At 46.8% G+C, this 115,343-nt stretch carries 91 protein-coding genes, 8 tRNA genes, 1 other RNA gene and 1 pseudogene (1 of these 101 cut by a window edge); 32 read left to right on the top strand and 69 right to left on the bottom strand.

Translation table 11 applies throughout. The annotated features are described in order from the left end of the window. Positions 1-174, bottom strand: partial view of a hypothetical protein gene (locus BUB18_RS17255; RefSeq protein ID WP_073083499.1) — the beginning only. It extends 336 nt beyond the left edge of the window; 174 of the gene's 510 nt are visible here — the first part of the coding sequence; its start codon is at positions 172-174; the stop codon falls past the left edge of the window. Positions 175-335: 161 nt separating this feature from the next. Further along, the gene (locus BUB18_RS29995) at positions 336-1,301 is read right to left on the bottom strand and encodes a hypothetical protein (RefSeq protein WP_073083497.1); all 966 of its coding nucleotides are present in this window, start codon (positions 1,299-1,301) and stop codon (positions 336-338) included. A gap of 377 nt (positions 1,302-1,678) precedes the next feature. On the opposite strand from BUB18_RS29995, the gene BUB18_RS17240 reads away from it, so the two are divergent. From BUB18_RS17240 to BUB18_RS17230, 3 genes are all read left to right on the top strand, one after another. Beyond that, positions 1,679-2,533, top strand: coding sequence for a hypothetical protein (locus tag BUB18_RS17240; RefSeq protein WP_073083495.1), 855 nt, complete (start codon positions 1,679-1,681; stop codon positions 2,531-2,533). A 192-nt stretch (positions 2,534-2,725) separates the two neighbouring features. Then, complete coding sequence (locus tag BUB18_RS17235; RefSeq protein ID WP_073083493.1) at positions 2,726-4,327, top strand: NAD(P)/FAD-dependent oxidoreductase; 1,602 nt, start codon at positions 2,726-2,728, stop codon at positions 4,325-4,327. A 15-nt stretch (positions 4,328-4,342) separates the two neighbouring features. Next, on the top strand, positions 4,343-5,860 hold the full coding sequence (locus BUB18_RS17230; protein ID WP_073083492.1) for a hypothetical protein: 1,518 nt from the start codon (positions 4,343-4,345) through the stop codon (positions 5,858-5,860). Between the two features lie 53 nt (positions 5,861-5,913). Here BUB18_RS17230 and BUB18_RS17225 read toward each other — a convergent pair whose 3' ends face one another. From BUB18_RS17225 to BUB18_RS17215, 3 genes and pseudogenes are all read right to left on the bottom strand, one after another. Then, positions 5,914-7,479, bottom strand: coding sequence for a hypothetical protein (locus BUB18_RS17225; protein ID WP_073083490.1), 1,566 nt, complete (start codon positions 7,477-7,479; stop codon positions 5,914-5,916). A 92-nt stretch (positions 7,480-7,571) separates the two neighbouring features. After that, positions 7,572-7,964, bottom strand: a complete 393-nt coding sequence (locus tag BUB18_RS17220) for an acyl-CoA thioesterase (RefSeq protein WP_073083488.1) — start codon at positions 7,962-7,964, stop codon at positions 7,572-7,574. 186 nt (positions 7,965-8,150) lie between these two features. Continuing rightward, positions 8,151-8,825, bottom strand: a pseudogene (locus BUB18_RS17215) (carbohydrate kinase family protein); the annotation flags it as partial. A gap of 382 nt (positions 8,826-9,207) precedes the next feature. On the opposite strand from BUB18_RS17215, the gene BUB18_RS17210 reads away from it, so the two are divergent. The 5 genes from BUB18_RS17210 (at position 9,208) to BUB18_RS29670 (ending at position 14,254) form a co-directional block, all read left to right on the top strand. After that, positions 9,208-9,897 carry a hydrolase gene (locus BUB18_RS17210; protein WP_073083485.1) on the top strand — a complete coding sequence of 230 codons (690 nt, stop codon included), beginning with the start codon at positions 9,208-9,210 and terminating at the stop codon, positions 9,895-9,897. Between the two features lie 76 nt (positions 9,898-9,973). Beyond that, positions 9,974-11,740: an amidohydrolase gene (locus BUB18_RS17205; protein ID WP_073083483.1), complete on the top strand. Its 1,767-nt coding sequence runs from the start codon at positions 9,974-9,976 to the stop codon at positions 11,738-11,740. A gap of 2 nt (positions 11,741-11,742) precedes the next feature. Then, positions 11,743-13,116 carry an alginate export family protein gene (locus tag BUB18_RS17200; RefSeq protein WP_073083481.1) on the top strand — a complete coding sequence of 458 codons (1,374 nt, stop codon included), beginning with the start codon at positions 11,743-11,745 and terminating at the stop codon, positions 13,114-13,116. A 267-nt stretch (positions 13,117-13,383) separates the two neighbouring features. Next, positions 13,384-13,734, top strand: a complete 351-nt coding sequence (locus BUB18_RS17195; protein ID WP_073083479.1) for a hypothetical protein — start codon at positions 13,384-13,386, stop codon at positions 13,732-13,734. A 34-nt stretch (positions 13,735-13,768) separates the two neighbouring features. After that, positions 13,769-14,254 (top strand): hypothetical protein, encoded by a 486-nt coding sequence (locus BUB18_RS29670; protein WP_073083478.1) that lies wholly within the window; start codon positions 13,769-13,771, stop codon positions 14,252-14,254. 115 nt (positions 14,255-14,369) lie between these two features. Here the strand turns inward: BUB18_RS29670 and BUB18_RS17185 are convergent. From BUB18_RS17185 to BUB18_RS17170, 5 genes are all read right to left on the bottom strand, one after another. Next, positions 14,370-14,440 (bottom strand) — tRNA-Gln (locus BUB18_RS17185). A 115-nt stretch (positions 14,441-14,555) separates the two neighbouring features. After that, on the bottom strand, positions 14,556-15,659 hold the full coding sequence (locus BUB18_RS17180) for a sterol desaturase family protein (protein WP_073083476.1): 1,104 nt from the start codon (positions 15,657-15,659) through the stop codon (positions 14,556-14,558). Between the two features lie 12 nt (positions 15,660-15,671). Further along, a complete protein-coding gene (locus BUB18_RS30105; RefSeq protein WP_262487687.1) occupies positions 15,672-15,800 on the bottom strand; it encodes a hypothetical protein in 129 nt (42 codons plus the stop codon). 28 nt (positions 15,801-15,828) lie between these two features. Continuing rightward, the gene (locus BUB18_RS17175) at positions 15,829-17,298 is read right to left on the bottom strand and encodes a SusD/RagB family nutrient-binding outer membrane lipoprotein (protein ID WP_073083475.1); all 1,470 of its coding nucleotides are present in this window, start codon (positions 17,296-17,298) and stop codon (positions 15,829-15,831) included. A gap of 18 nt (positions 17,299-17,316) precedes the next feature. Continuing rightward, entirely contained in the window at positions 17,317-20,538 is a 3,222-nt protein-coding gene (locus BUB18_RS17170; RefSeq protein ID WP_083550165.1) for a SusC/RagA family TonB-linked outer membrane protein, read from the bottom strand. Positions 20,539-20,996: 458 nt separating this feature from the next. Here BUB18_RS17170 and BUB18_RS17165 point away from each other — a divergent pair, with 458 nt between their 5' ends. Continuing rightward, positions 20,997-22,442: an aminoacyl-histidine dipeptidase gene (locus BUB18_RS17165; RefSeq protein ID WP_073083471.1), complete on the top strand. Its 1,446-nt coding sequence runs from the start codon at positions 20,997-20,999 to the stop codon at positions 22,440-22,442. Between the two features lie 194 nt (positions 22,443-22,636). Here BUB18_RS17165 and BUB18_RS17160 read toward each other — a convergent pair whose 3' ends face one another. The 8 genes from BUB18_RS17160 to BUB18_RS17125 form a co-directional block, all read right to left on the bottom strand. Then, entirely contained in the window at positions 22,637-25,009 is a 2,373-nt protein-coding gene (locus tag BUB18_RS17160) for an ABC transporter permease (protein WP_073083469.1), read from the bottom strand. Between the two features lie 337 nt (positions 25,010-25,346). Further along, a complete protein-coding gene (locus tag BUB18_RS17155) occupies positions 25,347-25,790 on the bottom strand; it encodes a hypothetical protein (RefSeq protein WP_073083459.1) in 444 nt (147 codons plus the stop codon). A 592-nt stretch (positions 25,791-26,382) separates the two neighbouring features. Further along, positions 26,383-26,453: transfer RNA gene (locus BUB18_RS17150), tRNA-Gln, on the bottom strand. Positions 26,454-26,512: 59 nt separating this feature from the next. Further along, positions 26,513-27,553, bottom strand: a complete 1,041-nt coding sequence (locus BUB18_RS17145) for a glycosyltransferase family 9 protein (RefSeq protein WP_218588053.1) — start codon at positions 27,551-27,553, stop codon at positions 26,513-26,515. 26 nt (positions 27,554-27,579) lie between these two features. Next, positions 27,580-28,185, bottom strand: coding sequence for a DUF4254 domain-containing protein (locus tag BUB18_RS17140; protein WP_073083458.1), 606 nt, complete (start codon positions 28,183-28,185; stop codon positions 27,580-27,582). Between the two features lie 777 nt (positions 28,186-28,962). Continuing rightward, positions 28,963-30,396: an APC family permease gene (locus BUB18_RS17135; RefSeq protein ID WP_073083456.1), complete on the bottom strand. Its 1,434-nt coding sequence runs from the start codon at positions 30,394-30,396 to the stop codon at positions 28,963-28,965. Positions 30,397-30,486: 90 nt separating this feature from the next. After that, positions 30,487-31,092 carry an OmpH/Skp family outer membrane protein gene (locus BUB18_RS17130; protein ID WP_073083455.1) on the bottom strand — a complete coding sequence of 202 codons (606 nt, stop codon included), beginning with the start codon at positions 31,090-31,092 and terminating at the stop codon, positions 30,487-30,489. Positions 31,093-31,257: 165 nt separating this feature from the next. Further along, positions 31,258-31,971 (bottom strand): DUF4397 domain-containing protein, encoded by a 714-nt coding sequence (locus tag BUB18_RS17125; protein ID WP_073083453.1) that lies wholly within the window; start codon positions 31,969-31,971, stop codon positions 31,258-31,260. A 112-nt stretch (positions 31,972-32,083) separates the two neighbouring features. Between BUB18_RS17125 and BUB18_RS17120 the strand changes: the two genes are divergently transcribed. Beyond that, positions 32,084-32,404 (top strand): hypothetical protein, encoded by a 321-nt coding sequence (locus tag BUB18_RS17120; protein WP_073083451.1) that lies wholly within the window; start codon positions 32,084-32,086, stop codon positions 32,402-32,404. Between the two features lie 64 nt (positions 32,405-32,468). Here the strand turns inward: BUB18_RS17120 and trhA are convergent, their stop codons facing one another. From trhA to BUB18_RS17000, 24 genes are all read right to left on the bottom strand, one after another. Continuing rightward, positions 32,469-33,110, bottom strand: a complete 642-nt coding sequence (trhA, locus tag BUB18_RS17115; RefSeq protein WP_073083450.1) for a PAQR family membrane homeostasis protein TrhA — start codon at positions 33,108-33,110, stop codon at positions 32,469-32,471. Positions 33,111-33,325: 215 nt separating this feature from the next. Continuing rightward, positions 33,326-37,621 (bottom strand): DNA-directed RNA polymerase subunit beta', encoded by a 4,296-nt coding sequence (rpoC, locus tag BUB18_RS17110; RefSeq protein ID WP_073083448.1) that lies wholly within the window; start codon positions 37,619-37,621, stop codon positions 33,326-33,328. 123 nt (positions 37,622-37,744) lie between these two features. Next, the gene (gene rpoB / locus BUB18_RS17105; RefSeq protein ID WP_073083446.1) at positions 37,745-41,554 is read right to left on the bottom strand and encodes a DNA-directed RNA polymerase subunit beta; all 3,810 of its coding nucleotides are present in this window, start codon (positions 41,552-41,554) and stop codon (positions 37,745-37,747) included. 219 nt (positions 41,555-41,773) lie between these two features. Then, a complete protein-coding gene (gene rplL / locus BUB18_RS17100) occupies positions 41,774-42,145 on the bottom strand; it encodes a 50S ribosomal protein L7/L12 (RefSeq protein WP_073083445.1) in 372 nt (123 codons plus the stop codon). Positions 42,146-42,238: 93 nt separating this feature from the next. Then, positions 42,239-42,775 (bottom strand): 50S ribosomal protein L10, encoded by a 537-nt coding sequence (rplJ, locus tag BUB18_RS17095; protein WP_073083443.1) that lies wholly within the window; start codon positions 42,773-42,775, stop codon positions 42,239-42,241. Positions 42,776-42,835: 60 nt separating this feature from the next. Then, positions 42,836-43,525, bottom strand: a complete 690-nt coding sequence (gene rplA, locus BUB18_RS17090) for a 50S ribosomal protein L1 (protein WP_073083441.1) — start codon at positions 43,523-43,525, stop codon at positions 42,836-42,838. Between the two features lie 42 nt (positions 43,526-43,567). Next, a complete protein-coding gene (gene rplK / locus BUB18_RS17085; RefSeq protein WP_073083439.1) occupies positions 43,568-44,011 on the bottom strand; it encodes a 50S ribosomal protein L11 in 444 nt (147 codons plus the stop codon). Between the two features lie 220 nt (positions 44,012-44,231). Beyond that, the gene (locus BUB18_RS17080) at positions 44,232-45,407 is read right to left on the bottom strand and encodes a transglutaminase domain-containing protein (protein ID WP_073083438.1); all 1,176 of its coding nucleotides are present in this window, start codon (positions 45,405-45,407) and stop codon (positions 44,232-44,234) included. A gap of 48 nt (positions 45,408-45,455) precedes the next feature. Further along, complete coding sequence (locus BUB18_RS17075) at positions 45,456-46,670, bottom strand: transglutaminase domain-containing protein (protein ID WP_073083436.1); 1,215 nt, start codon at positions 46,668-46,670, stop codon at positions 45,456-45,458. A 144-nt stretch (positions 46,671-46,814) separates the two neighbouring features. Further along, positions 46,815-47,918 (bottom strand): transglutaminase domain-containing protein, encoded by a 1,104-nt coding sequence (locus BUB18_RS17070; RefSeq protein WP_073083434.1) that lies wholly within the window; start codon positions 47,916-47,918, stop codon positions 46,815-46,817. Between the two features lie 87 nt (positions 47,919-48,005). Beyond that, entirely contained in the window at positions 48,006-48,572 is a 567-nt protein-coding gene (nusG, locus tag BUB18_RS17065; RefSeq protein WP_073083433.1) for a transcription termination/antitermination protein NusG, read from the bottom strand. Positions 48,573-48,577: 5 nt separating this feature from the next. Beyond that, positions 48,578-48,775, bottom strand: a complete 198-nt coding sequence (gene secE, locus BUB18_RS17060; RefSeq protein WP_073083431.1) for a preprotein translocase subunit SecE — start codon at positions 48,773-48,775, stop codon at positions 48,578-48,580. Between the two features lie 105 nt (positions 48,776-48,880). Further along, positions 48,881-48,951, bottom strand: a tRNA-Trp gene (locus BUB18_RS17055). Between the two features lie 100 nt (positions 48,952-49,051). Then, positions 49,052-50,239, bottom strand: coding sequence for an elongation factor Tu (gene tuf / locus BUB18_RS17050; RefSeq protein WP_073083429.1), 1,188 nt, complete (start codon positions 50,237-50,239; stop codon positions 49,052-49,054). Between the two features lie 69 nt (positions 50,240-50,308). Beyond that, positions 50,309-50,385: transfer RNA gene (locus BUB18_RS17045), tRNA-OTHER, on the bottom strand. 110 nt (positions 50,386-50,495) lie between these two features. Continuing rightward, positions 50,496-50,567 (bottom strand) — tRNA-Thr (locus BUB18_RS17040). A 23-nt stretch (positions 50,568-50,590) separates the two neighbouring features. Then, positions 50,591-50,663 (bottom strand) — tRNA-Gly (locus BUB18_RS17035). Positions 50,664-50,843: 180 nt separating this feature from the next. Then, positions 50,844-50,925: transfer RNA gene (locus BUB18_RS17030), tRNA-Tyr, on the bottom strand. Between the two features lie 74 nt (positions 50,926-50,999). Beyond that, positions 51,000-51,073, bottom strand: a tRNA-Thr gene (locus BUB18_RS17025). Positions 51,074-51,329: 256 nt separating this feature from the next. Further along, positions 51,330-51,629: an HPF/RaiA family ribosome-associated protein gene (locus BUB18_RS17020; RefSeq protein ID WP_073083428.1), complete on the bottom strand. Its 300-nt coding sequence runs from the start codon at positions 51,627-51,629 to the stop codon at positions 51,330-51,332. Between the two features lie 767 nt (positions 51,630-52,396). Next, positions 52,397-53,338 (bottom strand): tyrosine-type recombinase/integrase, encoded by a 942-nt coding sequence (locus BUB18_RS17015; RefSeq protein WP_394333102.1) that lies wholly within the window; start codon positions 53,336-53,338, stop codon positions 52,397-52,399. Between the two features lie 85 nt (positions 53,339-53,423). Beyond that, entirely contained in the window at positions 53,424-53,621 is a 198-nt protein-coding gene (gene rpsU / locus BUB18_RS17010) for a 30S ribosomal protein S21 (protein ID WP_073083426.1), read from the bottom strand. 78 nt (positions 53,622-53,699) lie between these two features. Beyond that, entirely contained in the window at positions 53,700-54,026 is a 327-nt protein-coding gene (locus BUB18_RS17005) for a cupin domain-containing protein (protein WP_073083423.1), read from the bottom strand. Positions 54,027-54,633: 607 nt separating this feature from the next. Beyond that, a complete protein-coding gene (locus BUB18_RS17000; RefSeq protein WP_073083421.1) occupies positions 54,634-55,395 on the bottom strand; it encodes an XRE family transcriptional regulator in 762 nt (253 codons plus the stop codon). Positions 55,396-55,508: 113 nt separating this feature from the next. On the opposite strand from BUB18_RS17000, the gene BUB18_RS16995 reads away from it, so the two are divergent. Further along, the gene (locus tag BUB18_RS16995; protein WP_073083419.1) at positions 55,509-55,949 is read left to right on the top strand and encodes a hypothetical protein; all 441 of its coding nucleotides are present in this window, start codon (positions 55,509-55,511) and stop codon (positions 55,947-55,949) included. Between the two features lie 102 nt (positions 55,950-56,051). Here the strand turns inward: BUB18_RS16995 and BUB18_RS16990 are convergent, their stop codons facing one another. Beyond that, positions 56,052-56,717, bottom strand: coding sequence for an SdpI family protein (locus tag BUB18_RS16990; RefSeq protein ID WP_073083416.1), 666 nt, complete (start codon positions 56,715-56,717; stop codon positions 56,052-56,054). A 246-nt stretch (positions 56,718-56,963) separates the two neighbouring features. Here BUB18_RS16990 and dinB point away from each other — a divergent pair, with 246 nt between their 5' ends. The 4 genes from dinB to BUB18_RS16970 all read left to right on the top strand — a co-directional run bounded on the left by dinB (position 56,964) and on the right by BUB18_RS16970 (position 62,707). Next, entirely contained in the window at positions 56,964-58,175 is a 1,212-nt protein-coding gene (gene dinB / locus BUB18_RS16985; protein WP_073083414.1) for a DNA polymerase IV, read from the top strand. A 614-nt stretch (positions 58,176-58,789) separates the two neighbouring features. Next, positions 58,790-61,750 (top strand): DNA polymerase III subunit alpha, encoded by a 2,961-nt coding sequence (locus BUB18_RS16980; RefSeq protein WP_073083411.1) that lies wholly within the window; start codon positions 58,790-58,792, stop codon positions 61,748-61,750. Between the two features lie 40 nt (positions 61,751-61,790). Further along, on the top strand, positions 61,791-62,228 hold the full coding sequence (parS, locus tag BUB18_RS16975) for a type II RES/Xre toxin-antitoxin system antitoxin (protein ID WP_083550158.1): 438 nt from the start codon (positions 61,791-61,793) through the stop codon (positions 62,226-62,228). Positions 62,229-62,245: 17 nt separating this feature from the next. Continuing rightward, positions 62,246-62,707: an RES family NAD+ phosphorylase gene (locus BUB18_RS16970; protein ID WP_073083409.1), complete on the top strand. Its 462-nt coding sequence runs from the start codon at positions 62,246-62,248 to the stop codon at positions 62,705-62,707. Between the two features lie 67 nt (positions 62,708-62,774). Here BUB18_RS16970 and BUB18_RS16965 read toward each other — a convergent pair whose 3' ends face one another. The 9 genes from BUB18_RS16965 to trpS all read right to left on the bottom strand — a co-directional run bounded on the left by BUB18_RS16965 (position 62,775) and on the right by trpS (position 75,391). Continuing rightward, positions 62,775-64,097, bottom strand: a complete 1,323-nt coding sequence (locus BUB18_RS16965) for an aspartate kinase (protein WP_073083406.1) — start codon at positions 64,095-64,097, stop codon at positions 62,775-62,777. 35 nt (positions 64,098-64,132) lie between these two features. After that, entirely contained in the window at positions 64,133-65,206 is a 1,074-nt protein-coding gene (locus BUB18_RS16960; RefSeq protein ID WP_073083404.1) for an Ldh family oxidoreductase, read from the bottom strand. A 31-nt stretch (positions 65,207-65,237) separates the two neighbouring features. Further along, entirely contained in the window at positions 65,238-65,552 is a 315-nt protein-coding gene (locus BUB18_RS16955; RefSeq protein WP_073083403.1) for a DUF3467 domain-containing protein, read from the bottom strand. Positions 65,553-65,633: 81 nt separating this feature from the next. Next, positions 65,634-66,953: a SusD/RagB family nutrient-binding outer membrane lipoprotein gene (locus BUB18_RS16950; protein WP_073083400.1), complete on the bottom strand. Its 1,320-nt coding sequence runs from the start codon at positions 66,951-66,953 to the stop codon at positions 65,634-65,636. A 39-nt stretch (positions 66,954-66,992) separates the two neighbouring features. Then, positions 66,993-70,217, bottom strand: coding sequence for a SusC/RagA family TonB-linked outer membrane protein (locus BUB18_RS16945; RefSeq protein WP_073083398.1), 3,225 nt, complete (start codon positions 70,215-70,217; stop codon positions 66,993-66,995). A gap of 525 nt (positions 70,218-70,742) precedes the next feature. After that, positions 70,743-72,764 (bottom strand): ComEA family DNA-binding protein, encoded by a 2,022-nt coding sequence (locus tag BUB18_RS16940; RefSeq protein WP_073083396.1) that lies wholly within the window; start codon positions 72,762-72,764, stop codon positions 70,743-70,745. Beyond that, positions 72,749-73,534, bottom strand: a complete 786-nt coding sequence (locus BUB18_RS16935; protein ID WP_143159977.1) for a hypothetical protein — start codon at positions 73,532-73,534, stop codon at positions 72,749-72,751. The genes BUB18_RS16940 and BUB18_RS16935 overlap by 16 nt, the downstream gene beginning before the upstream one ends. A gap of 174 nt (positions 73,535-73,708) precedes the next feature. Next, positions 73,709-74,344 carry a deoxynucleoside kinase gene (locus tag BUB18_RS16930; protein WP_073083392.1) on the bottom strand — a complete coding sequence of 212 codons (636 nt, stop codon included), beginning with the start codon at positions 74,342-74,344 and terminating at the stop codon, positions 73,709-73,711. A 42-nt stretch (positions 74,345-74,386) separates the two neighbouring features. Further along, positions 74,387-75,391 carry a tryptophan--tRNA ligase gene (trpS, locus tag BUB18_RS16925; RefSeq protein WP_073083389.1) on the bottom strand — a complete coding sequence of 335 codons (1,005 nt, stop codon included), beginning with the start codon at positions 75,389-75,391 and terminating at the stop codon, positions 74,387-74,389. 98 nt (positions 75,392-75,489) lie between these two features. Between trpS and gatC the strand changes: the two genes are divergently transcribed. From gatC to BUB18_RS16900, 5 genes are all read left to right on the top strand, one after another. Then, positions 75,490-75,780: an Asp-tRNA(Asn)/Glu-tRNA(Gln) amidotransferase subunit GatC gene (gene gatC / locus BUB18_RS16920; protein WP_073083387.1), complete on the top strand. Its 291-nt coding sequence runs from the start codon at positions 75,490-75,492 to the stop codon at positions 75,778-75,780. 6 nt (positions 75,781-75,786) lie between these two features. Continuing rightward, entirely contained in the window at positions 75,787-76,494 is a 708-nt protein-coding gene (locus tag BUB18_RS16915; RefSeq protein ID WP_073083384.1) for an ABC transporter ATP-binding protein, read from the top strand. A gap of 70 nt (positions 76,495-76,564) precedes the next feature. Further along, entirely contained in the window at positions 76,565-77,122 is a 558-nt protein-coding gene (locus tag BUB18_RS16910; protein WP_073083381.1) for a cob(I)yrinic acid a,c-diamide adenosyltransferase, read from the top strand. 18 nt (positions 77,123-77,140) lie between these two features. Then, positions 77,141-77,731: a riboflavin synthase gene (locus BUB18_RS16905; protein ID WP_073083379.1), complete on the top strand. Its 591-nt coding sequence runs from the start codon at positions 77,141-77,143 to the stop codon at positions 77,729-77,731. Positions 77,732-77,741: 10 nt separating this feature from the next. Next, a complete protein-coding gene (locus BUB18_RS16900; RefSeq protein WP_073083376.1) occupies positions 77,742-78,377 on the top strand; it encodes a hypothetical protein in 636 nt (211 codons plus the stop codon). Here BUB18_RS16900 and BUB18_RS16895 read toward each other — a convergent pair. The 5 genes from BUB18_RS16895 to BUB18_RS16875 are packed head-to-tail and all read right to left on the bottom strand — an operon-like array spanning position 78,374 to position 83,744. Further along, a complete protein-coding gene (locus tag BUB18_RS16895; protein ID WP_073083375.1) occupies positions 78,374-79,726 on the bottom strand; it encodes a DUF58 domain-containing protein in 1,353 nt (450 codons plus the stop codon). The two genes, BUB18_RS16900 and BUB18_RS16895, sit on opposite strands and share 4 nt — an antisense overlap. Before the next feature lie 15 nt (positions 79,727-79,741). Continuing rightward, the gene (locus BUB18_RS16890; RefSeq protein ID WP_073083372.1) at positions 79,742-80,722 is read right to left on the bottom strand and encodes an AAA family ATPase; all 981 of its coding nucleotides are present in this window, start codon (positions 80,720-80,722) and stop codon (positions 79,742-79,744) included. A gap of 3 nt (positions 80,723-80,725) precedes the next feature. After that, positions 80,726-81,949 (bottom strand): DUF4350 domain-containing protein, encoded by a 1,224-nt coding sequence (locus BUB18_RS16885; protein WP_073083370.1) that lies wholly within the window; start codon positions 81,947-81,949, stop codon positions 80,726-80,728. Further along, positions 81,946-82,770: a DUF4129 domain-containing protein gene (locus tag BUB18_RS16880; RefSeq protein ID WP_073083367.1), complete on the bottom strand. Its 825-nt coding sequence runs from the start codon at positions 82,768-82,770 to the stop codon at positions 81,946-81,948. Before BUB18_RS16880 ends, BUB18_RS16885 begins: the two co-directional genes overlap by 4 nt. After that, a complete protein-coding gene (locus BUB18_RS16875; protein ID WP_073083364.1) occupies positions 82,767-83,744 on the bottom strand; it encodes a stage II sporulation protein M in 978 nt (325 codons plus the stop codon). Before BUB18_RS16875 ends, BUB18_RS16880 begins: the two co-directional genes overlap by 4 nt. A gap of 45 nt (positions 83,745-83,789) precedes the next feature. Here BUB18_RS16875 and BUB18_RS16870 point away from each other — a divergent pair, with 45 nt between their 5' ends. From BUB18_RS16870 to BUB18_RS16850, 5 genes are all read left to right on the top strand, one after another. Further along, complete coding sequence (locus tag BUB18_RS16870; RefSeq protein WP_073083362.1) at positions 83,790-84,521, top strand: RDD family protein; 732 nt, start codon at positions 83,790-83,792, stop codon at positions 84,519-84,521. A gap of 105 nt (positions 84,522-84,626) precedes the next feature. Next, positions 84,627-84,726, top strand: an RNA gene (gene ffs / locus BUB18_RS16865) — signal recognition particle sRNA small type. Between the two features lie 120 nt (positions 84,727-84,846). Then, on the top strand, positions 84,847-85,500 hold the full coding sequence (gene fsa, locus BUB18_RS16860) for a fructose-6-phosphate aldolase (protein WP_073083359.1): 654 nt from the start codon (positions 84,847-84,849) through the stop codon (positions 85,498-85,500). A gap of 196 nt (positions 85,501-85,696) precedes the next feature. Further along, on the top strand, positions 85,697-87,187 hold the full coding sequence (gene glpK, locus BUB18_RS16855; RefSeq protein WP_073083357.1) for a glycerol kinase GlpK: 1,491 nt from the start codon (positions 85,697-85,699) through the stop codon (positions 87,185-87,187). A gap of 434 nt (positions 87,188-87,621) precedes the next feature. Continuing rightward, a complete protein-coding gene (locus tag BUB18_RS16850) occupies positions 87,622-88,935 on the top strand; it encodes an NAD(P)/FAD-dependent oxidoreductase (protein WP_073083355.1) in 1,314 nt (437 codons plus the stop codon). 80 nt (positions 88,936-89,015) lie between these two features. Here the strand turns inward: BUB18_RS16850 and BUB18_RS16845 are convergent, their stop codons facing one another. Continuing rightward, the gene (locus BUB18_RS16845; RefSeq protein WP_073083352.1) at positions 89,016-90,302 is read right to left on the bottom strand and encodes a type IX secretion system plug protein; all 1,287 of its coding nucleotides are present in this window, start codon (positions 90,300-90,302) and stop codon (positions 89,016-89,018) included. A 114-nt stretch (positions 90,303-90,416) separates the two neighbouring features. On the opposite strand from BUB18_RS16845, the gene BUB18_RS16840 reads away from it, so the two are divergent. After that, positions 90,417-91,652 (top strand): ABC transporter permease, encoded by a 1,236-nt coding sequence (locus BUB18_RS16840; RefSeq protein WP_073083349.1) that lies wholly within the window; start codon positions 90,417-90,419, stop codon positions 91,650-91,652. A 3-nt stretch (positions 91,653-91,655) separates the two neighbouring features. Here the strand turns inward: BUB18_RS16840 and BUB18_RS16835 are convergent, their stop codons facing one another. Genes BUB18_RS16835 through BUB18_RS16825 form a run of 3 tightly spaced genes read right to left on the bottom strand, consistent with a single transcriptional unit; the run spans position 91,656 to position 95,756 of the window. Continuing rightward, on the bottom strand, positions 91,656-94,013 hold the full coding sequence (locus BUB18_RS16835) for a hypothetical protein (RefSeq protein ID WP_073083347.1): 2,358 nt from the start codon (positions 94,011-94,013) through the stop codon (positions 91,656-91,658). Next, positions 93,979-95,019, bottom strand: coding sequence for a hypothetical protein (locus tag BUB18_RS16830; RefSeq protein ID WP_073083344.1), 1,041 nt, complete (start codon positions 95,017-95,019; stop codon positions 93,979-93,981). The genes BUB18_RS16835 and BUB18_RS16830 overlap by 35 nt, the downstream gene beginning before the upstream one ends. Continuing rightward, a complete protein-coding gene (locus tag BUB18_RS16825; RefSeq protein ID WP_073083342.1) occupies positions 95,016-95,756 on the bottom strand; it encodes a TrmH family RNA methyltransferase in 741 nt (246 codons plus the stop codon). The genes BUB18_RS16830 and BUB18_RS16825 overlap by 4 nt, the downstream gene beginning before the upstream one ends. Here BUB18_RS16825 and tamL point away from each other — a divergent pair. Next, entirely contained in the window at positions 95,747-98,296 is a 2,550-nt protein-coding gene (gene tamL / locus BUB18_RS16820; protein WP_143159976.1) for a translocation and assembly module lipoprotein TamL, read from the top strand. The genes BUB18_RS16825 and tamL overlap by 10 nt on opposite strands. Positions 98,297-98,434: 138 nt before the next feature. On the opposite strand, the gene truB is transcribed toward tamL, so the two are convergent. After that, complete coding sequence (gene truB / locus BUB18_RS16815; RefSeq protein WP_073083337.1) at positions 98,435-99,124, bottom strand: tRNA pseudouridine(55) synthase TruB; 690 nt, start codon at positions 99,122-99,124, stop codon at positions 98,435-98,437. A gap of 73 nt (positions 99,125-99,197) precedes the next feature. Here truB and BUB18_RS16810 point away from each other — a divergent pair, with 73 nt between their 5' ends. Further along, positions 99,198-99,995, top strand: a complete 798-nt coding sequence (locus tag BUB18_RS16810; protein WP_073083335.1) for a class I SAM-dependent methyltransferase — start codon at positions 99,198-99,200, stop codon at positions 99,993-99,995. 79 nt (positions 99,996-100,074) lie between these two features. Here the strand turns inward: BUB18_RS16810 and BUB18_RS16805 are convergent, their stop codons facing one another. The 3 genes from BUB18_RS16805 to BUB18_RS16795 form a co-directional block, all read right to left on the bottom strand. Continuing rightward, positions 100,075-100,806 carry a shikimate dehydrogenase family protein gene (locus tag BUB18_RS16805; protein ID WP_073083332.1) on the bottom strand — a complete coding sequence of 244 codons (732 nt, stop codon included), beginning with the start codon at positions 100,804-100,806 and terminating at the stop codon, positions 100,075-100,077. A 92-nt stretch (positions 100,807-100,898) separates the two neighbouring features. After that, complete coding sequence (locus BUB18_RS16800; protein ID WP_073083329.1) at positions 100,899-101,663, bottom strand: phosphosulfolactate synthase; 765 nt, start codon at positions 101,661-101,663, stop codon at positions 100,899-100,901. 179 nt (positions 101,664-101,842) lie between these two features. Beyond that, positions 101,843-103,264, bottom strand: coding sequence for a tetratricopeptide repeat protein (locus BUB18_RS16795; protein WP_073083326.1), 1,422 nt, complete (start codon positions 103,262-103,264; stop codon positions 101,843-101,845). Positions 103,265-103,516: 252 nt separating this feature from the next. Between BUB18_RS16795 and BUB18_RS16790 the strand changes: the two genes are divergently transcribed. After that, on the top strand, positions 103,517-103,819 hold the full coding sequence (locus BUB18_RS16790) for a hypothetical protein (protein ID WP_143159975.1): 303 nt from the start codon (positions 103,517-103,519) through the stop codon (positions 103,817-103,819). 368 nt (positions 103,820-104,187) lie between these two features. Here BUB18_RS16790 and BUB18_RS16785 read toward each other — a convergent pair whose 3' ends face one another. The 3 genes from BUB18_RS16785 to pafA form a co-directional block, all read right to left on the bottom strand. Continuing rightward, positions 104,188-104,838, bottom strand: a complete 651-nt coding sequence (locus tag BUB18_RS16785) for a hypothetical protein (protein WP_073083320.1) — start codon at positions 104,836-104,838, stop codon at positions 104,188-104,190. A gap of 37 nt (positions 104,839-104,875) precedes the next feature. Next, positions 104,876-105,655, bottom strand: a complete 780-nt coding sequence (locus BUB18_RS16780) for an enoyl-CoA hydratase/isomerase family protein (protein WP_073083317.1) — start codon at positions 105,653-105,655, stop codon at positions 104,876-104,878. A 164-nt stretch (positions 105,656-105,819) separates the two neighbouring features. Beyond that, positions 105,820-107,487 carry an alkaline phosphatase PafA gene (gene pafA / locus BUB18_RS16775; RefSeq protein WP_073083842.1) on the bottom strand — a complete coding sequence of 556 codons (1,668 nt, stop codon included), beginning with the start codon at positions 107,485-107,487 and terminating at the stop codon, positions 105,820-105,822. Between the two features lie 172 nt (positions 107,488-107,659). On the opposite strand from pafA, the gene BUB18_RS16770 reads away from it, so the two are divergent. The 3 genes from BUB18_RS16770 to BUB18_RS16755 all read left to right on the top strand — a co-directional run bounded on the left by BUB18_RS16770 (position 107,660) and on the right by BUB18_RS16755 (position 112,973). After that, positions 107,660-108,901, top strand: a complete 1,242-nt coding sequence (locus BUB18_RS16770) for an aminotransferase class I/II-fold pyridoxal phosphate-dependent enzyme (RefSeq protein WP_073083315.1) — start codon at positions 107,660-107,662, stop codon at positions 108,899-108,901. Between the two features lie 580 nt (positions 108,902-109,481). Further along, the gene (locus BUB18_RS16760) at positions 109,482-110,567 is read left to right on the top strand and encodes a PepSY-associated TM helix domain-containing protein (RefSeq protein ID WP_073083311.1); all 1,086 of its coding nucleotides are present in this window, start codon (positions 109,482-109,484) and stop codon (positions 110,565-110,567) included. A gap of 81 nt (positions 110,568-110,648) precedes the next feature. Continuing rightward, a complete protein-coding gene (locus BUB18_RS16755) occupies positions 110,649-112,973 on the top strand; it encodes a TonB-dependent receptor (protein WP_073083308.1) in 2,325 nt (774 codons plus the stop codon). 163 nt (positions 112,974-113,136) lie between these two features. Here BUB18_RS16755 and purL read toward each other — a convergent pair whose 3' ends face one another. Continuing rightward, positions 113,137-115,338: a phosphoribosylformylglycinamidine synthase subunit PurL gene (purL, locus tag BUB18_RS16750; RefSeq protein ID WP_073083306.1), complete on the bottom strand. Its 2,202-nt coding sequence runs from the start codon at positions 115,336-115,338 to the stop codon at positions 113,137-113,139. Positions 115,339-115,343: the final 5 nt, after the last annotated feature.

Below are 115,343 nucleotides of genomic sequence, written 5' to 3'. Positions count from 1 at the left end.
TTCTTCAACCTCCGGTTCCGGCTCTTCTATAGCTTGTGGAAGGGGTTCTCCCTGCGGCGGTGGAATCATAAATATGGCGCCACAATAATTGCAATTGACAAGATCATTTCGTTGAGGCATCAGCTTTACATCGGAGCTGCCGCATTGTGCACAGGTGAGGACCGGGAAATTCATGGATAGTATTTGGCTATAAAATTATAAATATAAAAAACGATTAAGACATTTTTCCTATCGTTTAATTCGTATAAAAAAAGTGATTGTATCACGTGATACTATCACTTTTTAGATTATCTATCAGAAATACAAGATACAAACGTAGTAACTCCCCATCGATATCAGATCTTACCCCGATTCTCCGCCCTGCTTTTCTCCACCTGCAAAATATTATTTTGTATGTCCTTCATGATCCATTTTGCCCACCAGCCTGCATAAAAATTAAACGTGGTATTCATGGTAAAATGACTGTATAAATGCAGCCGGTAAGTTTGGCCATTTATCCGTTCCAGTTCATAAGTACCATTGAGCACATCAAAAAACTGTCCGCCTATAATGATATGTTCATCCATAGTGGCAGCAGGAATATCTTGTGGATGAGCCTTTATATCAAAAACCATTTTTTGCTGATGTATGTAAGTCGTAACGGTTTCATGAAAAGTGAGCCCATTCGTAAATATCGCCTTGCGATACCCGCCAACGCCTTCGTAATTCAACACCGCCTCCACCGGGCGTGGAAAACCCATAAATTTCGTTAGCCAGCCTTTATCCGCCGATGCCGGTATAGCTTTCACACGGGTAACCTGACTCCAGATGGTAGCCGCATCTGCGTGTATATCAATACTGGTATAAGCTTTAAAAGTTTTTTTGTGCGCACCAATGTGATGTTCTATCGGAGATATCAGCAAGGGTAATATCAATACGAAGCTGGTGTAAATACGTTCGTTCTTTTTTTGCTTAAGAAAGCGCCTGGCTATAAAGCCCCCAGCCGAACTGGCAAACAGGAATAGTGGCAAAGCCATGATCCAGCAAATCATTCCCTCCATACCAAAGGCCACCGTTATTACAAAGAAGACCGTAATAGGCACCCAGGGCATCGCCAAAGTATATATATCGCTTTTTATCTTTTCTTTAGGAGATAGAATAATGGTAACAGCTCCCACTACAAACGGGACCAAAAACAAGAAGGAGATAGTCATCACGGAAAAAATCCTTTCCCAACCTTTCAGATCAAAAATTATACGCAGGAAGAGCGCGTATAAAACAGGAATGGCGATAACTTTTAAGGCAAGGAAAACACGTTTCATGGTATAGCAGCTATTTTTCAGCCGGCCATGAATGTAAAAAAGAAAACTTGATTTTCTTTCAGCGCCCGGAGAAAGCCCTGGCACGGCAGGCAATTACATAAATAGAAAAACCGCAAACCCTTTTCAAGATTTGCGGTTTTTAGCTTGTTGCCTGACCTGGATTCGAACCAAGACTGAGCGAGTCAGAGTCGCGAGTACTACCATTATACTATCAGGCATCATCGTTTCAGGACGGCAAAATTACAACATTCTTCATTTCAACCAAAATTTTTTGAAGATTTTTTCAGAAAAAAATTTCAAAACCCGCTCAGTATCAACTGTCGCGGCCTTTTTCCGGGAATTATTCCTAAATTAACACCTGCTAAACCGCTCATTTTATGCGCCACATACTGTTTGCCACCCTCCTGCTGATCGGTACCGGACTACAGGGCCTCGCCCAGACCACCACGGTTAAACCCCAGCTAATGGGGCATATCAACGATAAAAAGCTGAAAGAAGCCTCCGGCATCGCCTCCTCCGTGCCGCTTAAAAACTGCTTCTGGTCGCATAACGACAGCGGCAACAAACCCGACGTATTCCTGCTGAACAATAAGGCAGCCGTCATCAGCGTGTTTAACATCGAAAACGGGACGAATAAGGACTGGGAAGACATTGCCGAAGGGCCGGGCCCGGTAAAGGGCAAATACTACGTATACGTGGCAGATATTGGCGATAACAGCGGCACACGTGACCATATCCGCATCTACCGCTTCCCCGAGCCTGCCACCAAACCGCAGCCTAAAGTAAACATCACCGCGGACGTGCTCAAACTGGAATACCCCGATCACCCCAAAGATGCGGAATCCCTCATGATCGACCCCATCTCCCGGCAGATCTATATCATCAGCAAACGCCAGAAAGCAGTACACCTCTATAAAACTACACTCGACTTTAAAGACGGCGATCAAACCAATCTTCAGAAATTAATCACCCTCCCCTTTACCTGGGTAGTTTCCGCCGATATCTCCAAAGATGGCCACCATATCGTACTCAAAACCCTCACCACCGTATACTACTGGAACCGCAAAAACGGAGAAACCGTAGAACAGGCCATGGCACGCCCCGGCAAACAACTCCCCTATGAACCGGAAGCACAGGGCGAAGCCATCACTATCTTACCGGACAACAGCGGGTACGTTACCATCAGCGAAGGCAAAGCCGCCCCAATGTATTTCTATAAATGGAAATTCTAATCTCTCCCTATATTACCTGATTTTTTTATCGCTGACATACCATTTCAGTGTGGACTGTTAAACTTGTATATGCAAGCAGATCATTATTGCAGTAAATGATCTGCCTCCCTGTTTTACCCTGAAGTCCGACACCCTCAAAAACAGCTGCGCTCTGATAATCCCGGGCTGGCTGTTTTGTAAAACCATAATAGTATGCCAGCAAAAAAAGCAATTATCATCGGGGCAGGTCCCGCAGGTTTGACCGCCGCCTATGAACTACTTCAACGCACCAACATTATACCGATAGTCCTGGAAAAAAGTACTGACATTGGTGGAATTTCTAAAACGGTCAACTACAAAGGCAACAGGATCGACATCGGAGGACACCGCTTCTTCTCCAAATCCGACCGCGTAATGGAATGGTGGCTAAATATGATGCCCCCTCAGGAAGAAGCCGCTGAAACTTTCAGCATCACCTACCAACGCAAAACAAGAGATGTTAAAAAGCCTGAAAACACTGGCACCGACACACTCGTAGCACGCGACCCTGACCTGATCATGCTCGTCAGACAACGCCTGTCACGTATCTACTTCCTGAAAAAATTCTTTAACTACCCCATACAACTTTCGCTGGACACCCTGAAAAAACTGGGCCTCAGCACCACCATCAGCATCATGTTCTCCTACATGTATGCCCAGTTGTTTCCACGCAAACAGGAAAAATCACTGGAAGATTTTATGGTGAACCGCTTCGGCAAAACACTGTACCACCTCTTCTTTAAAGACTATACCGAAAAGGTATGGGGTATCGAATGCTCCAAAATATCCGCCGAATGGGGCGCCCAGCGTATCAAAGGTATCTCTATAGGTAAAGCCATCTCCCATGCCCTCAAAACCGCCTGGGACGCCGGCAAACCTAAAGACATCAATCAGAAAAATGTAGAAACCAGCCTGATCGAACAATTTCTCTATCCGAAATTCGGACCGGGCCAACTATGGGAAGAAGTAGCGCGACAAGTAACAGAACGCGGAGGCACCATCCTCATGCAGCACGATGTTAAAAAAGTATTCACCAACAGTAACCTCATAACCGCTATAGAAGCAGTGGATAAAACCACCGGCGAAGCAGTCATCCTCGACGGCGACTACTTCTTTTCCACCATGCCGGTACAGGAACTGATTGCGGATATACAAGGTAACGTGCCGCAAAATATCCGGGACATCGCCGCCGGGCTGATGTACCGCGACTTCATCACCATTGGTATCCTCCTCAAAAACCTCAGCTTCCAGGACGGGAAAACGGGCGAGTACAAACCCATTACCCTCAAAGACACCTGGATCTACATACAGGAAAAAGATGTACGCGTGGGCAGACTACAACTATTCAATAACTGGAGCCCCTTTATGGTAAAAGACCCCGGCACCACCTGGGTGGGCATGGAATACTTCTGTAACATGGGCGACGGCTTCTGGGAACTCCCCGATGAAGAAATACGCCAGATCGCCATCGATGAACTCTGTAAAATCGGCCTGGCACAAAAAGCAGATGTACTCGATGCCACCGTGCTCCGCATGGAAAAAACATACCCCGCCTATTTTGGCACCTACGATAGGTTTGATGAACTCAAAGACTATGTGGACTCCTTCGAAAACATCTTCCTCGTAGGCCGTAACGGTATGCATAAATACAACAACTCCGACCACTCCATGCTCACCGCCATGGTAGCGGTAGATAATATCTGCAACGGCATTGTTACCAAATCAAACATCTGGAGTATCAATACGGAGCAGGAGTATCATGAAGAGAAAAAATAAACGAAATAACCACGAATGATATTACCTATTTACGGCGACCCCAAAATAACGGATACCAGTTTCAAACATTTTCTGCTTGCCGACAGGCGTAACCGCCTGTTGGCAGGGATTGCCATAGCAGTCATTATTGTTAACCTGGTAATATTTAAAATCATATATCCTTACATGGATATTACGCCGGACAGTGAAAGCTATCTGACAGCGGCTGCCTATCATTTGCAGGCAGACCTCTGGCCGGTTGGTTATTCCAGAATACTGGAACTACAGCATCTTGTGATACCTTCAGAAACAGGCCTGATGGTATTTCAGTACCTCTGCTTACAAGCGGGTGCATTCTTTCTGTACTTCACCTTATTATACCTGTTAAGACCTGGAAAACTTTTTACCTACGGTGCATTTCTCTTTCTACTAATTAACCCTTTATTTCTTTACCTCAGCAACTATGTAATTACGGAAGCGTTATTCCTTGCCCTCGGGTTTACCTGGTTTGCGCTGTTGCTGTGGGTACGCTATAAACCCGGCACCCTTGTTTTTCTATTCCATGGCGTTGTACTGGCGGTGGCCTTCACAATGCGGTATAATGCCATGTTTTTCCCTGTGGTAGCGCTGGGGGCTATACTGCCTGCCCGTGCTGCCACCTGGAAAAAAGTATATGCCATCGCGTTACCCGCAGTACTCATTGGCACGTTTATCTGGCACACCACGCAACAGACTTACAAACTGACCGGCGTAAAAAAATTTTCCGTATTCAGTGGCTGGCAGCTGGCAAACAATGCCATGTACATGCTACCCTATATTGCATACGACACCACCGGTGTACCTGCACATTTGCAGGGATTACACCGCTATTCCCACCAGTTTGTAAAAAGTAAATATTTTAATCCGGAAGAAGCTACCCTGCCGGCAGGGGCATATTACATGTGGACGCAAAACGGCCCGTTAAAAGTCATGCTCTCCAGCTACATGAAAAAACATCAGGTAACAGATAATTATACCGGATGGGCAAGGGTTTCAGCGTCTTACAGCGAATATGGCAAATTCCTGATCACCAAACATCCGCTGGCGTTTGCCACACACTTCTGGTTGCCCAATATCGTAGAATACATGCGTCCGGGCACAGAAATGATTGGCAGCAGCAACAGGAATAAAATTGGCACACCCGGGGTAATGCGGCAATGGTTCCGAAACACGCCCGTGCAAATCAGCGAACGCTTTCCGGGCCTGCAGCCCTTCCTGATGACGAAATACACTTTCCTGTTCATCTTCCTTCAGCTGGCTTTCATAGAGGAAGTCATCCGGTTTATTTATCTCAAACGGTATAAGTTTGTAGAGCTGATATTCAACCAGGTGCTGGCACTCTTTGTCACTTTTCAAATAGCGCACTTTTTCTTTAGTACGCTGGCAGCCCCCGTTGTACTGCGATACCAGACCATGATGATTGTACTGCTGCTATTCGCGGTATTACTGCTGGTAGAAAAAAATGATAATACTCCCATCTGGTCAGATACCGCGGAGCCGGTACCGGGTATATAAAAAAACAGCTGTACCTGACAGATACAGCTGCTTAATATTTTTATATTTCTATACTAATGATGCCGGCCACCGAACACCAGTCCCGCAGATAATTTCAGATATATATTTCCGTTATTTTCCACCTTGGGACCAGGCCTAAGTCCTAACTCAATAGCCGACTTAATACCAAACCATTTGCCCATGCTGATTGCCTGTGCACCGATGCGCGCTCCTATTCTATTTATGGGTGCAGTAACAGGTACAACTTCACTATCCTTAGAGCTTGTGCCTGTTGGCCTGTAATAAATCACATCCTCGTATTTAAATACAGGTGCATACATTACATCCACATATAAATCCGTCTGGTTTGTCACCTCGCGCTTTCCTTTCATCGTCTCATCTCTGAGGTTGATTTTAAGGTCACGGAACTTGCTGAATCCTACACCCGCAGTAATAATTTCAGATTTTGTTATCGCCTTACCGTCATTAATGTTACTATAATCGAACTCACCATAACTTCCTTCCGGTTTATCCACCTTCAGATTCATTAATTGCACCACTGGTCGCACGGCATGAATAGCCCCGGCCCGCAGGGTAACGGTCCGTAACATATCTGCTTTCACATCTCCCACCATTTCTCCATACTTAGTATTGGAGATGTGCATGCGATAGCTGTATGTTTTGACCTTGCCGGCACCAACCGGAAATTTACCCAGCACTTCAATTGACTGCGCCGTTTTATCTGTAACCGGCTCCGGGGCCAACCAGGAAGCAGAATAATCACTCAGGTGCAGATAGTCGTACTGCCAGTTCACGTTGATGCCTATATTATTGTTAAAAGTATAGAAAGCACCTATACCGGTACCCAGGCTGGAATAGGGTTTATACACATCTATGCTGGCCAGATCTGCGGTGATACCCCACCAGTTAATGGCTTCCGGCTGGTTGCGTACCTTTTCATAATAAAAAGTATCCTGGTAGAATTTAGGTGCGGAAGCGTTCAGTTTCTTTCCGGGCACGGGGACGCTTGCCAGCTCCTCTTCTTTAACGGCGGCAGGTGTAGTGGTATCTTTTACAGGCGGTACATAGCAATTAGCATTATATAGATCTACAGATTTCCGCAAATGCTCATCTGCGCGTCTGTTCAATACCCAACTGCCTACGGTACCGGCTATCATAATACCTCCTCCAATACCAAAGCGGGTCCAGAAAACGCCAGGCTTTGCCCCTTCTTTTGCAGCGGCAAACAAACCACTGAATGCCATCACCGCCCCAACGCCAAAAGAGCCATAGAAACTTAATTTGGCCTTACGTCGGTTTTGATTAAATGCATTGATTTCTTCCATCGCCAACGGACACTTATAATAATAGTTGCTCAATACGCTGGCATTACGGCCGATCTCCACCGGCTTCTTCCCATTTATTCTTACAAAAGGAATGGAATACGTAGTTGTTCTTCCGTTAGATGAGTAAGCAGTTACTGTTTTGTACACCAATTCCAGGCTGTTCAGGTTAGCTGCTGCTTTTTTTGAAGGACGTTTGATAATTTTTGATTGAAGGGCAGAATCACTCTGACCATAGGCACAAACAGAAAAGGTTACAAGCAACAGTGTAAAGATGCTTTTTACGAGGCATTTCATAGTAGGTATAAGGTTTTATTTCCGGGCGACAAAACTATAAAACAAAACCTTATACGTAAGTAATACGAATGTGTATATTTATGGCTAGATAATTATTCTTCTCTCAATCGTTCATCCGTATACGTGATAGCCGTTTTTCCATGCGGCACCGGTACGCCATGCTCATCCACACTAACAAATACTATCCGGTCGATGGTAAGAATGCTTTTTTGCGTGATTTTATTTCTTACCTCACACTGTAACGTAAGGGAAGTACGGCCAAAATGCGTAGCCTTAATACCCAGTTCCACTATATCTCCCTGACGGGCGGAGTTGATGAAGTTAATTTCAGACATGTACTTGGTTACACAACGATTAGTGCCCAGCTGGATAATAGAATAGATAGCGGCTTCTTCATCGATCCATCGCAGTAAACTACCGCCAAATAAGGTGCCGTGCGCATTCAGGTCTTCAGGTTTTACCCATTTTCTCGTATAAAAATTCATTGCATCCCGATTTTTAACTCCACGCAAAGGTACAAAAAAAGCAGGAGCCGTTTCCGGCCCCTGCACTGACTATTTCGGCCGTATATCTTACAGCAACGCATCAATTTCCTTTAGCTCATACTGCGGACATCCACCACTTTTGCCAGCCACCAAAGCGCCGAGGGCATTACCAAAGCGGATGGCGGCGGCCGGCTCGCTGCCCTGATGGCGTGCATGCAGGTAACCTGCCAGCAGGGCATCGCCGCTGCCAATCGTATCTACCACCTGGACTACGTGGCCTTTTTCATAATGAAATACCCCATCTTCATATAAAACAGCACCAGCTGCGCCCAGTGTTACAATGATTGCGCGTGGCAGATATTTTTCCTGCAACTGTTCAATACAGGCTTCCATATCTCCCGAAAAACTAAACCAGCGGCTTAGCTCCACCAACTCGTGTTCATTTATTTTTACGATATCGGCATGTTGTAATAACCAGTCCACCTGCTCCATGGAAAAATGCGGAGGTCGCAGGTTTACATCCAGCACACGCAGTGCCGGCACCCTCAGCATCGCTTTCAGCGCTTCCCTGCTCACTGCATGCCGCGAAGAAAGCGATCCAAAAATAATATACGCCGGATGTGCATCCAGGAAGGCTTCCCAGGTAAGGTCAGCAGCAATAAAATCCCATGCCGCCGGAAACAGAATATCGTAGGCCATCTCCTGCGAAGGCGTAATAGTAGCCAGCACCTTACCGGTAGGCACCAGTTCATCTTGCTGGATATAAGCAGTATTTAACCCATAACCACGCATCAACTGCAGGAGCTGCTCACCGTAAGCATCTTGTCCGACTCGTGTAACCATGGCCGTAGTATGCCCCATTTTCTGCAAATGGTACGCTACGTTCATAGGTGCACCACCCGGCAATTCCTTGTCAGGTAAGATATCCCACAGTACTTCTCCGAAACAAACGATTTCTGTTTTCATGAATAAAAGATAGGAAGTTCTTTTAAGATGGGCAAGTGTAATTTGTACCACAAATGTAATAAAACAACCATGAACACCAATGCCGCCGAAAATCGATGCAACCCAATACCACAGGACATTTCACCACACATTCATCTTTTTATCACCCAAAACGAACACATTCTTTTAATTAACCATTTACACACATGAGTGCACTTAGTTTTCGTGGTATGACCTGCAGCACATGCCACGCATAAACCAATTAGTAACCAATCTATATTCCTTAAACAACACAAAAATGAAAAGAATTCTTGTATCATTCGCACTGAGCCTATCAGCGGCCGTAGCATTTGCACAAAAACCAGGTCCACAGTTATTGAATCCTACAAACCATGCCCTCGTACTCATCGACCATGAAGGCCAGATGGCATTTGCAACCAAAAGCATTACTACCGAGGAATTGAGAAACAACGTGGCCATCGTGGCCGGGGCATCCAAAATTTTTAATATACCTACGGTTGTAACCACTGTTGCAGAAAAATCCTTCAGCGGACCTGTGTTTCCTGAAGTAGAACTTTTTTATCCACAAGCCACCAGCGGTTATATCGACAGAACTACCATGAACACCTGGGAAGATGTAAACGCACACAAAGCCATCACCTCAAAAGGTAAAAAGAAACTGGTATTAGGTGGGCTGTGGACAGGTGTATGCATCGTAGGACCTGCATTGTCCGCTATAGCAGAAGGTTATGAAGTATATATCATCACTGATGCCTGTGGTGATGTTTCGAAAGAAGCACACGAACAGGCTATTAACCGCATGATCCAGGCAGGTGCCAAACCAATAACTTCTGTGCAGTACCTGCTGGAATTGCAGCGCGACTGGGCACGTCAGGAAACTTATAAAGCAGTAACCGACCTGGTGAAAAAATACGGCGGTGCATATGGGCTCGGTATCCAGTATGCCCACGAAATGCTGAAACACTAAGTCACCCTTTAATAGCTGCGAGGTTGTATCAACGCTACTCAGCCGTTGATACAACCTCTTTTAAATATCATTCCTCATGAAAATATTTTTCTATGCCAGCGTTGCCAGCCTGCTGATTACCACAGGCAGCCTGCATGCGCAACAGGCGGACCTGATTATCACCAATGGCAAAATAACGACGCTCAATGAGGCGCAGCCGGAAGTACAGGCGGTGGCCATTGCTAACCATAAAATACTCAAAGCTGGTACAAACGACGCCATACTGCGACTCAAAGGAAAAAATACACAGGTAATAGACGCAAATGGTAAACGCGTTATTCCAGGCCTGTTTGATAGTCACCTGCACGTGATCCGCGGCGGTCGCTTTTACAATACGGAACTCCGCTGGGATGGCGTCACCACTCTCAAGCGTGCACTGGAAATGCTCAGAGAGCAGGCACAGCGCACGCCTGAAGGCCAGTGGATACGGGTGGTGGGAGGATGGAACGAGTACCAGTTTGCAGAAAAAAGACTGCCCACCCTGGAAGAAATCAATGCAGCTACCGGTAACGTACCCACGTTTATTTTATATCTCTACGGTAAAGCATGGTTAAATAAAGCAGGTATAGAGAGATTAAATATCACCGGGGACACTCCCAACCCACCGCAGGGGCTTATCCAGAAGGATACACAGGGGAAACCCACCGGCCTCCTGGTGGCAGAGCCCAACGCCTTCATCCTATACTCCACCCTCGCCAAACTTCCTACACTCACCAGGGCAGAAGAAATTAATTCTACGCTGCAATATATGACAGAACTCAACCGCCTCGGCGTAACCGCTGTCATGGATGCCGGCGGCGGATTCCAGAACTTCCCCGACGACTACGGCATCACCGACGAATTAAACAAACAAAACAAAATAACCGTTCGCCTTCCCTATTTCCTGTTTGCACAAAAAAAAGGGAATGAACTGAATGACTATACGAAATGGGTCGGCATGGTAAACCTGGATGCACACGATCACAGTTCACCGGACTACCACGTGGAAGGTGGCGGAGAAAACCTGGTAGCTGATGGCGCAGACTTCGAAAACTTCCTCTTCCCACGCCCGGAGCTGCCAGCAACTATGGAACCAAATCTGAAAGCGGTTATTAGCCTGCTGGTTAAAAACAAATGGCCATTCCGCCTGCACGCCACCTATAACGAAAGCATTAGCCGATTCCTGGATGTAATAGAAGCAGTAAATAAAGAAACGCCGCTCAATGGGTTGGTATGGTTCTTCGATCACGCAGAAACAGTTTCAGAAGAGAATCTCCAACGGATTAAATCCCTCGGCGGCGGTATCGCCCTGCAGCACCGCATGGCCTACCAGGGTGAAAGCTTCATTCAGCGCTACGGTTCCAAACCGGCCCTGGCATCGCCACCGGTAAAACGAATCCTTGAACTGGGTATCCCAACCGGCCTTGGTACGGATGGCACCCGCGTGGCCAGCTACAACCCATGGATAGCCCTCTACTGGATTACTACGGGTAAAACCATCGGTGGTACACAGGTAATGGCTAAGAACAACACGATCGACCGTAGTACTGCTCTCAAGCTCTTTACCTACGGCGGTTACAATTTGATCAGGGAAACCGGCAAAGGGAAAATACAACCAGGTTACGCTGCTGATATGGTGATACTCGACCAGGATTATTTTACCGTAGAAGCGGAAAGAATTAAATCCATCACAGCGCTGCTAACTATTGTAGATGGCAAAGTAGTTTATGCTGCCGAGGTCTACAAAAACGTAGGCCCGGCACCGTTAGATGTAATTCCAACATGGTCACCTGTTAAATACTTCGGCGGCTATCAAAATAAATAATCATGAAATCTGCGCTGTTTACTACCATTGCTCTCTTTGCTTCCTGCGTCGTTTTATCGGCGCAGGATATACCTGCATTCAAGCCGCTACGTTATAATGAAGACTATAGCTTCTTAAAGAATGATACTGTACGTAAGTGGTATCAGCAAATGAAGTACTCATCATTTTCAGACAGCGGCCATGCCTTCATCAGTTTCGGCGGGGAAGTACGTTTTCAATATTTTTACGTCCACAATGAAGAATGGGGAGAAGCACCTGAAGATGAAGATGGTTATACGCTGAACAGACTGCTGTTTCATACGGATGTACACCTCGGTAAATGGTTCCGTGCCTTTGCACAACTGCAAAGCAGCATGGCGAATAGCAAACCGGCCACCAGCCCGGTAGATGAGGATCCACTGGAACTACACCAGGCTTTTGCAGATATACAGGCCTTATCAAAACATACAAAGTTAATATTCAGGCTGGGCAGGCAGGAACTGATGTATGGTTCACAACGACTGGTGTCCGTACGCGAGTCGCCAAATAACCGTCAATCGTTTGATGCTGCACGCGTATTGTTGCAAAGTGGCCATTATAACACAGCAGCTTTTTATGGTAATTACGTAGCCGCTAAAAAAGGCATCTTCAACGATGGATTTAATAAACATACCCGTTTGTGGGGTGTATACATGACCCGTAGTGAACTGCCACTGCTCCATAATACAGATATCTACTACCTGGGCCTTCGAAAGGACAACACCTTTTATAACGACGGTAATGGTAGAGAGATCAGGCATTCCGCCGGCACCCGGATATGGAACAGCAAAAGTAACTGGCTATACGATGTAGAGGCGTTATATCAATTTGGGGATATGGGGGGCAAAACTATCTCCGCCTGGACGGCCTCTGTAAACACATCCTACCAGTTTACCAGAGTCATGTTTAAGCCTGCTGCCAGCCTAAAAGCAGAAATAGTAAGCGGTGATGCACACAAAGGTGATAATCGGTTACAAACGTTCAATCCCTTATTTCCCAAAGGCGCTTACTTCGGTTTAGCCGCTCTGATAGGCCCGTCTAACCTCATGGATATTCACCCGGGAATTTCTGTTGCATTAAACAGCCGGCTAACTTTTGAAACGGACTACGATATCTTCTGGCGGCACCGAAGCACAGATGGCATCTACGCCGTCAACATGTCGTTGATTTATCCGGATGGCGGCACCCCTGAAAAACATATTGGGAAACAACTAACGGGCGCGTTTAATTATAATCCAAATAATTTCATAGGTCTGCGGGCGGAGTTTACCTGGTTTCAGGCGGGCCCGTATCTGAAAGCAGTAGGGCCTGGAAAGGATATTATTTTTACCGGAGTTACAGCGCAGTGCAAGTTTTAATACATTTTTTTTCTTCGCAAAAAACGCTGATATACTAGGACTATCCAGGTAATTTTCTTTTCGAAATATGGTGATCAGTATTTCCCAGGGGTTAAATCCTTGTAATGGCTAATAGCTCTGGGCTATCCCCCGAGCCCTGCACTTTAAATAAGCATCATTTATCATGGTAAATGAAAAATGATGCATTTAAACAAAAATCGCTATATTAGTAATGTTGTGAATGACCAGAGCTTCCCAAAAACTGAATCAATGTAAATCATCCCTCCATTGATTCAGGCCGTTAAACCGATATATAACAACCGAATTCCGAACAAGGAATATGTTACAGCGACAATTATTCACGAAATCATTCATGGATACTTTAAAATAGAATATGGTTTGGCCTCTTCGGACCCTTGGGATCACGGTGAAATGGCCGGGAATGATTATTTTAATAAAATGAAGTATGCGCTAAAAGAAGTCTTTCCCAATTTGTCAGAAACTGATGCACAAGCACTGGTTTGGATCGGCCTCCAAGACACAGACAAATATAAAGACAAGCCATTAAGTGAAAAGAATGCCATCGAATATATTGCCATGAACTATCGTGTCGGATTATCCGGTACAAAATGTAACTAATATTATGGATTAGACTAGCAATAAAACACATACTATGAAATTATTCCTTATTATTTCATTCATACTTGCAGGTCAATTGTGTAAGGCACAAGATGGAGCAAACACGCCTAAATATCATGATTATCTTAAAGGAGCTGATGGCATACCAATGAAGATGGGGCAGGATGGGCGCACAAATGTCTTTGCTATAAAGTTAACGTATGAAAACGGTCATCTCATTCAGCCGGTCATATTCTCATACAATAGCAATGATATATTTAAGAATTTTATCGAAAGCCATCTTTCTGATTTAGATACCTTGCCTTGGAATAAATTTATACCAGCAATAAAGAGCATGAAACGGTATTCAGTCTGGTGGCTACACGTCTATGCATCTGCTGACTATGAAAGAACATTGCATCCATTTTCACCAACTGAACTGTTCAATGACATGCAAGCTGCTTTCAATGTGGTGAGCAAGGATAATGAGGTTACATTTATTGCACCTCCGTATTTAGTACAAATGTTTTCATTCCACTAATCTAATAACAAATGGCACCAGACAAACTGGTGCCATTTGTTATCGCCAGAAAAATTCCCGCGCACAAAAAAACCGTTGCAGTAAAATACTACAACGGTTCAAGTAAAGCCTTTTGTTGCCCGACCTGGATTCGAACCAAGACAGTCAGAACCAAAATCTGATGTACTACCCTTATACTATCGGGCATCAATGGGTCGCAAAAGTAGGATAATATTTTAAAAAAACAAGAGCTGCAGAAAAAAAATTAAGAAGCCCCGCTATAAAAATTATAGCGAGGCGTGTTATTCACATACAGCAACTATCAGATTTGTGCAGCTACAACGCTCACCGGTGGCGGCTCTACCGCATGTTCCACTGCTTCTTCTTCCGGCACGGAAGCAATCACATCTCCTACCACCGGACCATTCGCACTTAACTCGCTCCCCTCTTTTGAAGATTTAAATATCGGCCAAAGCAGCTGTGCGTACCATTCTTCCTGCTTGTAATGTTTTAGGCCATACGCTTTGGGATACTGCCGTGTGATGATGCCGGTACCAAAAATCAGGTCCCAGATAAAAAACATGTTGCCGAAATTTCCTTTGTAGTAGCCTACTCCATCATCAGTAGTATCCGCATGATGGGCGTGGTGTGTAGCCGGCGTGGATATTAATCTTTCCATCACCCAGCCTATAGGCTGCAGCACTTTGTAAGTATAAAAAGGCTTATCCCATTTGATGCTGGAATGAGCACCGGTAGTGATCAGGGATTTGATACCACCTACAAACAACGCCGCATAGCCGAGGCCGAAATAAGTCAGCGCCACCGTCAGATATATCTGCGAAAAGAAAATAGTGTAGATGATATTTTGCCGGCTCGCCATCGCCATACCCATATACGGCGCGGAATGATGCGTGCGGTGGAATCTCCATAAAACTGGCAGCTGATGGTGTAACCGGTGATACCAATACTGTGTAAGGTCATCTGCTACGGCCATGATGGCAAAGGCCCACCAGAAAGGCACCCAGGCGAAAGCATCTTTTGCATCCGGAAATACAAACGGCAATATCTTCAAACCAAAATAAGCGATGAGCGGCCGCACTACTATCTTCGGTAAAATAAAACAAACGATATCGAGTACGCGCTCATTTTTTGTCCACTTATTTTCATAGAGGCCTACGGAAAACTCCACGATGCCCACCACGAGCATGATAACCGGAAGCCCCCAGGTGCGCAGGTTCTGGAACACGAGTTCCACAACTGCCGGCATCCGAAACGGCAGCGCTTCTGTGGAAGTGGTGAGCCAGGGCCTGCTGCCGGTGATATAAAAAGTCAGAAACATCAGCGCAATAGGTGCTACATACAGCAGCAGGCTGATCAATGTATCCTTCAGGATGATCTGCGCGTTTACTTTTGCAGGTGCTGTCATAGAAAAAAACGTTTAGTGGTGTGCGTTAAAAAGATGATAGATGAACCAGATAGTACCTCCTATTACCAGCAGCGGTACCAGGAAAACAATAAAGCCAATGGCTATCTTTTTAATTATAATGGTAACATCAGCAAGTGTCATAAATTATATTTTTAGGGAGATGAAAAGGCTACTTATCCCACCACAGCGCGGGTGTTTGATACCCCGAACCTTCTGGTGTATTACGATTCAGTGATACTTCATTTTGCGGATAAGGAATTCTCCTTGGAATTTTTCCTTCCGGGTTAGCAGCGCTGGTGGCGTTTTGCGCCAGCGGAATAGCCGGATAGCCTGTACGGCGATAGTCTGTCCAGGCTTCCGGCTGCAAAAACAAAGCGATATATTTCTGGGTGATGATCGTTTTCAGGTCGGGGTTGGCCACATTTGCGGCAATGTAAGCCTGTTGCTTTTCCACAGTGGCATAAGGGTCGGAAGCATTGTTGATCACCCGCACGAAAGAAGCCCTGATAGCTGCTTCCAGTGCCGTTTTCACCAACGGGTCCTGTGGGTTTATCCGGTAGCGCGCCTCTGCCTCCAGGAATTTCGCTTCGCTGTAACTACTGATTATTACGGGAGATGTAGCCGTCCCGTAATAACTACCGATCACAGAAAAGGCACCGGACACCCCTGGCGCACTGCCCCTGTAGGTACTGCTGCCCGTAGGGTACGGAGTAGCAAAATATGCTCTGCGGGGGTCCACCAGCAGGCCTTCCGGCTTGGTAGCCGCATCGGTAACCGCATTGCCGTTGAGCAGGTTCACAAAGGAAGCTCCCAACCCTATCCAGCCAGGCCGATTGGTATTTTGCTGATAGAAGGGATTGCTGTTGGTAGTACTGGAGCCAAACACCACCTGCGCATCAGCGAGGTTTTCGGCAATGGCGCGGAACCTGCTACCATCGTACAGGGCGTTGAGCACCTGCTGCGCCGCAGCGGTGCTGCCAAGCTTCGATAAATGAATGGCATATCGTGCTTTCAGTGTGTATGCGAGCGACTTCCAACGCTCCACGTTACCACCGTAAATCACATCGTCCGTAGCAGGCAAGGCCCCGAAATTCTCCGTTGCCGGCACTGATAATTCACGGATGGCCGAATCCAGCTGCAATTGCAGGTCTGCATAAATATCCTCCTGCTTGTCAAATGCAGGATTGGTCACCTGGTTGCCACTCAACGCATCCTTATAGGGAATATCTCCAAATAAATCCGTGAGCGTACCAAAGGTATAGGTGCTCAGGATACGGGCTATTCCACTGTAGTAAGGCAGCTTTTGCGCAGCAGCCGTACGCCGCACAATCTGCAACTCATCCAGCACATCCACATAAAAGCCACGCCAGGTAGAATTAAAATAGTGAGGCGACGAAGTATAGTTATCAAACGACGCAGCATCGCCATTGGCACCGGAGGCCTGTTGTATGTATATATTCGCTATCAGTCCGCCATTCACGCCCAGGTTAAATCCCAGCGCCACCTCCGCACCAGTGAGCACAGCGCTCACCGATGTTTCAGTGGATGCATTAGGGTTAACATTGGTATCCTGTAGAGAACAGGCCACCGGGAGAATAAGTATACTAACAGCAATGGTTACACGTATTAAGAATTCCATAAGTCAATAATTGATCGGTTAAAAGGAAACGTTTAACGCCACTCCGTAGCTCTTCGTGTTAGGCGTAGTCCAGAAGTCGATACCAGCCGCATTGGACAAGCCATTGCGACTCCCCAGATCGGGATCGCTGCCGGTATAGTTGGTAGCTAACAGGAAGTTCCTGGCAGTTAGGGTAATGCTGGCCGCACTGATATGCGCCGGCTTCAAAATACGTGCAGGCAAAGCATACGTGAGGTTAACATCTTTCAATTTCAGCCAATACAAATCATGCTCCACATACAAACCCTGAATGTTGAAGGTGTTCCTGTACCATGCCTGCGACAGCACCGCCTCAATTTTATTGGGCTCTCCCTTGGAGGCAGTCACCCCATCGAACACAGTTTTGGTGCCACGGGCAATGGTGGATTCATCCACCCCGTTAAACACCATTTGAAGTCGTGGTGCATTGAAGATATCGAAGCCAAAACGCCCGTCCAGCAAAAAGGAGAAGGTAAACGCATCATAGTGAAATTCATTCCGCAGGCCTACGTTAAAATCCGGATTAGGATCGCCGATTTTAGTAAAACTGCTGTTCACAATAGGATAGCCGTAGTTGGCACTGGAAGGGTTATCGTCTATCACGGGCTTCCCTGCTGCGTTTCGCTTCACATCCGTGCCGTAAAACACACCGTAAGGTTCACCTGCCTGTCCCCTCGCTTCCATCCAAATGCCCCCCAGACTCACACTGGAAATGTTATCTGTGATGTAGTTCACCTTACTGATATTCTTGTTAAACAGTGCGGTAGCAGTCCAGTTAAACTTAGCTCCGGTAATGATCTTCTGTTGCAGGTTCAGCTCCAGTCCCTTGTTGATGATATTACCGGCATTGGTGAGCGTGTAGGCGGCACCGGTAGAATAAGGCAGCGTTACAGGGATGATCTGATCCTTGCTGCTGTTATAATAATATACGGCTTCGAGCTGTGTTCTGTCACGGAAGAAATGCAGGTCCAGCCCGGCCTCCCACGTGCTGATACGCTCGGGCTTCAGGTCTGGATTACCGATGGTGGAGCTGTAACTCAGTCCCTGCTTACCGTTGAAAGGAAAGCTGATACCACTCTGAATCCAACCGGTAGTAGTGGTAGGCACATAATACGTTTCCAGGGAATAAGGATCAGCATCGTTTCCTACCTGAGCATAGGTAGCGCGGATTTTACCAAAGTTCAGGATGTTGCTGCGCCAATGCAGCGCATCTGTAAATATAAAGCTGGTGCTTACACTTGGGTAAAAGAAAGCATTTTTGCCTTTTGCCAGTGTGGAAGTCCATTCGTTCCTGCCGGTCAGTTCCAGGTAGAGATATTTCTTGTAATCCAGCTTCAGGTCAGCATAGCCGGCTACGAGCTTTTTTCGGATGGTTTGATTAAATGTTTGGGTAGCCGCAGCGTTGGAGATGTTGAAGTTGCCGGGGATCGTCAGCCCGTCGCCACGGGTATTTACCTGGTTACGCCAGGAATCGTAATAGTTGTAGCCCAGCACTGCTGTCAGCTGCAAATCTTTATTCACGCGGTGATCCGCTACCAGCAGCACATCCAGGTTGTTATCCCTTCGGGCATAGTTTACATCATTGATAGTGCCGGTGGATACGCCTGAGGTACCGCGACTAAAAGCCCCTTTCCGGACATCGGTATAATTGTCCAGACCATACCTGGCAGTGGCTTTGAGCCAGCTGGTGAGGTCGAGGTTGGCTTCCGCAAAGGTGATAAAGCGGTTCACTTCATCCGTTTGCGGGTTCATATTGAGCGACCAGTAAGGGTTATCCCATCCGATGCCGTTGGCATAGGAGCGACTATCCCCCCATGGCCTGGCGGAGGTAGCCGGCAGCTTGTAGGACTCCGGATGCTTCCACGGATCGCTGTAGCCGTTAGTGATATCGAAATTAGCGGGGCTGTTCATGAGCGCTCTTACTACGTTGGTATTAAAGCCGCCCATGAGTGCACGGTTATTCGCACCGTCTTTGATATAGTTTACTCCGCCTGTCAGCTTCAGGCGGTTGCTCACATTATAATCACCGTTGAACCGGAATGTTTGGCGATAAAAATCTGTGGTGGGTATAATACCAGTTTGTTTCAGGTTACCATAAGAGAAGTAATAGCCCGCGTTGCCGGTATTGCCATAAAAACTGATATTGTGATCGTTCGTATAGCCGTTTACGTAAAAATTATCAATGTTATTGAAACGCTCTACGGGCACACCGTTGGAAGAAGGATCGCTTTTGCCTGTGATGGCACCACCTTTATAAAACGGGCTGGACTGTGTGCTGTAGGTAAGTGTATCCAGCAGTGCACCCCAGTTTTCATCGGAGCCGGTGGTACCGGGTTTTACATATTGCCCGCCGATGCCGTTACTGTATACATACTGCCTTGGCTGCATGCGGCGGTTGATTTTATCCACCGTAAAGGAACCGCTGTAGGTAACACCGAAAGATTTATCCGTTAAAGTGCTGCCTCTTTTGGTATTGATCACCACCGCTCCGTTGGCGGCACGGATGCCGTACAATGCAGCGGCGGCGGGGCCTTTCAGCACCGTAACGCTGGCGATGTCCGCACTGTTAATATCTATTGCCCTGTTGCTGGGCGTAGCGAGTGATACGGAGTTTGAGATGGGTAAGATATCCTGGATGGAGTTATCCACAGGGATGCCGTCTAATATAAACAGCGGCGCATTACTGCCGAGCAGGGAACTGTTGCCGCGGATTTTAATGGTGGAGGAGCCACCTGGGGAGCCGCCGGAGTTGTTGATTTGCACACCGGATACTTTTCCGCTGAGCGCCGCTACTATATTGGGTTCACGACTCTCTTTCAGGGCGGTGCCTTTCACTTCACCCACGCTGTAGCCAAGTGAGCGGGTGGCGCTTTTGATACCTACCGCGGTTACCACCACTTCAGACAGCGATTGCTGTTGTTCCAGCTTTACCACCTTATTGAGTTCATCTTTCGTGATTTCCAGCTCCTGTGGCTGGTAGCCGATGAAAGATACCACGATCGTCTGCGGAAGCTGATTGATATTTAGCTGATAATTTCCGGTAGCATCTGCCAGGGTGCCCGTTTTGCCACCTTTCAGGCGTACAGAGGCACCTGGCAGGGCTTCCAGGGTTTTGCTGTCGATCACCTTTCCCCTGAGTATGGCTGGCGCCTGCGCCAGCAGCTCCGTAGCGGGAAATAAGAGCACAGCAAGAAATATTGTCTGTCGTAAAAAAGAAGACATAATAACCAGGATTTGTTTGTAAGGAGATGTAAAGCAATAGTAGGCCCTGCCGACGCGTATGGGTCGGATTACCAGGCAGGACTATAGTGAAGGAGAAATACCGTTAACAACAACAGCAGGCAGGCATTGCACCGGCCGGTAATGAGTTTGGAGGAAACTGTTGGTAACGCGATAACTGATTCATGGTTGAAAAATTTATACATGGTTTACTTGCGCTACCCCTGCAGGTAACGTCAATAAAGAAATTTTGTGCTTTGCGTGGTGGGAACAAAGACTTTTTGCCGGAAACGGCGACTGGTGGTGGTAAATTCTTATTAGTCTACTAAAACTGTAGACAAATATACAAAGCGATTTTTAAAACACAAATATTTTAAGAAAAAAATATAGTCATGGCCGTATGATATTCGTTAAATTGAGCCCGTTATTTCCACAGGAATAACCACTAAAACGTTACAACAATGGAATGGAAAGACCTTCAGCCACAGTCACTGTGGTCATATTTCGCAGCACTCAATGCGATCCCAAGGGCTTCTAAAAAAGAGGCTGCCGTAATTGATTTCGTAGTAAAATTCGGCGAGCAGCTGGGCCTCGCTACCACTAAGGATAAAGTGGGCAACGTGGTGATTAAAAAGCCCGCCACACCGGGCATGGAAAATAAAAAAACAGTTGTATTGCAGTCGCACCTGGATATGGTGCATCAAAAAAATAACGATACCAATTTCGACTTTGACACCCAGGGTATTGATATGTATATCGACGGCGACTGGGTAAAAGCCAGAGGCACCACCCTCGGTGCGGATAACGGTATTGGTGTGGCAGCAATCATGGCAGTGCTGGCAGATAAAACTCTCCAGCATGGCCCGTTGGAAGCACTGTTCACCATCGATGAAGAAACCGGTATGACCGGTGCCATCCAGCTGGATCCTTCCATGGTTAGCGGTAGCATCTTACTAAATCTGGATACAGAAGAAGAACATGCCTTCACCATTGGCTGCGCCGGTGGCCTGGATACCAATACCCGCGGGGAATACCAACAGATCCCCGCAGGCGACGGATTTCTGTCGTACGAAATAGAACTGAAAGGGCTCCTCGGCGGCCACTCCGGCATGGACATACATAAAGGTCGCGGTAATGCCAACAAACTGATGAACCGCCTCCTGTACAAAGCACAACCGCTGTTTGATATACAACTGGTAAGCATAAACGGAGGTAGTCTGCGCAATGCCATTCCCCGTGAAAGCACGGCACAGGTCCTGATCTCCAAAGCAGAGGAAGCTGACTTCCTGGAGTTTATCAGCAACTTCACCGCCACACTCAAAGCAGAATACAGCGCCATTGAAAAAGACCTGACCATTGAACTGAAAAAAGCCACCAACCCCGGCATGATGATGGAGCCAGCCTATTTCGAAAAGCTCACCCGCGCGCTCTACGCCCTGCCTAACGGCGTTTACCGCATGAGCCCCGAGATAGACGGCCTCGTGGAAACATCTACCAACCTCGCACGCGTTATCGTGAAAGATGGCGTGTTTACCACCCAATCCCTGCAACGCAGCAGCGTAGAAAGTACGAAGGAAGATGTGGCCTACGCCGTGCGTGCCGGACTGGAAAACATGGGTTGCGAGATTAACCAGGAAGGCGGATATCCAGGCTGGAAGCCAAATCCAAACTCCGAAATTCTCCAACTGATGACTAAGCTGTTTGAAGCCCAATATGGCAAAGCACCGGAAGTTGGAGCCGTGCACGCAGGGCTGGAATGTGGCATACTCGGTGCCCACCTGCCAGGCATGGATATGATTTCATTTGGTCCTACCATCCTGGATGCACATTCACCCAAAGAGCGCGTGCAGATTTCATCAGTGGAAAGATTCTATCAACTGTTTACGAATACACTGAAGACGATTTAACCAATACTTTTGCGAAAAGGCCACTCCTGTAATTGGTTCATTCTGCATCTGATGCATATCATTTTATGGTCGGAGAGACGGCGCCAGTGGCACCGCCTCTCCGCATTTTGATCTGTTGCCAAAGGCAAAAGATCAAAATGTGGCAACAAAAAAGGCCGGAAAAATCCGGCCTTTGTAATATAAAATCAATCAACTTATTGTGATTTGAGACTGTGTACAGGATTTAATAACGCTGCCCTGATTGCCTGATAGCTGACCGTACACACCGTAATCAATACCGCCAGCAGCAATGCAGCTGCAAATAATATCGGGCTCGGCTCCGTATGATAAGCGTATTTACTTAGCCAGGAGTTCAGCCCCATCCAGGCAACAGGTACGGCAATGGCGCCACCAATCATCACCAGCACTACAAACTGTGTACTCAGCAGCAACCAGAGGTTAGTTACTGAAGCCCCCATCACTTTTCGTATCGCAATTTCTTTAGTGCGGGTAGCCGCTGTTAAAGCCGCTAAACCCAGCAACCCAAGGCAGGACACAAAAATAGCCAGCACCGCGAAAATGCCTGCCAGCTTGCCGGTGAGCGTTTCCATTTTAAATTTCTGCTGATAATCCACATCTGCAAAAGTATAATTATACAGGTAGGTAGGGTTATATTGCTGAAAAATGCGGGAAGTCTTTTCAAGCGCATCCGCAGTAGGCATGTGCTCCGAGAGGCGATAGATCACCATCCCGTTTTTATCACTGTGGTAAAAAACCGTTGGCTCACTCGGTGTAAAAGGTGAAACCATCAGCGCATCCTTCACTACTCCCACTATCTGCGCACGTAGTGTGCCATTCCAGGTAATCATCTGGCCTATGGGAGATGCCAGCCCCAGCTGTTTCACGGCGGCCTCGTTCACTATCACGGTATTCGAATCAGCAGCTATCGTAGAATGGAAGTCCCTCCCCTCCTTGAGTTGCATGCCGGTAGTGTTAAAATAATCTTCCATCACTGCTACGCGTGCCACGTTGAGGTAGTTGGCGGAAGCCGTAGTTTTCCCCTTCCAGTCGTTAATCACACTGTGCGACCATACGGCTGTTGTTGGGCTGGTAGCAGCAGTTACCGACTTTACGGCGCCGGAAGCCAGCAGGTCATTTTTAAGGGCGGTAAAATTGCGGCTCAGGTCAAGCGTCATTTCTGTAGACACCAATCCTGAAATATTGTAACCAGTAGGCCGGGATTTACCATACTGTATCTGTTGATATATGGTTGCCGTAGCAATAATCAATGCAATAGAAGCAGCAAATTGAATAATCACCATTGTTTTCATAACGCCGCTGCCTTTCTTACCCGGTTGCTTCAGGCCTTTTAGCACTATTACCGGCCGGTAGGCGGATAATACAAATGCCGGGCGACTGCCAGCCAGCAAGGTTACCAACATAATAAAGGCCAAGAGCACGCCCCAGGCCGCAGGCTTGCCTACAGGCAGTTTTAGTTCACTACCAGCCAGCGCATTGAAGGCAGGTAATACTGCTGCCAGCAGCAGCAGGCTACATACCGTTGCTATCACCGTTAGTAAAAGCGACTGTGTAAGGAATTGCAGTATCAGGTCTGTTTTGCCCGAACCTATTGCCTTGCGAACACCTACCTCTTTTGCACGCTTGTCGGATTGTGCCACGGAGAGGTTCACAAAATTGATACAGGCAATTAGTAAGATTAATATACCGATGCTCATAAACATGCGCACGTAGCTGATGAATCCACTGGCAGGTTTACCGTTTTCTACGTGATCGTATAGTCGCCACTGTGAGGCCGGATGCAGCATGGCTGTTAAATGACTATCCTGTAGCCCTTTCGCTATCAGTCCCGAAGCCTGTTTTGCTACCAGGTCGGGATTCACGCCCGGAGCCAATTTTACAAAACACTGAAAGGAATTATTACCAAAATCCGACCGTGCATTTTGCATCCATTCATTTTCAGGGAACAAAATTTTAAATGGGAAAACAAAATCGAAAGGTACCGTTGCGTTTCCAGGAACATCTTCAATAATACCCGTTACCCGCAGGTTAAACTGGTTATCTACCTTTACAATTTTATTCATTGGATCTGCATCTCCAAAAATTGCTTTGGCAGTGGATTTTGTAAGTACAATACTGTTAGGATCCTGCAATAAATCTTTACCACCTCTGAGCACAGGTATGCGGAAGATATCCAGGAAATCTACATCTGCCGCGCCGCCGGTAAACTCAAATTTCTTATCACCCACTACAAATGTTCTTTTGGAAAACACATCGGTAATCGCTGATTTCTCCACACCGGTTACTTCGTTGCGAACACCTTCCGTTAAGGGAATAGAAACCCAGGGCATCGTTTCCATCTGCCCGTCATTATTGATATAATTGGTTTTAAGCTGATATACCTGCTTGTAGTCCGGCAGAAATTTATTGTAGGTGTACTGCTCATACGCCCACATACCAATGAGCAATGTTACTGCCATTCCTATTGCCAGTCCTGATACATTCAGCAACGTATATCCCGGATTGGATTTACAATTGCGCCACGCTGATTTCAGGTAGTTTCGGATCATAAAAAAATGGATTTCAGATAGGTCAACTAATAAAATGCCATGTCGTAAGATATTGAATTTCAATCTAATTAAAATTCTTTATTGTTCAAAAGCGAACACGCCGCGGTTGAATCCGAACAGCAATTGAATAGTACGCTAACAGGCTCCTGTGCAGGTATGTAATTAATAGTTACTGACAATCCTTTTGAAGAAAGGTAAAATTACCTATAGAAAAAATTTCACGAACCTCTTGCAATTCAGGCATTCGATAAAAGATGAAATCAATGAGGTCAACCATTCAATATTTAAGTAAGACTATCTCCTGATAGCGACAGGAGATAGTCTTCATAAATTTTATTTACAGTGTAAAAGTAATGTCAATCGTGGTACCATTATCAGCAGCAGTCAGGGTCCTTATAGGTGAGTATATTTTAACCCCGGCAATAGTCAAACTCGCCTGTATTATATCTCCGGGTTCGAATGCCAGATTTCTGGAGATATCATCCGGACAGAAATAAACAGAGGCATCCATGCTGGTGAAAACCTCTGATTGTGAGAGGCTGGCAATTGTACATGGACTTACCGAAACTCCCAACAGATTAATAACATGTAACCTTGCTTTTACGTATAAATAGCGACGCGCTGCTTTTCCATTGGCTTCATTTGCAGCGGGCAGCTCCTGATGTTTTAATTCCGGGATGCTCTTCCGGATTGGCTGATCAGGATCATTTTGTCCTGCAAAAGACATCGTAGGAGCACCTACAAACAGGCAGAAAAATAAGATTAGTTGGATTGCTTTCATATAATGAGATTTATGAAGCAAATCTATACTTCATCCAATGAAAAATAGCTGCAGTATGCCGGTTCCACCAGACTATCCACAACAACGTTAGTATGGACACCAAACCATTTAATATTCGCCATCTGACCTCTACCCCCTTTTTTATATCACAATGTTGTTGTCATTAATTCATTATATGACACACATAGCGGATTCTGTTATAGTATTCCATATGCTCTGTTATAAGTGATTAAATTTTCCTTGGAAATCGAATGATGGTTATAGATAATAAGAAACACAAATACTGACAACTAAAAGCAGCTTAATTGAAACATCTACTACGAAGCTTGCCAGGCATTCATTAGTATTACAGCTTCCAGGTGTAAGGCCATAGAATCTATGCTATAAAACTAATAAGTCGCTATGGAGCGAATTTAGACACACTTCGACGCTGGAAACATGCTAAAGAAATTGCCTTTGGGGTGCGTAGGCAACTATTCATGGCAGAATATTGTACCTGCCATCAAAAGTGCAACCCCTAAGTGCAACTCCTATAAAAAATGCTATAATACTGGAAAAAGAAAAGCCGCTGTGAAAGCGGCTTTTGAAGTAGTTGCCCGACCTGGATTCGAACCAAGACAGTCAGAACCAAAATCTGATGTACTACCCTTATACTATCGGGCAAGGCCCCCTTTGTTTGGGATGGCAAAAGTATAACTTTTTTTGAATCTGCAAAAAAAATTTTAAAAACCTGCTTTTTCTGTGATCTGGTCAGGCTTTATCCATTCCATACAGGCATGGTCGCCTCTGAAACATGGCTTATTTCCGAATACAGAACATGGGCGGCAAGGCAGGTCGTTTATCTGCACCGCATTGCTTTCCTGTTGTCCGTAGCCCATGAAGCCGGCAAATGGATGTGTTGCGCCCCATACTGAAATTACCGGCACCCCAAATAAAGATGCCAGATGCATATTGGCAGAGTCCATACTCACCATCCGGTCCAACTGACTGATCACTGTCAGCTCATCCTTTAGGGAAAATTTGCCGGCTACCGATACCGAATTAGGGTATTTATCAGCCAGCGCCTGTAATAGCTCCGCCTCGTTTTTTCCACCACCAAACAGTAAAATTTTATTATTTGGCCGGGAAGATAAGGATGCTATCACCTCTTCCATTTTCCCCAGTGGATACATCTTCTCCCGGTAAGTGGCGAAAGGAGCGATTCCTATCCACTTTTGCTGCCCTTTGTTACCTAATACTGCCATGGCAGGTACGGAAAGCTCCCTGGGGCTAAAAACAGGCTTTGTGCCCATTTCCACGGATATGCCCAGTTGGCGGAATACCATCGCATAGCGCTCAATAGTGGAAGAAAGCGGTTTTAATATCTTATTTTCCTGCCTGGTAAGTGCTTTCTTTTCTGCACGGCCCTTATCAATAGTGCGCACCCGTACCCCCGTAGCCCGGAAAAAAGTGCTCACGATTTTAGACCGCAGCACATTATGCAAATCCGCTACCGCAGCAATGTTAAACTGGCTCCTCAGCTCCCGGAACAATCTGAAAAGACCGGGAATGCCTTTATGAGCGCCCTTAAAATCTGCCGGATAAAAAATTAAACGCTCCATGCCCTCCACCAATGCGCCCCAGTTTTTGTTGGATACAAAAACGATCTGGAGGTCAGGCTGGCTGTCAAGCACCTGTTTCATGACGGGTATAGTCATGGCCATATCGCCCAGCGCCGAAAAGCGGAAAACGAGCAGTGTACGTCTGGTTGCAGCAGCTGCCAAGGTAGTCAGATTTGAGTGAGTGATGGTTATTGTGCGCCTTTGTAAAGCACGGGATTCAGCGAAGGATCATTGTACATCTTCATCTGTTTGTAGACTTTCATGTACTTTTTACCGGCTGCAATATCCGTCAGCAAGGCCTCGATAGCGGTGCCCAGGTCGCTGCGCTGTTCCAGCAAAATATCGAGCTTACGCTGGCAGGCCTCCCGGTGCTCAGGGGTAGCATCCGCACGGGTAGCCTCCTCCTGCATGTGGTAAATCTTCAGCGCCAAAATCGACAGACGATCAATTGCCCATGCCGGACTTTCCGTATTGATAGCCGCATCCGCAGCAGGCGTTACAGTTTTGTATTTTTCGAGGAAGTAGCTGTCGATGTATTCTACCACATCAGTACGCTCCTGGTTGGACTTATCGATCCAGCGTTTGATACCCAGTGCTTCCACAGGGTCAATATTTGGATTACGGATAATATCTTCCAGGTGCCACTGCACGGTATCTATCCAGTTTTTCAGGTAAAGCAGGTGCTCAATGCTGCTTTTGTCATATGGATTGCTGATGGCTTGATGCACATCATTATACTGGTGGTAGTCCAGTATGCTCTGGTTAAAAATCTGATTGCACAGTTGAGTAAACATCTGTCAAAATTATAACTAATTTCTATATCTCACAAAGGAAGCCGTTGTATTCACACGGATTGTATGCCGCGCAAAGCGCGACACCCTAACACATGACACCGAAGGTGTCATGCGCTATATCCACAACTCCTGACGAGGTAGCAAAACCTTCGGTTTTACTTTCCCTGATGCTGCGCTCCGCGCGGGCCGGCTGGTGCCAGGAATAGGCAGAAATGAAAAAAGCGCACGGTTGAAACCATACGCTTATTGTAAAAGATTGTCATGTGAATGTTCGAGAATGCAAATCGTGTAGGCATCAATGGTTATCTTGTGGATGTTTAATCCCGCAAGGTCATTACCTCATAACTTGTTACTCCGGCTAACGCACAGCTACGGTAATAGCACAGCCGTCAGCGCTGGTATAAATATTTTAGAATTGTAATTTTTTTAAATGAAGTATACATTACTCTATGGCAAAAATTTTTGAGGGTTTCAAAAAACAATCCAGTCACATTGATCAGTCACATTTCAATTTACTGCCTTCGCAGTGGGAACAATCAATAATCTAAAGTGGTTCTTTGATGCCGGACTATCAAACTCATTTCCTCAATATGATGTCCTAAGGGCCGATTTAATTTCAGGGTTTCAAATCATTTACTACTACTAATCGGGGAAACTGCCGCCTCGTTATCTCTCTGCCTCTTGATGCAAATTAAAGTGGGCCACTGCAATATTATGTGCAGTGGCCCACTTTTTTTATACAACGTTCGTGTGAAAATTCAGCTTTATTTTTCCATTTTAGCTCGCCTGATTCCTGCGTTGCCTGCTCATAGCTAGATAATATAACGGAACACCCATCAGGATAATACCCAGTCCTGGCAAGGTATAGCGCGTTTCAAACATCAACAGCAATAAGGCTAACCCCAACGCTACAACGATGTAGATAACGGGTAACACGGGATACCCAAATGCTTTATATGGCCGCTCAATATCCGGACGCTTACTGCGTAAAACAAATATGCCTAAAATCGTGAGTATATAAAACAGTAATACACCAAAGATTACCAGCGCCAGTAAGTCGTTGTACCTACCGGTCAGGCAAAGGAACGATGCCCAGAAGCACTGTATCCACAGCCCTTTCGCCGGTACGCTGTTCGCATTCAGCTCACCAGCCCCTTTGAAAAACAGCTTGTCCTGAGCCATGGTGTAGTAAATACGTGCACCGGATAAAATCAATCCGTTGTTGCACCCAAATGTGGAAATCATGATCATTACTGCAATCACCATGCTGCCGGTGTTACCAAAAATATGCTCTGCTGCCGCCACGCCTACCCGGTCATTAGCAGCAAATGCTATCTCCTTAACAGGCAAAACAGCAAGGTACATCAGGTTAGCACTCACGTAGATAATCGTAACAATCAACGTACCCAGAAACAAGGAACGCCCGATATTTTTCTGCGGATTTTTAATCTCCGCTGCAATGAATGTAACGTTGTTCCAGGCATCACTCGAAAACAGGGAACCTTTCATGGAAATAGCAATGGCACCCATCAGGCCTATGCCGCTTAATGCCGAAGTCACCATGTTACCATCCGTAAGACTCAACGAGCTGGCATTCCAGGCATTCTCCCAGTTGGCATTCCAGATTTCTGCTTTTGCGCCCAGCAAAAAGCCGAAAATAATCAATCCAAAAAGTGACAGCAGCTTAGCCAGTGTAAATACCGTCTGTATCACCTTCCCGTGTTTCACACCACGTGTATTGATATACGTTAGTATCACGATGGAAACAATCGCTACAATCTGTGCTGCTGAAATATTCACCAGCGATGACTCAAACAAAATATTTTTTTCACTGAAACCCGGTACGAGGTATGCGGTAAACTTCGCAAATGCCACAGCCACAGCGGCAATGGTACCGGTTTGAATAACGCCGAACTGCGTCCAGCCAAATAAGAAGGCAATAAAAGGGTTGTAGGCTTCGCGCAGGTACACATACTGCCCACCTGCTTTCGGGTACATACCGGATAATTCTCCGTAACTCAAAGCGGCTATCAGTGTTACCACGCCTGCCAGCACCCACATGGCGGTGATCCAGCCGGCACCACCTACGTTGCGGGCAATTTCTGCGGTAACAAGAAATATCCCGGAACCTATCATGGATCCGGCTACTACCATAGTGGCATCGAGTAAGCCCAATGTGGGCTTGAATGATTTAGTTTGGTTGATTTCCATAAGTTAAAGTAGAAGTACAAAAAAAATCCTGGCTCAATGAACCAGGACTATAAGGTAGTGATTTTCTCCAAGATTGTGAATTTAGGCAGCTTATTTTGCCGGGGTTGCACCCTGCTCATTCATGCCTTTGATCACCTCAGCAGTAATATCATAATTGGAATCTTTCCAGAGGATGTTACTTACACCTTTGCGGTAAGAGAAGATGTAGGCAAAACGTTTGTCCTTGTTGAAAGCTTCCAGGAAATTGTCGAGGCGGGTCTGCAGCTCATCATTGAATTTAGCTTCCTGCTCAGAGTAGGTAGCACGCATCTGTGCAGCTTCCTGCTCCAGCTGTTGCTTCTTGGCCAGGATACTACGTTGTGCATTCTCACCCTGCTCCTGTGTCAGCGTCTGCGCTCTGCGCTGCAGATCTTCAAACTCATTTTGCAGACTGCGGGCTTTTGCCTGCAGCGTATTATCCATTGATTGCTGTTTCTTCTCGAGCTCTGCTCTCTTTTCTTTAAAATACTCAAAACGCGCTTCCAGAGAATCTAAGTCAACATACGCAATTTTGAAACTGGCAGCAGTAGCAGCATTATTAGTGGTTGATGCAGCCGGTGCATTGTTCGCAGATTTGTTGTTCTGGCACGCCATGAACAAGCCTGCTGTCAGTGTGGCCAATAATCCTTTTGTTACGATTTGATTACGAGTGCGCATGTTTAAGGGTAGATTTTCTACAATTTTGAAATAGAACGGCTAAAATAGAACTTTTGCCGGATTTTCAAATTTAGTTTTAAATTTTTAGCTATGTTTTAACTTACCAGGTGGCTATTCGCTTGGCTACAGCAGGATACAGCCGCTTGAAGTCCCAATATAGGCATTTTAGTTATGCTGAACCACAAATACCTTGAAATTTAAGGAATCCAGCGCATTGCCGGTGGCCACATACGTATATACCTTCCCTTTCTGCAGGTTCATTGGGAAAGTACCTAATCGCTTGGTGGAGTCTACCCAGTTTACATTCAGGTGGTAGGTGCTGTCGCCCTGAATCGTTTTAAAATCAGAAAACGCAGTAAACTGCATCGCCCTGAATCCCCAAACGTAGCGACTGGTATCTACCTTGAAATCCATTGCCAGTGCGGATTTATTATTCCTGTTAGTCTTATAGGTATCGCTCATATCCACTACCCGGTACCTGGCCTGCCCTCCAGAAACATTTGACAGATCATCTTCCGCCAGTGTCATCCTTAAACCATTAGGCACCTCGTTGGTAGTGTCAATCCCCAGGTAGGTAGAGATGTGTTTGCCATTACGAAGATTGACCTGTCCAAAGTTTATCAGCACATTGGGTTTGCTCACGTCATAAATATACAGGTTGTAAGCCTGGGCCTTAAAAGAACGGTAGGTCGTTGACTGGCCGTAAGCCACGCCGGTAGAGATGTTCACCGTATCTATCAGCACACCGAAAGTAGTATTAGGCACGCCGTTGAAAAACATAAAATTGGAGGAGGTCTGCGGAATCGCGCTGTCACTGTCTTTCTTACACGCCGCCAGGATGGCCATCGCCGCTATCGCGATTATGATAAACTTTTTCATCAGATCCGGATCAGTTTTTAAGAACTCAAAAATAACTTTTAATTGGTTTTAAACAATTATTACCCGCGGCCGTCTAATCCATACACTTTATAAAAAAACCAAACACGTAAAAATGAAATTAACCGCTATCCTTATCCCTGCCATCGTACTGGGTATGTCTGTTTCCGTAGTAGCACAGGATAAACCTAAGAAAGAAAAAAAAGCAGATCATGGTCATCTGCACCAGGACTCAACTGGTATGAAACACCGCCCTGCCGGTCAGATGCGCCGTGATAGTACAGGCGCTAAGCACCATCCTCCTAAAGGTGAATTCCGCCGCGATACCACCGGTATGAAACACCAGGGCCCAAGAGGTGATATGCGCCGTGACAGTGCAGCTGTTAAACGCGGAAGACCTGGCGGAAAAGGCGATTTTAAACAGGTAGGCAACTAAGCAAAGTAGCTATGCCATCTACCTAAATAAAAAAAGCAGGTGATCACTCACCTGCTTTTCTTATTTACATGGTCAGCAATACCGCCACATAATGGCAGATAGCGGCCGCCAATACCAGGAAATGCCATACAGCGTGGGTAAACTTGTATTTATCCCATATGTAGAAGAATACGCCCGCGGAATAAAGAATGCCGCCTGCAAACAACATCACTATCACGGAGAGCGGCATGTTTTCAAAGAACCGCTTCCCACCCAGCACCATTATCCAGCCCATCGCCAGGTAGATAATGGTAGATAATATATCAAACCGGCCGGTAAACCATATCTTAAAGAACATTCCCACAAGGGTTAGTCCCCACAAAATACACAACAACGTTATGCCAAAACTATTCAACATATACACCAGCAAAAACGGTGTATACGTGCCCGCTATCAGAAAGTATATACTGATATGATCAAACACCAGAAAGATCTTTTTTACGTAAGGCTCCAGGCTCAGGTGATATACCGTGGAGTTGGTAAACAGGAGGATGAAACAAAAGCTGTAAATGCCCGCCCCTACAATGCCAGGTGTGTTGCCATGAATAGCTGCAATCGCCGTGAGTACCGGCAGTGCACTCACGCCAAATATCACTCCTGCCGCATGTATCAGCCCGTTCACAATTTCCTGCTGACGGGTATAGGTTTGCTGTACAATGATTCCCATATCGCATGATTTGAGAATAAAGCTACTGCATATTTGCATGCGGCATTATCGATTAAAATGATAGGCTTATACATGATATTATTCGTTTTTGGAATGGCCTTCGGCCATTCCAAAAACGAATAAATGCCCCTCCGCCTAAGCGGAGGGGCATTTATTCGTAAATAGAAAGCCTCTCCTTTGCAGGAGAGGCTTTCTAATATTACAATGCTTACGCACTATTCTTCTTCATCGAACTGGAATACTTCTTTAGAAGATGCCAGGATATCGTATTCTTCCTTAGAACCTACGATCATGTTTTCGAATTCACGTAAACCTGTACCAGCAGGGATCAGGTGACCGGTGATAACGTTCTCTTTCAAGCCCATCATGTCATCGATCTTACCGTTGATAGCTGCCTGAGACAGTACCTTGGTTGTTTCCTGGAAGGATGCTGCTGATATCCAGCTGCGTGTACCCAGGGAAGCCTTGGTGATACCTTGTAAAAGCGGACTGGAAGTAGCTGGCTGCGCATCGCGGAATTCAACCAGTTTCTTGTCTGCACGACGCAACAGTGAGTTTTCTTCACGTACCTGGCGGAGGGTCACGATCTGACCAGCTTTCAGGGTAGTAGAGTCACCTGCTTCTGTTACCACCTTCTTATCGAAGATGATGTCGTTTTCTTCGAAGAAGTCGAATCTGTCTTCAGTATCGCCTTCCAGGAAGCGGGTATCGCCTGGATCTTCAATGTTTACTTTACGCATCATCTGGCGTACGATCACCTCGATGTGTTTATCGTTGATCTTCACACCCTGTAAGCGGTATACCTCCTGAATTTCATTCACCAGGTATTCCTGTACCGCAAACGGACCTTTAATAGCCAGGATGTCGGCAGGAGTGGTAGAACCATCGGACAGGGAAGTACCGGCTTTCACGAAGTCACCGTCCTGCACCAGGATGTGACGGGTCAATGGAACCAGGTATTTCTTGATCTGACCTTCGCGGCTCTCGATGATGATCTCACGGTTACCACGTTTGATGTTACCGAATGCTACCACACCGTCGATTTCAGAGACGATGGCAGGGTTGCTTGGGTTACGTGCCTCGAACAGCTCAGTTACACGTGGGAGACCACCCGTGATATCTCGCAGTTTACCGAGTACACGTGGGATTTTCACGATAACCTGACCTGCTTTCACGTTTTCTCCTTCAGAGATCACGATGTGAGAACCAACCGGCAGGTTGTATGATTTCACTTCCTTGTTGCCTTCTACAACAATGGAAGGGATCTTGTTTTTGTCTTTGGTTTCGATAACCACTTTCTCGCGGTGACCAGTCTGCTCGTCAGCCTCTTCACGGAAGGTGATACCTTCAATGATGCTGTCGAACCGGATACCACCGTTGATCTCAGAAACGATAACGGCGTTGAATGGATCCCAGGTACAGATCTGATCTCCTTTGGAGATTTTCTGGCCATCTTTTACCAGCAGGGTAGAACCGTAAGGAATGTTGTTGGTGATCAACAGGCGATCATTTTTAACATCCATGATACGCAGCTCACCGGTACGACCGATAACCACCTGTACTTTATCACCTTCGTTGTTTTCGAAAGTGGTAGTACGCAGACCATCGAATTGTACAGTACCATCGAACTTAGCAGTCAGGCCGGATTCAACAGAAGTAGAACCAGCCACACCACCCACGTGGAAGGTACGCAGTGTCAACTGTGTACCAGGCTCACCGATGGACTGGGCAGCGATGATACCTACAGCATCACCTTTCTGTGCAGTGTAACCGGTTGCCAGGTTTTTACCATAACATTTCACACACACACCACGACGGCTTTCGCAAGTCAGTACAGAACGGATCTCTACTGTTTCGATAGCACTGTCTTCAATGCGATGTGCAATGTCTTCAGTGATTTGTTCACCACCGGCAACGATCAGCTCATCGCTCAGTGGATCGTAAACGTCGTGCAGGGAAGTACGGCCCAGGATACGATCGTACAGTGGTTCTACCACCTCTTCGTTATCCTTCAGCGCTGAAGTAGCAATACCACGGAGGGTGCCGCAATCTTCTTCGTTGATAACCACATCCTGTGCAACGTCCACCAGACGACGGGTCAGGTAACCCGCATCCGCTGTTTTCAACGCCGTATCCGCAAGACCTTTACGGGCACCGTGCGTAGAAATGAAGTATTCCAATACGTTCAGACCATCCTTAAAGTTGGACAATACCGGGTTTTCGATAATCTCGGAACCAGTAGAGCCAGACTTACGAGGCTTAGCCATCAGACCCCTGATACCAGCCAGCTGTTTAATCTGCTGTTTGGAACCACGCGCACCGGAATCAAGCATCATGTAAACAGAGTTGAAACCTTGTTTATCTGTAGCCAGCTCGCGGATCAGCGTTTCGGTTACTTTGGTATCCACGCGGGACCAGATGTCAATGATCTGGTTGTAACGTTCGTTGTTAGTGATCAGACCCATGTTGTAGTTATCCCACACTTCATCCACCTCACCGGCTGCGCCGTCGATCATGTCCTGCTTAACGTCAGGAATGATCAGGTCATTGATGTTGAAGGACAGACCACCACGGAATGCCGTACGGAAACCTAATTGTTTGATATCATCCAGGAACTTCGCAGTAGTTGGGATGTTCGTGTATTTGATGATATCACCGATGATTTCACGCAGGGATTTTTTAGTCAGCAGGGCGTTAACATAACCGGCTGCCTTAGGAACGTGCTGGTTGAACATCACGCGACCTACGGTAGTTTCGATCAGTTTTCTTTCCAGTTCGCCGGATGCAGTTCTCACGTCAGCTTTTACGCGGATATGAGCGTGCAGGTCAACCTGGCCCTCGTTATATGCGATAATAACCTCTTCAGCAGAGTAGAAAGCTTTACCTTCTCCTTTTACGATGTCATCACCCATGGTTTTCTTACCCTTAGTGATGTAGTACAGACCGAGTACCATGTCCTGTGAAGGCAGGGTGATTGGCGTACCATTCTGCGGGTTCAGAATGTTGTGAGAAGACAGCATCAGGAGTTGCGCTTCCAGGATTGCGGCGTTGCTCAATGGAACGTGTACCGCCATCTGGTCACCATCAAAGTCGGCGTTGAACGCAGAACACACGAGCGGGTGAAGCTGGATTGCTTTACCTTCCACCAGTTTAGGCTGGAAGGCCTGAATAGAAAGACGGTGCAGCGTTGGAGCACGGTTGAGCATCACCGGATGACCTTTCAGTACATTCTCCAGGATATCCCAAACTACCGCTTCCTTACGATCTACCAGCTTTTTAGCTGATTTCACGGTTTTAACGATACCTCTTTCAATCAGTTTACGGATAATAAATGGTTTGAACAGCTCTGCCGCCATATCTTTTGGCAGACCGCACTCATGCAGTTTCAGTTCAGGACCTACCACGATTACAGAACGTCCGGAGTAATCCACACGTTTACCGAGCAAGTTCTGACGGAAACGACCCTGTTTACCTTTCAATACGTCGGAGAGGGATTTCAGTGCACGACCACCTTCAGCTTTTACCGCATTTGATTTACGGGAGTTGTCGAAGAGAGAATCCACCGCTTCCTGCAGCATACGTTTTTCGTTACGCAGGATCACCTCAGGCGCCTTAATTTCGATGAGACGTTTCAGACGATTGTTACGGATAATTACCCTGCGGTACAGGTCATTCAGGTCAGAAGACGCGAAACGACCACCATCCAAAGGAACTAACGGACGCAGTTCAGGTGGAACAACAGGGATATATTGCATCACCATCCACTCAGGACGGTTTTCAACACGGCCATTTGCTTCACGGAAAGCTTCCACAACGCTCAGGCGTTTCAGCGCCTCCGCTTTACGTTGCTGGGAAGTTTCAGTGGCTGCCTGGTTACGCAGCTGGTAAGAGAGGCTGTCCAGATCAATACGGGCCAGCATCATTTCTACCGCTTCCGCACCCATTTTAGCAATGAACTTGTTAGGATCTTCATCCGGTAACAGTTGATTGTCTTTTGGCAGTGTATCCAGGATGTCCAGGTATTCTTCTTCAGTGAGCAGGTCACCGTAGTTCATACCTTTTTCCTGTTTAGCACCCGCCTGGATTACTACATAACGTTCGTAGTAAATGATGGTTTCCAATTTCTTGGAAGACATACCCAGGAGGTAACCAATTTTATTAGGGAGAGATTTAAAGTACCAGATGTGTACAACCGGAACAACAAGACGAATATGCCCCATTCTTTCGCGACGCACTTTCTTCTCTGTTACTTCCACACCACAACGGTCGCAAACGATACCCTTGTAACGGATACGTTTATATTTTCCGCAATAGCATTCGTAATCCTTTACAGGACCAAAAATCCTTTCGCAGAACAAACCATCACGTTCCGGTTTGTAAGTACGGTAGTTGATGGTTTCAGGTTTCAGCACTTCACCGTATGAACGCTCCAGAATTACATCGGGAGAAGCCAGACTAATGGTAATGCTGTTAAAATTTGATTTAGGACGATTTTCTTTCTTGATAGCCATCTGTTATTAGCTTTTAGCTGTTAGCCGCTGATGATCAGTTCAGCGACAAAAATTTTATTCCTGCGAAATATCAAAGCTATCAGCCATCCGCACTTGCTGCGAATGGCTGGTAGCTAAAAGCTCTTAGTCAAATTTCAGATCCAGACCCAGACCGCGTAACTCGTGGATCAATACATTGAAGGACTCAGGCACACCCGCTTTAGGTATGTTGTCGCCTTTCACAATTGATTCATAAGCTTTCGCACGACCTACGATATCATCTGATTTAATGGTAAGCAGTTCCTGCAGGATATTGGCAGCACCATATGCTTCCAGTGCCCATACCTCCATCTCACCAAAACGCTGACCACCAAACTGTGCCTTACCACCCAGCGGTTGCTGAGTAATGAGGGAGTATGGTCCAATAGAACGCGCGTGCATCTTATCGTCCACCATGTGGCTCAGTTTAAGCATGTAGATCACACCTACGGTTGCTTTCTGGTGGAAGCGGTCTCCGGTTTCACCATCGTAGAGATAAGTGTGACCGAAGCTTGGCAAACCAGCTTCATTGATATAGGATGCAATTTCTTCAGTAGTAGCACCATCAAAGATCGGAGTAGCAAAGCGTACGCCCAGTTTCAGACCTGCCCAACCTAATACGGTTTCGTAGATCTGTCCGAGGTTCATACGGGAAGGTACCCCGAGTGGGTTCAGTACGATATCCAGTGGTGTACCATCTGCGAGGAACGGCATGTCTTCATCACGCACGATCTTAGCAACGATACCCTTGTTACCGTGACGTCCCGCCATTTTATCACCCACTTTCAGCTTACGCTTGCTGGCCAGGTAAACCTTCGCCAGTTTCAGTACACCAGCAGGGAGCTCATCACCGATTGAAATGTTGAATTTCTCACGTTTGTAGCGGCCCAGCTCTTCGTTGTACTTGATGTTGTAGTTGTGCAGCAGGGTGTTGATCTGGTCGTTGGTTACCTCGTCGGTAGTCCAGCCCAGTGGATTCACATTCTGGAAATCGATGTTTACCAGGTTCTTAGGGGAGAATTTAGATCCTTTAGAGATCAGTACTTCACCGTAAGTATTGGTAATGCCCTGAGAGGTTTTGTCTTTCAACAGCACCTGCAGTTTGCTCATCAGTACTTCCAGCAGATCTTCTTCGTTCTTCTGGTGTACTTTTTCCAGTTTCTCTAATGCCGCTTTTTCACGGGTCTTAGAGTTTTTATCTTTCTTAGCGCGGCTGAACAGTTTCTTATCGATTACCACACCCTCAGTGGATGGAGGTGCTTTCAGAGAAGCATCTTTCGCATCAGATGCCTTGTCACCGAAGATCGCACGGAGCAGTTTTTCTTCAGGAGAAGGATCAGATTCACCACGAGGAGTGATTTTACCGATCAGGATATCACCTTCTTTAATGTGCGCACCAACACGGATAATACCGTTCTGGTCGAGGTCTTTGGTAGCCTCTTCACTTACGTTAGGAATATCCGGAGTCAGTTCTTCTTCACCCAGTTTAGTATCACGAACTTCCAGTTCATACTCATCGATGTGGATAGATGTAAAGAGGTCTTCACGTGCAACACGCTCAGAGATTACGATCGCATCCTCAAAGTTGTAACCTTTCCAAGGCATGAACGCCACTTTCATGTTGCGTCCCAGTGCCAGCTCACCACCGCGGGTAGCGTAACCTTCTGTTAAGAAGTCGCCCACTTCCACACGCTGTCCTTTCTTCACACAAGGTTTCAGGTTGATACAGGTGGATTGGTTCGTTTTAACGAATTTGGTCAGGTTATAAATCACCAGATCATCTTCGAAGCTCACCAGTTTCTGCATCTCATCACGCTCGTAACGAACATGAATTTCTTTTGCATCCACGAACTCGATCACACCTTTACCTTCAGCGGTCACCTGCAGGCGGGAATCGCGTGCAGCTTTCGCTTCCAGACCAGTACCTACGATAGGCACTTCAGGGTTGATCAATGGTACCGCCTGGCGTTGCATGTTTGATCCCATCAGCGCACGGTTGGCGTCATCATGCTCCAGGAACGGAATCAGTGATGCAGACAGACCTACGATCTGGTTCGGTGCAACGTCCATGAATTCCACTTCATCCTTATCCAGGATCGGGAAGTCACCGGTTTCGCGGGATTTTACTTTATCATTAACGAAGTTTCCTTTGTCATCGAGCGGGGCGTTTGCCTGCGCGATTTTTACAGAATCTTCTTCTTCAGCACTGAGGAATTCCACTTTCGCCATATCCACTCTACCGTTGTTTACTTTACGGTAAGGAGTTTCGATGAAGCCCATTTCATTCACTTTCGCGTGAACGCAGAGGGTGGAGATCAGACCGATGTTTGGACCTTCCGGAGTTTCGATGGTACACAGACGGCCGTAGTGGCTATAGTGTACGTCACGCACCTCGAAGCCTGCTCTTTCACGGCTCAGACCACCAGGTCCGAGAGCGGAGATACGACGTTTGTGCGTGATCTCAGAGAGCGGGTTGGTTTGATCCAGGAACTGTGACAGCTGAGAGGTACCGAAGAAGGAGTTGATTACGGAAGACAGCGTCCTCGCGTTGATCAGATCCACCGGTGTGAACACCTCGTTGTCACGAACGTTCATTCTTTCACGGATGGTACGGGCCATACGTGCCAGACCAACACCAAACTGAGCATATAACTGCTCACCCACGGTACGTACACGACGGTTAGACAGGTGATCGATATCGTCGATCTCTGCTTTACTGTTGGTGAGTTGTACCAGGTACTTGATGATGGCGATGATGTCTTCTTTAGTCAGGACTTTCATGTCCAGCGGTGTAGGAAGACCCAGTTTTCTGTTGATTTTGTAACGACCAACATCTCCGAGATCGTAACGTTTATCGGAGAAGAATAATTTATCGATGATACCCCTTGCTGTTTCATCATCCGGCGCATCGGCACCGCGCAGCTGGCGGTAGATGTGCTGAACGGCTTCCAGCTCAGAGTTAGATGTATCCTTATTTAATGTATTGTAGATGATGGAGAAGTCGCCACTTACCTCTTCTTTCTGAACGAATACAGATTTCAGGCCCATATCCACGATAGTTTCGATGTTTTCTTCATCGAGGATGCTATCGCGTTCCAGCATGATTTCGTTACGTTCGATACTCACTACTTCACCGGTATCTTCATCCACAAAGTCTTCCACCCAGCTTCTCAGGACGCGTGCAGCCAGTTTTTTCCCAGCGTATTTCTCGAGGGATTTTTTATCTGCCTTCACTTCATCCGCCATGCCAAACAGCTGGAGGATGTCCTTATCTGTTTCATAGCCAATAGCACGTAACAGGGTGGTAACCGGGAATTTCTTCTTACGGTCAATGTAAGCGTACATCACATTGTTGATGTCCGTTGCAAACTCCATCCACGCGCCCTTGAACGGAATTACCCTTGCAGAGTAAATCTTGGTTCCGTTCGGATGTATGGATTGACCAAAGAAAACACCAGGAGAGCGGTGCAGCTGGGATACAACTACGCGCTCAGCACCATTGATAACGAAAGTACCTCTTGGGGTCATGTAAGGGATGTTACCCAGGAACACATCCTGCACAATAGTCTGGAAATCCACATGTTCCTCATCGTTACAGCTCAGGCGGAGTTTCGCCTTCAATGGAACGGAATAGGTAAGCCCACGCTCAATACATTCCTCGATAGTATAACGCGGAGGATCAACGAAGTAGTCCAGGAACTCCAGATTGAAGATATTACGCGTATCCGTAATCGGGAAGTTCTCTTTAAATACTTTAAAAAGGCCTTCGTTATTTCGCTTGTCTGGTGTGGTTTCTAATTGGAAGAAATCCTTGAAAGATTGGATTTGGATAGCCAACAGATCCGGTGTCTCAGTAACTTGTTTGATCTTTCCAAAATTTACTCTTTCGTTTGTTTGGGCTTTTTTTAGAGACATATTCGAAGTTAGCAGTTATATGACTTGTAAGAATTAGGGAAATTAAGGTTTCTTTGCCAATATCCCATCATGTTAAGTATTGCCTCTTGCACATTGTCAAATTCACTCATGTGATTCCCTATTTTGACTCTCTGAAAAAGACACTTTCCCAAAGGGAATAAGGCCAAAAGTGCTGTGCGCACTTTTGACCTTTAAAAGATGTATATCTTAAGCAAAGAATTACTGAATTTCAACTTCAGCACCAGCTTCAGTCAGCTTAGCTTTCAGATCTTCTGCTTCAGCTTTGCTAACGCCTTCTTTTACTGATTTAGGAGCGCCGTCAACCAGTTCTTTTGCTTCTTTCAGACCGAGACCAGTCAGGTCTTTTACAACCTTAACTACGTTCAGTTTGCTAGCACCTGCAGATTTCAGGATAACGTTGAAAGCAGTTTTCTCTTCAACAGCTGCACCGCCATCGCCACCGCCAGATACTACTACTGCAGCAGCTGCTGGTTCGATACCATATTCGCTTTTCAGAACATCTGCGAGTTCCTGAACTTCCTTAACAGTTAAACCTACTAATTGTTCGGCTAATGCTTTTACGTCTGCCATTTTATAAAAATTTAGATATTTTTTGTAATTGTTGTTAATTATATATTATGACTTGGAAGCCAATGTGTTGTGGGGAGAATACTCTCCCAAAAATTACTCTGCCGCTGGAGCTTCTGCTGCCACAGCTTCGCCACCTTCGTTTTTGCCTTTCTCCAGGAGAGCAGCAATAACGCGTTTTGCAGGAGACTGGAGGAGACCAATAACTTCGCCGATGAGCTCGTTTTTGGTTTTGATCTCGGTCAGCGCTTTCAGCTGGTTGTCGCCGATGAAAATCTCGTCAGCAACAAAAGCAGCTTTCAGAACTGGTTTTTCCAGCTTGTTGTTAGCTTTACGGAAAGAAGAGATGATTACAGCCGGCTCTTTTGGAGAATCAGAGAACATCAGGGCAGTCACACCGTGCAGTGCTTCATAAATACCTGCATATTTCTCAGCATCCAGAGATTCCAGTGCCTTCTTAATCAGGGTGTTTTTAGCAACCTTCATTTCTACATTCTTGTCGAAGCACACTTTCCTCAGGTCATTAACCTGCGCAACAGTCAGTGATTCGGTGTTAGTGATGTAGAAGTTGCTGTATTGAGAGAACTTGCCTTTCAGCAGTTCGATCACTTCATTTTTTTGATCTTTATTCATATTATTACGTTTGCAGCTAGCCCATACCCTCTCGAACACAGGCTACACACTCGTGATCAATTAGTTTTGAACAGATTTAGTGTCGATAGCGATACCTGGGCTCATTGTAGCAGCCATAGACAGGCCTTTCAGGTAAGTACCTTTAGCAGTAGCTGGTTTCAGCTTGATGATAGCATTGATCAGCTCCAGAGAGTTCTGCTCAATTTTCTCAACACCAAAAGATACACGACCGATAGAAGCGTGGATGATACCAGCTTTATCAACCTTGAAGGAAATTTTACCGCCTTTAACATCGTTTACAGCCGCTGCCACGTCGTTAGTAACAGTACCGGTTTTAGGGTTAGGCATCAGGTTACGTGGACCTAAGATTTTACCCAGTTTACCGATTTTAGGCATCACAGCAGGTGTAGCTACGATTACATCGATATCAGTCCAACCGCCTTCAATCTTAGTGATGAATTCGTCCAGACCTACGAAATCTGCGCCAGCCTCTTTTGCAGCCGCTTCTTTATCAGGGGTGCAAAGTACTAACACTCTTTTTGTTTTACCAGTACCGTGAGGAAGCGTTACGGAACCACGGATAGCCTGGTCTGCTTTCTTAGGATCAACGCCTAAGCGGATATGGATATCGACAGAAGAGTCGAATTTAGTGCAATTGATTTCTTTTACTAAGCTGGAAGCTTCTTTCAGGGTGTACTGTTTGTTTTTGTCCACCTTTGCTTCAGCTACTTTTCTCTTTTTAGTTGCCATTTTCAAAATGATTTTAAGTCCTGCCTTAACAGGGTGAAACAATTAGTTTTCCCAAGGAGCTTTACCTTCTACAGTAATACCCATGCTACGCGCAGTACCTGCAACCATGCTCATCGCACTGTTCAGGGTGAAGCAGTTCAGATCTGCCATCTTATCCTGTGCAATAGCTTCAACCTGAGCCCAGGTTACTTTGCCCACCTTGTTACGGTTTGGTTCTTTAGAACCACTTTGAATTTTAGCAGCTTCCTTCAGCTGAACTGGAGCCGGAGGCGTCTTAATTACGAAGTCAAATGATTTGTCAGTGTAAACAGTCAGCAACACAGGCAATACCTTCCCAATTTTATCCTGGGTACGAGCATTGAACTGTTTGCAAAACTCCATGATGTTCACACCTTTAGAACCCAGAGCAGGTCCGATTGGAGGTGCAGGGTTGGCTTGGCCGCCTTTTACCTGCAATTTCACGTACGTTGCGATCTCTTTTGCCATACTTTATTATTTAATTTGGTTAAGCGCCCTCTGCAAAACAGAGAACTCCCAAAACTAAAAGGAACGAAAATAACCTTTTAAACGGGATGCAAAGGTATATAATAATATTAACTCGCCAAAAAGTATTTGAATTTGGGCATCCTTTTTGCTAACGAAAGAGATTTTTTTACAAATCTATTGCATTACCCGAATTTTTTCCTTATATACGAAGCGTGCAAAGTTACGACTTCTCCACCACATCTACATAAAATAATGACCGGCGTTTCGCCTTCTCCGTTTTTAAGTAACGGCTAACGAACTGATCCTCGGTCCTTATCCTGCCTCTCATCTCCTCCACCGCAGCACCCAGCTCCCGCAAATGATCCACCATGGCAGCATCCGTACCATGCATCGCCGCCAAACGCCGGCTCAGGTCCTCTGCCATGCCCACCAGCGCATCCATCATCTTCCTGACAGTCATATCAGGCTTCTCCGGCAAAAACTGACTGTTCTTAAATGACACATACTCGTTGTACCCCTTCACCAGCCCGGCATAATCCGCATTAGCCACATTAAACTGGTCCACCAGCCTGTTCCGCTCCTCAATCTCCCGGTTGCCAGCCAATACCTTCACCGTTTGCCGCAGCCAGTCCAGCTCTGCCATCACAAACGGATTAGCTGCACCGCCATAACGCTCTATCCTGGCCAGCGATCCGGCCAGTCGCTCATACCGCGGCAGCCGCAGGTATTTATTAATAGTATCATTGTAATTAAACGCCGGCCCACTCTGCCTCGAAACGCCCACCTCATCGTGCCTTACCGGATTGGTCAGCAACTGCCACATCGGATCAAACGGGATATGACGCTTTACCGCCACCTGCGGCGATACCTGGAACCATTCCCAGTTCAGCTTAGGTGTAAACCTCGCACCATCCACCGTCCCAGCCCCCCAGGTTGGATCTGTTACGGTCCACTGTGCCCCATTCTTCACCACCACCCAGTCATGGGCACCGGTAGGCGCTAAAGTCCCATTCTCCAGGCAATACCCGTTTACCGTATATGCCGTAATACCAGCCTCCTGGCATACACGGGCGTATAAACTGGCATAATCTGCACATACCCCCACCCGGGATCTCAACACCTGCTGCAATACCGCCGCAGTATCCCTGTAATTCTTTTGCTGGTACATGCCCGGAATATCGTAGGCTATATGTGTGGCAATCCATTGATATAACGCCTGCTGAAAGGCCTGATTGCTGGTGGTATGGGTTTTCAGCCACTTAGCCATATCGGCTGGACTGTTAGTCACTGCATCCGGAATAGCCACTACGGCCGGAGCAGGTTTTGCTGGCTTAGGTGCCTGCGCATTTGCTGACGATACCGTCAGCAAACACGCCAGTACGATTACTATGCTCATGGTAGGGATAATTAACTCTCTCTCTCCTAAATTTAAAAAATTTAAACCTTAATTCACAGGGATACCCATCCAGGTCATTTTGTAAAAAAGTGACTTCCTGAACAGCTTGCCGGTTTTGAGATATTTAGTCACAAATGCCTGCTCCTCCGCAATCCTGTCTTTCATATCCTTTGCGGAACGCTTCGCCTCATTCACCGACCTCGCATTATTACTGCCACCATCAAACACAATCTCATTTAAGGCAGTGGTGATGTTATCCACATTGGCTGCCATCGTATCTATCCACTCTCTTATTTCCTTGTCGGGTTTAGCTGGTGTAAACTGCTTGTTCTTAAATACCACATAGGCATTGAAATCATTCACCAGCTCATTGTACTTCCCTGTGGTAGCATTGAATTTATCAGCCATGGCGTTGTGCGCCGCCACCTTAGCATTCTGGCGACCTACATCCAGCACCTGTATCATATAACTCAATTCGGTAGATACATACATATTACTCACGCCAAACCTCCGGATCCTGTCCACCGCATTTTCGAGTCTGGCAGTACTGTCGAGCCTGTTCCAGGCAGCAATGGTATCTGCAAAAGCAAATACCGGGCGGGCAGCAGCGTCGGTCCAGTTATTTTCCTTTATTGCGGTATGGGTATGCGGATGTTCCAGGAACTGGTACATCGGATCAAATGGTACATGGGTTTTTATGTAGACATCAGGTGCCACCATAAAATATTTCCATGTAAAGGAAGGGTAAAACTTATTACCGCTCACTCCTCCTGCCGCCCACGTAGGATCAATGAGCGACCATTTATCCCCTACATTTACGGCGACCCAGGCATGGCTGCCATCCGCACTCAATTGCGAGCCACTCACGGTATATCCGGACACCAACATGGCAGAAATTCCGGCTTTTCGGGCAATTTCCACGAAAAGTGACGAGTAGCCGTAACAGATAGCCTGCCGGGTGCGAAGGGTTTTTAAGGCAGCGTCTGTGGTATCCTTATAGTATTGCGGATCATAGGTATTCCTGGTGTCATACACCACGTTTTTCCCGATCCATGCATAAATAGCTCTCAGTGCTTCCGTTTGATTACTGGTGTTATTTTTCACCCACTCAGCCATCGCGGTGGACGTCATCACTTCCGTATCCGGAATCTTAGCATAGGTAATTGTCTGGCTGGCAACAGGCTTCGCTTTTGTCGTCTGTGCATTGCCGGTGGATGCCGTTCCCAGCATCACCGCAATTCCCACGGCGGCAATTAATCTCATAAGTTGGGTTATAATTTGGTTACTGTCTCCTATTGGTCTAAAACGCTGCAAATATATGGCGTTACTATTCAGATTTACTAATTAACCCGTTGATTTTCCGTTGTATATAATTTTAGCAATCCTCAATACACCATCAATGATGTTTTATCGATTTTTCTTCAATACTTCTACAAAATCCTTCCGGCCTTTCTGCAGATGGGCGAGCGTTTTATTCACCGTTTTCACAAAGTTTAACCTGTTTTGTTCATTAACGTCAAAGGTTAAACGTATTGCGTTTGCTGCCGCAAGAATGTCCTGGCATTCTTTAATGCGATAGTCGGACCAGATAAGGAATTCAGTGCCTCCCCATGATTTTTTATTGCTGATAAGGGTTACCAGCTTATTGTATTGACTGATGGCAGTCCGGAATCTGGCATCCGCGCCGGAAGCCACGTCAGTACTATAGGCAGCCGCCGGGATGGATTTTTGGAGAAACGAAACTTCGTCTCTTTGTAACTGATTAATAACGCCATATGCCTCCATCCGGCGCATCCTGCTTTTTACCTGTTCCAGGGCTGTTTGTTTTTTATAGGCAGCAATACTGTCTTCAAAATTAATAGCCGGCCTGTTGGCGGCTGTTTCCCAGGTATGATCCCGTAGTTCATCCGGTTTTACTGGGTGGGAAAGGTATTGGAAAATCGGGTCAAAGGGTACATGCGTGTAAATGGCTTTTTCAGGGGAGATCATAAACTGCTCCCAGGTAAAGGAGAAGCGGAAAACATCACTGTCGTCCACTGCGCCGGCTCCCCAGGTGGGATCAATGATTCCCCATTGTCCATTTAGTTGGACACCCAGCCAGCCATGGCTGCCATCGGTGGACAGCTGTCCCTGCACGTAGGTATAGCCGGTGATCAGATCGACGGGGATGTTAGCTTGCCGGCATACTTCAAAGAACAGGCAGGTATATCCCTGGCAGGTGCCGGCATGGGTGGTAAGTGTTTTTATGGCCGCGTCAATGGTGTCTTTATAGGGTTTATCGGCGCTGGCGAGGGTTACATCATAGCGGATGTTATTTGCAATCCAGTAGTAGAGAGATTTTACCGCATCATAATCATTGCTGGCATTGGCTTTTAGCCATTTACCCATGGCAGTGGGTGATACGGTGGCGGCTGGGGGGATTTTGATGACTGCGGTATCACTGGCAGTTTGCTGTGCGTATAAAGGTGTATGGAAGCATAATATGGAAAGGAGGAGTAGCAGGTGCTTCATGATATGTTGGCGGGTAAGGGATAAAACGAACAACGTTCCGGTGGGATACCGGAACGTTGAGTAATATGATTATGCGGGTGGTGGTGCTTAGGAAAGCTTTTCTACCTGCATGAAGTTGAGTTCTACCGGAGTAGCGCGACCAAAGATTTTCACGGTCACTTTCAGTTTCTTTTTGTCTTCGATTACTTCTTCGATGACGCCGTTGAAGTCGTTGAAAGGGCCATCGATAATTTTGATGGTTTCGCCAACGATGAAAGGTTCGCTCATGGTGAGTCCCTGATCGGAGAGTTCATCCACTTTACCTAACATTTTGTTTACTTCTGCTTTGCGGAGGGCGATTGGTTTTTCTTTACCGAGGAAGTGGATTACACCAGATACATTGCGAATGGATTGGATTACTTCATCGGTCATTTTACCGTCGATGGCTTCGATCATCACGTAACCAGGGTAGAAGTTTTTTTCGCGCATTACTTTTTTACCGGCTTGCACTTTATAAACTTTTTCCACTGGCAGGAAGACCTGGGTGATCACGTTACCCCAGTCGGAGCGGCGCACTTCAATATCCAGATATTCCTTCACTTTTTTTTCCTTGCCACTAACAACGCGGAGCACGTACCACTTTGTTTCCTGCGCAGGAGTATTGGTTGCGTCCATATTGATTAGTGTTTGAATAATTGATAATAGTGAGTTAACACGAAGTTGGAGGCTGCATCCATGCCCCATACCAGAGCTGTCACAAAGAGGGTTGCGATCAGTACTACCATGGTAGAAGACTGCAGTTCCTGCCAGGTAGGCCAGGACACTTTGTAAACCAGTTCATGATAAGACTCGCGGAAATAGTTTCTGATCTTATTCATTTAAAATACATTTTTGGTCAAATTGGATAAAGCCTAAAAAGGTTGAATTGCTTTATTTTTTTAAAATAACAACAATTCAACCATTTTATAATTTTTATAACCTTGCACGGGCACTAGGATTCGAACCCAGATCAAAGGTTTTGGAGACCCGTATGCTACCGTTGCACCATGCCCGTGTATGAACTGTTAGCTTTGATTTTTCAGAGCTTAAGACTAAGATAGTCAAAGCTAACAGTTTTATTTAGATATTGTGAATTGCTTCACAATATAGATACCTTATTTCAGGATTTCAGTTACCTGACCAGCACCTACTGTACGTCCACCTTCGCGGATAGCGAATTTCAGACCTTTATCCATCGCAATTGGCTGGATCAGTTTAACGGTCAGAGAAACGTTATCACCAGGCATAACCATTTCAACGCCAGCTGGCAGTTCAACTTCACCGGTTACGTCAGTAGTACGGAAGTAGAACTGAGGACGGTATTTGTTGAAGAATGGAGTGTGACGACCACCTTCTTCTTTGCTCAGTACGTATACTTCGCATTTGAATTCGGAGTGAGGTTTGATAGAACCAGGTGCCACGATAACCATACCACGACGGATCTGAGTTTTCTCAATACCGCGGAGGAGCAGACCAGCGTTATCACCAGCTTCACCTTCGTCCAGTAATTTTTTGAACATCTCAACACCAGTACAAGTAGATTTCAGAGACTCTTCCTGCAGACCTACGATCTCAACGTTCTCACCAACTTTGATGCGACCGCGTTCGATACGACCAGTTGCTACAGTACCACGACCTGTGATAGAGAATACGTCCTCTACAGACATCAGGAATGGTTGATCAACTGGACGTGGAGGCAGAGGAATGTAAGAGTCAACTGCAGCCATCAGTTCGTCGATAGCGCTAACCCATTTTTCTTCGCCAGCCAGAGCGCCGGTTGCAGAACCTTTGATTACAGGAGCGTTATCACCGTCGAAACCGTTGGAAGACAGCAGATCACGAACTTCGATTTCAACCAGTTCCAGCAGTTCAGCATCGTCAACCAGGTCAACTTTGTTCATGAAAACTACTACCTGAGGTACACCTACCTGACGAGCCAGGAGGATGTGCTCACGAGTTTGTGGCATAGGACCGTCAGTAGCGGCTACCACCAGGATAGCACCGTCCATCTGAGCAGCACCAGTGATCATATTTTTCACATAGTCAGCGTGACCAGGGCAGTCAACGTGAGCATAGTGACGATTTGCAGTCTGATACTCTACGTGAGCTGTATTGATAGTGATACCTCTTTCTTTTTCTTCAGGAGCAGCATCGATCTCATCATAACCTCTCTTCTCTGCCAGACCCTTGTTTGCCAAAATTGTGGTAATGGCAGCAGTCAAGGTAGTTTTACCGTGGTCCACGTGGCCGATGGTACCAATGTTTACGTGGGGTTTATCCCGCTTAAAGGTTTCTTTTGCCATTGTATTTTCTTTTTAGATGGTTTGTAAAGATTGTATTGATAGTTGTTTAAAACACGATTTACAAACTTGTACCGCTGATGAGAATTGAACTCATGTCCTTCCGCAGAAATGTTTCAGTGGACGCTCTTCCATTGAGCTACAACGCTAAGTTTAATTTCGGAGAGGGAATTGGAAATTCGAATCCCGAAATTCGAATTTTATGGAGTTGTTGATGCGACTTAACTACTCACTACAACTATTCTTCAAAAAAATTCTGAGCTGTTGAAGAGAATTGAACTCTCGACCTCTTCCTTACCAAGGAAGTGCTCTACCCCTGAGCTACAACAGCTTGAAAAATTGCAAATTAATGCGAGCGGGAGACGAGGTTCGAACCCGCGACCTACAGCTTGGAAGGCTGTCGCTCTACCAACTGAGCTACTCCCGCATTAATAACCCATTTTACAGTAATAACAGTAACATTATTCCTGTTAATGAATCATAAAGTAAATTAAAGAACATAAAGGCTGTTGTCCTCACAGGCGTGTGTTCAACTCTGAATTACTCACCTTCCATTTCACAACTATGTTCCGCCTCTGCAAAGGCAAAGGCGGAACACGCCGATCTGTGGGCAGGATAGGATTCGAACCTATGAAGTCGTAGACAGCGGATTTACAGTCCGCCCCATTTGGCCGCTCTGGAACCTGCCCTAACTTAATTTTCTGTTCCTGATTTTCGTTATCCGGTTACCGTTAGTAAACCGGATAACTTAATCAAAACGATGAGCCAGCAGAGGGATTCGAACCCCCGACCCACTGATTACAAATCAGTAGCTCTGGCCAACTGAGCTATGCTGGCATCTTTCAAAAAACATTCTTTCAATTTGGTAACCCGTTCTTCTGAGTTAGTAACTCGTTGAAAGAGAGCGCAAAATTAAGTGAATTTTTCATTTCTCCAAATCTTTTTTTTAGTTTCTTACAAATAATGAAAAATTTATTTGTTTCCGCTAAAACGCCCTGCTATAAAGAACTTTGCTACCTTTTACCGACCCCTTTTCGAATCGGGATGGCAAAGGTAGCAAAGGAATTGATATTTCCAAAATTATTCGAAAAAATTATTGAATTTTTTTCTCCTTCTTACGTTTAACCTGCTCAATCAGGCTCTCGAAGGCCATGTCAAATGAGAGTTCAAATGATTTAGACTCGTGCTTTACAAATAAGTCCTGTCGCGGTATTCGTACCCTTATCTCCGCTATCTTGTCCTTAATCTGATGCGCTAAATTGTCCAACTTAAGAAAAACATCCACGCTTACTATCCGATCATGAAACGTATTCAATTTCTGAATCTTTCTTGTCACATGATCAATCAGTTTTGAATCAGCATCGAAATGCACTGTTTGAATTTGAACGTTCATAGCACTAATTTTTTAAATATTTAACAATCTATATACTAAGGGGTAATGCTTGGTCATAGGCATTCTCTTTCAGTATGAAGTTCTACTTACTCTAATATACTTACTTTATCTATTCACCGCATCTATACCGCGTAATATTTTGTTAAAATGAAATTTATAGTGATTCACGCTGCATAAAGCAATTTCCTATGCCGGTTTGTTTGCAGTTTGTGTAACAGGTTTTCCGGATTTTGATTGCCGGCGAAGCCGGCAATCAAAATCCGGAAGGGGGCAGGGCAACGCCCTGCCCCCTTCCGGATTGTATGCTCCTTTCTGGTTGATGGATTGTGTTTCGCTTTATTAGAGGCAGTGAGGCATGCTTCCGTTCAGATTGTATGCACCTTTGTGGATGGTGAATAGTGTTTCGCTTGTTAGAGGCGGTGAGGCATACCCTCGTTCGAATTGCATGTACCCTAGTGTGTGGCGAAAAATGTCGACTTAATGGAGGTAGTGCGGCCTCCCCTTTTCGGGTGCCATACACCATTGTGCGTGGTGAATTACGTTGGGTTGGTTAGAGGCGGTGAGACATGCTCCCGTTCAGATTGCATGTCACTTGTGCCTGGCGAATAATGTTTTGCTTGTTTAAGGCGGGGAGGCATGCACCGTTCGGATTGTATTTACTTTGTGGGTAAGGTTTGTTTACTAGAGACAGTGAAGCCTGCCCCGCAAGGATTTATACACCTTTGCATTGAGTTTTGCTTATTACAGACGGAGTCAGAAAAATCCCTTTACGCCTTTGGATGTGCCTGCTGATATACTTTCTTCAGCTTCTCAATAGTATTATGTGTATACACCTGCGTAGCTGCCAGCGACGCATGGCCTAACAACTCCTTCACTGCATTCAGATCCGCACCATTATTAGTAAGGTGCGTAGCGAAGGTGTGGCGCAGGATATGCGGGCTTTTCTTCCTGAGTGTGGTAATCTGGTGCTCACTGAGATATTTGCGCACCATCAGGTATACATATTTGGGATACAATTTGCGTCCGGTATTCGGATGTACAAATAACACCTTTTCTTCAAAATCCTCCAGGTGGGAGCGCTTTTCAGATTGGTACCGCTGTATCTGCGCTGCCAGCGCAGCAGAGATGGGTATAATTCTCTCCTTACCCCCTTTTCCCATTACTTTAATCGTGAGATTCCCCTTATCGATTTTGAACTCTTCCAGGGCTATCAGTTCCGACAAACGAAGTCCTGTCTGGTAAAACACTTCAAATATCAACTGATGCGTCTGGCCTTCAAAGTCGCTGGCAAAGATATGCAGCGCGGTGGTAGACACCGGACTTACATTTTCTTCCAGGGCGCGCATTCCTTTTTCATCAATAAAGCCGGGCAGGCGTTTCTTAATTTTGGGAGCGATTACCTTCACCATGGGCGACTGGGTAATCATTGCCTGTTGCAGGCAGTATTTGAAAAATGATTTGAGTGTGGATATCTTCCGGTTAACGCTTTTGGCGGTCATGGCATTCTCCATGAGGGATGCCAGCCAGTCGCGTATCATGATATGGGAAATGTCAGCAAGAAGGGTGCGACCGTAACTGGTAGTAATATGGTCCAGGAACTGGGTCAGGTCGTTACGATAGGCAGTGCAGGTATGGACTGAATATCGCTTTTCGAGCTCCAGATAGGATAAAAAGCGCTCGGATAAGGAATATAGCTCTTGATTCAACACAAAAAGATTGATGATTGTAAAGTTATCAAATAACCTTACAATCATCAAATATTTTGAGTTGCTATAAGCTAATTAGCAAAGGATATTATCCTTCAATTTTACCAGAAGCCAACTGTTGTTTGTAAACGGCTTTCAGTACTTCAGTACGACGTTTAACAGAAGGTTTGGTAAAAGACTGGCGTGATCTGAGTTGCAGCAGGATGCGAGCTTTCTCAAATTTCTTCTTGTACTTTTTCAGCGCCTTGTCTATGTTTTCGCAATCTTTAGAATCAATTATCAACATAATTTTGCCTCTTATTTTTAGGAACGCAAAGATAGAATAAAATTCAGAAAAAACAAAAAGGATAGATTTTTTTCTCCTTTAGTCCTCCTCTCCTCCTTCTTCTCCATAGAAAATGACCCAGAGGAGCAAATCGGGCGTAAAGTTAGTGAATTTATGTTCAGCACCCGCGGGAACGAAGAGGAAGTCGCCCGGCCCTGCCTTTATCGTCTTTTCTTCGAGGGTAAAATCGCTGCTGCCTTTGAGCACGATATATATTTCGTCCTGTGTGTGGGGTTCCTGGTCGTCGAGGTCTTCCGGTCTGAAAATAATCCCTCTCATACTTCCGTGCTCGAATAATACGGCGAAGTCGTCTTCACTTTTCTGCAGTTGTTGCAATGCTTCGGCCAGCGATACATGAAACCTCATGGGCAGACAATTTGGGTGATCAGATCGGAAATTGTCTTTCAAATTAGGATTTTTCATGCGAACGGCCAAAGAATGGCGCGAAAGTACCGCGGTACACAAAGGCTCAGGGCTGCGGAACGGCATGGACTTGTGCCTTTGTGTACCACCAGGCGTCGGGTGCAAAACGCTTCCCCTACGGGGGTTGTTAATAATTATCTGCACGGCGACAGCCTGAACAGGCTTTTTCAGTACTAATGATGTTGAATCAGTAAGTTGGGTGATGGTGGCTTTTCCACCTTGCTGGGCCTGTTAATATCCCCTTCAGCTGCGGTTACCGCATGGTCACGGTACTAACTGCTAACTACCCTGATCATCTGGCAACCGGCATACTGTGGGGTGTTGTTCTCGGAAACGTAGGAAAAATCCGGAAACAAGGAAGCGGAAATGAACTGGCAATAGGGGAACCAGGCCATTCCCGCAGATAAAGACTGCGGGGATAGTTCCCGCAGTACTATTGTTGGAATGCGCTTGTACTGTTGGGTAAACGGTGGAACGAGCCATTCTGGCAGCGATTGATCACCGTTCTCACCCTTCAGCAGCAGAACAGCCTTTTGGGAGGCTGCTGCAACTAGTCTTTAATTTTCTTTTTGAGCAGACTAACCTGGTCCTGGAGGCTTTGCAGCTGAGTGGCTACATCGGCCAGGTGGTTAACACTCAACCGGCTTTGCTGGCTGGATTTACTGATTACGGCGTCTGACTGCCAGAGTTCCAGTACATCTTCCATTTCAACGGCATACGGCTCGAACTGTAGATTGTCGGACACCAGCGTGATTCTGGATTTAGCGCGGTTGCTTTTCTGAACTCTTTTAAACACGATACCGCCGCGGGTAGTTACTACCACATAGGTTTCGTTGTTTTTGATATCCTCCCAGCCGTCGATCTTATGACAAACGATCACGGAGCCGGATGATACGGGCAGCATGGAGTCCCCGGCGATTTCAAAAGCACGGTAATCTCCGGCGCCCAGCATAGGCAGGGTAAAAGTGTTCAGTTCTTCGATAAATTCTTCATCGTTGTATCCTGCCAGGTAACCTGCGGCTGCTTTAACAGGCACAAAAGTAATAGACTGCCTGCTGCTGCCGAGTTTTTGCTGGCGGCGTTTTTCCAGGTAGCTGTCTTTCTGTGAACTGAGATCTCTTCGCAGCAGATCATCAATGGATACCCTGAACATATCACTTACCTGTTCCAGCACTTCCGTTCTTGGTTCCGCACGCTCTTCTTCATATGCGCCGAGCAGGGAACGCTTGATACCGAGTTTGTCGGCAAATTCTTGCTGCGTCCAGCCTTTTTGCTTACGCAGATATTTCAAATTCTGGCATACTACGGACATAACCTAAATAATTTAGTACCTTGCTAACAAAATTAGCAAATATTTTTATCATTTACCAAATATATCTGGCGGCCAAGACTTATTTTTGCCCGGATTAATCAATTTAACTAATTATGTTACTTGTACATTCCATTTTGAGATGGGCGGTACTGCTCACCGGTATTTGGGCCGTAATCCGTGCTTACAAAGGTGTTTCGGGCAAAACTCCGTTCACCGCTGCAGATAATAAGGCAGGTCTTTTCTTTATGATTGCCTGCGATATTCAATTGCTGGTAGGTATCATTCTTTTCTTTACCAGTCCACTGGTAGGTGCAGCCCGTGCAGATATGGGAGCAGCGATGAAAGATTCGGTACTGCGTTTATTCACTGTGGAACATGAGTCACTGGCCATTGCTGCCATTGCACTGGTTCACATTGGTAAATCAAAAGTGAAAAAAGCTACAGATGCGGTTAAAAAGCACAAACTGGCGCTTAATTTCTACAGCATCGCGATGATCCTGATCATTATTATGGTAGCGATGATTATGACAAAAGGCCAGCGCGGCTGGATCTAATTGTTGAAGATTACTCCAAATAATAATGGCGGCCTTGTCAAGAAGCCGCCATTTCTTTTTTATGTATTGACCACTATGTAAGCAGTGTCGGTATCAACGCCGTTAACCCTTGTCCTGGTTATACTGCCTGAAAGAATAAATGTAAGGCAGTACCGGTAGTATCATTGATGCAGCAAATATAACGAATATCCCCGTAATGAGCGACATGAAGAAGGCGCCGGCGATAAACACGATACCGGCCGCTGTCCATAATATACTGGCAAACCGGTGGGTTTCCTTCCATATTGCTGCGCTCTGCAGGGTCCATGGAGTACGGATTCCCACATAATTATTGGGTTGCAAATTTCTCAGATACAGGCCTATGCCCGTGATCACCAACCCTATCCCGATAAATGCCCAGCGCTCCATCGCATAGTAATGCCCCGTTTGTACCATCAGGATAATCAGGCAACTCATGGCTGTGAGTGCCAGCTGCATTACAAACCTCACCCGGTAATACTCCTGGTGCATAATTCCCGGATCACTCACCTGATCCCCATCCGTACGTGGCAGATAGCGAAACAATGCATACAATAAACCATTCGTGAGAAATACAAATATCATCAGCAACAGGAAATCACTTTTAGTCTGAATCTGCTGCTGTACCGTATCGTTCAGGGCTGCAGGAAAAACATCCGGTAATGACTGCCAGATAAGGCCCAGATAAACGAGCGGGGCCACGAGGAGGGCCAGGAGAAGGAGCTCTTTGCGATAATCCGTTTTTGTCATAGGAACATGCTTTAAAGGATGAATATTCACAATTTCCTTTTACCTCATTCTCATATGCTTGACATATTACAGATTGTATGCCCGATATGTTGCAAAATTACGAAATCTATTTAGCACCCCGATTATCTTACTAATTATTTTAGTAAAACTAAAAATATTAGTACCTTTGAATTCCGCACCAACAGCGGCCGTTAACCACTACCCTTCTGCTTGCAAAAACGAACTGTTAATTCAAAAACCTGAGTTATGCTATCGTTGCAACAACGCGCTATTGCGCATCTCGACCTTGACTGCTTCTTTGTTTCAGTAGAATGCCAGCAAGACAGCAGCCTGCTCGGAAAGCCACTACTGGTAGGCGGCAGCAGCGACCGTGCCGTAGTGTCGGCCTGCAGCTACGAGGCCAGACGCTACGGCATCCACTCTGCCATGCCCATGAAAACGGCCCTGCGCCTTTGTCCACACGCCATCGTGCGCAGTGGCGATATGGAAGCCTATAGCAACAAATCCCGGGAAGTAACCGAAATCATTGCCGACAAAGCACCGCTCTATGAAAAATCATCCATCGATGAATTTTATATAGACATCAGCGGTATGGATAAATTTTTCGGTTCCCTCAAATGGACAACTGAACTGAGAAAAACAATTATGAAGGAATCGGGACTGCCCATCTCCTTCGGGCTGGCCTCTAATAAACTGGTGTCCAAAGTAGCCACCGATGAAGCCAAACCCAACGGACAGCTGGAAATTCTTTTCGGAGAGGAAAAATCTTTTCTCGCACCGCTGAAGATTGAAAAAATTCCCATGGTAGGAAAAGAAACCGCTGCACAACTCCGTCGGCGCGGAGTAGAAACCGTGAAAACGCTCAGCGAAGTACCGGTATCTCTGCTGGAAGCGTGGATGGGAAAGCATGGCATCTCCCTATGGAAAAAAGCCAATGGGATAGATGAAACACCCGTGATCCCCTACTATGAACAAAAATCTATTTCAACAGAAAATACTTTTCCTGTAGATACCATCGATATGGAATTTATGCATGCAGAACTCGTACGCATGACAGAAAAAATTGCCTTTGAACTGCGGCAGCAAAATAAACTTACCGGCTGCATCACCGTAAAAATCAGGTACTCGGACTTCGAAACCGTTACCAAACAGATGAGCATCCCCTACTGCTGCGCCGATCATATCCTGCTGGAAAAAGTAAAAGAACTCTTTAAAAAACTCTACGATCGCCGGCTGCTCGTCCGACTCATCGGCGTGCGGTTCAGCCACCTCGTACAGGGAAATTATCAGATCAGCCTGTTCGACGACAGCCAGGAAATGATTGCCCTCTATCAGGCAATAGATCAGATTAAAAACAGGTTTGGATGGGAATTTCTTATGAAAGGAACCAATGTGGTACCTCCGGAGAAAAAACACCTGAGCCGGCAGAAAGAAATCACACCGTATTTCAAAGTGTAGGATGCACCGCTCCGTAATATACATCACGGTCTGCCTACCTCCAGGAAACCACTCCTTAGCTTTATCGCAAACGGCCTTTCATCCATTGTTCAGGCGACTAAGTAAATAGAGAGCCGCCCCTTTTAAATGCGATGTCCTAATGGGCTGTGCACAAGTATCAGACAGCACTGATTTATGTGAGGCCGAAAATCGTTTATGCGATGCTCAAAGTCTTCATTACTGGTTGCACAGCCCAATCAGGAAGGCAGTCTGATTTATGTGAGGCCGAAAATCGTGTACGCGATGCTCAAAGCCTCCGTTACTGATTGCACAGCCAATCAGTTGGTCAGTCTGATTTATATAAGGCCGAAAATCGTTTACGCGATGCTAAAAGTCTTCATTACTGGTTGCACAGCCCAATCAGGAAGGCAGTCTGATTTATCTGAGGCCGAAAATCGTGTACGCGATGCTAAAAGCCTTCATTACTGGTTGCACAGCCCAATCAGTTGGTCAGTCTGATGTATCTGAGGCCGAAAATCGTTTACGCGATGCTTAAAGCCTTCATTACTGGTTGTACAGCCCAATCAGGAAGCTCCGGGGCGAAAGCCCGGAGGCTTCCGTTAAACTAATTAACAATGTACCTGAACTGTAAAACATTTTTTAGCTTACGATACGGCACCATGCACGTGGAAACATTGGTGGAGCAGGCAAAACAGCTGGGCATCACCACCCTTGCACTTACCAATATCAACATCACCTCCGATGCATGGACCTTTGTGACCGAATGCCAGAAACATGATATCAAACCCGTACTGGGGATTGAATGCAGAAACGATCATACCCGCTGCTACCTGCTGCTGGCAAAGAATCAACAGGGATGGTACCATATCAATAAATTCCTTTCCCACAAACTACATACAGAAGAACCCTTTCCGGAAAGAGCTCCGCAACTGCCGGACACCTACGTGATATATCCCTGGGGAACGCAGGCCCCACTTGCATTACACGACAATGAACTACTCGGCGTAAGTGTACGCGATATCAATAAACTGTTTAGAGTGGATACCCTCGCCATCCGGAAAAAACTGGTGATCATGCAGCCGGTTACCTACCAGGATGAACTGCATTATGAACTCCACCAGGTACTCAGGGCAATTGACCAGAACATCCTCATCTCCCAGCTATCAACCGATACCATTGCTGGTCCGGATGAAATGTTCCTCCACCCGGCCGATCTCGTATCGCACTTTGAACAGTACCCGCATATTGTGGAGAACACCCTGGCCCTGCTCGACGCCTGTGAAGTGGAAATGAAAATGAACATCCCCCGAAATAAAAAAATATTTACCAACAGCATTGAAGAAGACCGGCAACTATTGCGGAAGCTGGCTTTCGAAGGCATGGCCCGGCGCTATACCACAACGGAAGACCTGGAGCAGGCACACGAAAGAATAGAAAAAGAACTGGATATTATCGCTAAACTGAATTTTGAATCCTACTTTCTGATTACCTGGGACATCATTCGTTTTGCACAGGACAGGGGATTTTTTTATGTAGGAAGAGGTAGTGGCGCCAACTCGATAGTCGCTTACTGCCTGCGGATTACAGACGTAGACCCTATTGAGCTGGACCTCTATTTTGAACGCTTCCTGAACCTGTACCGCAGCTCTCCTCCTGACTTCGACATCGACTTCTCCTGGAAAGACAGAGATACCATCACGGAATATATTTTTAAAAAATACGGGGCTGAACATACCGCATTACTCGGTACTGTGACTACATTTCAGACGCATGCGATCATACGTGAGCTGGGAAAAGCCTACGGGCTGCCTAAAAAGGAGATAGACCGGATTCTCACCGGAGGCCTGAGCATACAACTGAATGAAGACAGCATACAGCGCAAGATCCTGCACTTTTGCCAGCTGATGGACAACCAGGAAAAATCCTTTCCCAACCATCTCAGCATCCATGCCGGCGGTATACTGATCAGCGATGCGCCCATTCACCATTACTGCACTACCTATTTTCCACCAAAAGGTTTCAGCACCGCACAAATGGATATGTTCCAGGCCGAAGCCATCGGGCTGTATAAGTTTGATATCCTGAGCCAGCGCGGCCTCGGGCATATCCGTGATGCCATTGACCTGATAAAGCAGAACCATGGTATCGACATAGATATTCACCAGGTGCAGGCTTTCATGAAAGATGAACAGGTGAAGCACAACCTGCGGAATGTGAATACCATCGGCTGCTTTTATATAGAATCGCCGGCCATGCGGCAGCTGCTCACCAAACTGCGCTGCGATAATTACCTGTCGCTGGTAGCGGCCAGCTCCATCATTCGCCCCGGGGTAGCACAATCCGGCATGATGAAGCAATATATTGAGCGATACAACAATCCTAAAAGTGTACAATACCTCCACCCTATTATCGAGGAGTTGCTGAAAGAAACTTTTGGCATCATGGTGTACCAGGAAGATGTAATTAAGGTGGCGCATAAGTTTGCAGATATGGAGCTCGCAGATGCAGACCGGCTGCGTAGAGCCATGGCAGGGAAATACAGAGGATTAAAAGATTTGGAGCAGATACAGTTGCGTTTTTTCCGCAACTGCGATGCCAAAGGACATCCCCGACATGTAAGCGAAGAAGTATGGCGGCAGATTGCCAGCTTCGCCAACTTTTCCTTCTCAAAAGCCCACTCCGCCAGCTTTGCCGTGGAAAGCTATCAGAGCCTGTATTTGAAAACCTATTATCCGGCAGAATTTATGGTAGCCGTGATCAATAATTTCGGTGGCTTTTACAGCAGGGAGCTGTATTTCAACCAGCTGAAACAGACCGGTGTGCGGGTACATGCTCCCTGTGTGAATCATAGCGATTATGTTACCAATATCAAAGGCAAGGAAGTGTATGTAGGGTTTATCCACATAGAAGGACTGGAACAGGCGCTGGCAGAGCGGATTTTGACAGAAAGACTGGAATACGGCCCCTATCTGCACCTGGAAGATTTTGTGGAGCGGATAGCACCAGGACCAGAGCAGCTGGAGATCCTGATACGCATTGGCTGTTTTAACTTCACCGGCTATACGAAAAAAGAACTGCTGTGGAAAGGCAGCCTGCTGGTACGCGGCCGCGAAGTGAAGCAGATCCACCATCTCCCATTATTTAAACCCGCACCGGTAGACTGTACCTTGCCGCAATTAAGTTACCATACCCATGAGGATGCCTTTGATGAGATAGACCAGCTGGGGTTTCCGTTGCAATCCCCTTTCAGTATACTGCAACATAATCAGTCGGCCTATATCCTTGCCCGCGATTTCCGGCAGTATATCGGGAAGGAAATTATAGCACTGGGGTATTATGTGACTATGAAGATGTTAAGGACGTCTAAGGGCGAGCCCATGTGTTTTGGTACTTTTCTGGATGCAGAAGATCAGTTTGTGGATACCGTTCATTTTCCGGACAGTTTGCGCCAATATCCCTTTCAGAAAGGTGGGTTTTACCAGTTGCAGGGCCGAGTGATTGCAGAGTACGGTGTTATTACATTGGAAATCAGCCAAATGCGAAAAATCGGCTATTTTGAGGATAAAGCTCAATAATTACGACAAAAATCCTTAATTTTGTGACAAATGTCGGATTATGCAAAATTTTAAAGGCTACCAGGCACAGGAAAATGCGCTGCTGATTCAGGCGGAACATGTGGGTACCGGATATTTTGATTTCATCGCGTTGTCCCGAAGTGGCATTATTAAAAGGGCCCTGCTTAACCTGAGCAGGCAGATATCTTTTTCCTTAACGGAACTTGCGCAGGTGGTACATATATCAGAACGCACGTTGCAGCGTTATGCGGACGATGCCAAATTATCGCTGGACACGAGCGAGCGGGCGATTATGCTCTCTGCGCTTTACCAACGAGGGGCCGAGGTATTCGGCGACCTCGAAAACTTCAAGGAATGGATGCGCACACCGCTGCCATCCTTCAACTATCAACTCCCTATTTCGCTATTAGACACCACTTTCGGATTTCAGCTCATACAGGATGAACTGGGCCGTATTGAACATGGCTTGTTTGCATAGCTATTAACTTTTCTCTCATGGACGTTTACAGGATCAGTAAGTGTGCTTACATCAATGACCTGAGCGGAACCGGCGCGCGCCTGTATGGTGGCCGCTGGAACAGCAAAGGGCATTCCATTGTGTATACGGCAGGCTCCCGTGCGCTTGCTGCCCTGGAGGTGTTGGTACACATACCACTGAAAAATATTATACAGGATTTTTGTATAGCAGCCATTCATATTCCGGATAACATAGGTATAAAAGTCCTTACCCCGGAAGATTTGCCGGCTAACTGGCAGTCGCTGGCTCCTTTACCTGAGCTGCAATGCATCGGTGATGAATGGATAGAAACTGCAAAGTATCCGGTACTGAAAATCCCTTCTGTTATTATTGCTGACGAGTATAATTACCTGATCAATCCGGAGCACCCGGAAGCCGCAGAAATCCTTGTCAGGAAAACACAACCCTTCCAATTTGACCAGCGCCTCGGCAGGTCGTAAAATAAATCAGCCGACACCGAAGGTGTCGGCTGACAAAGTTTCGCGCAGCGCGCGATATTATCTTTCCTTATTCCAGTCCGAATAATCCTTTATTCAACAACTGCAGTGTTTTTTCTTTCAGCTGCGCATTCACCAGGATGGAAATGTTATGACGGCTACCTCCGTAGGAGATCATGCGCAGTGGCACTTCTTCCAGGGAAGCGAACAGTTTGGTGATAATAGAAGGGGTAGCAGCCACTTCGTTACCTACGATGGAAACGATCGCCTGCTGGTAATCCAGTTCTACAGAACCAAAAGGTTGCAGTTCTTTCAGGATCAGATCCAGGTGTTGCGGGTTATCGATCGTGAGAGATACCGCTACTTCAGAAGTAGTGATCATATCGATTGGAGTGCGGTATTTTTCGAATACTTCGAAAATTTTACGCAGGAAGCCATAAGCCAGCAGCATGCGGCTGGATTTGATTTTGATGGCGATGATACCGTCTTTCGCAGCGATAGCTTTTACACCATTACCGTTAGGCAGTTCAGTGATGATGGTACCTCTTGCATCAGGCTGCATGGTATTGAGCAGTTTCACCGGAATGTTGAAATGCTGTGCAGGCCAGATAGAAGCAGGATGCAGGATCTTAGCACCGAAGTAGGCCAGTTCCGCAGCCTCGTCGAAGGAGAGCTGTTCGATCGGGAAGGTTTTCTTCACGACGCGTGGATCGTTGTTATGCATACCGTCGATATCCGTCCAGATCTGCACTTCCTCCGCCTGGATAGCAGCACCGATGAGTGATGCAGAGTAGTCGGAACCACCACGTTTCAGGTTATCTACTTCCCCTTTCGCGTTGCGGCAGATATAACCCTGTGTGATAAAGAGCTGTGTGTCTTTATTCTGATCGATCAGGGTGGTGAGTTTAGTTTTGATTTTTGGAATTTCAGGCTCTTCGAACTCGTCGATGCTCATGAAATCCAGTGCTGGCAGCAGTTCTGCGGAAATACCTGCTTCTCTGAGGTATGCGAAGAACAATTTGGTAGAGAGCAATTCTCCCTGTGCCAGGATATCTTTATTCAATGCTTCATTGAAAGATATCTTCAGGATGATATTCAGGAATTCGAAGTGTTCATCCACGATAGCCTTGGCGGCAGCACGGCCGGCGTCGGTCTTGACCAGTTCTTCACAGAAAGAGCGGTAGTGAGCTTCCAGCTTATCGATGAGCTGTTTAGCCTGTTCCTTCTTACCTTCTGACAGTGACTGACCAATTTCCACGAGGGCGTTAGTTGTACCTGACAGTGCAGACAGCACCACAATTTTCTGGCCGCCTTCAGCGGTTACCAGTTGGGCTATCGAATGCATGCGCTCTGGTTTTCCCACGGAGGTTCCACCAAATTTTAACACTTTCATCTGAATAATAATTGTATATGATTGATGAGATTATTTTAAAAATTCAAGTTAAACTTAGCCGCTACTTCTTTTAAGTCCTTCACCACAGGTGCCAGCACAGGAACGCCATTATCCAGGCGGTGTTGCTGCATTTCCCTTTCCGGATCTCCCGGGATGAGCACTTGTTTACCTTCCACAGGTGTGGCGGAACGGAATCTGCTGATCCAGGTATCCATGTGGGCTTTGAATTCATCTGCCGGGCGGAATGCATCTACACGCATAGCACCGAAGAAGTGACCGAGTCCTTCCCCTACCGGATCCGGTGCCAGTGGCAGGAAGCTCACAAAAGGAGGTGCCCACGGTCCGTAATTGGCGCCTGAAAGCACGGCCGAAAATATATCAACAATTGCTCCCAAACAATACCCTTTATGACTTCCGTGTTCACGGTCGCCACCGAGCGGCAGCAGGGCGCCACCATTTTTGAGCTCGTGGGGGTTGGTGCTTGGGTGGCCATCTTTATCCTGGATCCAGCCGTATGGCGCATCTTCATTTTTACGCTGTAAAATTTCGAGCTTACCGTTGGCGGCGGTGGTAGTGGCAAAGTCGGCCACAAAAGGTGGTTGTTCTTTTGCAGGAATAGCTACTGCAATGGGATTGGTACCCAGCATACGTTCTTTAGAGAAAGTAGGCGCTACCAGGGGACTGGCGTTGGTCATGGCCATACCGATCATATCGCGATCCAGCGCCTTCATGGCGTGGTAGCCGGCGATACCGAAGTGGTTTGAATTTTTAACGCTTACCCACCCGGTACCTGCAACAGCGGCTTTTTCGATGGCCACCTGCATGGCAAAGGGCGCTACAACGAGGCCCAGACCTGCATCCCCATCCACCACAGCTGTGCTGGGGGTTTCATGAACGATACGGATATCTGGCTTAGCGTTGATACGGCCTGCCTCCCAGAGGCGTACATATCCTGATAACCTGGCTACCCCGTGGGAATCGATACCTCTGAGATCGGCCGATACCAGCACTTCGCTGGCCAGGGCTGCATGTTCAACGGAACATCCCATGTGGATAAACACTTCATGAGTAAATTCCCGCAGGTGATGGTATGAAATAATTTCTTCCATGAGAAAAATCTGAAATACTACTAAAAACGAATTAAGCCTGTGCAGTAGGGCCTCCGAAGTTCATTGGGAGGGAAACCGGCTCCTGATCCTGAATAGTACCGTGTACAGATTCGTATTTCTTGATATTATCCACCATTGCCTTCATGAAACGCTTGGCATGCTGCGGAGTGAGTATGATGCGGGATTTTACTTTTGCTTTAGGCAGACCAGGCATCACATTAACAAAATCCACCACGAATTCTGCGTTGGAATGCGTAATGATAGCGAGATTAGCGTATTGACCTTCAGCCATTTCTTCAGTCAGTTCTATATTGAGCTGCTGTTGTTCATCCTCCTGATTTTCCATGTGTTTACGATTTAGCGGTACAAAAATAAAAAAAGAGGGCTCAAATGGCCCTCTTTTTTTATCAGCGATGGAAATAGATGATTATTGATCCCACCAAACTTTAGAATTGATGGTAAGTCCACCCGGAACATTTTCGGAGTTATAAGAGATTTCAGACTGTGGATAAGGCAGCCGGCGTGGTATTTCTTTACCAGTTACTTTGGATGTAAGCGCAGGAATACCAGTGCGGCGCCAGTCAGTGTAGGCTTCTGCCTGCAGATACATGGCCACATATTTCTGTGACAATACCAGGTTCAGCTTATTAGCAGCGGCATCAAAGCTGCCGGCAGTAGTCAGGTAGTTACCAATTGCAGCGCCTACTTTAGCAAAAGAGGCTTTCACCGCATTTTCGTAGTGGAGTTTGCCATTTACCAAATCTCCGGCTCTTACGTAGGCTTCTGCCAGGATGAATTCCACTTCATAGCTGGTGATCATCAGCACGGAAGAATTGGGAGAATCGTAGAAGCCACCCAGGTATTCGTCCAAACGGGTATCGCCGGCTGCTTCCATTGTAGTCGTGAGATAGGTATCATTGTACTCCGCATAGCCTTCGCGCTGTGTATTAAACTGGTACAGCGGGTTAGCTCTTGATTCGTCGTCCAGGAAATAAACGGCAGCATCATCGGCGGAGGCGGTGATCAGGCCACCGGGTGCAGCAGCAGCGGCAATCACTTTGGCAGCAGTGCCGGCAGCATCCTTCTTAGTTTGATGGATGAGCAAACGCAAACGGAGTGAATTGGCAAATTTGATCCATTTAGAAGCTGAACCGCCATATACTACATCATAGGTACCAGGATTCACGCCCGGAACCGGGTTGTTCAGATCAGCGATGGCAGAAGTGATCAAGCCATCAATGGTCTTATACAGGTCTTCCTGCTTATCGTATTTAGACTTATACTGCCCTTCCAGGCCTTTGAATGCGTCGGTATAAGGAATATCGCCCCATACGTCCGTCATGGTGAGCACGGTATAAGCTGTCATGAGCTTGGTGATACCACCGAGCAGGAAGTATTTTTTAGCACTTGCTGTATGCAGCAGTTCCTGGTAGTTGATCAGGGTACCCTGATACAGGCTGCTCCATGGGTTATTAAAGTTATCAGCCACGAGCTGATATTTCTCGTAGTTACCAAACTGCCTGTCGGCTCCTGTTACCTGGCCGGTCAAAATACCGGTAACCAGGGAGAAGTCGGCGCCGCCTAACGTATACGCACCCGTAACCTGTGCGCCGGCGAGTACCGGACCAGGGGAGGCCAGTAAAGGTCTGTCTGGATCAACGTTTACATCCAGGTATTTTTTACATCCGGTGCTGAGCAGTACTGCAGCGATACCTAATGTGGCTATAATTTTATTGCTATATTTCATGATGTCAATTTTTTAATACTACCTATGATATTTCCCGGACTAGAAATCGAATTTCAGACTGAAGCCATAGGTTTTAGTACCCGGGTTATTGAAGTAATCAAAACCTTGTGCTTCCTGGGTTCCGAACAGGCTCGTTTCAGGATCTACACCTTTGTATTTGGTGCTCAGCCAGAGGTTACGGCCGATAGCAGAAATGGTTACGGCCTGGAAGTAGCGTTTGTTTTTAAACAACTTCTTACCATCAAGACGGTAAGAGAGTGACATTTCACGTAAACGTACCCAGCTTGCATCTTCCACAAATGGCTCGTTTACGAGGAATCCGCTACCTACACCGGTATAGTAGTATTCATCCAGCAGACCCGGATTATTATTTTTCTCTCCTTTGGTGATTACTTCACCGGTATTAGCATCGATGTGGCCTTTTACGCCGTCAAATACTTTGGTAGTGTATCTGTCGAGGGTATTGGCGCTTACACCGAAGTTGGTCATTGCACCCCAGGTACCATTCCACATGCTGAATTTCTGACGTGTTTCGAACAGTAAGTAGAGGGAAAGACCTTTGTAGGTAAAGGTATTGCCGAAGGAACCTATCCATTTAGGGTTGATATCCCCCAGGTATTGCAATGCATCCTGGAGGATTGGCAGACCTTTGTCCGGGCTGCCATCTTCGTCGTTGATCACGAGGCGGCCCTGCGCATCTTTCAGGTAGCCGGTACCATAAAGGGTACCATATTGTTTACCAACCAGTACGGAGGTGGAGATACCAGTGAAGCCGTTAAAATCGATCCGATCCAGGCCATCCGCCAGTTTCACCACATTGTTCCTGTTCTGTGAATAGTTGAAAGTCATGTTCCAGCTAAAGTCTTTTGCTTTAACCGGCGTAACACCGAGGGTTACCTCATGCCCTACGTTCGTCATGGTAGCGGAGTTGAGCCAGATGCTGCCATAACCGCTGGAAGTGGCTACTGTTACCTGGTTCAGGAGGTCTTTACTGGTTCCTTTGTAGAAGGTATAGTCGAGGGTGATACGATCACCGAGGAATCGGAGTTCAGCCCCTAACTCCGTCTGACTTGTTTTTTCTGCTTTCAGCTTATCGTTGCCGATCACACTTCCTTTGGAGTATCCTACAAGACCGTTGTACGGGAAGGTGATACCATTGGTCCAGCCGTCGCCGGGGGCAGTTTGACCGAAGTAGGTAGTAGTGAAATATGGGCTGAGGGCTCTACCCACCATGGAGTGTGCGGCTCTGATCTTACCATAGTTCAGCACTTTGGAATTCATTTTTAGTGCATCTGTAAATACGAGGCCAGCGTTTACTGATGGAAAGAAGTACCATTGGTTTTCCACAGGCAGTGTACTGCTGGATTCGTAACGGCCGGTAGCTTCGATAAACAGGTAGTTATCGTAGCTGAAGTTGGCCTGGCCATAGAAGGCCACACGGCGCTGGCGCGAGTTGGAAATACCGAGGCTGTTACTAAGGGTATTGGTAATTCCCTGGAAATCGTTGGATACGAATGCATCACCTTGTGTGTGCAAATACTTATACGTATAGTCGTATACGTTATGACCCACCATTAATCCATAAGACATTCTTTTGGTAGTTTTCTGGATGTTAGCGAAGAGGTCATTATTGATAGTGAAGCTACTCATCTGATCTTCGAAATACTGACCAGACACCGCGGTGGCAGAGTATTTGGAGTAGATTTGTTTACGGTTATCAGTAGAATAATCCGCGCCTGCACGTTCTGTAATGGTCAGCCATTCGAATGGTTTGTAGTTCATGGTTACATTACCATAGAAGCGTTGTACGTTACCCTTATAAGGGTTCATATTCACGGTCCAGTAGGGGTTATCATACCCGCCGGTACCGCGGTAGCTGCGTTGTCTGCCGGAATTATCACCGAGCATATAGGTAGCTGGGTCATCGAATTTGAGTCCACCGTTGGAGTTGTCGAATGTAGGGGTGGTACGCAGGAGTCCCAACATGATACCACTGGTATTAGAACCTTGCTGGGGGCGGTTACCGCCGGAGTTAGCGTAGTTCATGGAAGTAACAACGTTGAACTTTTCGTTGAATTTATAATCGGTGGAGAAGTTAACTGTTGTTTTTTTGAAGTTAGAGTTAGGGATGATACCACCCTGATTCATGTGCGAAACAGAAACACGGTATCCCAGGTTGGTATTACCACCACTAACGCTGAGGTTATGCTGTATTCCTTTACCAGTTACAAAGAAATCATAAGGATCGTAGGCTACCGCTTTTTTGCCGCTTGGGTTGGAGCTTCTACCTACGAGGCGGCCGTTCTTATCCCACAGGTAGTTGGTATTTCCATCGAAAACCATCGTGTCGATAGCCGGGCCGAAGGAGTAGGATCTGAAGCCGCTGCTGTTATCAGGACCGAGGTAAGTACCTTCTAAGCCTTGAGCGTATTTATTTTGTCTTTCAGGCAGTTTATTTACTTTATCGAAGTTACCGGTAACGGTATAGGATACATTGAATGTTTTTCCGTCTACCGTACGTTTACCTTTTTTGGTGGTGATTACCACTACGCCATTGGAGGCGCGGCTACCATAGATGGCGGCGGCGGCGGGGCCTTTCAGCGTGGTAATAGATTCGATATCGTCGTTGTTCATATCTACGAGGCGGTTTGACTGGGTAACACCTGCGGTACCACCACCATCGCTACCAGTGTTTACCTCGCTGTTATCCATTGGGATACCGTCTACTACGAACAGTGGCTGGTTATCACCGAGGGTGGTAGGACCGCGCATGGTTACGCGTACGGCGGCGCCGGGCGTACCGGAAGCGGTGATCACAGAGGCACCGGCCACTTTACCGGAGAGCGCACTGAGTGGGTTGGATGGAGCAGTTCTGGTAAGGTCTTCAGCTTTGATATCCTGTGCAGAGAAGCCGAGTTTTCTTTTGTTTTCTTTCACACCCAAAGCGGTTACTACTACTTCGCTGAGGGATTTATCATCCTGGGTAAGCATGATATTTAAGGTAGCTGCAGCACCGGAAGGTATTTCTCTTGTCTGATAGCCCAGGCTTCTTACTACCAGCACTGCACCTTCGGGTATGGTAAGACTAAAGCGACCTTTAGCATCAGTAACGGTACCGTTGGTGGTGCCTTTGATTTGGATGGTGACCATCGGAAGCGGAACGTCGTCCGTACTTCTCACGGAGCCCGACAACGGCCGTGTCTGGGCATGTAGCATGCTGACTACTGCCATAAGCATGGCAAAAAAGAGTAGCATCTTTTTCATAGATGATTCAGATTTTGGTTGAACTTTAAATGATAAAAAATTATGGGATGGAATTCCACAAGCAATAAAAAACCTGTCCCTGGCCGCTATGACGCATAGCTAGCCTATAATAGCATAGGAAAACATCTAAACTTATTTTTAATACATACAAGTAGTCACAGCTCGCGCTATGTCATAAACAAGAACCATTTCTTTAACAACATTAATTACAGTCTATAGCAAAACTATCAGGCAACAAATAACGGGAAATCCAGTCTGGCACAAGTTCTTACAAATGAAGGTAAAAGTATTATTCCACCGTTGTGTTGGGCATTATAACGTATTACGACATTGGCATAATCGCTATTTGATTTAGATTTTGGTTGATGCATTGAGTTAGCACAAGGTAGAAAAAATTTGTAAAACAACATCAATTTTCCTTAACATTATTTTAACGCTCATTCCTATACGAAATATCGTATTGAAAATCAATGGCTAAAAACCTATTAGGATATTGATTTCGTTTACGTGAACTTTACCAGCCCATTAAAAACTCAGCATCGTTTGTAGTTGAAGTGCCGATTTTTTGTTGCCGTATATCTTATCTAACCCGCTACCGATGCTGGTTACATCCGGGTAGTACACCTGGCTGCATTTTGCCCATACGGACCAGTTTTTCCTGATTTTGTATTTCATATTTAAATAGTACTGCCAGCCTTTTCCATAATACTGACCTACGCTATTATCGTATAGCACGCTGCTTTCATAAGCGTATAACCGTGACTGGTAACTATCTGTATAAAACCAGGTACAACGGCCGCTGATCTGGAAGGGGAACTGCTTACAACGGTAAGTCAGGTCCAGGTAAGTTAGGCAACCTCGCTGCAATGCTGTTTCAGTAGCAGCCATCAGGTTGTATTCTATCCTGACTGCGGTTGACAACTGCTTATTCCAGCTGCGTTCCGCATGGCACCGGATGCTTTTGGCTCTTTGCAGGTTGGGGTATTTTGTGTTTAGCTTTATCCGTAACTGGTATTGGTAATCCTTACGTGCCAGGAAGGTGAGCTGTGTTAAAAACGCTGTTCCTCCGGAAGGATAATCCACACCATATTTCAGCCAGGGGAAACGGAAGAAGTCGGCATAGCCGTCCAGCGTCCACCTGCGTGATAATTTAAGACTACCGCCCAGGTAAATCCCTTCTTCATTCATTGTTTTATAGCTATCCCCAAACCCTTTACTATACAAACTTTGGTATTGCTTACTATAGTTTCGGTACACAATTGAAATATCAGCCTGACTACCGGCACTCATCAGCACGCCCTGCATCATTGCCAGGTTTCCTAACATATCTGTGGCTACTTCTCCGAACAGGTGAATGTTACGAAAGGTACCTGCGTAGTCAGCGCTTACATTCATGAGTTGCTTTCCACGAAAATCAAACTGGTTATAAGGCTTCATTTCTTTCTGAATTGGCGGAGAAAATTGGTGCAGGATCATATTGACTGCCGGTTGCCAGTTACCGTTCCATTTGCAGGAGAGCCCGTTGGTAAACTGTGTAAGCTGCCCTTTCTTCGCTACTTCAGCGGCCGTGCGGTGATAGCCGCTGGCGGCTATTGCGGTGGCGATCATTTCGTCCTCTATCGTGTCGGTTACCGCCAGGGTACCATCCAATTTTCTCAACGAGGTGAAGGCAGTAATATCCAGTTTATGGATACGGGTAGTAACACCTCCTCCACGGAAAAAATAATACTCTCCTGCCGAGGTATATGGCCTTAATACAGAGCCTTCCCGCTTTACCTGCAATACGGCTCCTCCCTTTCCTCCTGCCTGGCTATGCCATTGAATAAGCCCCTGCCCCAGGTTCACCGCATAATCACCCAACGCCAGGTACCTGATACCTTTATAATTCGTTACAAATAAATGAGCGCTGTAGAAATCGAACCCTGTTTGCTGCGCCCCGCTGAAGAGGCCCTCTCCTGCGTCTTTCTCCATGGTTACACCGTAGCTCAGGTGTTGGGAAAAATTATAACGGTAACGTATAAACATTCTTCCCGGACTGCCCTTGTAAGATGGCGGTGCAATGTCCTTCGGCTCATAGCCGCTGGATAATTCGAGCTGCCGGCTGTAGCGCAGCAGTACCGATTGTTCTCCTTTGCGAAACAGGTCTTTCAGCGAATAATGCGCCTGCAAATCATCCCCTACTTTCACATAGGGCAATAGTTTTTTAATCAACGCCATATCAAATCCAGGAACTGCCTGTAACTCATAGATACTCACAAGATCGCCCAGGAGTTTTCGGTATTGCAGCAGGCTTTCCACCTGTAGTGGCGACAACACTCCCAGTGCTGTTAAGTCCTGTATGTCTGCTGCATTGAGCGACAGGCGCTGCTTTTGCCGATACGCTAATTGCTGCCATTGTTCATCATCTTCACTGGTTCCAGTGGTAGCGGCTGTTTCATTTTCCAGCAGCTGCTGCGCTTCCCGGGATAGTTCCTGCTCTTCCAGTTGAGCGTGTGCATACTGATAAATAGTCAGCAACCATAGCAGTGTGATTACTGCTTTTGCCATACCAGGGTTATTGAAGGTGTAAGGCCGAGTTGCTGATGAAGTGCTGCTCCTACATCTATCCGCAACTGGCGCACTGTGATCAGCACAAGCGTCTGAAGGTAGGCCGGTAAGCCCGTAACCGCCAGTTGCAGTGCCAATGCAGGTACCAGCCTGCTTAATACCTGCACCGTGCCGTAATACTTTTTATCTTTTGTATTACTTCCCTCTACACTAAAGAGAAAATCATCGGTAGGTTGCCAGCCCAAGCCTGCAAAGTATTGGATATAATCGCCCTTTATTACCTGCACTGCGCTGGTCCACTGCTTTGTGGGCTTCCACCTGAAGCCCGCACCAGCCATTATCTGTCCACTGCTGCCGTACTGCACCACCGACTTACTCCGGTATCCAAACTGCACGCCTGCCTGCAATAGCTCTCCCAGGCCAATGCCCATGCCACCACTGATATCCTGCTGCCGCCAATAAGCATTACCAAATTGCATCACCTGTAAACCCACGCCGGTATTACCTGCTGGGAACACTACTGCAGCCGTGTAAAGGGGAATACCTGCCATACCAAATGGCTGCGTGGTAAAAGCCGCTACTCCACCCTTACTGGTAGCCAGTAACGCGGGATTGGCCCCTGATGAAACAGCATCTCTGTATAACTCCCCAAAAACCGACCCATGCCAGTAACGTGCCGCAGGCGGTAACTGCATGCCATGGACAGAAAGGGTAATGAATAAAAGGAAAAGCGTGCCAGCACGCAGGATTAGTATCAGCGGGTTAAACATAATATTCAGGTTAAACAAACAATTATTTATAGCGCAAATATAGGGGGAGAGAAATGGTAAAACCTTTAGTGGATGTTAACGTGGAAGGATTTTTTGAGGAGGGGTGCCAACCATACCTTCGGTGTGGCTGGTGTGGATGCCGGGCTTCGCCCGGCTGCCCACACAGAGAAAAACTTAAAACAATCCATAAAGCTGGGAGTCAATCTTAGAGATAATCTCACCCAGATCTTCCTCGCTTTCAGGAAACTTATTTTTATCAATATCGATTACCAGCAACGGACCTTCTTTATACTTCTCAATCCAGTTGTTGTAATATTCGTTTAGTCGTTTCAGATAGTCGAGGCGGATATTTTCCTCATACTCCCTTCCTCTCTTCTGAATCTGCGCTACCAGCGTAGGCACGGAAGCCTGCAGGTAGATCAGCAAATCCGGCGGCTTCACCATTGACTTCAACGTTTCAAAGAAATTGAAATAGTTATCGAAATCACGTTTGGTCATCAGCCCCATTTCGTAGAGGTTAGGTGCAAAGATGTGCGCATCCTCGTAAATGGTGCGGTCCTGGATAACCGTCTGATTGCCGTTCTGAATTTCCAGCAACTGCTTTAAACGGCCGTTAAGGAAATAGATCTGCAGGTTGAACGACCAGCGGGGCATATCCTCATAGAAATCATTCAGGTAAGGATTATGCTCCACATCTTCGTACTGCGGATGCCATTTATAATGTTTGCAAAGCATTTCGGTGAGGGTAGTTTTTCCCGCGCCTATATTGCCTGCTATTGCTATATGTTTGACTTTTGTCTGTTTCGCCATGCTTGTGTTGATATGGTTCAAATATCTATTGAAAATAAGGAATCAATAATATTTTAAACCGATTAATTTCTTCGCTTCCTGCAGTGTAGCGCTGGCATTAGCTCTGGCTTTTTCTGCACCCTGCTTCATGATTTTGTGCATATAGTCCGTATCACGCTGCAACTCCTTTGCCCGCTCACGGATTGGTCCTACAAATTTCACCATGTCCTCACCCAGCTGTTTCTTCATATCGCCGAAACGGATAGTTTGGTTAGCCCATGCATCCTGGTAGAATTTCACTACCTCCGGTGTTGAAACCAGCTCCATCAATGTGATCAGGTTGGCAACAGATTCCGGCATTGGTGCCCCCGGCTCGCCGGTACCACTGTCAGTTTTCGCCTTTTTGAGCTTCTGAATGATTTTATCATCTTCATCTGCCAGATAAATAGTAGCCATTTCATTCTCACTCTTACTCATCTTACCATTACCATCCAGGCTCGCAATTCGCACCAGGCTATCTCCATAGTTAAAGGCAGCCGGCTCAGGGAACAGGTTACCATAACGATGGTTAAAGCGTTGCGCAAAATTTCTGGCCATTTCCAGATGCTGCCCCTGGTCCTTACCCACAGGTACCTTTACGGCCCGCTGGATCAGGATATCCACCGCCATCAGCACTGGATAAGTTAACAATCCGGCATTTACATTCTGCGGCTGTAAACGTACCTTATCCTTGAAGGTAGGCACCTTTTCCAGCTCACCCACGTAAGCCAGCATATTCATTAATAAGTACAGTTCAGCAATTTCAGGAACATCGCTCTGTGCATACACCACCGCCTTTTCAGGGTCCAGGCCGGAAGCAATGTTCTCTGCCAGCACGCGCATTACGTTACCCGGCAGATCTTTCGGATCAGGATGGGTGGTCAGTGAATGCCAGTCCGCTACGAAAATGTAGCAGTTAAAATCTTCCTGCATCCGAATAAAATTACGGATGGCGCCAAAATAATTTCCTAAGTGTAAATAACCGGTGGGGCGTATGCCGCTTACCACTATTTCTTTTTCTGTTGCCATAACAGGGCGCAATTTAAAATATCTGGCCGTTTATCCCTAATTTTGGAATACTATCAATTTACCATTTATAATTCATTACCTTTTCGTTTAATTTGTTTATGGAAGTCAACGACACACTGGTACAGCAATTGGCAGACCTCTCCCGCCTGGAATTCAGTGCAGAAGAAAAGAAAGAATTTACCGGTGACCTGCAGCGGATGATCACTTTCGTAGAAAAACTCAATGAGCTGGATACCAGCAATGTAAAACCATTGCTCCATCTTACGGAAGATTATAATGTGTTTAGGGAAGATGCGGTTATATCCTCCATCACCAGGGAAGAAGCCCTGAAAAATGCTCCCGAAGCCACCGATGAATATTTCAAAGTGCCCAAAATCATCAAGAAATAACCTTACATGCAAAAGTCCGTCATTCACCTGGAAGAGATCCGCAAAAGCTATTACCTCGGAAAAAACGAATTACCCGTTCTGAAAGGGGTTACGCTCGATATTTTCAAGAATGAATATGTAGCCCTCATGGGCCCTTCCGGCTCCGGAAAATCCACCCTGATGAATATCCTCGGTTGCCTGGATACCCCTACCAGTGGTAGTTACATACTCAGCGGACACGATGTAAGCAAAATGGAAGATAACGACCTCGCCCGCGTTCGTGGCAAGGAAATCGGCTTCGTATTCCAGCAATTTAACCTCATGCCCCGCCTCACCGCCCTGGAAAATGTGGCCATCCCACTCATCTACGCCGGCATAGGCAAAAAAGAGCGCCTGGAAAAAGCCATGGCCATGCTCGAAAAAGTAAAACTCGAAAACAGGGCCGATCATAAGCCCAACGAGCTTTCCGGAGGTCAGTGCCAACGCGTGGCCATCGCCCGTGCCCTGGTTAACGATCCCTCCCTCATCCTCGCCGATGAGCCCACCGGTAACCTGGATACCAAAACATCCATCGAAATCATGGATATTTTTGGCGCCATCCACGCCTCCGGTAATACCGTAGTACTGGTAACCCACGAAGAAGATATCGCCGACCACGCCCGCCGCATCATCCGCCTGCGCGACGGTGTCATCGAATCCGACCGTATTAACCAGAAATATGTAGTCACCAACTGATCCCCCTTCATACACCTTAGTGATCCTTCCGGCCGCCTGCCGGAAGGATTTTTTGTTTTAATTTTAGTGTATGAAGATATATACCAAAACAGGCGATAAAGGTAAAACCTCCCTCATAGGCGGTACCAAAGTGCCTAAAAGCAATATACGCATCGACGCCTACGGCACCGTCGATGAACTGAATTCCTACATCGGCCTCGTTAACGACTACATAGCCGACCCGGACACCAAAAACCTGCTCCGCGAAATACAGGACCGCCTCTTTACCATCGGCTCCGCCCTGGCATGCGACCCGGACAAAGAAACCAAACTCAAAATACCAGACCTCCACGAAGCAGATATCACCCTCCTGGAAAAAGCGATCGACACCATGAACGAAGAACTGCCACCCATGCGCTTTTTCGTACTCCCCGGCGGCCACGTAGCCGTATCCACCTGCCACATCGCCCGCTGCGTATGCCGCCGCACAGAACGCCTCTGCGTAGGCATGCAGGAACAGGACATGTTTATTGAACCACTCATACTCAAATATATTAACCGCCTGAGCGACTACCTCTTCGTGCTCGCCCGCTGGACCGGCCACAAGCTCGGCGTGGAAGAAATTCCATGGAAACCAAGAGTCAGCTAACTTTCATAAATTCGCCATATGTTTACAGGAATCATAGAAACACTAGGAGAAGTAATTGCCACCAGACAGGAAGGCGGAAATCTGGTAATTACCATTCAATCCGCCATCGCACCTGAACTGAAAGTAGATCAGAGCGTATCTCATAACGGTGTATGCCTCACCGTTACCCACATAGAAGGTAATACCTTCAACACCACCGCCGTTACAGAAACCCTCCAGAAAACCAACCTCGGCCTGCTAACACCCGGCCAGAAAGTAAACCTCGAAAGAGCCATGGTTTTCAACGGACGTATCGACGGACACCTGGTACAAGGCCATGTAGACACCGTAGGCACCTGCGTTTCCCGCGAGTCGCAAGACGGCAGCTGGCTGTTCCGCTTCCGCTACCCTGCCGCATTCGCCGGCCTTATGGTAGAAAAAGGCTCCATCTGCCTCAACGGTATCAGCCTCACCGTATTCGATGTAACCACAGAAGAATTTTCTGTTGCCATCATCCCATACACCTACGAGTTTACCAATATCCAGTATATCAATCCGGGAGATACCATTAACCTCGAATTCGATATCCTGGGCAAGTATGTAGCCAGACAACTGGCAGTACGACTCTAAATCCAGCCAATTGAAAAAACTGCTGTTCACAATATGCATCCTATTTCCGTTGCTGGTACACAGCCAGCAACGGAAACTGGTGTATGCCTACGCGGGCTACGACGTGAACGCCCTCCCGGAAATCTATAACTATACCCCCATCGGTATACGCCTCACCTTTAGCGACAGTACCACTCAGGAAACCACCGGCATCGCCAACGGTAAACTGAAATGGAATAAACTGACCGTACAATCCTCCAACGGAGAAGTAAACAACGGCATACTCACCTTCAATCGCGCCCAACTTCAAAAAGATAACTACCAGGTACAACTCACCGTCAGCCTGCCCGGCGAAGCACCCGTGCACACTACCTTAGAACTGCCACACCTCATCGGCATGCGCTTCAATCAATACGCTGACAGCCTGAAAAAAAATATACGCTTTTACCTGAACGTAGAAGGTCAGTTCAGTAGTGACCGTATCCTTCCGCTGGATACCAACCTGGTAAGGTTTAAAGCCTCCGCCGGACAAATCCTCGGGCAGGACCTGCTGTTGCCGGCCGGCGACACCACCCGGTTTATACAGGTGGAAGCCTGGTATAAATTAAATCCTGAAAAATACCTGATCACAACAATACCGGTGAAGCAACTGCCGGATAAAGATTAGATTAACATCCTGGACTTCAGCTCCAGGTACTTATTCACCACATTCACGGTTAACTGCTCCGGTGGCGTTAGAATCGACATAATACCATATTTTCCCAGCTCTTTAGCAATCAGCTTCTTATCGTAGGCAAACTTTTGGGCAATGGTTTGTTTGTAAATACCTTCCATATCATAGGCTACCTCCTGCGTCATTTTCTTCAACTCTGTATTTTCGAAAAACACGACCAGCAACAGGTGATACTGCGCCAGGCGCCGCAGATAAGGCAGTTGGCGCTGCAAACCCGACATGGATTCAAAATTAGTAAACAACACCAGCAAGCTACGATGCGGCAGCCGGCTGCGCAATTGCACACTCAATGTTTCATAATCACTTTCCTGCCACTGTGTTTCCTGTGCGTACAGGGATTCCAGGATACTATTAAGCTGCACCATTTTACTGCTGGCAGGCAGCATCTCCATTCTTTTTTCCGTGAAGGTAACCAGCCCCGCCTTATCGCCTTTACTTAAGGCTATATTGCTGAATACTAAGGTGGCATTAATGGCATAATCCAGTAACGACAAGCCGTCGAACGGCATGCGCATACTTCTTCCTTTATCTATTACACAATAAATCTGCTGGCTTTTTTCCTCTACAAAACTATTGACCATCAGGTTACCCGTGCGGGCAGTAGCCTTCCAGTTGAGCCGCCTCACATCATCGCCTTTAGTATAAGGCTTAATATGATCAAACTCCACACTCTGCCCAATGATACGCCGGCGATGAATACCGAAATGATCCTGCTCCTGCAAAAAACTTTTTAAGGTAAAATGCCGCAGCTGCTGAAAGCTGGGATACACGCTCACCTGCGTTTCATTATCGATCACGAAACGCCGGTTAACCAAACCTAAAGCCGTACTCACAAAAACATTCGTATAGCCAAAACCGTAGTTACCCCGCTCCACCGGGCGCAGCTGATAGGTAAACGTATGATCCGCCCCTGGTGGAATTTGCATCTCCAAACTAAAATTCCTCCATTGGAATTGCACCGGCACCTCCTCCAGTATGACGAACCTGGCCGGAAAGCCATAGCCATTATGCACCTGTAGCTGTACTTCATTTTCATCACCGTTACTGAAACGGTTAGCCATGATGCGTTCTACGGTTATGATAGCAGACGGACGCCCCATCAGCAATACCATATCCGCCACCGTAAGGGCTACTGCAATAAAGAACAGCAGCACCACAATTGAAAATAACACCGGCACAAAAAATGCGACCAGGAACAATATCACCACCGCTCCCATCATCAGGTAAAACCTGTTGTGGAAAAAGAGATTTTTGAAGATGTTACTTTTTACGGTACCAGGCATATGTTTTAAACTAAATTATCTTGGAACTTCAATTGTTTTAACGATCTGGGCAATCACATCATCAGTAGTGATACCTTCCATTTCACGCTCCGGCGTAAGAATAATGCGATGACGCAGCACATGTGTCACCATCGACACCACATCTTCCGGAATCACAAAATCGCGGTTATTCATGGCTGCCTGCGCTTTTGCACAGTTCATAACGGCAATGGATGCACGCGGTGAAGCTCCCAGGTACAGGGAAGAATGCTGACGTGTAGCGTGTACGATACCCGCAATGAAGTGCAGCAGTTTTTCATCCATCCTTACCTGCTTTACCAGCTGCTGAAAATGAATCAACTGCGCTGCAGTAAGCACCTTGTTTACTACGGTAATAATACTTTCCGGCGAAGGCAATTGGTTCATTGCTTCCAAAATCGCAATTTCTTCTTCGAGCTCAGGATATTTCACCTGCACTTTAAACAGGAACCTGTCCAGCTGCGCTTCCGGCAGGCGATAGGTGCCCTCCTGCTCAATTGGATTTTGGGTAGCAATTACCATAAATGGTTTATCCAGCTGGTAGGTATGACCGTCGTTGGTGATCTGCCTTTCCTCCATTACCTCAAAAAGGGCCGACTGCGTTTTTGCCGGGGCGCGGTTGATTTCATCGATCAGCACCAGGTTGCTGAATACCGGGCCTTTTTTATATTCGAATTCGCGGGTTTGTGGATTAAACACAGAGGTGCCCAGCACATCTGCCGGCATGAGGTCCGGCGTAAACTGGATACGGGAAAAATCAGCGTCAATACTTTGCGCCAGCAGTTTGGCTGTCAGCGTTTTGGCCACACCGGGTACACCTTCTATCAGCACATGGCCTTGTGCCAGCAAAGCAGTGATCAGCAGGTCCACCATTTCTGACTGACCTACAATTACTTTTCCGATCTCTGTTCGCACCGCTTCCACTCCTTCCTGGAGTGCAGTAAAATCGGTACGTGGCTGAAATGTATTTGTGTCCATTTCTTATTTGGTATTTATATAAAACAGTTGAATATGCCGGTACAAGTCTCTTACAAACTCGCTGTCCACATAACCATTGGTCTGCACGTTGTGCAGGAGTCGCACCATACGCGCCACCTGCGCCGGTTCAGCGCCGGATTTATGTGCCAGCAATTCTGCAAAAGATGCATCCAGCTGATTGGTATTAATGTAATAACGGTTACGGATATACTCCAATACATGCAGCATCATTTTATGCGCAATGTTTGCATGGTCTTGTTGCTGGTAATAGAGTTCGCCAATAGCATCCACAAATTCCAGTGATGAATTGGCTACTACAGGTTTCATTGGTATGACCCGCTGCCGGCGCTTACTTTCAAACAACACGTACAGCAGCATCAGTGCCAGTGTAAGCCAAAGTGCCCAGCGGATGGCCGGATAGCGCAGCAGCACCTGCCATTCCGAAAACTCATCATTGCGGGAAGATTTCTGGGTATTATAAAAATCATCCCAGTAGATGTTGGACGCCACCTGGTCCAGATAGCTCATTTGTATCGCGAAAGCTTCGGTGTTATTATTATGCAGCACAAAATAGTTGGTGAAAGTATATGGGTTAAGTAACACAAAAATGCGTCCCTGTCCATAGCGTATTCTCACAAAGTTGGGATGCTCATGCGTGCTGTAGCCTATTACCCGCGTGATACTGGTATCTGCTTTGGTAAAATAACGTTCCACCATTGGGCCTGCATAACGATAGGATACGTTGATATTATTGAGTGTATCCAGGTAAGCCTGGGAACCACGTTTTACCACACCACCATCCTCGGGGAGTTTGGTTACCAGGCCCAGTTTCAGGTTAAGGGCCGGGTCCATTTTATTTACGGCAATAAACAGTTCGTTGCCGTTATTCACATAAGCCAGCAAATTGTTGATATCATTTTCTGTCAGAAATAATTCGTTGGCAACAATGATATATACGTTTCCGCTTTTGTGCAGCTCCGATTCCTTTTTATAGGTATTGGAAAACGGCTTGGTAACAATTTGCAGCGGTTTGTTGGCAAACAGCGATGGCAGCAGTTTTGCGGCAGCGTAGCCACCGCCGGCCTTGGTGTCCTTACTGGAGAAAGTAGGTTTGGACATATCGGTGCTTTGCTGCTCCTGCCTGTTGGTATGCATAGTGCTGGCGATCAGCAATACAAGGAGTATGGCTACCAGCACACCTGCTATATAGTATATTTTTTTACTCACTGCTGCTTACTGATTTGAAGTTTGAAATCATGGAACTGTTGCTGAATTCTTTCAAAATCTGTTGCAGCAATATTAAATCCGCCATACCATATGTACTCGTAGTCCATTGTCAGTACGGAAAAAGGTTTGTACAGCGGGGTATTTCTGAGTGTACGCAGATAATCTTTATTGGTTTTTTCTCTGGAAGGTTTGATCAAGCCGTTTTCTGCGAGCTGGAACAAAGTGTAGAGATACCACCAGCGGATAGCTTCGCGGATATTTCCGGAGGCCTCGGCAGCCTTGATTTTTTGCAGGTATTCGGAGGCGCTGTGTACTTCGGTTTCTTCCGGTGTTACAACTGTTCCTACTAATGCAGGTTTACGGAAGAAGCTAAGGCCGTTTTTGCGCATGTACCTGTAAATCAGGTAGCCCAGCACCAGCAGTACTATTCCGACAATTACCCAGCGGAAAATAATGATGTGTGCAGTGATGTAGAGTAAGGTGGCGCCCACGATCAGCGTCCACCAGGATACGCTGTCTTTGTCTTTGTTATCACTGTAATGCAGGCGTTCATCTTCACGGAGCGCTTTGAGTTTTTCCGCGGATACATCACGCCTGTAAAATCCGGGGAATCCTGTTGGTTCGGAGAGAGAGGAGAGTTCAGCTACTTCCCCGTCATCTTCGTAATAGGTGGAATCTTCTCCGGCAGTAAAGGCAGTATCGGCACTGGCTTCCTCATACAATGTGCTGTCCGTACCCATCTGCTGCGCAGCGGCAGGGTGAATAAATAACAGCATCAAACAGGCTGTGAGTGCGGGTATGGAGCAGATATACTTTCTCATTTTACAATCACCTTTCCTGTTTCACTGATCGCATATCCTTTTTTATGCAGGGAGATGGGATACCAGATAAAATAAAATATGATGAAATAGAGCGAGCTACCTAAAATCAGCAGGCTCACCACGATGGGCATGGTAGAATGCCGGGTGATAAAGGCTTCCAGGAAGGCGGCTACAATAAACACCGGTACCAGTGCTACCATTATTTTCACACCGTCTTTCGCGGCTTTCTTCAGGGAGTCGATACGTTTATGAGTGCCCGGAAAGAGCAGACTATTTCCCAGGATCAAACCTGCGCAACCGGCGATAACAATGCTAGATAACTCCAGTGTTCCGTGGATCATCACTACCAGGATGGCTTTCCAGCCGAGGCCGTGGGATACGAACAGGTAGTGGAAGGCGCCGATCATCACCCCGTTTTTGAAGAGCATGTACAGCGTGCCGAGGGAAAAGAAGATTCCCATTACGAATACGGATATGGATACGTAGATATTATTGAAGGCGATGCGGAAGAACATATACCATTCTTCCGAGTTGCCGTACACGCCGAACGGGTCGCCGTTGGCGATATTTCGTTCCGTCATGTTGAGGTATTCATCTCCGAGTACGCCACGTACAAAGGTTTCGTCGTGTGCGCTGGAGAAGGACCCGATGAGTACAAACACAGAAAAGAAGCAGAAAGCATACAGCAGTGTTCTGTGATATTTGCGGAACAGCAGGGGGAGTTCATAGATAAAGAATTGCCGGAACCTGCCCTGGTCGTCCTTTTTATGCAAATATATTTTTTGGAAGATGCCAGCTGCGATGGTGTTGAGGTAGCGCGTAACCTTACTAAAGCTATAGAAAGTTTTGGCGTAGGCGAGGTCGTCCAGGGTGGAGATAAAACGGTCTGACATCTCATCCGGATTATCGGTGGGTTCCTCCTGGTATTTTTTCCAGCGCGCTAAATTCTTCTTGATAAATAGAGACTCTCTCATGCCTGATTAGTGCAACAATATATAAACAATTGTGTAGATTTGAGCATGACCGCGATCAAAATCCCTACTTCATTTAATATTGACCTTGAGTTTGAGGCTGCCGATCTGGGCCAGCGCTTTCTGGCATGGCTGATAGATCAGGTGGTTCGCGGGGTATACATCGGCATTTTTGGGTTATTAATAGGATCAATGTCCAGGATATTCCAGGAACCGGCCATTGCTGTTCTTTTTATCATTGTTATCCTGTTGCCTGTGATAGCTTATCCTTTGTTGTTTGAAATGTTTATGGAGGGGCAAACGCCCGGAAAAATGGCGATGAGCATCAAGGTAGTGGGTATGGTGGGCAATGTACCTACTACGAGTCAGCACCTGGTGCGTTGGTTTTTCAGGATAATAGAACAGCCTGTTTTCTTCTGGGCGATCGTACCTGTGTTGTCGATATTAAGGTCGCCGCTGAATCAGCGCCTCGGCGATGTGGTAGCCGGCACTATCGTGATTAGTACCAAGCCCCGGGGAAGTATAGAGGAAACTATTTTCAGAGATTTGTCAGCTGTGAATTACCAGCCTAAGTTTCCGGAAATCTTACGATTATCTGACAGAGATATGAATAAGATCAAGGAGTTGCTGGACCGCGCACTGACCGGCGATCATCAGCTGGCAGCGCGGGTTGCGAACCGTGTAAAAGAGGTGTTAAAAATCAGTACCGACCTGCCCGATACTGCGTTTCTGGAAACGGTGCTCAACGATTATAATTATTACACAACCGTTGAAAGGTAATACAGCAAAGGGTTTCATGGCTCTCTAAAAAATCATTTTAAAAAATATTTTTAAGAAAAATTGCATAAAATTTGGATTTACAACACATTGTATTACCTTTGCAACCGGCAAGTCTTATACGACCAGCTCCTGCTGAACTCCCCCAGGACAGGAATGTAGCAAGGGTAGGCGGTTGAAGCGGTGCGATATAAGTAACTTGCCTTTTTTCTTTTAAAAAGGTCATTAGGTCGCTGTCACTAGTCAGCTGGTTCATATCCCATCTCCCTTTCTAATGACAGTTACTCCGCAATTTGATACAAACCGTACAACTTTTAATTTACATAGTATGAAATTCTTTATTGATACAGCTAATCTGGCGCAAATACAGGAGGCTCATGATCTCGGTATACTGGATGGTGTAACCACCAACCCATCATTGATGGCAAAGGAAGGAATTAAAGGTGAAGCTGCTATTCTGCAACATTACAAAGACATCTGCGAGATCGTAGGTGACGGCGATGTAAGTGCCGAAGTATTATCCACTGATTTCGCTTCCATCATTGAGGAAGGTAAAAAGCTGGCTGCAATTGACTCCAACATTGTAGTGAAAGTACCGATGATCAAAGATGGCGTGAAAGCAATCAAATGGTTTACTGATAACAATATCAGAACCAACTGTACACTGGTATTCTCTGCCGGCCAGGCTATTCTGGCAGCTAAAGCAGGTGCTACCTATGTATCTCCTTTCATCGGTCGTATCGATGACAGCAGCTGGGATGGTGTTGAGCTGATCGCTCAGATCGCCCAGATCTACAGCATTCAGGGTTTCAAAACTGAAATTCTGGCTGCGTCTATCCGCAACGCGCTCCACATTGTGAAGTGTGCGGAAGCAGGTGCCGACGTTTGTACCTGTCCGTTAGACTCAATCCTTGGCCTGCTGAAACATCCTTTAACGGATATCGGCCTGGCGAAGTTCTTGGAAGATGCCAAGAAAATGTAATCGCAATATTTTTTAGATGGTGTATCCCCGGTGCAGAGATGTACCGGGGATTTTTTTTGCGCAAAGCTAAGAAGCAAATTTTTTGCCTGGCTCTCCAGCGCCTGCGACGCTGGAGAGCCAGGCGAGGAACCAGGCCTGCGGCCTGGTTCCTCGCCTGGTAAAAAAACAAATACTCCACTTCTGTGTTGTAGCTATTATGGCAAAATACATCCTAGCGCTGGACCAGGGCACCACTTCCTCCCGCGCGATAGTTTTTGATAAACAGGGCGCTATCGTAGCGGTGGCGCAGAAAGAATTTAAACAGATATTCCCACAGGCCGGATGGGTAGAGCATGATCCCATGGAAATATGGACCACGCAGGCCGGCGTAGCCGGTGAAGTGCTGCTGCGCGCCAATACCAGCGGAGAAGAGATCGCTGCCATCGGCATCACCAATCAGCGCGAAACTACCATCGTTTGGGATCGTAAAACCGGCAAGCCAGTACATAATGCTATCGTGTGGCAGGACAGGCGCACCGCAGACTATTGCAACCAGCTGAAGAAAGACGGAAAGGAGCCTTATATCCGGGAGAAAACAGGCCTCATCCTCGATGCCTACTTCTCCGCCACCAAAATAAAATGGATCCTCGATAATGTGCCGGAGGCCCGTACCAAAGCGGAAAACGGAGAACTGGCCTTCGGAACGGTAGATACCTGGATTGTATGGAATTATACCCGCGGCAAACTACACATCACCGATCCCAGCAACGCTTCACGCACCATGCTGTTTAATATCCACGACATGCAATGGGACCAGGAGCTGCTCAAATTTTTCGATATCCCCGCCAGCATGATGCCGGAGGTACGGGAGTCCAGTGAAGTGTACGGCAACACCGCTCCTACCCTCACCCCTTTCAGTATTCCCATCGCAGGTATTGCGGGCGATCAGCAGGCAGCCCTTTTTGGACAGCTTTGTACACAGCAGGGTATGATTAAAAATACTTATGGCACCGGCTGTTTTATGGTATTAAATACCGGCAATGAACCCGTGCCTTCCAAAAATAACCTGCTCACTACCGTGGCCTGGAAAATCAATGGGAAAACCAGCTATGCCCTGGAAGGCAGCATCTTTATAGGTGGGGCCGTAGTGCAGTGGCTCCGTGATGGCCTCGGTATAATCCGACACTCCGCCGACGTGGAAAAGCTGGCTGCCACCGTACCCAACAGCGACGGTGTATACCTGGTACCCGCATTTGCCGGCCTGGGTGCACCCTACTGGAATCAATATGCCCGCGGTACGATGGTAGGCCTCACCCGCGGCTCCACCGCCGCACACGTGGCCCGGGCCGCACTGGACGCCATCGCCTATCAAACCCGCGATGTACTAAACGCCATGGAAGCTGACACGGGCATGAGCATCAGCGAACTTCGTGTAGACGGTGGCGCTACCAGCAATAATATGCTCATGCAGTTCCAGGCGGATATCCTCAATGCTACCGTAGTACGACCCAATATCACCGAAACCACCGCCCTCGGTGCCGCTTACCTCGCAGGGCTCGCCGTCGGTTTCTGGGATAGTGTGGAAACATTAGCCCAACAGTGGAAAATAAATGCCTCATTCAAGCCCAATATGGAAGAGAACGTGCGCCACGAGCTCTGTCATAACTGGGAAAGAGCCGTAAGGGCCGCCCAGGCATGGACTGAATAACATCTCCTTAAAAAATATATTACCTGAACCTATACAGTTTGCTGGCCTGATTTTCGGGTGACACCTCCGGTGTCACCCGTGGGATTCCGCGCTTCACGCGCCTGCTACCTGGCCTTCCGACCTACAGAAGATAAAATGTAGGTTGTTGGCCGCCGTTGCTGAGGCGGACTTGCAGAATCACATGCTTCGCGCGGATATGCTGAGATTACGGGATCAAATAATTACATGATGTATCCCTGGATGGGCTTTCAGTCGAACTATTTTTTATTTTATTCCCAAAATCAATCACCTTTGTGTACAAATTACACATTATTTAACTTTCATTTTTTTCTGAAAGTTTAGTAACTTTGATAAATTATTAACGATAGCATAGGATTTGCTAAAAGTGATAATAGGAAACAACGAATCAGACATATCTTTTTAAACTGAAACTTATGAGTCAGCTCAACATTCCGGACACGAACAATCCAAGGGTAGTAATAGTAGGGGGTGGTTTTGGAGGTATCAATCTTGCTAAACACCTGAAACATCTGCCAGTTCAGGTAGTGCTGCTGGACAGGAACAACTATCACCTGTTCCAACCACTACTGTACCAGGTATCCACTGCGGGCCTGGAGCCGGATAGTATCGCCTTTCCGCTCAGAGGAATTTTCCGGAAACAGAAAAACCTGGAATTCCGCATGGCGGAAGTGACTGGCGTACGACCACAGGACAATATACTCGAAACGGGCATCGGTGAACTGCACTACGATTACCTCGTGTTTGCCACCGGTAGTAATACCAACTTCTTCGGCAATAAAACTATCGAGGCAAACGCTATCGGCATGAAATCCCTGATCGAAGCTGTACAGATCCGGAACTACGTGGTAAAACAGTTTGAAGAAAGCTTACTCCTCACCGATCCGGAACTCATCAAACCTAAACTCAACTTCGTTATGGTAGGCGGTGGCCCTACCGGTGTGGAACTCGCCGGCGCCTTCGCTGAACTGCGTAAATATATTCTGCCAAAAGATTATCCTTCCATTCCGCAAAACCTCATGAATGTATACCTGATCGAAGCAGGTCCGCGACTCCTCGCCTCCTTCTCCGATCAAACATCTGAAAAAACCGTAAAAGCACTGGAAGAACTCGGCGTAAGAGTGATGCTCTCCACCGGCGTTAAAGAATATGACGGTGAAGTAGTAACCCTCAGCAACGGTGAGCAGATCAAAACACAATCACTCCTCTGGTCCGCCGGCGTGAAAGGCGTACCGGTAACAGGCATCGCACCGGATGTGACCCTGCCAAACGGCCGCATTCTCGTCAACGAATTTAACCAGGTCAAAGGCTTTGAAAACATCTACGCCATCGGCGACATCGCACAGATGACCAACGACTCCCGCTTCCCTAAAGGCTACCCAATGGTAGCACAGGTAGCCATCCAGCAAGGCGTAAACCTCGCTGCCAATATTAAAAATGAATTGCAGAAAAAACCACTGAAAGCGTTCCACTATAAAGACCTCGGCAGCATGGCCACCATCGGTAGAAACCGCGCCGTAGCTGAATTTGCCGGAATTAAACTGAGTGGGTTCCCTGCCTGGGTAGTGTGGATGATCGTGCACCTCATGAGCCTTCTCGGTTTCCGTAATAAACTCGTTGTATTCATCAACTGGTTCTACCGTTACTTTACCTTCGAAAGAGGTACCCGTATTATTATTAAACGTGGCGCTGCCAATATTGTGAAGTTGCGGCAGACGATTGTATCTTAAATTTTTCCGGCTAATTGAGCGGCCTGCGGCCGCTCAATTAGCCGGAAGTAGTCGCGCCTTAGGCGCGACTACTTCCGGCTTTATTTCCTATTCAAAATGGAATTCAATGTAATCGTCGATACCAACTCATCATTCCTCGCTCCCAGCGCCCGGTAATACAACAGAATCGTATAATTATTCTCCGTTTCCCAACTATCCCCCTCCGTCAGCGAAGAATCAAATTTACCGGTCGGATCTGACTTATCCACCAAACCATAAATGTAATTGTAATACCCCTGCTTCAGCAGCATGTTCAACTCATACGCTCTCGTTTGCGGGTTATAAGTCATCCTGTTCAGGTCATTACACTCGTAATTGGTCATCTCCCCAAACAGGTACATGTCGTAATTGGCATAAGGTTCCGGCGATAAAAACGAGAAATGCACAGTGGCATAATCGCCTTCAAAATTAGGGTTGTAGTCATCCAGCGTAGCCAGATAATACTTGCCATTAATGTCTTTAATAAACTGATAAATTTTATCAGCCCGCTCTGCATCCGGCACCGCATACACGTCCGTACTGTTCTTATGATATTCAGTATGCCTCACCCGCTCCGTCTGCAGCCGGAAGCTACGCAGGTCTATCCACCTGAATTCCTTTCCACCAGGAAATACACAATCAATTTCCGCATTGTACTTATACACATTGCCGTTGATAAAGGAAGGCCTGATTCCTGCTATCGCATTGTCCCAACGCGCATTTTGCAGGATCACTACCTTTATCTGCTCAAATGGATTCACGATATTCAGTGCACCGGTATTTAATTCAAAATTTACTTTCTGATGGGTACGAAACAGCTTAGGCGTAATTGTTTGCTGGATATAACCTGCAATCCCCGCCTTGTTTTCCACGATCATCAGCCGGCGTGTAAATGCCAGTTGTGTGGTATCACTGTCGAGATAGACTTTCACAATATAATTACCGGAACGCGTTGGAAAAGTTTGATCAGGAAGAATGGCACTGTAATGCGTGTATCGCTGAAAAGCAATGCTGGACAGGCGATAGTTCTGTATCCTTGTAGAAGTAAACCCACGGAGGTACTCCAGCTGATTCACCTGTGCCGGCGTCCAGTCGGCATTACAAAGCACAAATGTGTAATAGTAATCTTTCACATCGTTATCCAGATCATCAAAAGCCAGTTCCAGCTTTTCGGCTGAATTCAGCGTAACCATCGGTAAGCTCAGCGGATCACCAGCCTGGTTCAGCTTTACAGACTTAATATTGTTCATATATACATGATCGGGAGTAACAGCGAGTTGCTGGGCTTTCAGTGCTACAGGTATAAACGCTGTAATCATAACAGCCACATAAACAAGTACTTTACGCATACAGGGTATTTGATCAATTCAAGTTACAACTATTTTAAGATTTTACGTTTTGGGATTTTTTTGATTTTGTCCGGAGGGAGTTTACCTTTATTAGAAATAACAGCCGGACCATTCATGGATATATCTCAATTCATCGCTAACAGGATAGCCTTCAATAAAAATAAATCCTTCTCCAAAGTCATCATCCGCATTGCCATGTGGGCTACCGCTATCAGCGTGGCCGTGATGATTCTGGCCACAGGATTTGTGAATGGCTTCCAGCAGGTGATACAGGAGAAGGTATTCAGCTTCTGGGGGCATATCCATATAAATCAGTACCAGCCCAACGCCGGACCGCTGACGCAGGAAAAACCCTTCACCGCCGATACCGCGCTGATGAGCAAAATCCAACATCTCCCCCAGGTTAAAACAATTAGCTCCTACGCCACCAAATCGGCTATAATCAAATCCGAAAAGGAAATTGCAGGCGTGATGTTCAAAGGGGTGGATAAAGGCTACGACTGGCCTGCTATCCAGGAGTATCTCGTGGAAGGCACCATTCCCTCCTTCAATGATTCCGCCTATGCACAAGGCATTCTCATTTCCGCTTCACTGGCAAAAGAGCTGCAACTGCATCTCCATGATAAAGTAATTCTCTATTTTATACAAGGTAGCGGACAATCACCCCGCGCCAGAAGGCTCACTATCAGCGGGATTTACAAGACCTCCATCGAAGAATATGATAAAACATATATCATTGGAGATATTAACCTCGTACGCAAGTTAAATGACTGGTTAAGCAATGAAATCGGCGGCTATGAAATCTCTCTGAAAGATTACCATCAAATGGATGAAGCAGCCAGCTACATCGATCATAACCTGCTGCCAGACGAGCTTTTCACCCGTACCATCAAAGAAATTTATCCTAATATTTTCGACTGGTTACAACTACAGGGGCAAAATGAAGTGATCATCATTGTCATCATGACCATCGTTGCCATCATCAACATGATCACCGCCATACTGATCCTCATTCTCGAACGCACCAACATGGTGGGTACCTTAAAAGCACTGGGCATGCGCAACTGGAGCATCCAGAAAATATTCGTATTCCAGGCTGCCTACATCGTATTGCTGGGAGTGATTATCGGGAATATACTGGGCCTGGGGCTGGCCTTCTTACAGGTTCAAACGGGCGTACTCAGATTACCGGAAGATTCATACTACATGTCTACCGCCGCTATTGCACTACGCTGGCACGAAATTATACTCATCAACGTGGGCACCTTCGTGGTTTGTACAGCTGTATTGCTTCTACCTTCGCTCATCATCAGAAGAATTACGCCGATAAAAGCAATACAGTTCAAATAATTTTTACTTCTTCTTGCGACTCTCGATCACGTAATCCTGCAGATAGGAACACTGGTCGTATACTTTCCTGTACAGGGCTGTCTGGTTGTAATTACTCGCCAGCACAGGGAAATAACGGTTACGTACCAACGATAAATAATACAATTTATCATCTTCATTATCCGGCACATGCTTTTGTGCACAACGGGCCGCCAGGAAAAGGCATCTTGCCTTAAATTCCTTATCTGTAGACGCCTGCGCCGCCTTCGTGTAAAATATCTCCGCATCATACACACCAAAATACTGGCGCTCAAACGGATCTTTTTCGCACTTCGCCGTATACCACAAAGTACTTGGGCGAAACTCTTTCAGCATGAACCAGGTTTTACCATAATAGGAAATATTAAAGAGACCTGTTGCTATCTTATGATACACGGCCGCGCTCACAGGTTTTTTTTTCGTGAGGCCCAGCAGCCGCACCATTTCTTCGCAGAACTGGGAAGCCGTAATAAGCGTACGGTGCTTTGCCGTAGCTGTATCCTCTCCAAAATCCTGTAACTGATCCACCCATATCTGGTAACTGGCTGGCTGCGCAGCGGTTGGCACTTTCTTCAACCACGGCAGTGCTGCTGTGAAATTACTCACCCGCATATAGGCAATGCCGATCGCCAATTCCATGTTCAGGTCCTTAGGAAAATGTGAAACCAGGTATTTTTCGTAGGCCGTTTTATTTTCACTTTTAAGAAAAGTATGCAGCGCGATCAGCTGTTCTGCACTCATCTGGTTTTCCACCATATCCTCCGCGCCGTAAGGACTGGTACCAAGGCGCAAACTATCGCAGCGGCCACGTACCAGCGCTTCTTTCGTATAGTCGCCCTGTTTATGATAAGCCGGCGCAATAATAGTTGCCAATATATTGCGCATCGCTTTATTAAAGAATAATTTCTTATCTGAATTATACCAGTATTCGTCCTGGTTAAGCTTACCCAGCTTGGTTTCCATCCATTTGAGGCTACCCAGCAATTTAGCTTCGTAAGCTTGATCCAGTTGCTTTTGTTCGTTCAGTGTCACCAGCAGGTTCACCAGTTCCCATTGATCTTTGATGGCTGGATCCTGTACCGGATACTTTTCCAGCCTGCTTTTAGCGCCACTCAGATCTTTCCGTATAAAAGCAATATAGGCGGCACTCACCTTCCAGAAATCAAGGTCCTGTACTTTTCCTTTTTGCACTGCCTCGTCCGCAAATCGCTGCAAGGCCAAGGCGGAGTCGCGATAGTTAATGCCTTTTGTTTCATCGTAATAATCCATGTAGGAGTAATAGCCAAGGTCCAGCCCAATGCTATCAGCTGCTTTGGCCACCCGAGGCGTGAAAAACTCCGATTCGAGCTTATTGATTTCCCTTGTCAGCATAGGACTCAGCGCGGGGGCTGCCGGATCCAGCTGGTAGGCCATGCGCAATGGCGTCAGGTCCACAAAAGGACTTTGGAAGCTGTAAAGGGCTACTGCATTGGCTTTTTCCTTATTGTTGCGACAGAGCGCGAAAATATCCGTGGCAGCAGTGTTCGTCCACCTTACATTCAGAAAAGCCATTTCCCGCAGCCCTGGCTCGGCTGCAAATACTTTTGAAAACAGGTAGGCCGCATTCACAGAATCGTCCAGGTGGTACAATGCGCCGGCCTTTAATGCCAGGGCCTTGTTATAAATCAGGTTGTTACTGCCGGCTTTACCGAAGTCCTTATCAAAAGCCTCTACGGTTTCCTTATACAGCTTGCGGTAATGCGTGAGGCGGAGCAGCTGGAACTTATAGCGTTGCGCAATATCTTTATCTTTTACCCCTGCCAGCAAGCCTTTTCCCTGGTCATATAAAGCGGTCATTTCAGGGGTGAGGTTGCCACGATCCGACCATGGATCAGGGTTGTACACCACCTTTTCACAGTCCTTGGCAAACAGCAGGTAGCGGGCCGCATCCGTATGTTTAGGGTTGGCCAGATACATGGCAAAGCTGTTGCTTCTCACGCTGTCAGCAAACGCACAAGTTTGTCCTTTGGCGCTACAGTCGGCAATCTGAGCCATCTGCTCGCGGTCGTACTGATAAATATAACGGTAGATATCATCGATAGAAACCGATTTATCGTCCGCATAGTTGCGCCAGTCCTGCACGTTTACGGTAGCTTCGTCGGGCGTGGCGTTATCGTAATAATTACTAAGGGAGGTAAAATAAAATGGTTCGTATCCCTGCCCTTTCGTATAGGCGTTAAAGTAAGAGATATAATAATCGTAAGGATCAATTTCTCCTCCTCCACAGGACAGGATATAGATGATATTACCAAAAAAAACGGCTAAAAAGCTAATTGAAAAGGCGATAAATTTCTTGTAGTTCATGCAATGGATAATTTTTCAAGGTGGCAGCATCCAGGTGATAAAAAATGATAGTTGGGCTGTAATCCTGCTTTTGCTCAGCAAGTAGGTTGGCAGCGGATTTCAGCAATTTTACGTTCGTGATTTCCCTGCGCAATTCACTTCCTTTTCGCAGCAGGTATCCGTTTATCAGCGTATCATTTTTCACCACAAACAGTTGTTTGCCCTGAGGTATAAACAATTCATGGTTGCTTAGTTCAGTTTCTCCGATGTTTCGCAGGATTCCTTTGTATTGCCCCTGTTCAAACAGTACCGTCCAGTTAAACAGCGGCAAAGCGATGTCCAAAGGTAAAGGATAATTTGAAATACGGTCGCTGCCGATATAGGCTTTCATAGTTTCCAGGTCCAGGATGGAGTTATGGTCGCCGGCTTTGCGGAGGTCGCCCATGTTATAGCACATGAGCAGTCCTTTGTCTACCGGCGGGGTGCCGCTGCTGGTCCGGTATTTCACCTGGTGCATGCGGATGGTGGCGGATATGGTTTTCCCTTTAAAAAAGGGTTGTTCCTTTAGCTTTGTTAAGTAGTTGAAATAGGGAGATGAGGAAGTTTGCGTCCAGTCGCAGTCAATCTGTATCTCACTAATACTTTTGCCGGGCAGTGTCTTCGTCAGGCTTTCCAGTAAACGGGTTGTTTTCCCTGTAAAATCTGCCATGGCCAGGGAGTCTTTCAGCTGCGCCCATACCTCGTTCATGATAAAAACCACCGGTACTACCGGCTGCTCCGCGGGGAGTGGTACCTGCTGGTTAAATACCGCTACCGGTATAGGTTTTCCGCTCACGGCATCAGGCGTTACATCAAACATTTTGATGTACAGCTTTTGGGCAGGCAGCTGGCGCAGGTATTGCAATTCAACGGGGTTGCCCGTCCAGCTTTGTTTCCAGAAATAGAAAGCAGGTTCCGGATGCCGCTCCACCGCAGGGTGGCAGCTGGCAAACAGCAGGGTTATGCATATCAGCAGGAAGAGTCTCATATCAGTAAGCGACCGCAGATGATGCCTGTGGCAACGGCTGCGTTGAGCGATTCGGCACCGCCCAGTCGGGGAATGGTGATCTGGTGGGTAGCGGCGGCAGTCACCTCTTCGGAAAGGCCCCGCCCTTCGTTACCAATGAGGATAATGCCTTCCGTAAGTTTGGAAAAGGCGGTGATGTCCTTCCCATGCAGCGTGGCTGCGTAAGAAGGCAGGCTGGTATTTTCCAGGAATGACTTTATATCGGTTTCGGATATACGAACACGGGCAATGCTACCCATGGTGGCCTGTATGGTTTTGGGGTTATACACATCCACACAGTCCGGAGAGCAAACAATTTCCCGGATACCAAACCAGTCGGCAATACGAATGATGGTACCCATATTACCGGGGTCCTGAATTGCTTCCAGGGCCAGCACCAGGGTACCTTCACCAGGCAGCTGGGCACTGGCAGCAGGCATATCCAGCAGGGCCATCGCCTTGTTGGGCGTAGTAAGGGCGCTCAATTGTTTCAGCACCGCTTCTTCAACGGTATACACCGCCGAAGCATCCAGTCTTTTCAGTACTTCCGCATGGTCTGAAATCCACCCGGCAGTGGCATACACGGCTTTCACCGGCATACCGGCCAATAGCAGTTCCTGCACAATCTTATCCCCTTCCGCAATATACTGGCTGGATTTTTGACGGTTTTTTTTGTGCTGTAATGATTGAATATATTTAATTTGCGCCTTTGACAACATGGGCCCAAACCTACACGATTTCTTTTAATCAGCCAAGAACAGGCCGTGTAGCCCTCATGTCAGCAATTTTCCTTACTAAAATATTTATAACGTTTTCGCCCGTGATGCAGCCGCCACAGAATAAAAGGACATCCCTGCTGAAATATGTACTGTTACTGGCCGTAGTGCTGTTGTTGGGCGCATGCTCCAATACTAAATACCTGCAGCAGAACCAGTCGCTTTACGTAAGCAGCAAGTTCAATGTACAGGGCGATATCCTCAATTCGGAGAAACAGGAGATCCGTAGCGACCTCTCCTCCAAATCCCTGATGGTAGCGCAGCCTAACTCCAGGCTGCTCAACACCCGCATCAAAGTATGGCTCTACAACCAGAAGTATAACGAGAAAAAATCCAACTGGTTCTGGAACATCGTACTGGCAGAACGTAACCTGGAAGAGCCTTCCATTTTCGATACCACCAAGCTGAAGGAATCGCTGGACCGTATGACCAGCTACCTGCATAACCAGGGTTATTTCTACGCCACCGTAACCGTTGATACCGTCACCCAAAACCGTAAAACCAGCGTTACCTATAATGCCAATACAGGCAGGAACTTCGTGATTGACCAGATCACGTATAATGTGCCTGACTCCAACATCATGGCGGTGGTAAAGGCCAACGAAAGGCTGTCGATGATCAAAAAAGGGAATACCTTCAAATCGGCCAACTTCAGCAGCGAAAGGGAACGCCTCACCCGCATCATCAAGGATGCCGGTTATTACAAGTTTAACCGCGATGCGATAGAATTTAGTGTAGACACCCTTAATAAGGCCTTGTTTAAAAACCCGCTGAACCCCTTCGAAGGCTTCGTTAACATCTTCAATGAAAATAAAGGCAGGGAAAAACCTACCATGAACGTGGAGATCATTATCAAAAATCCGGAGGACAGCGCCTTCAGCGAATGGCAGAAATACCACATCCGCCGGATTTATGCCTATCCTGATTTCCCGATTAACGCCAATATCAACGATACCAGCTTTAAACAGGATGTGCGCAAATACATCACCATCCGCCAGCACCAGGAAATGCTGCGCCCTAAAATACTGTCGAAATCCATCCTGCTGCGCCCCGGAGAAGTATACTCCCTGCAGCAGTATAACAATACCATCAATAAGCTGTACGACCTTGGCCTGTGGCTATTTGTAACCCTCCAATACAAGGAAGCAAAGGATACCACTAACGCCCTGGATGCCTACCTGATGCTCACCCCGCGCAAAAAGCAGGAAGTGGCGGTCAACTTTGAGGTAAGCAACAGCTCCGATTACCTGCTGGGAAGTGGCGTGAGCCTGATCTACCGCCATATCAACCTGGGAAAAACGGCTACCCAGTTTGGCTTCGGCCTTAATACCGGGATTGAACTGATCAAAGACCCGAATAATAAATGGACCCTGCAATCCAAGCAGTTTGGGGGAGAATTCGGATTCACCTGGCCACGGTTTGCGCTGCCATTTAACATCCATCAAAACCCGCGTTCCAATGTAAAAACCAGACTCACCGTAGGTGCTAACTACCTTTCCCGTGTGGAAAAGTTTGACATCACCAGTATCAATCTTTCCTATGGGTACGACTGGAATTCCAGCACCTACCGCCGCTGGATCGTGCGTCCGTTTACGTTAAACTACGTAGGGGTAAACCTCAATCCTTATTTCAAGGATACCGTAGTAGACCCTAACCCTTACCTCAAACGCAGCTTCGAACCTGCATTGATAGGCGGCGAAAACATTTCCTATATCTACAGCAACAACGATGTGCTACACCAGAACCACTACACCTACTTCCGCATCAACCTGGAAGAATCAGGCCTGTGGCTCAACGGGATCAACAGCCTTATCAGCGCTGCCACCAATAAAAAATCGAACCTGGAAACCATTACCAAAGTGGGCATTTCCAACTTCGTGAAAATAGAAGCCGATTACCGCCACTACTGGAAACTGGGCATCCATAGCGGATTAGCTACCAGGGTATATGCAGGTATTGGTATTCCGTACAGTTATTCACAGGTATTGCCCTATGTGAGGCAGTTTACCGCCGGTGGGCCAAACAGTATCCGCGCATGGCGGCTCCGTACCCTGGGGCCAGGCTCCTATAAAGACAGCTCTTCTACCGCAGAGATCTTCCCGGATCAAACAGGGGATATGAAGCTGGAAGGCAATGTGGAATTCCGGTTCGATCTGTTAAAGATGTTTGGAGGCACCATCAAACTGAAAGGCGCTACCTTCCTGGATATGGGTAATATCTGGATGATCAAGGATGATCCGGACCGCCCGGGATCAGCGTTTAACATCAATCAGTTGTATCACGATCTGGCCATTGGTACCGGTGCCGGCCTGCGGCTCGATTTCTCTTTCTTCCTGATCAGGCTGGATTGGGGTATACCGCTGAAAGTACCTTATTTCACCGGCAATAAAAACGGCTGGTATGTAAGTGAATGGAACCTGGGCAGTGGCAGCTGGAGAAGGGAAAATATTATCTGGAACGTAGCAATTGGTTATCCTTTCTAGTTAACATAGCTGTATCAAAAGCAGTTCAGGGTTTCCCTGGCCCGAAAATCAGTAACCGAAACCTTCGGTTTCGGTTGGGTGGATTCCGCGCTCCGCGCGGCCCAGCAAGCACTTTTGATACAGCTATTACAGTATAACTTAATCTTCTTTCTTAACGGTATTTTTCTCTATAAAATCATTCATCTCTTCTGCATCTTCCAGCTTAAACTCCCCTATGCGGGTGCGGCATAAGCTGCTCATGTAACCGCCCACACCCAGCGCAGCGCCGAAGTCATTTGCCAGGGAACGTATATACGTACCCGTGCTACATACTACTCTGAAATGCACTACCGGCATTTCAATTTTAGTGATTTCAAATTCTTTGATGGTCACTTTGCGTGGCTCCACTTTTACTTCCACCCCCTGGCGGGCAAGGTGATAGATAGGTTTACCATTTTGCTTGATGGCGGAGTGTATGGGCGGTAGCTGCATTATTTCTCCGAGGAATTGCTGCGTAGCTGCGTGTATAGCGTCTTCAGTGAGGTGGCTGGTATCTTTATGATTTTCCGGATCAGATTCCAGGTCAAAAGTAGGTGTGGTAGCACCGAGTGTAAAGGTGCCGGTATATTCTTTTTCCTGTGCCTGATATTCATTTATTTTTTTGGTCATTTTGCCTGTGCAGCAAATGAGCAGGCCGGTAGCCAGCGGGTCGAGTGTACCAGCGTGTCCTACTTTGGCTTTGGTCGTATTTCTGATCTTGCGTACAACGTCAAAGGAAGTCCATGTCAGCGGCTTGTTGATGAGTATAACCGCCCCTTCCTGGAATTTTGTTTTTTCTTCAGTTTGCATTTTGCAAAGATAGCTTTAAGCGATCAGGTTTCAGTTTTGCTTTTTTTGACTATTTTCACGGAATTTTCAAATTATGTCATTAGAACATCATAAAGACGCCAGATTACGTTACCAGCAACAGGTGGATAACTCGCGCGACTATGTGATCCCTTTTATACAGCAGGAATTCCCCGACTTAAAGGGCCTGCGGGTGATGGAAGTGGGTTGCGGAGAAGGCGGAGTGCTTACACCGTTCCTGGAAATGGGTTGCCAGTGCGTTGGAGTAGACCTGGTGCCTTACAGGATTGAGCTGGCTACCAGCTTTCTTGAACCGCACGTTGCCAGCGGGCAGCTGAAGCTCATAGCCAAAAACATTTATGATGTTGATTTTTTAGGGGAGTTCCGAAACTCTTTCGATATTATCATCCTCAAAGATGCCATTGAGCACATCCCCGACCAGGAGAAGATCATTGGTCATATGAAGCAGTTGCTGAGTCCGAAGGGGCAAATCTATTTTGGGTTTCCACCTTGGTATATGCCGCATGGCGGGCATCAGCAGATATGCCGGAATAAATTCCTGAGCATGGTGCCTTACATTCATTTGCTGCCAAGGCCGCTCTACAAGGGTGTACTGAAGGCGTTCGGGGAAAAGCAGGATGTGATTATTGACCTGATGGAAGTGAAGGATACCGGTATTTCCATTGAGCGTTTTGAGCGTTATGTAAAACGTCAGGGGTATAATATTACGCAGCGCCGGTTTTACCTGATCAATCCTATTTACAAATATAAATTTGGGGTGAGCGCGAAGAAACAGTTCGGACCTATTGCCGCTATTCCTTACTTCAGGGATTTCCTGACTACCTGCGTGTATTACATGATTAAGCCACAATAAATTAGGTTTGAGCCGGGACCTTCGGTCCCGGCTCAAACCTTCATCGTCTGCCAAAGGCAGACGATGAAGGTTTTAATAATTACTTATTCCAAATCTCCCACGCTGCCTCTGCCTGCAAAATCAGCATTTCATGCCCATTCTTTATGGCAGCTCCTTTTTCTTCTCCCAGTTGTAAAAACCTAGTTACCGGCGGGTTGTATACCAGGTCGTACAACAGGTGCTGAGGGCCAATAAATTCATATGGTATTGGCGGCTGTGCATCTACATTCGGGTACATACCGAGCGGAGTGGTATTTATAATGAGGGTGTTTTGTTCTATTATTTTTTTATCGAGAGAGGTATATGCCACGGCTGCAGCGCTGGCCGTGCGACTCACCACCGTATACGGTAGCTGCAGTTGCTGGAGGGCGTACATCACTGCTTTGGCAGCTCCTCCCGTACCCAGCACGAGTGCGCGTGTGTGATGCGGCTTCAACAGAGGTTTTAAAGAGTTGGTGAAGCCGATTACGTCTGTATTATAGCCTATTTTCCGGCCTTCTTCCAGGCGGATGCAGTTTACAGCGCCAATTGCCCGTGCGGCATCGCTCAGATCGTCCAGGAAGGGGATGACCACTTCCTTATAGGGGATGGTTACATTCAATCCCTGGAGGTTTGCCTGCTGGTGGAACAGTGTTGGAAAAGTGGCAATATCCGCGATAGGAAAGTTTTCGTATTCACAGTCGGCAATGGCTTCTTTCTTAAATTTTTCTGCAAAATACCCTTTGGAGAAGGAATGACTGAGGGGGTAGCCTATAAGACCATATGTTTTCATGCAGATATTAGTTGATAGGTTTATAAAGACGTAGGGATTTTGTGATGCACAAAATCCCTACTATTATTTGCTGATCCTAAATCAGGAGATCATTATTCTTTATCGAGGAACAGGTGGAAAGTATCTCCACGCAGCCCTACGCGCATAGCTTCCAGAGAGATCACTTCATGCGGAGCCAGGTTACCGAGGTTGGCGTTGCAGCCTACCAGTTCCAGGAAGTATAGCTGTTGCGCTTTTTGTGGTGCTTCCCAGATAATTTTTTCAGCAGGGATCTGTGTCAGGATTTCCTGTACCAGTCCTTCGCGCACCTCACCGGAACCACGATAGATACCTACGTTACCGCTTTCGCGTGCTTCAGCAATTACGTAAGTGGCACCGGCAGACAGTTCAGCGCTCATCAGTTCGATCCATTTGTATGGCGGGATGATGTGTTCTGCGTCTTTGGAACCTACTTCGCTCAATACGAGCCCCAGTTTAGCCAGTTTTTCGATATAGCCGCATTTTTCAGCGTGCGGGATGATGATAGAACCATCGGATACCTCCATGTAGGAAATACCATAATCCTGAACGGTTCTTACATATTCTTCGAACTGATTACGAATCAGGAAAGCTTCAAACAGGGTACCGCCAAAATACACAGGGATGTTGGCAGCCTGGTACAACTCAATTTTCTGACGCAGGTTAGGTGTAACGAACGAGGTACCAAAACCTAACTTAACGATATCAACGTGTGGCGACGCCGCGGATAAAAAATTACGTGCTTCTTCCAAACTAAGCCCCTTATCCATGACCATAGTGAGTCCATGTTGCCGAGGTTTCTGAGTCCTTTCCGGGATTTGTGTCAGATTAAAATTCATTTAGTAATATTTTTATCATCTTAATGGTCATTAAAACACTCAACTAACTTAGCCAGGCACTATGGGATAGCTTAGTGGGCAATTTTAGTAACCGGAAATAGTATTGTTTTTAACCATGACAATTAAAAACCGGCGCAAAAATAAGAAGTATACTTTATTTTAAAAGCAAATAACATTGGTTAACGTTTGCGACGGTACTGTGCAATCAGGTCGACCACACTCACATGCTGTAATATAGCCGGATCCAGCTCAACTAATTTTTTAACGGCCTTCACATTTTGTTGCAGTGCTGTTTCGAGGTGCAGCAGTCCCTCCTTGGTTTTACCCATGGTGATGAGAATGGCAGCACGATAGTACTGAAACACCGGCTTGCGGCCAGCTTTCTCCTCTGCGGCATTCAGCTGTACGAGGGCTTCTTCCAGGAATCCGCCGATATAGAGGCCCCTGATCAGCTCCTGCCAGGTAGAAACGCTTTTAGGGCGGGTACGCACGGCATTCATGAAAAATGCCAGCGCTTCCTTGCACTTATCCATTTCCAGCAGGCATTCCCCCATACTCATATTGTATTCAGCACTGTTCTTATTGATTTTCAAGGCGTTTTGCAGAGATTTAACTGCATTAGGCCAGTTGGCTTCCATCATGTAAGCTACTGCTATTTTATAGTAGAGCTTGTCATCATTTGGGCTCAGATGGGAGGCCTTGCGGTAATAATACCTTGCCTGTGTGTATTTACGCTGCCGCTCATAGCAATGGCCAATGGCCTCGTAAATCACATCTTCCGGCTTGGCTATTTCCAGGTGCTTTTGCAGTACCTCAATGGCTTCCGCATATTTACGCAGGCGGATGTAGGCATCCCCCAGGTTGCGATAGGCATAATCGAATTTCTCATCGATTGCCAGTGCGTAGAGGTAGGCATCGATGGATTTTTCATAGAGCTTGAGCCCCTGGTAGGCCGTGCCCAGGTTGAACCAGGCCAGGTGGTTATAGGGATGCTCGTCGATCACCCAGGTATGCAGGCGGATACTTTCCTCATTACGCCCGGTAAATTCAGTCCAGAAGCAGATTTTATGCAGCGCTTCCTCATTGTTGGGATCGTGTTCCAGAGCCATTTTCAGGCAGTCGAACACTTTTTCAAATTCCTCCCAGTCGTCATACACGTCTGCCAGTTCCAGCAGCAACTCTGTACGGTCGTCCCCGTCGAACTGGTCAATCTGCTCTTTCAGCACAGCAGCGGCTTTCTGGTGCTGGTTCAGCGCCAGGTAAACGTCTGTTTGCAGGATGTATAGATTGATATCGGTTTTGTCGAGAACGGCTGCTTTTTCAAGCATATCGAGCGCTTCAGGGTATTTTTTTGTCTCGATCAGTAAGTTGGCCTTTTTTAACAGGAGTGTGGCGGAAAAGGGAAATTGTTCTATGGCTATTTCAGCGGCCTGCAATGCTATGGGCATTTCATCATGCTCGTCGTAATAGTCTATGATCTGCTCAAATGAATCTTCGTCCAAAAAAGAATGAGACTTACCAGCTCTGAGGTTTTCAAACTGCTGCAATAAATCTCTCAGATCATCAAAATCCTCGTTTAAAAATGAAAAGTCTTTACTCATTAATGTAAATATAATCAATTTCCGTATCCGCCAAAAAGCAGTGACACTAAACTATTTGCAAATTTTTTAACATTTTATTAAGGTTTCCACTTTTAGACCGTTAAAAATTTGTTATATAATTAAGAGAAGTTGTTGTATCTTTGTAATGCAATGAAAACGAAAACTAACATATTAAGGGTCTTTTCATTGTCTTGCATGTTGGCAAGCGCTATGGCGCTATTCGCTGTTGAAGCCATGGCAAATAATAGCATTTTGCCCAACGATAACAAAGACAAGGTGAAAAAGACGGAGAACAACCGCTTTGTCCTGAACACGGCAATGCCCAAAACTAATCTGGGCCTGGATGCCAGTTACCGTTACTCAGGTGCTTTCAGTTCTGACTTTAAGTTTACCAATACTAATAACGTACAGTCCGTAAACTTTCAGCAGGTGATGACCTATACGAAAGGTAATGTTACCTACGTGGTACCTTACAGCGTACAGGTGCAGCAACAGATGCCTGGTAACCTCAATTTCCAGCGTTTGCAGATCATTCTGCCGCTCAAAAAAGGTTAATAACGTTTCTTCAGTACAATATGATAAGGCTGGTCGATTGACCGGCCTTTTTTCATTTAACGCTTCTTCAGTACAATATGATAGGCTAATCGGTTGACCGGCCTTATCATATTCAATTATTATACAATACAATCTTCAAAAGCTGATCGATCGACCAGCTTTTGAAGATTCTTATAATTGCCTTTTTTACGGACACCAGCACTTTCAGGCCAGGAACCACATCAGCATCTGACACCAGGTTCCGGGCGGTGCCCGGAACCACCCCATCAGCAAGTGCCGAAGGCACTTGCTGATGGCACTTGCTGATGGCCGTAAAAAAAATGCCGGCCCATCCGGACCGGCACCAAATAACTTATCATCTGTTCACCTTAATTCATATTCTTCAGCTCCTGTTGACTCACTTCCTTATATCCGCTCCGCGGCACATCAAAATACGACGCCGGTACCGGTATCAGCTCTACCTTGGTAGCCGTAACGGTTATTTTAGACCCCGTTTTCGTGTAGATTTCATATTCCAGCACTAACCCTTTCAGATTAGTAAAACGCTGGTTATAAAGCCTGTTTTCAGGCACTAAGTCGGGGGTATAATAAAGTACGTAGGTTTTGCCGTCCGGCATGGTCGCCTGCGCCTTTTTACAGGTATAACCTGCTATTTCCTTCGTTTCCTGCTGATCCACGAATTTAGTACCCTCGTACTGCTTCATATCCTTTTCAAACTGCTCCTTACTGTTACGGATCAGGTACTTAGAGCCATGCTGATCAATCAGTGTGGTCATCGTTCTTTCACGACTATTAATCAGATAAACGTAGTTAACGATATTAAAATTTATTTCAACCCTGCTGAGGTAACTCCTCATGTAAATAATCAGGCTGCTGTTTTGCAGCATGGCATCGGTTTGCGCCATTTCCGGCGGCAAATCCATCCTGTAGGTGATTTTGGCATCTGATATCGTGCGCTGCGCCATCGCGCTGGCGCTGATCCACAGGCATAAAAACGTTGTTAAAAACCGGTGTGACATAGTATGGTCTGTTTTTCATGGTAGCGATGAAACCTTGCTACCAGGTCAGCTTCTCCTTGTTTAAAAAGGCTGCAATACCACGCTTGCAATCTGCATGGCCACGAGTGGCGGCATTCTGCTGTGCTGCGTATTCCAGGCTGTCCTGTATAGTATGGTCCAACACTGTGCCAATCAATTTTTTGGTCACTTTAAGGGAATTTTCCGAAGCTTCGTTACATAAGCCCCTGGCCACTTTAGCTACATAATCCCGGATCTCCGCTGCGGGTACTACCGCAGTAATCAGGTTGGCCGCCGCTGCTTCTGCAGCTGAAATTAATTTGCCGGTCAGCAGCAATTCCTTTGCCTTACCCTCACCTATCTTGCGCACCAGGAAAACTGCTACCAACGCCGGAATAAAGCCAATCTTCACTTCCGTATAACCCATCTTCGCTTCCGGCACCACATAACTCAGGTCGCACACGGTTACCAATCCACTACCGCCAGCAATGGCATGCCCCTCTACCTGCGCAATCACTATCTTGTCAAGTTCGTAAATTTCCCTAAATAAGGACATCAGTTCGCGGGAGTCAGCCAGATTTTCCTCATAGGTATTTTGCTGCAGCTGCTGTAAATAATCCAGGTCCGCACCGGCACAAAAGGCCTCCCCTTCTCCCTTTAATATAATCACCTTCACCTGGTCATCCTGGGCTGCCTGCGCAAATGCCTGCCTCAACTCAGCCACCAGAGCGCCATTCAGCGCATTACGCTTGTCGGTTCGGTTCAGCGAAATAGTGGCAACCCTCTCGGCCACCGTATACAGTAAGAACGAATAAGCCATGCGTCAATGTTTAGTTGTCCCCTCCCCGGAAACTGAAAAGGTGTAACGGGAACTTCAACTCCCCATTACACCTTTCCATATCCTCACCGTGAGAGTGACAGCAATGTAAGAAAAAAACCTTAATCCGTACTCAATTGAACCTCACTGTGGTGACTATACGACTATTATCGGATAGCCTCTTCAATCACATGTCCGATGTTACCGCTGGGCATCTGAATCTGCAGCAGTGCGGCAATGGTAGGAGCAATGTCGGTCATCCCCACAGTACGGTTGGATTTCCCCTGGCGTACGCCCCATCCCATCCAAACCAATGGAATATGCGCATCATAAGGATACCATAAACCGTGTGTGGTGCCGGTTTTGCCGCCATCGATATACCCCGGCGCAAGAATCACCTGGATATCGCCACTACGCTTCGCATTCAGGCCATTGGTAAACATATTGCGCATAACGGAAGGCAGGATCACGTCATCCAGGTCCTTCAGCACAAATGCATTGGCAATAGCAGGGGATTTCATCAGGCGGGAGATAATATATTCTTCCACATCAGATTCGCTTTTTCCGGCGGCCTCAATTGCGGCGTGATTCAGCCAGAACTGGTAGTTTTCTACTGCGCGGATCGCGCCTTTGATACCAAATTTAGTATTCACGTCCTCGTTGATGGCAGCCATGGCAGCATTATCATTCCATAAACCGCCCGGCAGTTTGTTTTCTTCCATAAAGCCCGGTACGTGCGCGACACCATGGTCCGCAGTGATGAAAAACAGGTAATTCCCTTTACCCACCTTCGCGTCCAGGTAATTGAAGAAAGTAGCCAGGTCCTTGTCCAGGCGTAGGTAAGTATCTTCAATTTCAATACTATTCGGACCAAACTGGTGGCCTACATAGTCGGTAGACGACAGGCTGATTGCCAGGAAATCCGTTACAGGTCCCTGTCCCAGCTGGTTAGCTTCCATCGCTTTCTTCGCAAATTCCAGCGTCATGGTATTGCCAAAAGGTGTTGCCGCAATAGCGGAATTGGCGATTGCGCTCAGCTCATGCGGAAATGAGGTATTGGTAGCATTTTTATACCTGCCCTCATATGGCTTTTCATCTTCTGTACTGAGTTTATAGGAAGCCCGCGGATACATTGGTGTCCAGGCTTTAGCCAGGTATTGCTGCGGGAATTTTTCGTTGTTAAACTCCGTGGCCCATTCAGGCAACTCTTTCATGTAATAGGTACTGGTAACCCAGTTGCCGGTGCTACCGTCGTACCAGTAAGCCGCGTTGGCACTGTGGCCCGCAGGCAGGATAGCACCGCGGTCTTTAATAGCCACACCAATTACCTTGCTCTGAAAGTTGTTAGACAGGCGCAGCTCATCACCGATGGTAGTCACCAGCATATTGCGCGGACTCATTTTACCGGCGTTAGAACTGCTGCCCACGGTAGTTACCGTCGTATCTTCCGCACAATAAACGGAACGGTTCAGGTCAGCACTAAACCAGCTGTTCCCAATAATGCCGTGAATAGCCGGTACCGAGCCGGTATACACACAGGTATGCCCACAGGCCGTAATGGTGGGGGTATAATTAATTAACGTATTTTCGCAGGAGAATCCTTCGTGGAGTAATCTATTGAAACCACCGGCGCTATACCTGCTGCTATAACGGTAGAGGTAATCCCAGCGCATCTGATCAACCACCATTCCCACCACCAATTTGGGTCTAGCGGCAGTTTTAGCATTCTTTTTTAGGTTCACATGATTGAATGGTTTCGGCGAAGTGGCCTTCTGGGCATAAGCTGTGGTAACCGCCAGTAGTAACAGGCAGGATAAATGGTAGAATCGTTTCATCAAATTTAACTTATTTTGTATATGACTAAAATCCAAGATTGTAATGGTTTGGCGCGATTTTTTAATAGTCGGCTGGTATTTACAAATCGAACTCAAGTTTACAAAAACTAATATTTTAATACCTTTGTGTCCGTTTTTATTAAAGGTAATTAACCATTTCATAATATAGCATATGGATATTTTCGAGAAACTGCTGAAACATATGGGCCCTATTGGGGAACATTCAGACAGAGCCCATGGCTATTTCGCATTCCCTAAACTGGAAGGAGAAATAGGTCCCCGCATGAAATTCCGGGGCAAAGAGAAAATTGTATGGAGCCTGAACAACTACCTGGGACTGGCCAACCACCCGGAAGTTCGTGCCACTGATGCGCAGGCTGCCGCTGAATTTGGATTAGCTGCTCCAATGGGAGCCCGCATGATGACTGGTAACACCAATTACCACGAGCAGCTGGAGAAAGAGCTTTCCGACTACATGGGTAAAGAAGATACTACACTGGTAAACTATGGTTACCAGGGTTTTATGAGTGCCATTGATGCTATATGTAACCGTCGCGACATCATCGTTTACGATGCTGAAGCACACGCCTGCCTGATCGACGGGCTGCGTTTACACCAGGGGCACCGTTATGTGTTCAAACACAACGACATCGAAGACCTGGAAAAACAACTGAAACGTGCCACTGAACTGGCTAAAACTTCCGGTGGTGGTATCCTGGTGATTACTGAAGGAGTATTTGGTATGGCCGGCGATCAGGGTAAACTGAAAGAAATTGCTGCACTGAAAGATAAATTTGAATTCCGCCTGATGGTAGACGATGCACATGGCTTCGGTACCATGGGTGCTACCGGTGCCGGTACCGGTGAAGAACAGGGTGTTCAGGATAAAATTGACCTGCTGTTCAACACTTTCGCTAAATCCGGTGCTTCTATCGGTGGTTTCATCAGCGGTGATAAAGCGATCATCAACTACCTGCGCTATAACATGCGCTCCCAGATCTTCGCTAAATCCCTCCCACTGCCTATCGTTATCGGTCACCTGAAACGCGTGCAGCTGATGCGCAAACACCCTGAGTTCAAAGCAAAACTCTGGGATAATGTGCGTAAACTCCAACAGGGTCTGAAAGACAGAGGCTTCAATATTGGTAGCACCAACTCACCGGTTACGCCTATCTACCTGCAAGGTGATATTCCTGAGGCTACTGCCATGTGCCTGGATCTGCGCGAAAACTACAATATCTTCTGTTCCATCGTGGTATACCCGGTTATCCCTAAAGGACAGATCATCTACCGCATCATTCCTACCGCGGCACACAACGATGAAGATATCGAACTGACACTGAAGGCTTTCAGCGAAACTAAAGCGAAGCTGGATGCTAAAGTATACGAGGTAGCAGAAATTCCAATGGTATAATTTCCTGCTGAATATTTTTACTAAACAGCCCCTGTGCCACAAGCTCAGGGGCTGTTTGATTTTATATCGCGCCAGCGGCACCATAACCTGTAAAAATCAAAAAGGGCCGCGCCTTGTGCGCAGCCCTTACAACAAATCGTTCTTTCACTAGGTGTAAAGTTCACTTGTTTTCATTAGGACATGGTAGAGAACTGGTCTTCATAGAAAGTTAGAATCTGTTGATTCCAAATTATTTATATGATGATGATTTCTTTAATTCAGAAATCATTCGCATTTGATTCTATTCAAAAATAGACTTCTCTTTCAAAGATTTTATAACACAAACGTGGTATTTTGTTAACAGCTTGTTAAAAACACCCACTGCGATAATAAATCAGCCACCCACCATTTTTCCTTTTCCGCATAATAATTTTCCGCATTGCGTAAACGAAAAAATAAGGACTGTTCTACCTTTGCATCGCAAGAAAAAAAGTGGTTCAGAAAGGTATCAGGTCCCTCTTTGTTAAAACATAACAACGATTCCTAATAACACATTCGTGCCTGCCAATTTTCATTGATAAGGAAGAAAAGAAAATAAGGGTTGAAAAAGATCTGGAGTAAGCAAGTTTTTAGGGTGCACCGCCTGGCCGGCCTCATCGCAGGCCTCCTGCTCCTGCTCATCAGTATTACCGGCTCCATGCTGGTATTCAGCGATGAGCTGGACGAGGCATTATACCATAACAACTACCACATCTCCCCCGGTAATCACTACCTTCCTGTACAACAACAATTCCAGGCCGTACGCAACCGCCTCCAGCCTGATCAGCCCTACCTGATGGTCACGCACCTGCCGCAGTCGCCCACCGAAACCACCATCATCCGCGCGGAATATAATGCAGAGAAAAAAATATACTTCTTTGTAAACCCATATACCGCCCAAATAGTGGCCCAGAGAGGCAACACGGACTATTTCATGGGAAAGGTACTCTTCTTCCATTTCACCCTGCTTTCAGGCAAAACAGGCGCACAAATCATCCTGATCACTGCCATACTGCTGGCTGTTTCCCTGCTCACCGGCATCTGGATCTACCGCCACGCCTTCGGGAAAGTACTCACTTTCCGCGTAAAACCGGAATGGAGCCACCGCAACCGCCGCTGGCGCAACCTCCACCGCATCATCGGGGTATGGGCCATCCTGTTTAACCTCGTGATGGTCATTACCGGCATCATCATGGTACAAAAAGTGATCGACTCCCGCAAAGGCAAACTGGCACCTACCAAAGAAATCCCGTCAAACCTCGATTACGATCAGCTGGTAGCTGAAGCCCGCAAAGCCATACCCGGCCTAACCGTAATGGGTATACGCCCGCCGAAAAAAGCAGATGCCCCCATCCGCATCCTCGGCCATGCCGGCGAAGCCCGCATCTGGGGCGAATTTGCCTCCTCTGTTTATTTCGACAACAAAACCGGCAACATACAAAAAATCGCCGCCATCCATAACGCTAAGTTGGCTGACAAATTCGCTGCCATCGTACCACAATTGCACTTTGGCAACTACGGCGGCCTCCCGCTGAAAATTATCTGGTCCTTGTTTGGCCTCGCCCCCGGCCTGCTATCCATATCAGGTTGCCTGATATGGTACCGCCGCAAATTCATCCTTAAACAAACAACAAAACACCATCCTTAGCTGCTTACCTGCTTATGCTGCTTTGCGAGAAAAAAAGACAAACACCATCCTTTGCAAAAAAGGTAATTAACTATAATACAAATGAAGAAGATCGTTTCTTTTAGCCTTGCACTGTTACTCGCGACCTTACAACTCGCGGCACAAAATATCTCCGGAAAAATCCAGGACAGCACCAACAATGCCGTACCCGGACTCCGCATATACCTGGCCGGCACCCAAAAACACGCTATCACTAATACTGACGGATCCTTTACCATCCGCGATGTAAAACCAGGCAGCTATAAACTGATTGCTACCGGTATCGGCTACACGACAATAGAAAAAGAAGTGGTACTGAATAACGACAACATTACCCTCAACTTCCAGATCGACAACGCCAAAGTAGGCCTCGGGGAAGTAGTGGTAACCGCCGGACGTAATAAAGAAACCATCGGTACAGTACCCAGCTCCATTACCGTCATCACCGCCAAACAATTACAGGAGCAAAGCGCCATCACCACCGACATCAACCAGCTGCTGGGCCTCAACGTACCAGGCCTTACCCTCGGTACCAACACCGCCACTAAAAAGGGCGAAACCCTCCGTGGCCGCAGCATGCTCATCATGATCGACGGTATCCCGCAATCCACCCCACTCCGCAACGGCGATAAGGACATGCGCAGCATCGATGTATCCGTAATCGAAAGAGTAGAAGTAATCAAAGGTGCCACCGCCATCTACGGCAACGGTGCCGATGGTGGTATCATCAACTTCATCACAAAAAAAGCAGCCAGCGACAAAAAAATCAGTGGCACCACAGATGTAAGTACAGCCGGCTCCCTCACCAGCGCCGCTAACAGCATGGGCGGCCGTGTTTCACAAACACTCACCGGTACACTCCATAAATTTGATTACGTGGTAAGCGGCACCTACGAACAAACAGGGGTGTATAAAGATGCCAAAGGAGAAGTCATCGCTCCTTTCCAATCCCTCGCACAAAATGAAAACATCAACGCATTTGCCAAAGTAGGCTATAACATCAACGATAATAACCGTATCGAAGTGATGTATAACTACTACCGCACCATGCAAAATTCAACCTATATCAACTCTGGCGGTAAATTCGGCGAAAGCCCTATCATCGGGGTATTGGGCACATTACCAGGTGCAAAACAGGGTACGCCGTATAATCACAACGCCTACCTTACCTATACCAACAAACATATTTTCAGAAATACTTCACTGGATGTGAATATCTACTACCAGGACTTCTATACCGTCTTTGAATATTCCGATTTCTACCAGGGCGGCGGCAACTCTGCCATTACTTCCCGTAAAAAAGGTATTCGCGCCAACTTCAATACCCTGCTGAATATCAGCCCTAACCTGAACGGTGATATCACCTACGGTGTGGATGTACTCAACGACGTAACAGAGCAGCCATTGGTAGACGGTCGCAGGTTTGTACCTAAAATGGATATGAAAAACTATGCGCCTTATGCACAGCTGAAAGCCTACATATTCAAGGACTTCCTGCTGAAAGCAGGTGTGCGTTACGAAAATGTATCGCTCGATATTCCGGACTTCACAACCATTAAATTCGGTAACTACGCTGGTGGTGTAAACGTGAAGGGCGGCAACCTGCCTTACGATGCACTTACCTATAACGCCGGCCTACGTTACACCCGTTTCGATTATTTCAATCCATTCATCAGCTTCTCGCAGAGCTTTAGTCTTTATGACCTCGGACGTACTTTGCGCCTGGCCAAAGATGTTCCTGGGGGCGCCAGTGTAAACGGTTCTATCCAAACAGACGCAATCATCACCAATAACTACGAAGCAGGCTTCAACAGTAACATCGGAAAATTTAATGCCAGCGGTGCCTACTTCATCAGTACTTCCAACCTCGGTAGCAGCCTGGTAGATATCAATGGCGTAGCTACTCCTGAACGCGCGCCTGAGCGCATCAAAGGCTTTGAGTTTACCGCCGGTTACCAGTTCCTCCCTAACCTCACGGTAAACGCTTCCTACTCCCATGTAGAAGGTAAAAAAGAAACAGCTACCGGCAAGGTATACCTGCCTGGAAGTCGCATCACGCCTGATAAAGCGACCGTAAACGTGAACTATTCACCTGTTCGTGAAAAGCTGGATCTCGGTGTGTATTACATCTACAGCGGTACCCGTCAGCGTTTTTCTCCAAATGCCAAAGGCGACTGGGACCTGGGTACCGGTCCTGTGAGCAGCTTCAATCTGGTAAACCTGTATACCGCTTTCCATTTCAACAAGGCTACTACCCTGCGTTTAGGGGTCGACAACCTGCTGAATGCTGACTACTACCCCGTATTGGCGCAATCCCGCGTGGTAACCGACAGCTATATTAAAGGTGCCGGCGCAAGATTTAACCTCGGCCTGAATTACAGGTTCTAAAAAAGTAAAAGCCCATCGCATACGCGGTGGGCTTTTGCTTTTATTTTTTAGGAAGACATCAGGGCTGCAGGTGAAAAATCGGAAGTTCCTGCACATTTTATGCTGTGAAAACCGGCAGGGTACTGCTCCCGCTTCCAGGCATTAATTTCCCCTATACCTCCGGTTACTTCAGGTGTTCTTCTACTGCAGTGTTATAGATTCTTTTCCATTCAGCTACCTTACCCCATACCTCCTTATCTACAACGATCGTATCTCCTTTTACCACGCCAATTTTTTCAGCGCGTACAGATACTTCTGTGGCGTCAATGATGGCATGGATCACGGCATCAAATTTCTCCTTGTCCTCCGGACGGATAGATACAATTACACGGCTCTGGCTTTCGCCGAACAGGAATGCATCCGTGCGGAAGTTATCGTTTGTATGAATTTCGAAGCCCAGGCCGTTTGGAATGGCGCTTTCGAATACTGAGATAAACAAGCCACCTTCACTTACATCATGGGCGGACTGCAATACCCCAGCCTTGTTGAGTTTGGAAACAGCTCTTTGGAGGTGCAGTTCTTCTTCTATATTAAAGTGAGGTACCGGACTGTATTCAATGCCAATGATTTTATGGAGATATTCAGAGCTGCTGATATCATTGCGGCTGCGGCCGAGGAGGTATATCAGGTCGCCCTCATGCTTGAAACCCTGGGTGAGCAGTGCATCCTGATTTTCGAGGATGCCCAGCATACCGATCACCGGGGTGGGGTAAATGGCACCGTCGGGCGACTGGTTATAGAAGCTGACGTTGCCACCGGTGATGGGCGTATTGAATTTCCGGCAGGCCTCCGTGATACCTTTCAAGGCATATACGAACTGGTAATAAACTTCCGGATCGTATGGATTACCGAAGTTGAGGCAGTTGGAAATGGCCAGTGGTTCAGCACCGGAGCAAACGATGTTGCGGGCTGCTTCTGCCACGGCTATTTGCGCGCCCTGATGCGGGTCAGCGTATACGTAGCGGCTGTTGCAGTCGGTAGTAACGGCCAGTGATTTATCTGTACCGGTCAGCGGTATGATGGCTGCATCGCTGGGGGCTGTGGCACCGCCGTTGTACTGGTTATAAATCCAGCGTTTGGAGGCGATGTTAGGCTGCGCGATCATCCTTTCCGCAACAAACTGCGGGTTATCCGTATCTGGGATAAACTGGATATCGAAAGGTCTTATTTTTTCGAAGTAGGTAGGCACGGTATAGGCGCGGTGGTATTGCGGTGCGCCGCCGCCTGGCACCAGGGAGGCGGCCGGAACGTCTGCTTCCAGCGTTTCGTTCAGGTAGCATTTCAGCGTTTTATCGGCGGTAACGTGTCCTATCTGGGCGCAGTGCAGTTCCCATTTGGAGAAGATGTCGATAACGGTTTGTTCCTGTCCTTTTTTCACTACCATGAGCATACGTTCCTGGCTTTCGCTGAGCAGGATTTCCCAGGCGCGCATGTTTGGGTGGCGGGTGGGTACTTTTTCCAGTTGCAGCACCATACCATGCTCGCCTTTGGCGCTCATTTCAGCGGCGCAGCAGGTGATGCCGGCGGCGCCGATGTCCTGCATGCCGATGAGTGCTTTGGCAGGTGCCAGTTCCAGGCAGGCCTCCATCAGCCTTTTGCCGAGGGCAGGGTTGCTTTGCTGTACTTCCGGCAGGTCTTCCGCACTATCTTCAGTAATATCCGCCGATGCGAAAACGGCCCCGCCGATACCATCTTTGCCGGTAACGCCGCCCACAACAAACACGGGGTTACCATCTCCATAAGCAGTAGCAGAAATGGTTTGACCTGTTTTTACTACGCCTACACTCATGACATTTACCAGCGGATTGCTCAGGTAGTTGCTTTCAAAATAGATTTCACCGCCTACAGTGGGCACGCCAAAATCTTTTCCATAGTGGCTGATGCCGGCAACCACTCCTTTTATAATGTCCTTGGATTTATTGTTGTTGATGTTACCGAAGCGCAGGGAGTTAAGCGTGGCGATAGGGCGTGCACCCATGGTAAATATATCGCGATGGATACCTCCTACACCGGTGGCGGCACCCTGAAATGGTTCGATGGCGGAGGGGTGGTTGTGCGATTCTATTTTGAATACAACGGCGTTGCCTTCTCCTATGTCCACCAGTCCGGCGTTTTCTTCTCCGGCTTTCACAGGCAGGTGATCACCTTCGCGGGTGAGTGTCTTAAGCCATACGATGGAATTTTTGTAACTGCAGTGTTCGCTCCACATGGCGGCGTACATACTTAGTTCCGTAAAGTTTGGGGTTCGGCCTAACGTGGATTTAATTCTTTCAAACTCGTCAGCGGTAAGTCCCAACTGTTCAGCAATTTCTACGGTAGTTTGCATACGAA

This window comes from Chitinophaga jiangningensis (genome assembly GCF_900142605.1).
Lineage (GTDB): Bacteria > Bacteroidota > Bacteroidia > Chitinophagales > Chitinophagaceae > Chitinophaga > Chitinophaga jiangningensis.
The sequence above is the reverse complement of the archived record's forward strand: the minus strand, read 5'-3'. Positions and strand labels throughout refer to the sequence as shown.

Excerpts from the sequence above, each read along its gene's own strand:
- BUB18_RS29995 (WP_073083497.1), bottom strand. The coding sequence starts at position 1,301 with ATGAAACGTGTTTTCCTTGCCTTAAAAGTTATCGCCATTCCTGTTTTA.
- BUB18_RS17240 (WP_073083495.1), top strand. The coding sequence starts at position 1,679 with ATGCGCCACATACTGTTTGCCACCCTCCTGCTGATCGGTACCGGACTA.
- BUB18_RS17235 (WP_073083493.1), top strand. The coding sequence starts at position 2,726 with ATGCCAGCAAAAAAAGCAATTATCATCGGGGCAGGTCCCGCAGGTTTG.
- BUB18_RS17230 (WP_073083492.1), top strand. The coding sequence starts at position 4,343 with ATGATATTACCTATTTACGGCGACCCCAAAATAACGGATACCAGTTTC.
- BUB18_RS17225 (WP_073083490.1), bottom strand. The coding sequence starts at position 7,479 with ATGAAATGCCTCGTAAAAAGCATCTTTACACTGTTGCTTGTAACCTTT.
- BUB18_RS17220 (WP_073083488.1), bottom strand. The coding sequence starts at position 7,964 with ATGAATTTTTATACGAGAAAATGGGTAAAACCTGAAGACCTGAATGCG.
- BUB18_RS17210 (WP_073083485.1), top strand. The coding sequence starts at position 9,208 with ATGAAAAGAATTCTTGTATCATTCGCACTGAGCCTATCAGCGGCCGTA.
- BUB18_RS17205 (WP_073083483.1), top strand. The coding sequence starts at position 9,974 with ATGAAAATATTTTTCTATGCCAGCGTTGCCAGCCTGCTGATTACCACA.
- BUB18_RS17200 (WP_073083481.1), top strand. The coding sequence starts at position 11,743 with ATGAAATCTGCGCTGTTTACTACCATTGCTCTCTTTGCTTCCTGCGTC.
- BUB18_RS29670 (WP_073083478.1), top strand. The coding sequence starts at position 13,769 with ATGAAATTATTCCTTATTATTTCATTCATACTTGCAGGTCAATTGTGT.
- BUB18_RS17180 (WP_073083476.1), bottom strand. The coding sequence starts at position 15,659 with ATGACAGCACCTGCAAAAGTAAACGCGCAGATCATCCTGAAGGATACA.
- BUB18_RS30105 (WP_262487687.1), bottom strand. The coding sequence starts at position 15,800 with ATGACACTTGCTGATGTTACCATTATAATTAAAAAGATAGCCATTGGC.
- BUB18_RS17175 (WP_073083475.1), bottom strand. The coding sequence starts at position 17,298 with ATGGAATTCTTAATACGTGTAACCATTGCTGTTAGTATACTTATTCTC.
- BUB18_RS17170 (WP_083550165.1), bottom strand. The coding sequence starts at position 20,538 with ATGTCTTCTTTTTTACGACAGACAATATTTCTTGCTGTGCTCTTATTT.
- BUB18_RS17165 (WP_073083471.1), top strand. The coding sequence starts at position 20,997 with ATGGAATGGAAAGACCTTCAGCCACAGTCACTGTGGTCATATTTCGCA.
- BUB18_RS17160 (WP_073083469.1), bottom strand. The coding sequence starts at position 25,009 with ATGATCCGAAACTACCTGAAATCAGCGTGGCGCAATTGTAAATCCAAT.
- BUB18_RS17155 (WP_073083459.1), bottom strand. The coding sequence starts at position 25,790 with ATGAAAGCAATCCAACTAATCTTATTTTTCTGCCTGTTTGTAGGTGCT.
- BUB18_RS17140 (WP_073083458.1), bottom strand. The coding sequence starts at position 28,185 with ATGTTTACTCAACTGTGCAATCAGATTTTTAACCAGAGCATACTGGAC.
- BUB18_RS17135 (WP_073083456.1), bottom strand. The coding sequence starts at position 30,396 with ATGGAAATCAACCAAACTAAATCATTCAAGCCCACATTGGGCTTACTC.
- BUB18_RS17130 (WP_073083455.1), bottom strand. The coding sequence starts at position 31,092 with ATGCGCACTCGTAATCAAATCGTAACAAAAGGATTATTGGCCACACTG.
- BUB18_RS17125 (WP_073083453.1), bottom strand. The coding sequence starts at position 31,971 with ATGAAAAAGTTTATCATAATCGCGATAGCGGCGATGGCCATCCTGGCG.
- BUB18_RS17120 (WP_073083451.1), top strand. The coding sequence starts at position 32,084 with ATGAAATTAACCGCTATCCTTATCCCTGCCATCGTACTGGGTATGTCT.
- trhA (WP_073083450.1), bottom strand. The coding sequence starts at position 33,110 with ATGGGAATCATTGTACAGCAAACCTATACCCGTCAGCAGGAAATTGTG.
- rpoC (WP_073083448.1), bottom strand. The coding sequence starts at position 37,621 with ATGGCTATCAAGAAAGAAAATCGTCCTAAATCAAATTTTAACAGCATT.
- rpoB (WP_073083446.1), bottom strand. The coding sequence starts at position 41,554 with ATGTCTCTAAAAAAAGCCCAAACAAACGAAAGAGTAAATTTTGGAAAG.
- rplL (WP_073083445.1), bottom strand. The coding sequence starts at position 42,145 with ATGGCAGACGTAAAAGCATTAGCCGAACAATTAGTAGGTTTAACTGTT.
- rplJ (WP_073083443.1), bottom strand. The coding sequence starts at position 42,775 with ATGAATAAAGATCAAAAAAATGAAGTGATCGAACTGCTGAAAGGCAAG.
- rplA (WP_073083441.1), bottom strand. The coding sequence starts at position 43,525 with ATGGCAACTAAAAAGAGAAAAGTAGCTGAAGCAAAGGTGGACAAAAAC.
- rplK (WP_073083439.1), bottom strand. The coding sequence starts at position 44,011 with ATGGCAAAAGAGATCGCAACGTACGTGAAATTGCAGGTAAAAGGCGGC.
- BUB18_RS17080 (WP_073083438.1), bottom strand. The coding sequence starts at position 45,407 with ATGAGCATAGTAATCGTACTGGCGTGTTTGCTGACGGTATCGTCAGCA.
- BUB18_RS17075 (WP_073083436.1), bottom strand. The coding sequence starts at position 46,670 with ATGAGATTAATTGCCGCCGTGGGAATTGCGGTGATGCTGGGAACGGCA.
- BUB18_RS17070 (WP_073083434.1), bottom strand. The coding sequence starts at position 47,918 with ATGAAGCACCTGCTACTCCTCCTTTCCATATTATGCTTCCATACACCT.
- nusG (WP_073083433.1), bottom strand. The coding sequence starts at position 48,572 with ATGGACGCAACCAATACTCCTGCGCAGGAAACAAAGTGGTACGTGCTC.
- secE (WP_073083431.1), bottom strand. The coding sequence starts at position 48,775 with ATGAATAAGATCAGAAACTATTTCCGCGAGTCTTATCATGAACTGGTT.
- tuf (WP_073083429.1), bottom strand. The coding sequence starts at position 50,239 with ATGGCAAAAGAAACCTTTAAGCGGGATAAACCCCACGTAAACATTGGT.
- BUB18_RS17020 (WP_073083428.1), bottom strand. The coding sequence starts at position 51,629 with ATGAACGTTCAAATTCAAACAGTGCATTTCGATGCTGATTCAAAACTG.
- rpsU (WP_073083426.1), bottom strand. The coding sequence starts at position 53,621 with ATGTTGATAATTGATTCTAAAGATTGCGAAAACATAGACAAGGCGCTG.
- BUB18_RS17005 (WP_073083423.1), bottom strand. The coding sequence starts at position 54,026 with ATGAGGTTTCATGTATCGCTGGCCGAAGCATTGCAACAACTGCAGAAA.
- BUB18_RS17000 (WP_073083421.1), bottom strand. The coding sequence starts at position 55,395 with ATGTCCGTAGTATGCCAGAATTTGAAATATCTGCGTAAGCAAAAAGGC.
- BUB18_RS16995 (WP_073083419.1), top strand. The coding sequence starts at position 55,509 with ATGTTACTTGTACATTCCATTTTGAGATGGGCGGTACTGCTCACCGGT.
- BUB18_RS16990 (WP_073083416.1), bottom strand. The coding sequence starts at position 56,717 with ATGACAAAAACGGATTATCGCAAAGAGCTCCTTCTCCTGGCCCTCCTC.
- dinB (WP_073083414.1), top strand. The coding sequence starts at position 56,964 with ATGCTATCGTTGCAACAACGCGCTATTGCGCATCTCGACCTTGACTGC.
- BUB18_RS16980 (WP_073083411.1), top strand. The coding sequence starts at position 58,790 with ATGTACCTGAACTGTAAAACATTTTTTAGCTTACGATACGGCACCATG.
- parS (WP_083550158.1), top strand. The coding sequence starts at position 61,791 with ATGCAAAATTTTAAAGGCTACCAGGCACAGGAAAATGCGCTGCTGATT.
- BUB18_RS16970 (WP_073083409.1), top strand. The coding sequence starts at position 62,246 with ATGGACGTTTACAGGATCAGTAAGTGTGCTTACATCAATGACCTGAGC.
- BUB18_RS16965 (WP_073083406.1), bottom strand. The coding sequence starts at position 64,097 with ATGAAAGTGTTAAAATTTGGTGGAACCTCCGTGGGAAAACCAGAGCGC.
- BUB18_RS16960 (WP_073083404.1), bottom strand. The coding sequence starts at position 65,206 with ATGGAAGAAATTATTTCATACCATCACCTGCGGGAATTTACTCATGAA.
- BUB18_RS16955 (WP_073083403.1), bottom strand. The coding sequence starts at position 65,552 with ATGGAAAATCAGGAGGATGAACAACAGCAGCTCAATATAGAACTGACT.
- BUB18_RS16950 (WP_073083400.1), bottom strand. The coding sequence starts at position 66,953 with ATGAAATATAGCAATAAAATTATAGCCACATTAGGTATCGCTGCAGTA.
- BUB18_RS16945 (WP_073083398.1), bottom strand. The coding sequence starts at position 70,217 with ATGAAAAAGATGCTACTCTTTTTTGCCATGCTTATGGCAGTAGTCAGC.
- BUB18_RS16940 (WP_073083396.1), bottom strand. The coding sequence starts at position 72,764 with ATGGCAAAAGCAGTAATCACACTGCTATGGTTGCTGACTATTTATCAG.
- BUB18_RS16935 (WP_143159977.1), bottom strand. The coding sequence starts at position 73,534 with ATGTTTAACCCGCTGATACTAATCCTGCGTGCTGGCACGCTTTTCCTT.
- BUB18_RS16930 (WP_073083392.1), bottom strand. The coding sequence starts at position 74,344 with ATGGCGAAACAGACAAAAGTCAAACATATAGCAATAGCAGGCAATATA.
- trpS (WP_073083389.1), bottom strand. The coding sequence starts at position 75,391 with ATGGCAACAGAAAAAGAAATAGTGGTAAGCGGCATACGCCCCACCGGT.
- gatC (WP_073083387.1), top strand. The coding sequence starts at position 75,490 with ATGGAAGTCAACGACACACTGGTACAGCAATTGGCAGACCTCTCCCGC.
- BUB18_RS16915 (WP_073083384.1), top strand. The coding sequence starts at position 75,787 with ATGCAAAAGTCCGTCATTCACCTGGAAGAGATCCGCAAAAGCTATTAC.
- BUB18_RS16910 (WP_073083381.1), top strand. The coding sequence starts at position 76,565 with ATGAAGATATATACCAAAACAGGCGATAAAGGTAAAACCTCCCTCATA.
- BUB18_RS16905 (WP_073083379.1), top strand. The coding sequence starts at position 77,141 with ATGTTTACAGGAATCATAGAAACACTAGGAGAAGTAATTGCCACCAGA.
- BUB18_RS16895 (WP_073083375.1), bottom strand. The coding sequence starts at position 79,726 with ATGCCTGGTACCGTAAAAAGTAACATCTTCAAAAATCTCTTTTTCCAC.
- BUB18_RS16890 (WP_073083372.1), bottom strand. The coding sequence starts at position 80,722 with ATGGACACAAATACATTTCAGCCACGTACCGATTTTACTGCACTCCAG.
- BUB18_RS16880 (WP_073083367.1), bottom strand. The coding sequence starts at position 82,770 with ATGAGAAAGTATATCTGCTCCATACCCGCACTCACAGCCTGTTTGATG.
- BUB18_RS16875 (WP_073083364.1), bottom strand. The coding sequence starts at position 83,744 with ATGAGAGAGTCTCTATTTATCAAGAAGAATTTAGCGCGCTGGAAAAAA.
- BUB18_RS16870 (WP_073083362.1), top strand. The coding sequence starts at position 83,790 with ATGACCGCGATCAAAATCCCTACTTCATTTAATATTGACCTTGAGTTT.
- fsa (WP_073083359.1), top strand. The coding sequence starts at position 84,847 with ATGAAATTCTTTATTGATACAGCTAATCTGGCGCAAATACAGGAGGCT.
- glpK (WP_073083357.1), top strand. The coding sequence starts at position 85,697 with ATGGCAAAATACATCCTAGCGCTGGACCAGGGCACCACTTCCTCCCGC.
- BUB18_RS16850 (WP_073083355.1), top strand. The coding sequence starts at position 87,622 with ATGAGTCAGCTCAACATTCCGGACACGAACAATCCAAGGGTAGTAATA.
- BUB18_RS16845 (WP_073083352.1), bottom strand. The coding sequence starts at position 90,302 with ATGCGTAAAGTACTTGTTTATGTGGCTGTTATGATTACAGCGTTTATA.
- BUB18_RS16840 (WP_073083349.1), top strand. The coding sequence starts at position 90,417 with ATGGATATATCTCAATTCATCGCTAACAGGATAGCCTTCAATAAAAAT.
- BUB18_RS16835 (WP_073083347.1), bottom strand. The coding sequence starts at position 94,013 with ATGAACTACAAGAAATTTATCGCCTTTTCAATTAGCTTTTTAGCCGTT.
- BUB18_RS16830 (WP_073083344.1), bottom strand. The coding sequence starts at position 95,019 with ATGAGACTCTTCCTGCTGATATGCATAACCCTGCTGTTTGCCAGCTGC.
- BUB18_RS16825 (WP_073083342.1), bottom strand. The coding sequence starts at position 95,756 with ATGTTGTCAAAGGCGCAAATTAAATATATTCAATCATTACAGCACAAA.
- truB (WP_073083337.1), bottom strand. The coding sequence starts at position 99,124 with ATGCAAACTGAAGAAAAAACAAAATTCCAGGAAGGGGCGGTTATACTC.
- BUB18_RS16810 (WP_073083335.1), top strand. The coding sequence starts at position 99,198 with ATGTCATTAGAACATCATAAAGACGCCAGATTACGTTACCAGCAACAG.
- BUB18_RS16805 (WP_073083332.1), bottom strand. The coding sequence starts at position 100,806 with ATGAAAACATATGGTCTTATAGGCTACCCCCTCAGTCATTCCTTCTCC.
- BUB18_RS16800 (WP_073083329.1), bottom strand. The coding sequence starts at position 101,663 with ATGAATTTTAATCTGACACAAATCCCGGAAAGGACTCAGAAACCTCGG.
- BUB18_RS16795 (WP_073083326.1), bottom strand. The coding sequence starts at position 103,264 with ATGAGTAAAGACTTTTCATTTTTAAACGAGGATTTTGATGATCTGAGA.
- BUB18_RS16785 (WP_073083320.1), bottom strand. The coding sequence starts at position 104,838 with ATGTCACACCGGTTTTTAACAACGTTTTTATGCCTGTGGATCAGCGCC.
- BUB18_RS16780 (WP_073083317.1), bottom strand. The coding sequence starts at position 105,655 with ATGGCTTATTCGTTCTTACTGTATACGGTGGCCGAGAGGGTTGCCACT.
- pafA (WP_073083842.1), bottom strand. The coding sequence starts at position 107,487 with ATGAAACGATTCTACCATTTATCCTGCCTGTTACTACTGGCGGTTACC.
- BUB18_RS16770 (WP_073083315.1), top strand. The coding sequence starts at position 107,660 with ATGGATATTTTCGAGAAACTGCTGAAACATATGGGCCCTATTGGGGAA.
- BUB18_RS16755 (WP_073083308.1), top strand. The coding sequence starts at position 110,649 with ATGAAGAAGATCGTTTCTTTTAGCCTTGCACTGTTACTCGCGACCTTA.
- purL (WP_073083306.1), bottom strand. The coding sequence starts at position 115,338 with ATGCAAACTACCGTAGAAATTGCTGAACAGTTGGGACTTACCGCTGAC.